At 70.0% G+C, this 111957-nt stretch carries 95 protein-coding genes, 1 tRNA gene, 1 pseudogene and 1 CRISPR repeat array (2 of these 98 cut by a window edge); of the genes and pseudogenes, 48 read left to right on the top strand and 49 right to left on the bottom strand.

Annotated features, from left to right (window positions below):
* Positions 1 to 977, top strand: partial view of an MFS transporter gene (locus D7Y04_RS03190; RefSeq protein WP_120598934.1) — the 3' portion only. 277 nt of this gene lie to the left of the window's left edge; the window shows 977 of its 1254 coding nt (coding positions 278-1254); its start codon lies off the left edge, out of view; it ends in the stop codon at positions 975 to 977.
* Positions 978 to 1124: 147 nt separating this feature from the next.
* Here the strand turns inward: D7Y04_RS03190 and traC are convergent, their stop codons facing one another.
* Complete coding sequence (traC, locus tag D7Y04_RS03185) at positions 1125 to 2942, bottom strand: outer membrane exchange accessory lipoprotein TraC (protein WP_120598927.1); 1818 nt, start codon at positions 2940 to 2942, stop codon at positions 1125 to 1127.
* Positions 2943 to 3216: 274 nt separating this feature from the next.
* On the opposite strand from traC, the gene D7Y04_RS03180 reads away from it, so the two are divergent.
* Both D7Y04_RS03180 and D7Y04_RS03175 read left to right on the top strand, forming a co-directional pair.
* Complete coding sequence (locus D7Y04_RS03180; RefSeq protein ID WP_120598926.1) at positions 3217 to 3453, top strand: hypothetical protein; 237 nt, start codon at positions 3217 to 3219, stop codon at positions 3451 to 3453.
* A 109-nt stretch (positions 3454 to 3562) separates the two neighbouring features.
* A complete protein-coding gene (locus tag D7Y04_RS03175) occupies positions 3563 to 4354 on the top strand; it encodes an FRG domain-containing protein (protein WP_121758258.1) in 792 nt (263 codons plus the stop codon).
* On the opposite strand, the gene D7Y04_RS03170 is transcribed toward D7Y04_RS03175, so the two are convergent.
* From D7Y04_RS03170 to D7Y04_RS43945, 3 genes are all read right to left on the bottom strand, one after another.
* Positions 4311 to 4688, bottom strand: a complete 378-nt coding sequence (locus D7Y04_RS03170) for a hypothetical protein (RefSeq protein WP_233601257.1) — start codon at positions 4686 to 4688, stop codon at positions 4311 to 4313. The two genes, D7Y04_RS03175 and D7Y04_RS03170, sit on opposite strands and share 44 nt — an antisense overlap.
* 136 nt (positions 4689 to 4824) lie before the next feature.
* Positions 4825 to 5559 carry a hypothetical protein gene (locus D7Y04_RS03165; RefSeq protein WP_199749604.1) on the bottom strand — a complete coding sequence of 245 codons (735 nt, stop codon included), beginning with the start codon at positions 5557 to 5559 and terminating at the stop codon, positions 4825 to 4827.
* Between the two features lie 41 nt (positions 5560 to 5600).
* Positions 5601 to 5942: a hypothetical protein gene (locus tag D7Y04_RS43945; protein ID WP_147477028.1), complete on the bottom strand. Its 342-nt coding sequence runs from the start codon at positions 5940 to 5942 to the stop codon at positions 5601 to 5603.
* Positions 5943 to 6171: 229 nt separating this feature from the next.
* On the opposite strand from D7Y04_RS43945, the gene D7Y04_RS03155 reads away from it, so the two are divergent.
* The 3 genes from D7Y04_RS03155 to D7Y04_RS03145 all read left to right on the top strand — a co-directional run bounded on the left by D7Y04_RS03155 (position 6172) and on the right by D7Y04_RS03145 (position 9712).
* Positions 6172 to 7983 carry an acyl-CoA dehydrogenase gene (locus tag D7Y04_RS03155; protein WP_121758256.1) on the top strand — a complete coding sequence of 604 codons (1812 nt, stop codon included), beginning with the start codon at positions 6172 to 6174 and terminating at the stop codon, positions 7981 to 7983.
* A gap of 1 nt (position 7984) precedes the next feature.
* A complete protein-coding gene (locus D7Y04_RS03150; protein ID WP_120594696.1) occupies positions 7985 to 8794 on the top strand; it encodes a hypothetical protein in 810 nt (269 codons plus the stop codon).
* 93 nt (positions 8795 to 8887) lie between these two features.
* A complete protein-coding gene (locus tag D7Y04_RS03145) occupies positions 8888 to 9712 on the top strand; it encodes a hypothetical protein (protein ID WP_233601256.1) in 825 nt (274 codons plus the stop codon).
* A gap of 118 nt (positions 9713 to 9830) precedes the next feature.
* On the opposite strand, the gene D7Y04_RS03140 is transcribed toward D7Y04_RS03145, so the two are convergent.
* Positions 9831 to 12050 (bottom strand): M4 family metallopeptidase, encoded by a 2220-nt coding sequence (locus D7Y04_RS03140; RefSeq protein ID WP_120594694.1) that lies wholly within the window; start codon positions 12048 to 12050, stop codon positions 9831 to 9833.
* Positions 12051 to 12308: 258 nt separating this feature from the next.
* Here D7Y04_RS03140 and D7Y04_RS03135 point away from each other — a divergent pair, with 258 nt between their 5' ends.
* A complete protein-coding gene (locus tag D7Y04_RS03135; protein WP_121758254.1) occupies positions 12309 to 13505 on the top strand; it encodes a DUF1615 domain-containing protein in 1197 nt (398 codons plus the stop codon).
* Positions 13506 to 13523: 18 nt separating this feature from the next.
* Here the strand turns inward: D7Y04_RS03135 and D7Y04_RS03130 are convergent, their stop codons facing one another.
* From D7Y04_RS03130 to D7Y04_RS03115, 4 genes are all read right to left on the bottom strand, one after another.
* Positions 13524 to 15140, bottom strand: coding sequence for a fibronectin type III domain-containing protein (locus D7Y04_RS03130; RefSeq protein ID WP_147477027.1), 1617 nt, complete (start codon positions 15138 to 15140; stop codon positions 13524 to 13526).
* A 162-nt stretch (positions 15141 to 15302) separates the two neighbouring features.
* A complete protein-coding gene (locus tag D7Y04_RS03125; RefSeq protein ID WP_233601255.1) occupies positions 15303 to 16790 on the bottom strand; it encodes a pitrilysin family protein in 1488 nt (495 codons plus the stop codon).
* Positions 16791 to 16825: 35 nt separating this feature from the next.
* Entirely contained in the window at positions 16826 to 18232 is a 1407-nt protein-coding gene (locus D7Y04_RS03120) for a pitrilysin family protein (RefSeq protein WP_121758251.1), read from the bottom strand.
* 92 nt (positions 18233 to 18324) lie between these two features.
* Entirely contained in the window at positions 18325 to 18867 is a 543-nt protein-coding gene (locus tag D7Y04_RS03115; RefSeq protein ID WP_120594688.1) for a hypothetical protein, read from the bottom strand.
* 145 nt (positions 18868 to 19012) lie between these two features.
* On the opposite strand from D7Y04_RS03115, the gene D7Y04_RS43940 reads away from it, so the two are divergent.
* On the top strand, positions 19013 to 19354 hold the full coding sequence (locus D7Y04_RS43940) for a winged helix-turn-helix domain-containing protein (RefSeq protein WP_147477026.1): 342 nt from the start codon (positions 19013 to 19015) through the stop codon (positions 19352 to 19354).
* A gap of 179 nt (positions 19355 to 19533) precedes the next feature.
* Positions 19534 to 19887, top strand: coding sequence for a hypothetical protein (locus tag D7Y04_RS03110; protein WP_121758250.1), 354 nt, complete (start codon positions 19534 to 19536; stop codon positions 19885 to 19887).
* 61 nt (positions 19888 to 19948) lie between these two features.
* Here the strand turns inward: D7Y04_RS03110 and D7Y04_RS03105 are convergent.
* Both D7Y04_RS03105 and D7Y04_RS03100 read right to left on the bottom strand, forming a co-directional pair.
* Positions 19949 to 20021 (bottom strand) — tRNA-Phe (locus D7Y04_RS03105).
* A 90-nt stretch (positions 20022 to 20111) separates the two neighbouring features.
* On the bottom strand, positions 20112 to 20915 hold the full coding sequence (locus D7Y04_RS03100) for a sigma-70 family RNA polymerase sigma factor (protein WP_121758249.1): 804 nt from the start codon (positions 20913 to 20915) through the stop codon (positions 20112 to 20114).
* A 124-nt stretch (positions 20916 to 21039) separates the two neighbouring features.
* Between D7Y04_RS03100 and nhaR the strand changes: the two genes are divergently transcribed.
* Positions 21040 to 21939 carry a transcriptional activator NhaR gene (gene nhaR / locus D7Y04_RS03095; protein ID WP_120551277.1) on the top strand — a complete coding sequence of 300 codons (900 nt, stop codon included), beginning with the start codon at positions 21040 to 21042 and terminating at the stop codon, positions 21937 to 21939.
* 6 nt (positions 21940 to 21945) lie between these two features.
* Here the strand turns inward: nhaR and D7Y04_RS03090 are convergent, their stop codons facing one another.
* Both D7Y04_RS03090 and D7Y04_RS03085 read right to left on the bottom strand, forming a co-directional pair.
* Positions 21946 to 23544, bottom strand: a complete 1599-nt coding sequence (locus D7Y04_RS03090) for an amidohydrolase (RefSeq protein ID WP_121758248.1) — start codon at positions 23542 to 23544, stop codon at positions 21946 to 21948.
* A gap of 11 nt (positions 23545 to 23555) precedes the next feature.
* Positions 23556 to 23777 carry a hypothetical protein gene (locus tag D7Y04_RS03085; RefSeq protein WP_120577435.1) on the bottom strand — a complete coding sequence of 74 codons (222 nt, stop codon included), beginning with the start codon at positions 23775 to 23777 and terminating at the stop codon, positions 23556 to 23558.
* Positions 23778 to 24024: 247 nt separating this feature from the next.
* Here D7Y04_RS03085 and D7Y04_RS03080 point away from each other — a divergent pair, with 247 nt between their 5' ends.
* Positions 24025 to 25359, top strand: a complete 1335-nt coding sequence (locus D7Y04_RS03080; protein WP_233601254.1) for a nodulation protein NfeD — start codon at positions 24025 to 24027, stop codon at positions 25357 to 25359.
* Positions 25356 to 26180, top strand: a complete 825-nt coding sequence (locus D7Y04_RS03075; protein ID WP_121758247.1) for a slipin family protein — start codon at positions 25356 to 25358, stop codon at positions 26178 to 26180. Before D7Y04_RS03080 ends, D7Y04_RS03075 begins: the two co-directional genes overlap by 4 nt.
* Positions 26181 to 26260: 80 nt before the next feature.
* On the opposite strand, the gene D7Y04_RS03070 is transcribed toward D7Y04_RS03075, so the two are convergent.
* Positions 26261 to 26776, bottom strand: a complete 516-nt coding sequence (locus D7Y04_RS03070) for a peptidylprolyl isomerase (RefSeq protein ID WP_120594700.1) — start codon at positions 26774 to 26776, stop codon at positions 26261 to 26263.
* A 139-nt stretch (positions 26777 to 26915) separates the two neighbouring features.
* Positions 26916 to 27407, bottom strand: coding sequence for a DUF2721 domain-containing protein (locus tag D7Y04_RS03065; RefSeq protein ID WP_120577438.1), 492 nt, complete (start codon positions 27405 to 27407; stop codon positions 26916 to 26918).
* 115 nt (positions 27408 to 27522) lie between these two features.
* On the opposite strand from D7Y04_RS03065, the gene D7Y04_RS03060 reads away from it, so the two are divergent.
* From D7Y04_RS03060 to D7Y04_RS03045, 4 genes are all read left to right on the top strand, one after another.
* The gene (locus D7Y04_RS03060; protein WP_120594679.1) at positions 27523 to 28011 is read left to right on the top strand and encodes a MerR family transcriptional regulator; all 489 of its coding nucleotides are present in this window, start codon (positions 27523 to 27525) and stop codon (positions 28009 to 28011) included.
* On the top strand, positions 28008 to 30737 hold the full coding sequence (locus D7Y04_RS03055) for a VIT domain-containing protein (protein ID WP_121758246.1): 2730 nt from the start codon (positions 28008 to 28010) through the stop codon (positions 30735 to 30737). Before D7Y04_RS03060 ends, D7Y04_RS03055 begins: the two co-directional genes overlap by 4 nt.
* A gap of 102 nt (positions 30738 to 30839) precedes the next feature.
* Positions 30840 to 31988: a hypothetical protein gene (locus D7Y04_RS03050; protein ID WP_120594677.1), complete on the top strand. Its 1149-nt coding sequence runs from the start codon at positions 30840 to 30842 to the stop codon at positions 31986 to 31988.
* A gap of 42 nt (positions 31989 to 32030) precedes the next feature.
* On the top strand, positions 32031 to 32669 hold the full coding sequence (locus D7Y04_RS03045; RefSeq protein WP_120594676.1) for a phospholipid scramblase-related protein: 639 nt from the start codon (positions 32031 to 32033) through the stop codon (positions 32667 to 32669).
* Between the two features lie 3 nt (positions 32670 to 32672).
* On the opposite strand, the gene D7Y04_RS03040 is transcribed toward D7Y04_RS03045, so the two are convergent.
* Both D7Y04_RS03040 and D7Y04_RS03035 read right to left on the bottom strand, forming a co-directional pair.
* On the bottom strand, positions 32673 to 32966 hold the full coding sequence (locus tag D7Y04_RS03040) for a YkvA family protein (protein WP_120594675.1): 294 nt from the start codon (positions 32964 to 32966) through the stop codon (positions 32673 to 32675).
* Positions 32967 to 33059: 93 nt separating this feature from the next.
* Positions 33060 to 34115 carry an ABC transporter ATP-binding protein gene (locus D7Y04_RS03035; protein WP_121758245.1) on the bottom strand — a complete coding sequence of 352 codons (1056 nt, stop codon included), beginning with the start codon at positions 34113 to 34115 and terminating at the stop codon, positions 33060 to 33062.
* 178 nt (positions 34116 to 34293) lie between these two features.
* Between D7Y04_RS03035 and D7Y04_RS03030 the strand changes: the two genes are divergently transcribed.
* Positions 34294 to 34926 carry a nuclear transport factor 2 family protein gene (locus D7Y04_RS03030; RefSeq protein ID WP_121758244.1) on the top strand — a complete coding sequence of 211 codons (633 nt, stop codon included), beginning with the start codon at positions 34294 to 34296 and terminating at the stop codon, positions 34924 to 34926.
* An 86-nt stretch (positions 34927 to 35012) separates the two neighbouring features.
* On the opposite strand, the gene gyrA is transcribed toward D7Y04_RS03030, so the two are convergent.
* The 3 genes from gyrA to D7Y04_RS03015 form a co-directional block, all read right to left on the bottom strand.
* Positions 35013 to 37829 (bottom strand): DNA gyrase subunit A, encoded by a 2817-nt coding sequence (gene gyrA / locus D7Y04_RS03025; RefSeq protein WP_120594672.1) that lies wholly within the window; start codon positions 37827 to 37829, stop codon positions 35013 to 35015.
* Between the two features lie 240 nt (positions 37830 to 38069).
* Positions 38070 to 38834, bottom strand: a complete 765-nt coding sequence (locus D7Y04_RS03020; protein ID WP_121758243.1) for a tetratricopeptide repeat protein — start codon at positions 38832 to 38834, stop codon at positions 38070 to 38072.
* Positions 38835 to 38894: 60 nt separating this feature from the next.
* On the bottom strand, positions 38895 to 39740 hold the full coding sequence (locus D7Y04_RS03015; protein ID WP_158620589.1) for a class I SAM-dependent methyltransferase: 846 nt from the start codon (positions 39738 to 39740) through the stop codon (positions 38895 to 38897).
* A 275-nt stretch (positions 39741 to 40015) separates the two neighbouring features.
* Between D7Y04_RS03015 and D7Y04_RS03010 the strand changes: the two genes are divergently transcribed.
* From D7Y04_RS03010 to D7Y04_RS03000, 3 genes are all read left to right on the top strand, one after another.
* Entirely contained in the window at positions 40016 to 41350 is a 1335-nt protein-coding gene (locus D7Y04_RS03010) for a Xaa-Pro peptidase family protein (protein WP_121758242.1), read from the top strand.
* A gap of 149 nt (positions 41351 to 41499) precedes the next feature.
* Positions 41500 to 41859, top strand: coding sequence for a response regulator (locus D7Y04_RS03005; RefSeq protein ID WP_120594668.1), 360 nt, complete (start codon positions 41500 to 41502; stop codon positions 41857 to 41859).
* Between the two features lie 23 nt (positions 41860 to 41882).
* Positions 41883 to 42629, top strand: a complete 747-nt coding sequence (locus D7Y04_RS03000; RefSeq protein ID WP_121758241.1) for an endonuclease/exonuclease/phosphatase family protein — start codon at positions 41883 to 41885, stop codon at positions 42627 to 42629.
* Here D7Y04_RS03000 and D7Y04_RS02995 read toward each other — a convergent pair.
* From D7Y04_RS02995 to D7Y04_RS02965, 7 genes are all read right to left on the bottom strand, one after another.
* Positions 42605 to 43408: an acyl-CoA thioesterase II gene (locus D7Y04_RS02995; protein ID WP_121759259.1), complete on the bottom strand. Its 804-nt coding sequence runs from the start codon at positions 43406 to 43408 to the stop codon at positions 42605 to 42607. The genes D7Y04_RS03000 and D7Y04_RS02995 overlap by 25 nt on opposite strands.
* Positions 43409 to 43470: 62 nt before the next feature.
* Positions 43471 to 44691 carry a hypothetical protein gene (locus D7Y04_RS45435; RefSeq protein ID WP_233601253.1) on the bottom strand — a complete coding sequence of 407 codons (1221 nt, stop codon included), beginning with the start codon at positions 44689 to 44691 and terminating at the stop codon, positions 43471 to 43473.
* 13 nt (positions 44692 to 44704) lie between these two features.
* The gene (locus tag D7Y04_RS02985) at positions 44705 to 46309 is read right to left on the bottom strand and encodes a TIM44-like domain-containing protein (RefSeq protein WP_121758240.1); all 1605 of its coding nucleotides are present in this window, start codon (positions 46307 to 46309) and stop codon (positions 44705 to 44707) included.
* Entirely contained in the window at positions 46306 to 46935 is a 630-nt protein-coding gene (locus D7Y04_RS02980) for a hypothetical protein (protein ID WP_121758239.1), read from the bottom strand. The genes D7Y04_RS02985 and D7Y04_RS02980 overlap by 4 nt, the downstream gene beginning before the upstream one ends.
* 38 nt (positions 46936 to 46973) lie before the next feature.
* Positions 46974 to 47654 carry a uracil-DNA glycosylase gene (locus tag D7Y04_RS02975; protein ID WP_120594663.1) on the bottom strand — a complete coding sequence of 227 codons (681 nt, stop codon included), beginning with the start codon at positions 47652 to 47654 and terminating at the stop codon, positions 46974 to 46976.
* Positions 47655 to 47710: 56 nt separating this feature from the next.
* Positions 47711 to 48277, bottom strand: coding sequence for a hypothetical protein (locus D7Y04_RS02970; RefSeq protein ID WP_121758238.1), 567 nt, complete (start codon positions 48275 to 48277; stop codon positions 47711 to 47713).
* A complete protein-coding gene (locus D7Y04_RS02965; protein ID WP_121758237.1) occupies positions 48274 to 49026 on the bottom strand; it encodes a hypothetical protein in 753 nt (250 codons plus the stop codon). Before D7Y04_RS02965 ends, D7Y04_RS02970 begins: the two co-directional genes overlap by 4 nt.
* 143 nt (positions 49027 to 49169) lie before the next feature.
* Between D7Y04_RS02965 and D7Y04_RS02960 the strand changes: the two genes are divergently transcribed.
* The 5 genes from D7Y04_RS02960 to D7Y04_RS02945 all read left to right on the top strand — a co-directional run bounded on the left by D7Y04_RS02960 (position 49170) and on the right by D7Y04_RS02945 (position 56163).
* Positions 49170 to 50894, top strand: a complete 1725-nt coding sequence (locus D7Y04_RS02960; protein ID WP_121758236.1) for a CpaF family protein — start codon at positions 49170 to 49172, stop codon at positions 50892 to 50894.
* 190 nt (positions 50895 to 51084) lie between these two features.
* The gene (locus D7Y04_RS02955; RefSeq protein WP_147477025.1) at positions 51085 to 52053 is read left to right on the top strand and encodes a hypothetical protein; all 969 of its coding nucleotides are present in this window, start codon (positions 51085 to 51087) and stop codon (positions 52051 to 52053) included.
* Positions 52054 to 52067: 14 nt separating this feature from the next.
* A complete protein-coding gene (locus D7Y04_RS43935; protein WP_147477024.1) occupies positions 52068 to 53819 on the top strand; it encodes a hypothetical protein in 1752 nt (583 codons plus the stop codon).
* 140 nt (positions 53820 to 53959) lie between these two features.
* A complete protein-coding gene (locus D7Y04_RS02950) occupies positions 53960 to 55672 on the top strand; it encodes a serine/threonine-protein kinase (RefSeq protein WP_121759257.1) in 1713 nt (570 codons plus the stop codon).
* Between the two features lie 8 nt (positions 55673 to 55680).
* On the top strand, positions 55681 to 56163 hold the full coding sequence (locus tag D7Y04_RS02945) for a hypothetical protein (protein ID WP_120593920.1): 483 nt from the start codon (positions 55681 to 55683) through the stop codon (positions 56161 to 56163).
* Between the two features lie 7 nt (positions 56164 to 56170).
* Here D7Y04_RS02945 and D7Y04_RS02940 read toward each other — a convergent pair whose 3' ends face one another.
* Positions 56171 to 56932 (bottom strand): transglycosylase domain-containing protein, encoded by a 762-nt coding sequence (locus D7Y04_RS02940; protein WP_216669207.1) that lies wholly within the window; start codon positions 56930 to 56932, stop codon positions 56171 to 56173.
* 79 nt (positions 56933 to 57011) lie between these two features.
* Here D7Y04_RS02940 and D7Y04_RS02935 point away from each other — a divergent pair, with 79 nt between their 5' ends.
* On the top strand, positions 57012 to 57704 hold the full coding sequence (locus D7Y04_RS02935; RefSeq protein ID WP_120593918.1) for an NAD-binding oxidoreductase: 693 nt from the start codon (positions 57012 to 57014) through the stop codon (positions 57702 to 57704).
* Here the strand turns inward: D7Y04_RS02935 and D7Y04_RS02930 are convergent.
* The 4 genes from D7Y04_RS02930 to D7Y04_RS02915 form a co-directional block, all read right to left on the bottom strand.
* Positions 57698 to 59338 carry a WD40 repeat domain-containing protein gene (locus D7Y04_RS02930; protein WP_121758234.1) on the bottom strand — a complete coding sequence of 547 codons (1641 nt, stop codon included), beginning with the start codon at positions 59336 to 59338 and terminating at the stop codon, positions 57698 to 57700. The genes D7Y04_RS02935 and D7Y04_RS02930 overlap by 7 nt on opposite strands.
* Complete coding sequence (locus D7Y04_RS02925; protein WP_233601252.1) at positions 59335 to 61479, bottom strand: penicillin-binding protein activator; 2145 nt, start codon at positions 61477 to 61479, stop codon at positions 59335 to 59337. The genes D7Y04_RS02930 and D7Y04_RS02925 overlap by 4 nt, the downstream gene beginning before the upstream one ends.
* A gap of 188 nt (positions 61480 to 61667) precedes the next feature.
* The gene (gene dnaJ / locus D7Y04_RS02920) at positions 61668 to 62789 is read right to left on the bottom strand and encodes a molecular chaperone DnaJ (RefSeq protein ID WP_120593915.1); all 1122 of its coding nucleotides are present in this window, start codon (positions 62787 to 62789) and stop codon (positions 61668 to 61670) included.
* A 127-nt stretch (positions 62790 to 62916) separates the two neighbouring features.
* Positions 62917 to 63357, bottom strand: coding sequence for a hypothetical protein (locus D7Y04_RS02915; RefSeq protein ID WP_120593914.1), 441 nt, complete (start codon positions 63355 to 63357; stop codon positions 62917 to 62919).
* 159 nt (positions 63358 to 63516) lie between these two features.
* Here D7Y04_RS02915 and D7Y04_RS02910 point away from each other — a divergent pair, with 159 nt between their 5' ends.
* From D7Y04_RS02910 to D7Y04_RS02900, 3 genes are all read left to right on the top strand, one after another.
* Positions 63517 to 65280 carry an ABC transporter ATP-binding protein gene (locus D7Y04_RS02910; RefSeq protein ID WP_121758233.1) on the top strand — a complete coding sequence of 588 codons (1764 nt, stop codon included), beginning with the start codon at positions 63517 to 63519 and terminating at the stop codon, positions 65278 to 65280.
* Between the two features lie 45 nt (positions 65281 to 65325).
* The gene (locus tag D7Y04_RS02905; RefSeq protein ID WP_233601251.1) at positions 65326 to 65799 is read left to right on the top strand and encodes a hypothetical protein; all 474 of its coding nucleotides are present in this window, start codon (positions 65326 to 65328) and stop codon (positions 65797 to 65799) included.
* Positions 65800 to 65881: 82 nt separating this feature from the next.
* Entirely contained in the window at positions 65882 to 66814 is a 933-nt protein-coding gene (locus D7Y04_RS02900) for a hypothetical protein (RefSeq protein WP_147454431.1), read from the top strand.
* Here the strand turns inward: D7Y04_RS02900 and D7Y04_RS02895 are convergent.
* Complete coding sequence (locus D7Y04_RS02895) at positions 66783 to 67514, bottom strand: hypothetical protein (protein WP_121758232.1); 732 nt, start codon at positions 67512 to 67514, stop codon at positions 66783 to 66785. The genes D7Y04_RS02900 and D7Y04_RS02895 overlap by 32 nt on opposite strands.
* Before the next feature lie 106 nt (positions 67515 to 67620).
* Between D7Y04_RS02895 and D7Y04_RS02890 the strand changes: the two genes are divergently transcribed.
* The gene (locus D7Y04_RS02890; protein ID WP_121758231.1) at positions 67621 to 68382 is read left to right on the top strand and encodes a hypothetical protein; all 762 of its coding nucleotides are present in this window, start codon (positions 67621 to 67623) and stop codon (positions 68380 to 68382) included.
* Positions 68383 to 68384: 2 nt separating this feature from the next.
* Entirely contained in the window at positions 68385 to 68939 is a 555-nt protein-coding gene (locus D7Y04_RS02885; RefSeq protein WP_171806685.1) for a hypothetical protein, read from the top strand.
* Here the strand turns inward: D7Y04_RS02885 and D7Y04_RS02880 are convergent, their stop codons facing one another.
* From D7Y04_RS02880 to D7Y04_RS02860, 5 genes are all read right to left on the bottom strand, one after another.
* Positions 68940 to 69650, bottom strand: coding sequence for a hypothetical protein (locus tag D7Y04_RS02880; protein ID WP_121758230.1), 711 nt, complete (start codon positions 69648 to 69650; stop codon positions 68940 to 68942).
* A complete protein-coding gene (locus D7Y04_RS02875) occupies positions 69650 to 70633 on the bottom strand; it encodes a hypothetical protein (protein ID WP_121758229.1) in 984 nt (327 codons plus the stop codon). The genes D7Y04_RS02880 and D7Y04_RS02875 overlap by 1 nt, the downstream gene beginning before the upstream one ends.
* On the bottom strand, positions 70633 to 72171 hold the full coding sequence (locus D7Y04_RS02870) for a pilus assembly protein TadG-related protein (RefSeq protein ID WP_120593907.1): 1539 nt from the start codon (positions 72169 to 72171) through the stop codon (positions 70633 to 70635). Before D7Y04_RS02870 ends, D7Y04_RS02875 begins: the two co-directional genes overlap by 1 nt.
* Complete coding sequence (locus tag D7Y04_RS02865) at positions 72150 to 72947, bottom strand: TadE/TadG family type IV pilus assembly protein (RefSeq protein ID WP_120593906.1); 798 nt, start codon at positions 72945 to 72947, stop codon at positions 72150 to 72152. The genes D7Y04_RS02870 and D7Y04_RS02865 overlap by 22 nt, the downstream gene beginning before the upstream one ends.
* A 101-nt stretch (positions 72948 to 73048) precedes the next feature.
* Positions 73049 to 76108, bottom strand: a complete 3060-nt coding sequence (locus tag D7Y04_RS02860; RefSeq protein WP_121758228.1) for a helicase-related protein — start codon at positions 76106 to 76108, stop codon at positions 73049 to 73051.
* Positions 76109 to 76450: 342 nt separating this feature from the next.
* On the opposite strand from D7Y04_RS02860, the gene D7Y04_RS02855 reads away from it, so the two are divergent.
* The 9 genes from D7Y04_RS02855 (at position 76451) to D7Y04_RS02815 (ending at position 89996) form a co-directional block, all read left to right on the top strand.
* Positions 76451 to 78307 carry an ATP-binding protein gene (locus D7Y04_RS02855; protein WP_120593904.1) on the top strand — a complete coding sequence of 619 codons (1857 nt, stop codon included), beginning with the start codon at positions 76451 to 76453 and terminating at the stop codon, positions 78305 to 78307.
* Positions 78308 to 78575: 268 nt separating this feature from the next.
* On the top strand, positions 78576 to 80447 hold the full coding sequence (locus D7Y04_RS02850) for a cytochrome C (RefSeq protein WP_120593903.1): 1872 nt from the start codon (positions 78576 to 78578) through the stop codon (positions 80445 to 80447).
* A gap of 27 nt (positions 80448 to 80474) precedes the next feature.
* Positions 80475 to 81638 (top strand): FIST signal transduction protein, encoded by a 1164-nt coding sequence (locus D7Y04_RS02845; protein WP_120575151.1) that lies wholly within the window; start codon positions 80475 to 80477, stop codon positions 81636 to 81638.
* A gap of 7 nt (positions 81639 to 81645) precedes the next feature.
* Positions 81646 to 84612, top strand: a complete 2967-nt coding sequence (locus D7Y04_RS02840) for a response regulator (protein ID WP_120593902.1) — start codon at positions 81646 to 81648, stop codon at positions 84610 to 84612.
* On the top strand, positions 84605 to 85024 hold the full coding sequence (locus tag D7Y04_RS02835) for a response regulator (protein WP_120575153.1): 420 nt from the start codon (positions 84605 to 84607) through the stop codon (positions 85022 to 85024). The genes D7Y04_RS02840 and D7Y04_RS02835 overlap by 8 nt, the downstream gene beginning before the upstream one ends.
* A 212-nt stretch (positions 85025 to 85236) precedes the next feature.
* Positions 85237 to 86814: a tryptophan 2,3-dioxygenase family protein gene (locus D7Y04_RS45430; protein ID WP_121758227.1), complete on the top strand. Its 1578-nt coding sequence runs from the start codon at positions 85237 to 85239 to the stop codon at positions 86812 to 86814.
* Between the two features lie 2 nt (positions 86815 to 86816).
* Positions 86817 to 87956 carry an aminotransferase class V-fold PLP-dependent enzyme gene (locus tag D7Y04_RS02825; protein WP_233601250.1) on the top strand — a complete coding sequence of 380 codons (1140 nt, stop codon included), beginning with the start codon at positions 86817 to 86819 and terminating at the stop codon, positions 87954 to 87956.
* Positions 87953 to 88999 (top strand): methyltransferase, encoded by a 1047-nt coding sequence (locus tag D7Y04_RS02820; protein ID WP_233601249.1) that lies wholly within the window; start codon positions 87953 to 87955, stop codon positions 88997 to 88999. Before D7Y04_RS02825 ends, D7Y04_RS02820 begins: the two co-directional genes overlap by 4 nt.
* Positions 89000 to 89189: 190 nt before the next feature.
* Positions 89190 to 89996 (top strand): dienelactone hydrolase family protein, encoded by an 807-nt coding sequence (locus D7Y04_RS02815; protein ID WP_233601248.1) that lies wholly within the window; start codon positions 89190 to 89192, stop codon positions 89994 to 89996.
* 10 nt (positions 89997 to 90006) lie between these two features.
* Here D7Y04_RS02815 and D7Y04_RS02810 read toward each other — a convergent pair whose 3' ends face one another.
* Positions 90007 to 90696 carry a response regulator transcription factor gene (locus D7Y04_RS02810; RefSeq protein WP_121758226.1) on the bottom strand — a complete coding sequence of 230 codons (690 nt, stop codon included), beginning with the start codon at positions 90694 to 90696 and terminating at the stop codon, positions 90007 to 90009.
* Between the two features lie 234 nt (positions 90697 to 90930).
* Between D7Y04_RS02810 and D7Y04_RS02805 the strand changes: the two genes are divergently transcribed.
* Positions 90931 to 92865 (top strand): CheR family methyltransferase, encoded by a 1935-nt coding sequence (locus D7Y04_RS02805; RefSeq protein WP_121758225.1) that lies wholly within the window; start codon positions 90931 to 90933, stop codon positions 92863 to 92865.
* Positions 92862 to 94112 (top strand): sensor histidine kinase, encoded by a 1251-nt coding sequence (locus tag D7Y04_RS02800; protein ID WP_121758224.1) that lies wholly within the window; start codon positions 92862 to 92864, stop codon positions 94110 to 94112. Before D7Y04_RS02805 ends, D7Y04_RS02800 begins: the two co-directional genes overlap by 4 nt.
* 8 nt (positions 94113 to 94120) lie before the next feature.
* On the opposite strand, the gene D7Y04_RS02795 is transcribed toward D7Y04_RS02800, so the two are convergent.
* Both D7Y04_RS02795 and D7Y04_RS02790 read right to left on the bottom strand, forming a co-directional pair.
* Positions 94121 to 95179, bottom strand: coding sequence for a chemotaxis protein CheB (locus tag D7Y04_RS02795; protein WP_120593925.1), 1059 nt, complete (start codon positions 95177 to 95179; stop codon positions 94121 to 94123).
* Between the two features lie 120 nt (positions 95180 to 95299).
* Positions 95300 to 95719, bottom strand: coding sequence for a hypothetical protein (locus D7Y04_RS02790; protein ID WP_120593895.1), 420 nt, complete (start codon positions 95717 to 95719; stop codon positions 95300 to 95302).
* 256 nt (positions 95720 to 95975) lie between these two features.
* On the opposite strand from D7Y04_RS02790, the gene D7Y04_RS02785 reads away from it, so the two are divergent.
* On the top strand, positions 95976 to 96371 hold the full coding sequence (locus D7Y04_RS02785) for a response regulator (RefSeq protein ID WP_120593894.1): 396 nt from the start codon (positions 95976 to 95978) through the stop codon (positions 96369 to 96371).
* 18 nt (positions 96372 to 96389) lie between these two features.
* Here D7Y04_RS02785 and D7Y04_RS02780 read toward each other — a convergent pair whose 3' ends face one another.
* From D7Y04_RS02780 to D7Y04_RS02765, 4 genes are all read right to left on the bottom strand, one after another.
* Positions 96390 to 97700 carry an AarF/ABC1/UbiB kinase family protein gene (locus D7Y04_RS02780; RefSeq protein WP_121758223.1) on the bottom strand — a complete coding sequence of 437 codons (1311 nt, stop codon included), beginning with the start codon at positions 97698 to 97700 and terminating at the stop codon, positions 96390 to 96392.
* 75 nt (positions 97701 to 97775) lie between these two features.
* Entirely contained in the window at positions 97776 to 99638 is a 1863-nt protein-coding gene (locus D7Y04_RS02775; RefSeq protein ID WP_217277540.1) for a serine/threonine-protein kinase, read from the bottom strand.
* 660 nt (positions 99639 to 100298) lie between these two features.
* Positions 100299 to 100778 carry an SMI1/KNR4 family protein gene (locus D7Y04_RS02770; protein ID WP_121758222.1) on the bottom strand — a complete coding sequence of 160 codons (480 nt, stop codon included), beginning with the start codon at positions 100776 to 100778 and terminating at the stop codon, positions 100299 to 100301.
* Positions 100779 to 100782: 4 nt separating this feature from the next.
* Positions 100783 to 101052 (bottom strand): hypothetical protein, encoded by a 270-nt coding sequence (locus D7Y04_RS02765; RefSeq protein ID WP_121758221.1) that lies wholly within the window; start codon positions 101050 to 101052, stop codon positions 100783 to 100785.
* A gap of 118 nt (positions 101053 to 101170) precedes the next feature.
* Between D7Y04_RS02765 and D7Y04_RS02760 the strand changes: the two genes are divergently transcribed.
* The 5 genes and pseudogenes from D7Y04_RS02760 to D7Y04_RS02740 all read left to right on the top strand — a co-directional run bounded on the left by D7Y04_RS02760 (position 101171) and on the right by D7Y04_RS02740 (position 106493).
* Positions 101171 to 101632, top strand: coding sequence for a hypothetical protein (locus tag D7Y04_RS02760; RefSeq protein ID WP_121758220.1), 462 nt, complete (start codon positions 101171 to 101173; stop codon positions 101630 to 101632).
* Positions 101633 to 101802: 170 nt separating this feature from the next.
* Positions 101803 to 102294, top strand: a pseudogene (locus D7Y04_RS46685) (aldo/keto reductase); the annotation flags it as partial.
* Between the two features lie 145 nt (positions 102295 to 102439).
* Positions 102440 to 103609: an L-dopachrome tautomerase-related protein gene (locus D7Y04_RS02750; RefSeq protein WP_120593888.1), complete on the top strand. Its 1170-nt coding sequence runs from the start codon at positions 102440 to 102442 to the stop codon at positions 103607 to 103609.
* Positions 103610 to 103773: 164 nt separating this feature from the next.
* Positions 103774 to 104157, top strand: coding sequence for a hypothetical protein (locus tag D7Y04_RS02745; RefSeq protein WP_199749603.1), 384 nt, complete (start codon positions 103774 to 103776; stop codon positions 104155 to 104157).
* Between the two features lie 64 nt (positions 104158 to 104221).
* A CRISPR array of direct repeats spans positions 104222 to 105476; the repeat unit is 37 nt; unit sequence GTTTCAACCCACGCTCCGCCCCGAAGAGCGGAGCGAC.
* Between the two features lie 783 nt (positions 105477 to 106259).
* A complete protein-coding gene (locus D7Y04_RS02740) occupies positions 106260 to 106493 on the top strand; it encodes a hypothetical protein (protein WP_147477023.1) in 234 nt (77 codons plus the stop codon).
* Positions 106494 to 107871: 1378 nt separating this feature from the next.
* Here the strand turns inward: D7Y04_RS02740 and cas7c are convergent.
* The 4 genes in view from cas7c to D7Y04_RS02720 are tightly spaced (at most 38 nt apart) and all read right to left on the bottom strand, a layout consistent with a single transcriptional unit that may run on beyond the window.
* Positions 107872 to 108816: a type I-C CRISPR-associated protein Cas7/Csd2 gene (gene cas7c / locus D7Y04_RS02735; RefSeq protein ID WP_121758218.1), complete on the bottom strand. Its 945-nt coding sequence runs from the start codon at positions 108814 to 108816 to the stop codon at positions 107872 to 107874.
* Positions 108817 to 108854: 38 nt separating this feature from the next.
* Positions 108855 to 110567 carry a type I-C CRISPR-associated protein Cas8c/Csd1 gene (gene cas8c, locus D7Y04_RS02730; protein WP_121758217.1) on the bottom strand — a complete coding sequence of 571 codons (1713 nt, stop codon included), beginning with the start codon at positions 110565 to 110567 and terminating at the stop codon, positions 108855 to 108857.
* The gene (cas5c, locus tag D7Y04_RS02725) at positions 110564 to 111232 is read right to left on the bottom strand and encodes a type I-C CRISPR-associated protein Cas5c (protein ID WP_121758216.1); all 669 of its coding nucleotides are present in this window, start codon (positions 111230 to 111232) and stop codon (positions 110564 to 110566) included. The genes cas8c and cas5c overlap by 4 nt, the downstream gene beginning before the upstream one ends.
* A gap of 28 nt (positions 111233 to 111260) precedes the next feature.
* Positions 111261 to 111957, bottom strand: the 3' portion of a protein-coding gene (locus D7Y04_RS02720; RefSeq protein ID WP_233601247.1) for a CRISPR-associated endonuclease Cas3''. Its footprint extends 1517 nt past the window's final position; 697 of the gene's 2214 nt are visible here — the last part of the coding sequence; the start codon falls outside the window, past its right edge; the stop codon is at positions 111261 to 111263.

Genomic DNA, 111957 nt, shown 5'->3' with positions numbered 1-111957 from the left:
GGTCGGGGGCCATGCTGCTCATCGGCCACTCGGAGACGCCGGGGCGCATCGCGGTGGCGGCCTTCCTCCTGGGCATCCTGGGGGACCTGTATCGGCCGGCGGTGTCCGCGGCGGTGGCGGACCTGGTACCGCCCCAAGACCGGGCGCGCGCGTACGGGTTGCTCTACTGGGTCATCAACCTGGGCTTCGCCATCGCGCTGCCGCTGGCGGGCCTGCTCGCGGGGATGGGCTACCGGCTGCTCTTCATCGCGGACGCGGTGACCACGTTCCTCTACGGCTGCTGCGTCTGGGCGTTCGTGCCGGAGACGCGGCCCCCGGAGGCTCGAGCGGCACACGCGGAGCACTCCCCGCTGGGGGCGGTGCTGACGCCCTTCCGTGACAGCGTGTACCTGGCCTTCTGCCTGCCGGTGTTCGCGCTGGCCCTGCTCTTCCACCAGAGCTTCATGAGCCTGCCGGTGACGCTGACGCAGCAGGGCCTGACGCCCGCCCAGTACGGGCTGGTGATGTCCGTCAACGGCGTGCTCATCGTCGCGCTCCAGCCGTTCGTCGTGCGAGGCGTGGGCCGGGTGCGCCGCTCCACCGCACTGGCGGTGGCGGGCGTGCTCACCGCCGTGGGCTTCGGGCTGCACGCGCTGCCGGCCACCGTGCCGCTCGCGATGGCGGCCGTGGCGGTGTGGACGTTGGGCGAAATCGTCCACTCGCCGGTGGCGCCGTCGGTGGTGGCGGACCTGGCGCCGGCGGAGCTGCGCGGCAGCTACCAGGGCGCGTACCACATGATGTGGGGCCTGGCGTCCAGCGTCGCCCCCGCGCTGGGTGGAGCGATGCTGGGCCACGTGGGAGCCACCGCGCTGTGGGCGGGCTGCTTCTGCGTGGGCCTGGCCGCGGCCGCGTGGCACCTGACCATCGCGGGCGCGCGCAGGCGCCGGGTGGAGACGCTGCGGCTGGAGCGCCCGGAGATGAGCGCCAGCCTGGACTGAAGGCGCGGCGGGCGCTACTGCCCGACGCCGGGGCGCCACCGCGAGGAATGGCGAAGGCGGCCTGCTTCACGACGGCGCCCTGCCGGCCTCCCTCGCCAGAAGAGGCGCGGGAGGTGGGCGCGAGCCCGGCGGTGCGAGGCCGCCGCGCTACTGGCCGACGCCGAGCAGGGCCTCGGGCTTCGTGAGGCCGCGCGCGCGGGCGACGGGCTGGAGGATGTCCTGCGGGGGCGCATCCGCGGTGAGCAGCAGCGCGCGCACGGCGGTCTCCACCACGTCCTCCGCGCCGGGGCGCACCATGCCGCGCCGGGCGTCCTCCACGCGCTTGCCGCGGTACAGGTCGAAGCGCTCCTTCACGTGCTTCGCCACGTCCGCCACGGCCTTGTCGCCCGCGTCCACGCGCAGCTCCAGTTCGTTGCGCAGCTGCACGGGGTCCGCGAGCACGCCGTAGCGGTCATAGCCCTTGTGCGCCAGGTCCTCGTGCAGCACCGCGTAGTCCTGCGTGTTGGGCGCGGGCACCTGCTGGGGCGTCAAGAGGTCGCGCATCACCGACGTCACGGTGGCCGTCACGGTGAGCCGGTGCAGCTGCACGTCGTAGACGAAGTCCGAGTACATGGGCTCCTCCACGGTGATGGGCTCGCGGAAGACGGAGTCGCGGTTGCGCTGCACCTCGGTGCGCTGGGTCTCCGCCTTGTCCAGGGACACCTGCACCGCCACCTCCAGCACGCGCGCCGCCTTGGACTTCATCGACATCAGGCCTTCATCCTGGGTGCATTGCCCCGAGCACCGCTCCGGGTCGCACTCGCTGGGCACCTTGCCCGGGCTCTTCGCGTCGCGGGCCTCCTCGCCGCACTCCTGGATGGCCGCGCGGCACTCGCGCTTCTCCCGCTCACGGCAGCGTTCGGCGACGTCGCGCAGCGTGCCCAGCTCCAACTGGGCCTTGAGGTACTCGCGCAGCACGGCGGCCTGCTTGCGCTCCACGCCCTCCAGGGTGCGCTCCGCGTCCAACAGCTTCTTCTCGTAGTCGCCGCGCTTGGGGTTGGGCACGGAGCGGTTGCCGGCGAGGTAGCGCTGGCTGCGCTGGGAATCCTCCACCGCCTTGAGCGGCAGCACGCGCTCCAGGGACAGGTCCAGCTTCACGCCCACGCGGCCCGCAGGCGCCTCCGTCACGACCTTCAGGGGAAGCTTCGTGGGGAGCGCCGAGGCCAGCCGTCCCGCGCTCAGCCGCTGCGCGACGTCGGGGGCCTGGGCGTTGTCCTCCACGGGCGTGGCCACCACCAGGAAGGCCACCTCGTCGCGCAGCCGCTGCCGCACGGACTCCGCGCGCTCACGGGCGGCGGTGGCACCCACGCGCTCCTGGTCCGCGCGCACGTAGGCCACGAGCGCATTGCCCAGCTTGCCGGCCTTCTCCAGCGTCTCCGCGCTGGAGAAGAAGCGCTTGGCCCACGCCACCTGCACGGCGTCCACGCCCTTGCGAGCGTTCACGTGGTCCGGCGCCACGGCCAGCACCGCGTCCAGTTCCGTGCGGGCGTCCTGGAGCTTCTCCTCCTTGAGCAGCCCCAGGGCCACCTGGACGCGCGCATCCAGCGTCTGGGCGAGCAGCGCGCGAGCCCCTTCATGGTCGGGGTTCAGCTCCAGCACGCGCACCAGCAGCTTGGTGGCGGACGGCAGGTCCCCGGAGGAATGGGCGGCGCCGGCCTCCTGGTACACCTCCTCGCCCCACTCCCTGCGCACCGCGCGCAGCTTCACGGTGATTTCGGAGGCCTCCGGATCCGCGGCCAGGGCGCGCAGGTAGGCGGCTTCGGCTTCCGCCCAGTGGCGCTCCTTCACGGCGCCGTCGCCCTCGCGCACAGCGCGGGAGAAGGCGGAACAGCCGCTGAGCAGCACGAGCGACAGCAGGGCCAGGGCGCTCAGCCAGCGGGAGGAATCGCGGGGGGTTCGGGCGGCGGGGGAGCTCACGCGCCGCATTCTCGCGGGAAAGCGCTCCGGGCGTGAAGATTCCGACGGCCTGCTCGGCTGGTTGCTCCGCGTGAAGGCAGACATCCTGGCGGGACGGGCCAGGGACGCCCGACGTCATTAGGCTGTTGTGCCTTTTGAATGTGTCACACCCACACGGTCTTCTGCTGGCAGCGATGAGGCGGGGTGCAAGCGTTCAGTGTCCGGGTGACGGACTGCCGGGAATGACGCGACGCACCAGTCAGTAGAGGGAATCAGCACCCACGAGGGGGGCTAGAGGAATCCAATGCCTTGTCCACAGCCGCGTCCCACCAAGTTCCACCTCCCGCTGCGGGCCGATACCTTCTCCATTGAGGAGCACCGCAACGTCCACTGCCGTTTCTACGGCGGCTGCATCGACGTGGCGGTCCGTCAGGACTGGGAGAGCTTCACCTGCGCCAAGTGCCCCATGTTCCAGCAGGACAAGGCGCCGGGCGCCAGCTCGTATGCCTTCACGCAGCCCGCGAACTTCGGGCAGCCGTAGCTGTCTCTGTTTCAATCGCTGTGATTGAGCCGGCCGGGCGTCCTGAGCGCCCGGCCGCTGCGTTCCGGTAGGACCGGGCCCACCTTGTCAGGCGGCGAGGGGGCAGCGGATGCAGGAGCATCGCGTCACATCCTGGTTGGAGTTGCAGGACCTGGTGTTCGCGGGTTCATGGAACGAGCCGCTGGGCCGGTTCCGCACGAGCTTCGTGTTCCGGGGCGTTCCGGACGCGACGTTGGATTTGACGGCGACGCTCAACCGCCAGGGAGCGTTCGTGCGGTTGGAGCGCGACCTGCTGCGGGCCTTCCGCAAGTACGCGCGAGGCGTGCCGGGCACCGAGCGGCTGACGTCCATCTGGGACTGGCTGGCGCTGGCGCAGCATCACGGGATGCCGACGCGGCTGTTGGATTGGACGTTCAGTCCCTATGTGGCGCTGCACTTCATGACGGAGCGCATGGACCTGCTGGAGCAGGACGGCGCCGTGTGGTGCGTGGACTATCACCAGACGAACCAGCAGTTGCCCCGGCCGCTGCGTGAGCAGTTGCGGTTGGAGGGGGCGGACGTGTTCACGGCGGAGATGCTGGCGACAGTGGCGGGGGACCTGGCGACGTTCGACGGGTTGGGGGAGCATCCGTTCGTGTTGTTCTTCGAGCCGCCGTCGCTGGATGCGCGCATCGTGAATCAGTTCGCGCTGTTCTCGGTGATGAACGGGCCAGGGCTGAGCCTGAACGAGTTCCTGGGGCACCAGCACCAGGGCGTGCGCAGGCTGGTGGTGCCAGCGCGGCTCAAGTGGGAGATCAGGGACAAGCTCGACCAGGCGAACATCACCGAGCGGGTCCTCTTCCCCGGCCTGGACGGCCTCAGCCGCTGGCTGCGCCGCTACTACGCTCCGCGTCCCCGTTAGGAGCAGGAACCTGTGGCTCCGGCGCGGGCGGTGGGGCCTGGGGTGGCTCAGCAGTTGTCCCTTCATCCGGAGGCCCCGGCGATTCGGCGACCACGTCCCCCTCGGGGGTAACGGCGTAGAAGAACCAGCCATCCAGGATGCGCCGACGCGGTCCCACGCATCGCTCGAAGTCGGGATCCAACAGCACGTAGTAGAGCCCGGGCGTCGGCCCCGTGAAGAGCGAAACGTTGAGTCCGTCCTCGGGATGCTCGCAGCCGGAGAACAACCGGCGTGGGTTCGTCCTGATGAACTCACGAACGGCGCCCACCGCGGCCTGCGCCGCGCCTGCGGGCATCGGGCTCTCCACAGGCCGGGCCGAGCGCTCATCCGGCCATTCGACGACACCCTTCCACGCAGCCGCGGGATGTCTGCACCCGGACAGCACCAGAAGGAGTCCCAGCCATCCATGCACCTGTCGCATCCGCCGTCCCCTACTCACGCAACAACCGGAGAGCGCCACCTTCGCAACGGGGCGCGACACTGATGCTGCCGGCAGGAGCGGGCGCACAGCGCCCCAAGAAGACCCAATTCCGCCGGGCCTCGCTCCATTGTTCGATCTCACCCGTGGGAAAGTAGCGCAGGAAGATGCGGGTTCCATCCCGTCGCTCCGCGACCACGGCGGAGGCCATTTCGAGGAACGTGTCCTGGAACCGGGCCGGTGCGGGGTTGCCTGGAATCAATCGGACCTCCGCCATGGCGACGGCGGGCCTGAACGCATCCGTAGGCCAGGCGCCCAGGTCCGAAGACGAGGGCACCGCTCCGCAGGGATGGTTGTGGATGTAGCCCACGACCCAGACCTGGGAAGAAGAATGGTCCGCATCCTCCACGGCGAAGAAGGGCGTGCATCGGTTGTGGCGCTCCCGCGTGGGCTCGGTCACTCGCCAGGACAAGGAGTCACGCGTTCCCGCCACGTAGACCGTCGAGCAGTACTCCGTGGAGAGACCTGGAATGGGTCGCTGAGTGCCCGGGTCGCACGTCTTCGCCCCCGGAAGTCGGAGCAGCGCATCCGCCACGTCGCGCAGGAGCGAAATGGGAATGGACCGCTCCCCCGTCGGCATCTCGACCGCAGGGACCTCGGACCAGGGCCCCCGAGCACGCTCAACCTCGGCAATGGTGCCCGGCCCACCCGCGCACCCCACCAGCAATGACAGCAGCGCGAATCGCACGGCGCATCCTCGCACCCACGCGAGGAAAGCACCTCACGCTTTCACGCGTGCAAGGGTTCCCCACCCATGGGCCCGGACATGTCCCGGTCGCGCCGTGACGCGCGCTCCGCGTCTTCCTTCGCCCACCGCGCGTCATCCTCGCGCGCGTTCTTGTGCGCGAGCACACCCCCCACGAGGACCCCACCTATCACCAGCATCATCACCAGGATTCCCACCAGCACCGCGCCGACGATGAGCATCTGAACCACCTCCACCTCCAACGGTACGTCGCGCTTGCCCCTCCCGCAGGCCTGAGCCGACACGCCCTGCGGGACCTTGCCTCCCTGTCCGTCCCCACCCGTGTCTGCGACCCCGGGGTCCCCCGCCTGGCAATGGACAGACATGGGACGCACCTTTGCCAAAGAGCCGCAGGGACACCCCACATGGAGGTGCGCCAATGCCAGACACCACCGGCATCCAACGCCCCAGCCCCCCACCCCCTCCCTGGAAGCCCAAGCCCTCGTTGCCCCCACCCGCCCCACGCCCGGAGGCCGCTCCTCCCGCGTCCGGCGGTGAATGCCCGCCGCACGACGACTTCGACGACCCCATCGCGTCCTGGTAGGGAACCAGGGCATGAGCGTGCCCCGCCCCAACCCCCTGCTGTCGGACCGCGATGTGGACTTCCAGCTCTACGAAGCGCTGGACACCACCGCCCTCTGCGCGCTGCCTGCCTTCCAGGAGCACTCGCGCGACACCTTCGCGCTCCTCCTGGACAGCACCCGCCGCTTCGCCCGCGAGGTGCTCGCCCCCACCTACCGGCCCATGGACGCCGCCCCGCCCGTCTTCGAACACGGCCGCGTGCGCGTCCATCCGGCCATGCGCTCGCTCTACGCCGGCATGGTCGACCTGGGCCTGCTCACCGCCACCCGCCCTCCCGACGTCGGCGGCCAGCAACTGCCGCTCACCGTGCACGCCGTGGCCAGCGCCTACCTCATGGCCGCCAACCTCAGCGCCTATGGCTACCTGGGCCTCACGATCGGCGCCGCGCACCTGCTGGAAGTCTTCGGCACGCCCTTCCTGCGCGACACCTTCATGGCCCGGCTGTACCGGGGCGAGTGGACCGGCACCATGGCCCTCACCGAGCCCCAGGCCGGCAGCAGCCTCGCGGACGTGAAGACGCGCGCCACGCCCGCGCCGGATGGCTCCTACCGCCTCCAGGGCTCGAAAATCTTCATCAGCGGCGGCGACCAGGACTTCACCGACAACGTCGTGCACCTCACCCTCGCCCGCATCGAGGGCGCGGAGGGCGGCACGCGCGGCGTGTCCCTCTTTGCCGTGCCCGCGCGCAGGCCGGAAGGGGACTCCTTCGTCCCCAACGACGTCCAGGTGGCCGGCGTCATCCACAAGATTGGCTGGCGCGGCCTGCCCAGCCTCGTCCTCAACTTCGGCGAAGCCAATGACTGTCACGGCTGGCTCGTGGGCCAGCCCGGACGCGGGCTCGCGTGCATGTTCCAGATGATGAACGAGGCGCGCATCATGGTGGGCCTCAACGGCGTGTCCACCGCCGCCGTCGCCTACCAGGAGTCGCTCGCCTACGCGCGAGAGCGCCCCCAGGGCCGCCCCGCCGGCATCCGCGACACCACGCGCGCCCAATCCCCCATCATTGAACACGCGGACGTGCGGCGCATGCTGCTGCGCCAGAAGGCCATCGTGGAGGGCGGCCTCGCGCTCCTGCTCACCGCCTCCACGCAGGCGGACCTCGCCCACCACGCCCCGGACGAAGCCACGCGCAAGCGCGCGCAGCTGCTCCTGGATCTGCTCACGCCCATCGCCAAGACGTTCCCCGCGGAGAAGGGCTTCGAAGCCAACGCGCTCGCGCTCCAGATTCACGGCGGCTACGGCTACTCCAGCGAGTACCTCCCGGAAGCGTGGCTGCGCGACCAGAAGCTCAACAGCATCCACGAGGGCACCACCGGCATCCAGGGCCTGGACCTGCTCGGGCGCAAGGCGGTGGCGGAGGGCGGCGCCGCGCTCCAGGCGCTCGACGAGGAGGTGCGGGCCACCACCGCACGCGCCCGCGCCGCTGGAGTGGAGCCCGCGTGGAGCGACGCGATGGAGGACGCACTCCAGCAGGCCGCGGCCCTCACGCTGGAGCTGAGCGCGCGCGGCATGGCGGGGGAAGTGGACGTGATGCTCCGCCACAGCACGGACTTCCTGGAGCTCTTCAGCGTGGTGGCCGTGGCGTGGCGCTGGCTCGCGCAGGCCGCCGCCGCGAAGGATGGCCTCGCGCTCGCGCCCACGCCCGAGGACACCGCCTTCTACGAGGGCAAGCTCGCCGCCGCGCAGTACTGGTTCGCGGTGGAGGTGCCGCGCGTGCCGCTGCTCGCCCACCTGTGCCGCACGGGCGAGGACTCCTACGCGCGCATGCACCCGGACTGGTTCTGACATGTCCGTCTCCTTCCACCTGTGCCAGCCCGGTGCGGGCGCCTCGTGCGGCGCCTGCTGCGGCCTCTACAACTTCCGGGACCACTCGCGAGCGGCGCTGACCCGGCGGCTCACCACGCAGACGGAGCGGCTCTCCCGCACACCCCACACGCCCGAGGCCTACGGCGAGGCCGCGCGCGAGCTCACCGCGAACCGGGACGCCCCCGCGCTCTTCCCCATCGTGCGGGTGTGTCCCCTGCTGGGCTTCCTGGACGCGGATCACCAGCGCGTGGGCTGCCTGGGCCACCCGCTGGTGACGGGCGGCACGGACCTGCGCGACTGCGGCGTCTACCGCGCCACCATCTGTGAGACGTTCACCTGTCCGTCCTTCGGCTGGCTCACCGACGCGCAGGCGAGACTGGTCCAGGCCGCGTGCGCGGACTGGTACCTCTACGGGCTGGTCATCACCGACGTGGAGTTCGTGCGCGGCTGCCTGAAGCTCCTCGAATGGGAGTTGGGAGGCCCCGCGTCCCCGGACCTCCTGCGCGAGCGTCCCGAATCGCTCGCCGCCGTGCGCCGCCTCTTCGCCCTCAAGGAGACCGCGCCCGGCCGCGACGGACAGGCCGCCGTGTTCGGCCGCTTCGCCCACGACACGGAAGGCGAACCCGCCCCGCGTTCACTCGACTACGCGGCGCTGGGCACGCGCGCCGCCCCCGAGGACGACGTGGTGCTGTGCCTGGGCTACACGCCCTCGGATGCGACGGAGCTGCTCACCGCCAGGGCGCTGGTGCGCGAGCACGTGCACGCCGTGGCCGCCACGTTCCCCGCGTAGCCTCCGCCATCCAGAACCCAACACCCCGTCGCACGCCGGACGCTTGCAACGACAGGGGGTCGTCCGCAGGTTTGCCTGCGGGAGGGTTGGCGGATGGGTGGACGGTGGATGTGGTTGGGGATGGTGGGGCTGTGCTCGCTCGCTTCCGGCTGTCAGGAGCATGACACCGAGGACGCGGTGCCAGCGGTACCGGCGACGATGCAGGCCCGCGACTCCGCGAGCGGCGGACTGATGGTGCCGGCCACGCCCGCGCTGGCGCAGAACACCGTGGACGGCAACCGCGTCCCCAGTGGCGACGCGCTGCCCACGGCGAACGCGCAGGTGCCTCCGGACACGGCGCCGCCGCCCGGTGCCCGGCCGCTGCCAGGCCCCCGCGTGAACGAACCCACGCAGGGCACCACGGCGCAGGCCCCGGCCCGTCAGAACGCCCAGGCCAACCCGAACGCCGCCCGGCCCCCGCAGGCCGCACCGGCGAATCCGAACACCCAGCAGGCGAACGCCCAGCAGCGGCCCCAGGCCAACCCGGACGGCACGCCCGCGACGCAGGCGCCCGCCGAGGGTCGCGTGATGATTGGCGCCCAGGCCGTGCAGGCCAACGACGACGAGTCCTGGTACGAGGGCGCGGCCAAGGCGGCGCAAGCGGCGGTGACGGACACCTCCGCCAACCGGCCGCTGGAGCAGGTCGTCATCGCGTCCAGCACGGTGAGCGGCCGGGTGACTCGCGTGGGCAGGGACACCCTGCACGTGCGCGACGGCGAGGGCACCGTCTACGAGCTCCAGCTCGACCAGCGCAGCCGAGGCCTGCGCCAGGGCCAGCGCGTTCCCCTCAAGGAGCTTGAGGAAGGCACGCCGGTGCGCGCGCAGTTCGTCCTCATGGGCGGCCGCACCGTCGCGCGCGACGTGCAGGTTCGGCGCTAGCCCCGCACTCCCCAGCCCCTGAAACGACGACACCCGGGAAGCCATGTCGGCTCCCCGGGTGCCTGTCTTCGTCCGGACTCCCTTCACGCGAAGGGAGCCGGGCTGGCTGCGGATGCGACTACCAGACGGCCTTGAGCGTCACGCCCGAGTAGGCGGTGTAGCCACGGATCTTCACGTAGTACTTGCCCTGGGTCGTCTTGGTGATGCTGCACGACTCGTTGTTGCCGGACAGGTACGGACGGCAGTCGTACGAGGTGGTCGTCGGCGAGGAGCCGAAGCGCACGTGCAGGTCCCCGTCACCCGTGCCACCCGTGGTGCTGAAGGTGACCGTCCGGTTCGCCGGCACGTCCACGGTGATCCACTCGTTGGTGAACGAGCCGGAGGCGCCGGAGATGCCCGTCACCGGGACGTTGTTCTGCAGCACGTTGCCGCCACCACCGCCGGGGGCCGTGAAGCTGCCCTTCAGCGTCACGCCGGAGTAGGTGGAGTAGGCGTTCAGCATCACGTAGTAGGTGCCCGCCTGGATGTTGGTGATGGTGCACGTCTCCGCGTTGCCGCTGGCGTACGGACGGCAGTCGTAGGTCGAGGCGTCCGGCACCGCGCCGAACTTCACGTACAGGTCCACGTCACCCGTGCCACCCGTGGTGGTGAACGTCAGGGCCGTGGCGCCCGCCGGAACGACCAGCGAGTAGTACTTGGAGTTGCCCGAGCTGTCGCCCAGGCCCGTCACCGCCGTGCCGTTGGTCAGCGGGATGGAAGTCGGGGGCGTCACAGTGCCACCCACGCCCACCGCTTCCCAGGCGGCCTTCACCGCGTCCTGCGTGGCCTGGTCGTAGCCCAGGTCCGAGGCGGCCTGGATGGTCCAGGTCTTCGCCTGCGCGAACGTGGTGCCCGCCGTGTAGATGTCGGTGTTGGCCTTGTACCAGATGCGAGCGGCCTTCTCGACGCCGATGGCCGGCACGTTGATGGTGCTGCGGCCGCGCGGGTGCACGCCGCCCTTGGAGAGCAGCGCGAACGCCAGGTTCGGCACGCCGGAGCTGTAGTGCACGTCCGTGCCGGACGTCACGTTGGCCGCCCAGTCCTTGGACGCGCCGTCCTTCGCCGGGTCGTCCATGTAGCGCAGGGCGTCGTTCGCCGTGCCCGGCGTCCAGACGTCCTCGCCCACCATCCAGATGGCCGCGGCCGTGCTCCAGCCGTTGACGCGGCTCTCGCAGACGGCGCCGAACGTGTCGGACATCGCCTCGTTGAGACCGCCGGACTGGCCGGAGTACGTGAGGTTGGACTCGTACTCCGTCACGGCGTGGGTCAGTTCGTGGACGGTGACGTCCGCGTCCTTGCCCAGCTCGATGGAGTTCACGCCGTCGCCATCGCCGTACACCATCTGGGTGCCGTCCCAGTAGGCGTTCACGTAGTTGGTGCTGTAGTGCACCGTGCTGATGAGCGTCGCGCCCGCGTTGTTCAGCGAGTCGCGGTTGAACAGCACCTTGTAGCAGTCGTAGGTGTAGCCCAGCATGTCGTAGTTGGTGTCGACATGCGAGTCACCGGTGGCCGCGCCGCCCTCGCTGCGCTTGAGCGTGCCCGGGGTGCTGGTGCCGTTGTTCGCGCTGTAGACCTTGCGGTTGAGCGCGGTGTGGATCTCCGGCGCGCGCAGCACGATGGAGCCGTCCTGGGCGCTCACGTACACGCGGTCGCGCAGGGGCATCAGGTCGTTCTCGCCCGTGACCTTCACCTCGTACGCCAGGCGCAGCGCGCCTTCCTCGGTGCGCACGTACACCAGGCGGGGAGCACCCTGGACCTCCAGGCCCGTGCCCACCGTGGAGCTCAGCGCCGCATCCCGCGCGGACGCGGCCGCGATGCGCGGCAGCGCGGACACGTTCAGGCCGTCGCGCGCGGAGCCGTTGGCGCGGAACACCGTGCCGTCCGGACGCACGTGCACCACCAGCTCACCGCCGACCACTTCCAGGCCGTTCTTCGTCTGCGTGAAGCGCAGGTGCTGGTTGCCCTGCTCGTCGGTGTTCGACTTGCGCAGCACCATGTCGTCCGCGTTCAGCCGGAACGCCGGGGCCACGCCCGCGACCGCCTGGCGGCTCGCGTCCAGCGTGTTCAGCGTCCGCTCCACCCGGCCCAGCTCGCCCCGGATGCTGTCGGGGATGCCGTCCGCGTGCACGCCCAGCACCTGGGCACCACCGAGCGCGTTCAGCGTGCTCTGGATGTCCTCGCCCGACTTCTCCTGCTCAGGCGCCTGCGTCTCCTCTCCCGAGGAACCCTGCGTACCGCACGCCGTCAGAGCCACGCCCAACCAGGCCGCGCCAATCGTCTTCAACAGTCGATGAGCCAACGCGATACCTCCATGAAGAAACAGCGGGATGATACGTGACACACTTGAAATCATCAGAGCAACTACTTTTTGGCAAAAGTACGTTTAGCCACTTTTACCCGCCCTGCTGACCAAACCTAGAGAACCTGAATTGCCGTTCTGGAAAATTTCAACAGCTTTGCAGCTCTTCACCGGCTCTCCTGAGAGAACGGACCTGTCCCCAGGATGTCTCAAAAAATGTTTCATGAGACGGGCGGAAGGGTGCATCAGGGGTCTGACATGACGCGGAACGCCGGGCGCCGGTGGACGGGAGGGCTGTGCGTGGGGGTGCTGCTGGCGCTCACGGCCTGCGCGTCGCGGGCGCCGGTGGTGACGCAGGTGCCAGCGCCGCCCACGTTGTCGGTGGCGCAGGTGGCGCGGCTCCTGCCCGCGAAGGTGAAGGGGGCGGAGCGCGAGGGTTGGGCGGGCGACGTGCTGGCGGCCCTGGACGCGGAGGCGATTCCCGCTGCGGCGCCGGAGGTGTGTCAGGTGCTGGCCATCATCGAACAGGAGTCCGGCTTCCAGGCGGACCCCGCGGTGCCGGGGCTGCCCAAGCTGGTGCGTCAGAAGCTGGACGGCACGGCGGGACGGCTGGGTCCCGTGGGACGCAGGCTGCTCGCGGACGTCCTCGCGGCGAAGCCGAAGGGGGCGAAGCGCACCTTCGGGGCGCGGCTGGACACCCTGCGCACGGAGCGGGACCTGGACCGGCTCTTCCGGGACATGCTGGCGTACTACGAAGCGGAGTACCCGGCGGCGTACGCGGCCGCGGACCTGGCCAGCTCGCTGTTCGGTCCGTCCTCGTTCGCGGGGCAGAACCCCGTCACCACCGCGGGCTCCATGCAGGTCAGCGTGCGCTACGCGGTGGCGAAGGCGGGCCCGGACGCGGATCCGGTGGCGGTGCGCGAGTCGCTCTACACGCGCGCGGGAGGCGTGCGCTACGGCACCTCCCGGCTGCTGGGCTTCGAGGCCGCGTACGACGCACCGCTCTACCGCTTCGCGGACTTCAACAGCGGCGTCTACAGCTCGCGCAACGCGGCGCTCCAGGCCCAGGTCAGCCGGCTCACCGGCGTCGCCCTGGCGACCGACGGCGACCTCCAGCTGTATGACAAGGACGGTGAGCCGCGCGGCGAGGACAGCCAGAGCCTCAAGGCGCTGCTCCTCTTCCGTCAGCGCTACGCGCCGGACCTGAGCGAGCGCCGGGTGCGCCGGGACGTGGAGGAGGAGAAGACGGCGGACTTCGAGAAGACGGACACGTACCTGGCGGTGAAGCGCGTGTACGCGAACCGGACGGGACAGGCGCCCGCCTACGCCCAGCTGCCCCAGGTGACGCTCAAGAGCGTGAAGCTGAGCGGGGAGCGCACCACCGCGTGGTTCGCGAAGTCGGTGGACGCCCGCTACCAGCAGTGCATGGCCCGCTACCGCCAGCCTGCGCGGTAGCGGGCCGCCACGTCGGGACTACGGCGTGGTGAAGACGGCGCTGAACGTGTCCGCGGTGATGATGGGCAGCAGCTCCCCGGTGACGTACGGCGCGCGCGAGGGCTCGTAGTTCGGCGAACCCTCCGCCATCACGCGCACGTAGTAGGTCGACCCGGGCAGCAGCAGACCCGGCGGCAGGCGGATCTGCGTCCGGTCACCGGGCACGTAGAAGCGCACCGTCGGGTTGGCGGCGTAGGTGTCAATCAACTGGATGACGGACACCACGTAGTTCCTGGGCGTGCCCATGACGGGGGACCGCCAGGAGATGACGGGCTGGTTGGTGCCCACCACGCGCGACACATAGGCATCCACGCCGTCGATGCGCAGCTCCCGCGGCGGCGAGAGGTTCGGCTGGATGGGGCCGGCGGTGAGGTGGTCCAGCCGGTCGGTGACGTAGATGTTGCCGCTGGGGTAGTGGATCCGGCTCCCGATGACGACGGGCGTCGCGGACCGGAACGAATAGCCGGCGGAGCCCACCACGCCCCAGTTGGACGGATAGGGATTGCCGTAGGCGAGCCGGCTCGCGATGACGCCATTCTCGCCGCGCGGCAGCCACATGCTGAGCAGCTCCCCCTGGTAGCCCACCCAGCCGTGCTGGTAGCCGAACGGCGCGGGCACCAGCGACAGCGAGGGATAGTTGAGCGTGCCGCTGGGGTTCGCGTCCGAGCGCCAACGGGCGAACTCGTTCAGGCGCCACTCCAGGGAGAAGGGCGTCTGACTCACGGGCGCCAACGTGGCCTCGAGCGGCAGCGAAGTGGTTCCGTCCGGCGTGAACGAGAACGACGGCAGGTGCGCGCTGCTCACCACGGACTGGTACGCCAGGGTCCCGCCGCTCGGCAGCGTTCCGGCCTGCACGGAGTTGAGCTGGTTCACGTAGATGCGGTCGCCCTTCGACGCATCCAGGACGGGCGCCCCGTAGCCGGTGCTGAAGTACGCGTAGGCGTTCGGGTCGACGATGGACGTGTCACCGGCCTGGGTCCACAGGGACGACGTGCTGAAGAGGTCCACGTCCGCGCTGATGAACTGCACGGAGCTGCCCGGCTCGGAGATGGACGTGTAGTCCTGCCACGGATCCAGGTTGAAGAGCTCCGCCGACATGGGGGACTCGGTGACGGGCACGTAGACGGCGTCCGGCCGGCCAATGCGGTTGACGCCCAGGTCGAAGCGGCGCTCGCGCGTCAGGAAGTAGTGCCGGCTCGAGCGCAGGAAGTACTCACCGTCCGGAACGTTGTCGAAGCGCATGCCCCCCGCCACCGGCGTGCCGGTGTACCGGTCGAAGTCGACGCCGTTGGGGACCAGGATCTCCAGGTCGCGGCCGGCCAGGTTCTGGGGAACGACCGTCACCCCGGCGCTGGAGTGGAAGCGCGTGTCCGCAGTCACCAGCACGGACGTGCCCGCGTCCACCGGCCCCGTGCCCGCGTCGGGCTCACCACAGCCCGGCAGCATGTCCTCGTTGGCGATGACCGCGGTCCCCTCGCGGGGGTCCAGCGCGATTTCGGGAGGGTTCACCTCCTCGGAGGAAGGCGCGGCTTCCCCGCAGCCCAGCCAGGCCGCGCAGGTGGGGACGAGCAACAAAGACAGACGTCGCAAGGACATGGATGCCCCTTCGTGACAAGAATTTGGCAATGATTGTCCGGTCCCGGCCCCGACCAGACACTGCCACCTATACGCGAAGGGTCTGACTTCCTGGATATTTAATTTTTGATGGGTAATTCCGGTGGGCGCGCTTCAAGGCTTGCGCCCACCTCCGTCTGACATTTACCGGCCCGGCGCCGTCGGCGGGGCGAAGCGCTTGTCGGAGATCTTCATCTCCGTGACGGGACCGTACTTGCGGGCCACGTCGCGCAGGGCCTCCGCCTTGCCAATGAGGACGAACGTCAGGTCCTCCTGGGCGGGCAGGACGCGCTGGAGCACGGTGTGCACGCTGCCGCGGGTGGCCGCGGACACGGCGTCCGCGAAGCCGTTCACGTCCTGTGCGTCCAGTCCGTAGAAGGCCAGCTCGGACAGCTTCATGGCCAGCTGCTCCCCGGTCTCCAGCGTCGGGGGGAACTGCCCCAGGACATAGGCCTTGGCGGAGGCCAGCATGGCGTCATCCATGCCGTCCTGGCGGTAGCGCGAGAGCACGTCCAGTGCCAGATCAATGGCACGGCCCGTGGTGGCCGTCTGTGTATAGGACGTCAGGACCACGGTGCCGGGCTGGAGGGCTGGAGCCAGCGCGGAGCGCGCACCGTAGGTGAGGCCGGTCTTCACGCGCAGCTCGGTGTTGAGCAGCGAGGTGAAGCGGCCGCCCAGCACGGTGTTGCCCAGCTCCGCCACGACACGGTCCGGGTCGGTGCGGCGGATGCCGGTGTTGCCGATGGCGAAGTAGGTCTGGGTGGCGTCGGGCTTGTCCACCAGCAGCACGTGGCGGCCCTTCGTGGGCGCGGTGGCGGGCACGGCGGCGAGCGACTGTGCCGCCGGGGCCCATCCGCCCAGCGCGGCCTCCAGCTTCGCGGCCAGCTGCTTCGCGTCGAAGTCGCCCACGACGGAGAGGATGAGCCGGTCTCCGCCCAGGTTCGCCTTCGCCCAGCCGAGCACGTCGCTCCGGCTGATGCCCGGCAGCGACGCCTCACTGCCCACCGCGGATCCGCCGTACGGGTGCGAGGGGAAGTGGAAGGCGTTGAAGTACACGCCGATGAGCATGCGCGGGTCGCCGTCCTTGGCGGAGGCGATTTCGGACACGCGCAGCGCGCGGGCCTTCTCCAGCTCCTGCGCGTCGAAGCGCGGGCGCACGAGCATGTCCGACAGCAGCTCCACCATCAGCGCGGTGTCGCGGGACTGGAAGCTGCCGTTGAGGACGAGCGCCTCGCGAGCGGGCACGACGTCCAGCTCGCCGCCCACGCCGTCCACGGCGTCAGCGAACTGCTGGGCGTTGCGGGAGCCCGCGCCCTTCTGGAGCAGCTCGGCGGTGAGCGCGGCCAGGCCTTCCTTGCCCGCGGGGTCGGTGACGGCGCCGCCCTTGAGCCACGCGCTGAAGGACACCAGCGGCAGCTCGTGCTTCTCCACGAGGAGCAGCCGCACGCCGTTCTTCAGCGTGACGGAGGTCGTCTCCGGCAGCGTCACGCCCTTCGTGGACAGCGGGACCGCGGGCGCGGGCGTGGCCGGTGCCGGGGCTTCCGGCGGCGTGGGCGCGGCGGAGGGAGCAGGCGTCGGCGCGGTCGCGCACGCGGAGGTGAACAGCAGCGCGGCGAGGGTGGAGCGCATCATGTGAGGACCCGAGAAACGAAGGCGAAAGGAAGCACTCATCGCGCGGACTCCTTGCTGGCCGGGGCAGCGGGAGCCGTGGTGGGGACGAGCCAGCCCACGGTGCGGTGGTCGGGGTTGAAGATGCGGGCGGCCAGCGCCTTCACGCCGTCGCGGGTGACCTGCTCGTAGCGCGAGGGCGCGTCGAACAGGGCCTTCCAGTCTCCCCGGAAGGTGGCGGCGTTCCCCAGCTCGCGGGAGCGGCCGCTGTTGGTCTCCAGCTTGCGCCAGAAGGTGGCCAGGGCCACGTTGCGCGCCTTGCGCAACTCCGCGTCGGTGACGCCGTCCTTCACCACACGGGCCAGCTCCGCGGTGAGCAGCGCCTCCGTCTTCGCCAGGTCACCGCCCGGCGTCAGGTCCACGGAGAACCAGACGAGCGACGGGTCGAATCCCCCGGCGGTGGAGCTCCGGACGCGGATGGCCACGCGCGCCTCGTCCACCAGCTTGCGGTGCAGTCGCGACGAGTCCCCGTGCGAGAGGATGAGGCCCAAGAGCTCCAGCGTCTCCATGTCCGGGTCGTTGGCGGCGAGGCCGTGGTAGGCGACCTGGAGCAGCGGGGACTGCGCCAGCTTCTTCACGACGATGCGGCGCTCGCCCTGCTGTTCGGGCTCCTTGGTGCGCACGGGCTCTGGCGCGGGCTGCGAGGGGATGGTGCCCAGCGTGGCCTCCACCTGCTCGAAGACGCGGGCCGGATCCAGGTCACCCGCGAGGACGAGCGTGGCGTTGTTGGGGGCGTAGTACGTCTTGAAGTACTGCTGGAGGTCCTCCATGCGCCAGGACTCGATGTCGGACGGCCAGCCGATGACGGGAATCTGGTACGGGTGCGCGACGAAGGCGGTGGCCTGCAGCTGCTCCTGGAGCGCGCCGCTGTTGTCATTGTCCACGCCCGAGCGGCGCTCGGAGTAGACGACGCCGCGCTCGGACTCGATGACCTTGGGGTCGAAGGCGAGCGACTGGAGCCGGTCCTGTTCCAGGTCCAGGATGAGGGGCAGCGCGGAGGCGGGGAACCAGTCCAGGTAGACGGTGACGTCCTCGGAGGTGAAGGCGTTGTTGGAGCCGCCGTTGGCCTCCATGACGCGGTCGAACTCACCGGGGCCGTACTTCTTCGCGCCGTTGAACATCATGTGTTCGAAGAAGTGGGACAGGCCGGTGATGCCGGGGCGCTCGTTGCGGCTGCCCACGCGGAACCAGTTGGCGAGCGCCACGTTGGGGATGTCGTGGTCCGGCCAGACGATGACGGTGAGCCCGTTCTTCAGCGTGCGGGCCTGGATGTCCGAGCCCAGCTTCGCGGCGGGGGTGGAGGCGGCGGCGGGCTTCGCGGAAGGCTCGGCGACGGCCTGGGCCCCGGCCTGGGGCGCACCCAGGAGGGCCAGACAGGCGAACCACGACAACGGTGGACGGAACATCCTTGCTCCTGGGGAGGGACCACGGCGGCGCCCGGGAACGGGCGGCCACGCACCCTATTCCAGAAACGCCGCGTGGGTGTCCCCGAGGAGCGTCAGGCGCCCAGCACCTGCCGCAGCACGGCCTGGAAGTAGTTCGTGCTGCCGACGTGGCCCGCGTGCAGCTTGGCGGACTGGTGGAGGCGCTGGGCCACGGCCTCGAACTCCGCCTGGCTGACGTCGCGCAGGGACAGGTACAGGCGGGCGGCGGCGCGCAGGTAGGAGAAGAGCGCGTTCTTGTGGTGGCCATCGGGCCGGCGCACGAGGTGCCGGTAGAGCTGGGAGAACTCCTGGTCGACTTCCGCGTGGCGGGTGTCGCGGCAGAAGCCGGCGGCGGTGGCCTCGATGAGGAAGAAGAACGGCTCGTACTCAGGGAAGGGAGGCCGGCTGAAGTCCGGGGGCTGCTTGTTGCCGGTCCACAGCGCGGAGATGGGCTGCAGGCGCACGTGGGCCGTGACGTCACCGAAGCGCACGGGCACCTCGTCGCCCACGACCTTCACCTGGCCATGCTCGTCCCGTTCCACGGGGATGAACAGGCGCATGGGGTCCTCCACCTTCACGCCCGCCTTCTCCAGCTCCGCCACCACGTTCGCGTCCATTGCGTTGATGAACCTCCGGGACACCCATCTACCGCGTCGCGCCCGGATGTGCACCCGGTGCGTCGGCTGATCAGCCCGCCTGGTCGAGGCCGCAAAGCGCCAAGCCTCTTGGCAAAATCACCAATAATCTTGGTAGATTCATCCGGTGCTCGAAGAAGGTTCGCGGCTCTTTGGTACTTCGACCCGGACGGCGGTGCTCGTGGCCATCCGTCTGCTTGAAGGGACCTATCCCAGTGAGTTGGCGGACCTGCTGGGTGTCCGCCCATTCACTGTCCAATCCATTCTGACGTCGCTCGAAAACGAGGCAATCATTGTCAGTCGCATGATGGGGCGCACGCGCATGGTTTCCCTGAACCCTCGCTACTTCGCGCACGCAGAACTCAATGCGTTGCTTTGGAAGCTTGGAGAGCATGATACGGATCTCCAAACCAGGCTCGCCGCACGACGCCGCCGTCCCCGCCGCGCTGGCAAGCCGGGTCTCTTGTGATCAGCCCGACTTCGTCGCTCACGGATATCGCATTCGCCGTGTGCACGGCGCTGGATCGCAACGGATTCCAGGCAGTGCTCACAGGTGGAAGCGCGGCGACCTATTACGCGCCAGACGCATATCAATCTGGAGACCTCGACTTCGTTATCACCGTCAAGGGAACAGGAGGAGAAGCGGCGTTGGCTGCGCTCGGATTCATCCGGAAGGGCGACTTCTACCGTCACCCACGCTCGCACTTCCTTTTGGAGTTTCCGAGCGGCCCCCTGGCAGTGGGTGACGACCTGCTCAAGAGTTGGAGCACGGTCCAGCGTGACGACGAAGTGCTGCACGTCCTGTCGCCCACGGACTCCTGCCGTGACCGACTCGCGTCCTTCCTCTTCTGGAACGACTTCAGCGGCCTGGAGCAGGCCCTTGCTGTCTTCCATGCCCGGAGCAAGGAAGTGGACCTGAACGTCATCGAGGACTGGTGCCGGCGCGAGCGTCACAGCCAGAAGTTCGGCCTGTTCGCGTCACGCATTGGCGCCGCGAAATAGGCGCCAAAGCAAAAGGGCGCCGGACCGGAGTCCGACGCCCTTCAGATTCTTCTGACTGGTGTGCCCAAGGGCGGAATCGAACCACCGACACGGGGATTTTCAGTCCCCTGCTCTACCGACTGAGCTACTTGGGCGTACCGCGCACCGCGAGCGGCAGCGCCGATTTACGGTTACTGGCCCGCGACGTCAACCTCTTTCCGCCAGCCCTCCTCCTCGCTCGACACTCAGGCCGCCAACCGGGGCGCTTCGCTGTCCCAGGCCGTGCAGCCCGCCGTCAGCCGCTGGCGCAGCTTCTGGCGCAGCCCCTGCTCGATCTGCCGGATGCGCACCGCCGTCACCCCGAAGCGCTTCGCCAGGAACTCCGCGCTCACCCCGTCCTCCACCAGCATCCGCTCCTTCACCAGCGCTCGCTCCCTCGCGTCCAGCTCCGGCCAGGCCGCCGCCACGCTCTGGTGCAGCTTCTCCGCCCAGACGCCCCGGTCCGCCTGCTCCTCCGCCGAGTCCTCGTCCGACTCCAGCATGTCCAGCCGCGTCACGTCCCCCTCCAGGCCCAGGGGCGCGTTCAGGGACACGTCCTTCGCCAGCGCGTCCGTCCCCCGCACCACGTCCTCCTCCTTCTTGCCCAGCGACTCGGCCAGCCGCTTCGTCACCTCCGGGTGACCCTCGCCCCACCGGGCCTCCAGCCGCGCCCGCTCGCGCCGGAGCTGGAAGACGATCCACGGCGCGCGGCCCCCCGCCATACTCCAGGTGCGGGACACGTACGCCCGGATGCGCGCGCGGATCCACTGCTGCGCGTAGGCTCCGAACGGCACTCCCCGCTCCTCGAACCGGCGCGCTGCCTCCACCAGGCCGACGTTGCCCTCCGACATCAGCTCCTCCAACGACAGGCCCGTCCAGCGGTACTTCCAGGCCAGCCGGCGGACCAGCTCCAGGTGCCCCCGCACCCGCATCTCCACTTCCGCCGAATCCACCTCGGTCGTCTCCACACCTTCCACCGTGGACTCGAGCTCCTCGTAGATGGCTTCCATGACGCGTACCTCCCCAATCAGTCCCCCGCGCACCCATCGCGCGGTGACGGACGTAGAGATAAGCGGGGGCGACACTTTAAAAAATGAGCTAGTTTGGATGAAACCCTTCGGTTATTTCTAAGTCATGGCGTGGCTCAACTACCACCATCTCCTGTATTTCTGGACGGTTGCGCGGGCGGGCAGCATCGCCAAGGCGAGTGAAGAGCTGCACCTCGCCCAGCCCACCATCAGCGCCCAAATCAAGCTCCTCGAGGAATCCCTGGGCCACCAGCTCTTCGAGCGCAAGGGCCGCAAGCTCGTCCTGTCCGACGTGGGCCGCACCGTCATGCGCTACGCGGACGAAATCTTCCGCCTGGGCAACGAGCTGAAGAACGTCGTCTCCGGCCTGCCCACCGGCCAGCAGCTGCGCCTCAACGTGGGCGTGCTCGACGTCATCCCCAAGCTCGTCGCCGAGCAGCTCCTCAAGCCCGCGCTTGAGGCAGGGCCCTCGCTGCGCATCATCTGCCGTGAGAGCCCTTTGCCCCAATTGCTCGCACAGCTGGCGCTGCATGAGCTGGACGTGGTGCTCGCGGACGCGCCTGGCTCCGAGCCCGTCAGCGTCCGGTCCTTCAACCACTTGCTGGGCAAGTGCGGCGTGACGTTCTTCGCCGCCCAACCCCTCGCGCACCTGCGCAAGGACTTCCCGCGCTCGCTCGACGGCGCTCCCATGCTGCTGCCGTCGGAGGAGTCGTCGGTGCGCCGCTCGCTGGACCTGTGGTTCGAGCGGCTCGGCATCCGGCCCCTCATCGCTGGCGACTTCGACGACAGCGCGCTGCTCCAGGCCTTCGGACAGAAGGGGCACGGCATCTTCGCCATGCCCTCCATCATCGACGCGGAGGTGCAACGGCAGTTCAACGTCACCGCCATCGGGCACACCGACGAAATCGAGCAGTGCTTCTACGCCATCACCGTGGAGCGCCGACTGCGCCACCCCGCCGTCGTCGCCATCGCCGAAGCCGCGCGCTCGCACATCTTCGGCGGGTGAGCCGCGTCACCCGTCCGCCCGGAACACCTCCGCGCCCGCCACCACCGTGGCCAGCACGCGCGCGTCCACCAGCGCCGCCGCGGGCCCCTCCAGCGGATCCTCCGACAGCGCGACGAAGTCCGCATCCAGCCCGGGCTTCAGCCTTCCGCGCCGCGCCTCCTCGAAGGAAGCCCACGCGGGCCCCACCGTGAAGCCCTCCAGCGCCTCCGCCGCGCTCAGGCGCTCCTCCGGATACCAGCCGCCCTCCGGCCAGCCCTTCGCGTCCTGCCGCGTGCGCGCCGCGTAGAGCCCCGCGAGCACGTCCGGGTTCTCGATGGGGAAGTCACTGCCCAGCGCCAGGTGCGCGCCCGCGTCCTTCAACCTGCGCCAGGCGTAGGCCCCCCGGAGCCGCTCGCGCCCCAGCCGCGTCTGTGCCCAGGGCATGTCACTGGTGGCGTGCGTGGGCTGCACGCTGGCCACCAGGCCCGCCGCGCCCAATCTCCGGATGTCCTCCAGCCGCAGAATCTGCGCGTGCTCCACCCGGTGACGGAGGGCCTGCGTGCCCGTCCGCTCCGCGCCTCGCAGAAGGACGTCCACGACCAATGTATTGGCACGGTCTCCAATGGCGTGGATGCACACCTGGAAGCCCCGCGACATGAAGGCCTGTGCCCTCGCTTCGAGTTCCTCGGGTGAGAGGAGCAACAGGCCGCGCTGGCCGGGCTCGTCGCTGTAGTCTTCGTGCAGCGCCGCGCCCCGGCTCCCAAGCGCTCCATCCGCCAGGAACTTCACCGAGCGCATCGACAGGTGGCGCCCCTGCCACGGCCCCTGCTCCAGATAGGCGTGCCGCTCACCGCCCTGCCCCGCCGCCATCGCATACACGCGCAGGGGCAAGGTCCCCGCGGCGTCCCAGGCCTGCAACGTGCGGAAGGACTGCAGGTCCATGCCCGCGTCGTGCACGCCCGTGAGCCCGACCTGCGCGCACCGCTCCAGGGAGGCTCGCAACCGGGTCTCCAATTGCTCGCGCGTGGGCGCGGGAATGGCGGCCTCCACCACGTCCATCGCGTTGTCCACGAGGACGCCGGTGGGCTCGCCGTTCGCGTCCTTGAGGATGCGGCCTCCTGGCGGATCCGGCGTGTCCCGCGTGATGCCCGCGCGGCGCAGCGCCTCGCCGTTCACCCAGGCCGCGTGATGATCCACCCGCATGAGGAACACCGGCGTCGTGGGGAAGCGCGCATCCAGGTCCTTACGGCCAGGGAACGCGGCGCCGGGCCACTCGTTCTGGTCCCAGCCCTTGCCGAGCAACCAGTCCCCCTGGAAGCTCGACGCGGGCGCCTTCGACAGACGCTGGAGGACGTCCTCCACCGAGGGCGCCTTCTCCAGGCGCACCGTGGTCAGGCTCTTGCCCAGACCGTGCAGGTGCGCGTGCGCGTCCACCAGGCCGGGCACCACCGTGGCGCGGCCCAGGTCCACTTCGCGCGCGTCAGGCCCCGCGGCGGCGCGAACCTCCGCGAGCGTGCCCACCGCGAGCAACCGCCCGTCTCGCACCGCCAATGCTTCCGCGCGCGGACGCTCCGCATCGAGCGTCCACACGCGCTCCGCCCTGTAGACCGTGGTCTCCGCCGTCATGGCGCGGAAGACTACCCGCCGCCCTCGGGGAAGCCACCGTCCACGTCCGGCGCATTGACGGGACCCGCGGGGCCCGCCGGTTCGTTGGGCACGTTCTGGATGACTTCGCGGTTCGTGTCCGGGCCCTGGATGGGCATCTGGTCCTCAGTCCCCGGGGGCTGGGTGGTCCTGCAAGCTCCCGCCCCAACAGCGGACAGGCCCAGAGCAGCGATGATCAGCACGGCACGGCGCATGAAACCTCCTGGGAGAAGATCGAGAGGCTGACCCTAAGGAGGTGCGTCCTTCTCCAGCAACGCGCATCCCCTCCAACGTCCAGGACTGGATGCACAAGCGGGGCGCCGGGCCCTTGCTGCCCGCCTGCCCTCCAGGCCCCCGGCTTCAAGACCCGGTCATCCGAAGGTCCGATGCACATCGTTGTCCGAGTGCGTGTGCGCGAGGGGCGTGCACCCGGGGGCGGACATGCGGGACCACGTCGACAGGATGAGCTGGCGCCGTCACGTCCTCTGGGGCTGGCTCCTGGCGTTCCTCTTCGTGGGCATCGCCGCTCCGGCGGCTCCCGCTTCACCGTCCTTCGTCGCGCGGTGTGAGCTGGAGGGCGTGGTGGATGCTGGCTCGGGCGCGTACCTCACGGACTGCGTGAAGCGCGCGGAGGACGGGGGAGCCTCGGCGCTGCTCGTGCGGCTGGACACTCCGGGCGGTTCGTTGGACGCCACCCGCACCGTGGTGCGTGCGTTCCTGGGCTCGCGCGTTCCCGTACTCGTTTGGGTGGGACCTTCTGGCTCACGTGCAGGCAGCGCGGGCGTGTTCATCGCGCTCGCGTCGAATGTGAGCGCCATGGCGCCGGGGACGAACATCGGCGCGGCGCACCCCGTGGGGCTTGGCGGTGAAGACGTGGAGCAGGTGGGTGGCGAGGAGCTCGCCCGCAAGGTGGAGAACGACACGGTCGCCTTCGCGGAGGGCATCGCCCGGCAGCGGGGTCGCAATCCGGAGTGGGCCGCGGCCGCCGTGCGTGACAGCGCCAGCGTCCCCGCGGACCGCGCCGTGGAGCTTCGCGTGGTGGAGCTCGTCGCCCCCACCGAGGCCGATTTTCTCTCCGCCGTCGATGGCCGCCGCGTGGAGGTGGCGGGCGGTGACACCGTGACGCTCGACACCCGCGAGGCCCGCGTGGTGTCGCTGGAGCCGGGGCTGTCACAGCGGGTGGTGCATGCGCTCGCGCAGCCGTCGCTCATCTACCTGCTGTTCCTCGTCGCGGCGCTGGGCCTGGTGGTGGAGCTGTCCCATCCGGGCGCGGTGGCGCCGGGGCTCATTGGCTGCGTGGCGCTGGTGCTGGCGTTGATGGCGTCGGCGACGCTGCCGGTGCGCTCGGGCGCGCTGGTGCTGATGCTGGTGGGCGTGGGGCTCATCCTCGCGGAGCTGTTCGTCACCAGCGGCCTCTTGGGCGCGGCGGGCGTGGGGCTGTTGATATTGGGCGGCGTGTTCCTGGTGGATCGCTTCGAACCGGGCTGGTTCGTGGAGCCATCCTTCCGCCTGTCGTGGGGCGTGATGCTGCCCACGGCGCTCGTGTTCGCGGGGACCGCGGCCTTCATCGCGTACCGCAGCGCCCAGACGCGCAAGCTGCCACAGCGGGGCGGCGACGCGGGGCTCGTGGGCGAGGCCGGCACGGCGCTGGGCCTCGTCACGCCCTCGGGCGGCGAGGTGTTCGTCCACGGCGAGCGCTGGCGCGCCGTCTCCTTCACTCCCATCCGCGAGGGCGCCCGGGTCGTGGTGCGCGCCGTGGAAGGGCTCACCCTCACCGTCGCGGAGTCGATGCCATGAACGAGCTGGTTGGAGCGCTGGGGTGGCTCATCCCCGTGGCGCTGCTGTTTCTTCTCTTCATCTCCGGCGTGCGCATCGTCACCGAGTACCAGAACGGCGTCGTGTTCCGGCTGGGCCGCTACGTGGGACTCAAGCGCGCGGGCTTCCGCTGGCTCATCCCCTTCGTCGAGCGGATGGTCATCATCGACCTGCGCACCGTGGCGCGCGACGTGCCCCCGCAGGACGTCATCACCAAGGACAACGTCAGCGTGAAGGTCAACGCCGTCGTCTACTTCCGCGTCATCCAGGCGGACAAGGCCGTGCTCCAGGTGGAGGACTACCTCTACGCCACCAGCCAGATTGCGCAGACCACGCTGCGCGCCATCCTGGGCCAGGTGGAGCTGGACGACCTCTTGTCCCAGCGCGAGCGCATCAACCACGAATTGCAGCAGGTGCTCGACGCGCGCACCGACCCGTGGGGCGTGAAGGTCTCCAACGTGGAGGTGAAGCACATCGACCTGCCGTTTGAGATGCAGCGGGCCATCGCGCGGCAGGCCGAGGCCGAACGCGAGCGCCGCGCGAAGATCATCGCCGCGGAAGGTGAACACCAGGCCGCGGAGAAGCTCGCCCTGGCCGCGGACGTGCTCAGCCGCAACCCCGCCACGCTCCAGCTGCGCTACCTGCAGACGCTGGTGGAGATCACCAGCGGCGGCAACCACACCATCCTGCCCATCCCCCTGGAGCTGCTGCACGCGTTCGGCGCCGTGCCCGCGCGGCCCTTCCGCCCGGAGGAGGCCCGCGAGGAGGAGGAGGACGAGGACGCGTCCCACGGCCCGTCTTGAAACGCCTCCGGCGGAAACGACGAAGGTCCACCCGCGCGCGAGGCACGGATGGACCTTTCGGGTGAGACGCAGCGGCGGGATTACAGCTGGCCGCTGTCCTCGATCTTCACGGGCTGGCGCGTCGCGCCGGACTGGCTGCCCACGCCTTCAATCTTCTTCACCACGTCCATGCCCTCGACGACCTTGCCGAAGACGACGTGCTTGCCGTCGAGCCAATCCGTCTTGGCCGTGGTGAGGAAGAACTGCGAGCCGTTGCTGTTGGGGCCGGCGTTGGCCATGGAGAGGATGCCCGGGGCCGTGTGCTTGTGCTTGAAGTTCTCGTCCGCGAACTTCTCACCGTAGATGGACTCGCCGCCGTAGCCATTGCCGAGCGTGATGTCGCCGCCCTGGCACATGAAGTTCGGGATGACGCGGTGGAAGGGCGTGCCCTTGAAGTGCAGCGCCTTGCCACCGCGGCCGATGCCCTTCTCGCCCGTGCACAGGGCGCGGAAGTTCTCGGCGGTCTTGGGGACGTCGTCGGAGAACAGCTCCATCACGATGCGGCCGGCGGGCTGGCCACCAATCGACATGTCGAAGAAGACCTGGGCGTTTGCCATGTTCACGTGCTCCACGGTGAGGGTTGAGCCTGAGAGGCTGCGGAATCCTGCGCGATACCAGGCGCGCGAGCCGGGACCTACCAGACCCGCGCGTCTCGGAGGCACCCGCTAGCACCTTCGCGTGCGCTGCGGAACAAATTCAGGGCGCTGGCGGGTCGCCCGGCCGCCCGTCGCGGAAGAGCTCCGCGCCCTCCAGCGTGATGGCGCGGCGGCTCAAACGCAGCGACGCCAGGGCCAGCACCGCCGTGGAACCCAACAGTCCCACGCCCAGGGAGAAGGACATCACCGGCAGCCCCTCCGGCACCGCGACGCTGCGGCGCAGCAGGTACAAAAGCGACGTCACCACGAAGGACAAGAGCGCCGCGTAGGTGAAGCCAATGGCCCGGGCGAGGATGGCGTGGCGGCGGTCCATGATGGCCACCTCCTCACGCAGGAGCGAACGGCGCGCATGGCCCTCCGGCAGCGTGCGCCATTCCCGGACCATGTCCCGCATCCGCGCGGTGATGCGCGAAATCTGATTGTCCAGGCCGGTGGCCAGGATGCCGCACCCGGACACCATCACCGCGGGCGTCACCGCCGTACCAATGAGCTGGATGGAGGAGGGGTCCAGGCCGTCCACGCCGACGTTCATGCCCCCTTCTGTCCCACCGCCCGCCCGGCCGCCACCCCCTGCATCCCGACACCACCACTGACAAATCGCCACCGACGTCTTGACACTGCAACTGTCACAACCTACTGTCAGGTTCGTGAGCACGCCCAAGACACAGACGGAGTGGAAGCTGACCGCGCTGGCGGAGGAGGTGGGCATCTCGCCTCGCACGGTCCGCTATTACGTCCAGAGGGGCCTCCTGCCCGCGCCGCCCTTCAAGGGGCCGGACACGGTCTACGGAGAGGAGCACCGGGTGCGGCTCAAGGCCATCCGGGTGCTCCAGGCGAGGTTCCTGCCACTGGATGCCATCCAGGCGGAGCTCTTGCGGTTGTCGCCGGAGGAGCTGCGCCGGCTGGCGGAGTCGCCGGTGGGCTCGGGGACGTTGCCGGTACCGGAAGACGTCCTCCGGATGCCCCCGAAGCGGCCGGGAAAAGACCCGACGGTGGAGGTGGCGCGTTACCAGCGCTGGCTCCTGGCGCCGGGGTTGGAATTGCACGTGTCGGAGCAGGCGGAAGCGAAGGTCCGGGCGCTGGCGGAGCGGGTGCGCGCCCTCATTCTGGAGTCCGAGGAAGGAAAGCAGTCATGAACGAGCAGGCGAAGTGTGGGCTGTTCACGCGGGACGGGGCCCAGGTGCCCCTGCAGGGAGTGGAAGTCTCCGGTGAGCTGCTCGGGGGGCACGCGCGGGTGCGCGTGACGCAGCGCTACCGCAACGACGAGAAGAAGCCGGTGGAGGCCATCTACACCTTCCCCCTGCCCTCCGACGCGACGCTCAGCGCCTTCTCCATGACCTGCGCGGGCCGCCGCGTGGCCGGTGTGGTGAAGGAGCGCGAGGCGGCCTTCCGCGCCTACGACGACGCCATCACCGAAGGTCACGGCGCGGCGCTGCTGGACCAGGAGCGCGCCAACGTCTTCACCGCGCAGGTGGGCAACCTGCTGCCGGGTGAGGAGACGCTGGTGGAGGTGGAGTTCCTGCAGACGCTCACCGCGGAAGAAGGCAGCGTGCGCTGGATGCTGCCCACGCTGGTGGCGCCCCGGTACATGCCCGGCGCGGTGCACGGCGACCGCACCGGCCACGGCAGCGCGGCCCCCACGACGCGGGTGCCGGACGCGGACCGCATCTCCCCGCCCACGAGCATGAACGTGGACTACGGGCTGCGCATGGACCTGCTCATCGACGTGGGCCGTGACGTGGTGGTGGAGAGCCCGTCCCACCGCATCACCGCCACCAAGGACGGCACCCGCACGCGGGTGACCCTGCAGCGCGACTCGCACCTCAAGAACTTCGCGGGCAACGAGGTGGCGCTGGACCGCGACGTGGTGCTCACGATGCGCAACGCCAACCCGGACGTGATGCTCACGCCCGTGGTTACCCACCGGAAGGCGGAAGGCCCCGGCACGTTCGCGCTCACGGTGGTGCCGGACCTGCTGAACCTGGCGACGACGCCGCCCCGACAGGAAGTGGTGTTCGTGGTGGACACGTCCGGCTCCATGGACGGCGACAGCCTGCCCCAGGCCCAGGCCGCGCTCCGGCTGTGCCTGCGCCACCTGCGTGAAGGCGACCGCTTCAACGTCGTCGCGTTCGAGAACTCGTTCCGCTCCTTCTCTCCGCAGACGGTGCAGTTCACCCAGCGCACGCTGGAGCAGGCGGACGCGTGGGTCGCGGGGCTGAGGGCCTACGGCGGCACGGAGCTGCTGGAGCCGATGGTCACCGCGATGAAGGCCGCGCCGGACGGCGTGGTGGTGCTGCTGACGGACGGCCAGGTGGGCAACGAGAACGAGATCCTCAACGCGGTGCTCGCGGCACGCGGGACGGGGCGGGTGTTCTCGTTCGGCATCGGCACCAACGTGAGCGACGCGCTCTTGCGCGACCTGGCGCGGCGCACGGACGGCGCGGTGGAGTTCATCCACCCAGGAGAGCGCATCGACGAGAAGGTGGTGGCGCAGTTCTCGCGGGCACTCGCGCCGCGCGTCACCGATTTGGAGGTGCGCTTCGACGGTGTGGAGGCCAGCGAGCTGGCGCCGGCCACGCTGCCGCCGCTGGTGGATGGCACGCCGTGGACGCTCTTCGGGCGCTATGCGCAGGCGGGCACGGGCAGCGTGACGCTGAAGGGGAAGTCGGGCCGGGAGCCCTTCTCCCTCACGGTGCGGTTGGATCTGCCCGCGCAGTCGGACCGGCCGGTGGTGGAGAAGTTGTGGGCCGCCGAGCGCATCCGGGGCTGGATGGACGCGGGGCTGGTGGGCCGGCGCGCGGAGGCGATGAAGGAGCGCATCGTTCGGCTCGCCGTCGAGCACCAGCTGGCCACGCAGTACACGTCCTTCGTGGTGGTGGAGGAGCGCCAGGGCGAGCGCCGCGCGTCCGGCACGCCGGACACGCGCGTGGTGCCGGTGAACGCACCCGTGGGCTGGAGCATGTTCAACCAGGCCGCTCGGGACGAGGACGACGAGCACGTGCCGGAGGGCGGGCTCGTGGACGCGCTCCCGCCGGCGCGGGCGCCCGTGATGAAGCGGATGGCTTCGAAGTCGATGCCCGCGCCTGGAGGGATGCCCGGGGCGGTCGGCCGTTCCCGGGGTGGCGCGGTGCCCCCGCCGCCTCCGCGCCTGTCCGCGCCCTCGCCCGCTCCCGCGCGCGACCTGGGGCCGGAGCCCACCACCGGGTCGTCCTTCCAGGCGGAGTTCGCGGATGGCTCCGGGCCCGGGGGCGCCAGCGCGCCCATGGAGCGCAGGGAGCAGGAGTCCGCGAAGAGCGCGAAGAAGGACAAGGGCGGCCTCTTCGACCGGCTGATGTCCGCCGCGAAGCCGCGCAAGGCCGCCGACGCTCGCGTCATGGAGTCCGCCCCGGAGCTGGAGCGCGTCGTCAAGGAGAAGGCGGAGGTGGTCTACGAGCAGGAGGAGGTCCTGCCCCTGTCCGTGGCGGAAGCGTCCATCCCCACCGAGGACGTGGGCGGCATCCTGGGCCAGCAGTTGGCGAACGGGCTGTGGGCCGGCACGGGTGAAGGACCGGAGCCGGTGCGGCAGGCTCGCGCCACCGCGCGGGTGCTGTTGGTGCTCCTGCGCGAGGGCATCACCAGCAGCCACCCGCTGCACGGCGCGCAGGTGAAGAAGGCCGTGGACGCGCTGCTCGCGCTGGCCTCGCAGCTGGGCCAGGCGCCGGACGTGGCGGAGCTGGCGCTGGGTGTGGCGTGGCTGGTGGCGGCGGGTCCGCGTACGCGGGGCCGCATCGAGCAGGCCGCGAAGCCCCTTCCGGGTCTGGACGGACGGCTGGGGGACATGGCCGCGCTCCGCCAGCACATGGAGACGCTGGCGACGCGGTAGGCCGTCACGTGGCGTCACCCGGGCCCCCGTGCCTCCTTTCCAGGAGGACCGGGGTCCCGGGTCTCCCGTCTTTCCGCGGGGGTGACTAGGGTGGGCGCCTGCATGTTCCTCGCGCCCTTCTTCCTGGCCGTCCTCGTCGCAGCGCAGCCCGATCCTTCGCCCCGGGAAGGCGCGGCACCTCCCGCCGTTACGTCTTCCGGGCCCGTCTCCGCGCCACCGCTCGTGGCGAGTGACGAAGCCTGCGCCGCCGAGTCCGACTACGCGGCGGGCTTCGACGCGCTGGTGCGCGGACAGGAGGCGCAGGCCCTGGAGTTGTTGGAGCACGTGATGCAGGTGTGCCCCGGGCATCCGTACGCACCGGAGCTGGCGCGGCTGGCGCGGACGCGGATGGAGCCGGGCGCGCGGCTGGCGCAGGACACGCTGGCGCGGCCGGTGGTGGCGGAGCCAGGGGTGACTTCGAAGGAGGGACCGTCGCAGCAGGCCCGGGCGTCGTTGACCGTCGTGCAGACGCTGCACGGCATCACCCAGGGCGTCATGCTGTGCTCCATCTCCAACTGCCAGGACGGGCGCGCGTACGTGGCGGTGGCGCTCCTGGGCGGCGGCGCGGGGGCGGCGATTTCGATGCTCGCCACCCGGAGCGGGCTGACGCGGGGCCAGGCGGCGGCCATCAACTCCGGCACGGTGTGGGGCTTCGGCTACGGCCTTGCGTCCGGAAGCTCGTTCGACCTGGAGGGAGAGAGCTCCACGGGGGCGGTGATGGCGGGGGCGCTGGGCTTCACGGGCCTGGGCATCCTGGTGGCGGAGTTCGCGCGCCCCACCGCGGGCCAGGTGTCGCTGGCGAACTCCGGCGGCCTGTGGGCGGGCGTGGTGGCGGGGCTGGTGATGGCCACCCAGAGCGGTGAGACGCGCGACTTCATCGCCATCGAGCAGGGCGTGGTGGGCGCGGGCCTGCTCACCTTCGCGCTGGTGGGGCGCAACCTGGACATCTCCCAGGGCCGGGTGCTGCTCATCGACGCGGGCGGCATCCTGGGCGGACTGGTGGGCTTGAGCGCGATGTTCCTGGCGCTGGACAGCGACCACGGGGACGCGCTGCTGGTGGGCACCGCCGTGGGCGTGCTGGCCGGCCTGGGGACCGCGACGTTCCTCACGCGCGACTTCGATGCGCCGGATGACGTCCCCACCGTGTCCGTCGTCCCGGCGACGCTGGGACGCCACGGCGGCTTGGGGCTGGCGGTGCTGGGCCAGTTCTAGCCCTAAGCTGCCCGCTTTGTTCCGTTGCCTCCGGAGCCGCCCATGCCCGACGAGTCCCAGGCGCTGACCCTCTTGCGTGACGAGCACACGTTGCGCGTGCGGCAGGTGAAGGAGTGGGGCGAAATCCTCACGGGCTTCGAGGGCCGCAACCGCTACGAGGTGGTGGGCGACGACGGACGTCCGCTCTTCTTCGCGGGCGAGGTGGGCAGCGGGCTGGGCCTGTTCCTCCTGCGCGGCTTCCTCAAGGCGAAGCGGCCCTTCACGATGGAGCTCAAGTCCGCGCGCGGGGAGACGCTCTTGCGGCTGCGCCGCCCGTGGCGCTTCTGGCTGTCCCGGCTGGAGGTGGAGGACGGAGAGGGACGCCACCTGGGCGCCATCCAGCAGCGCTTCCGCTTCTTCACCCGCGCCTACGACGTGCTCGGGCCCAACGACGAAGAGCTGGCCCACTTGAGCGGGCCGTTCTTCAGGCCCTGGACGTTCAACGTGGAGCAGCAGGGCCGCGAGGTGGGGACCATCGCGAAGAAATGGAGCGGGTTCGGCAAGGAGATGTTCACGGACGCCGACAACTTCGGCGTCCGGTTCAACGGCCTGCACGACCCGCACGTGCGGACGCTGGTGGTGGCCGCGACGTTCCTCATCGACTTCGTGCACTTCGAGGACCGCCGCGGCGGCAACGACTGACGGCTAGGAGTGCCGGCGCAGCGTGGGCACGCGCGTCTGGCCCTGCTCGTCACGCGGGAGTCCGTCGAACGCCGGCTCACCGGCGGGCGGGGCGGGACGCCAGCGCTGGACCTCGCGCACCATGAAGAAGGCGGCGGCCGATAGAACGCCCAGGTCGTCCAGCCAGCCGAACACGGGGATGAAGTCCGGAATCGCGTCCACGGGCGACACGAAGTACAGGACGGCCAGCAGCCCGGACAGCTTGCGCCACGTCGCCACCCGAGGGTCGCGCACGTAGTGGAAGAAGCGGGTTCCCATTCCTCGAAGGCCTGCGATGTTCATACCCCTCCCTACGCATGGGGGACGCGGGTGATTGCACCATCCGTGCCGGGCGCTTGCACGCCTGGTGTGCTAGCGGGCGGCGCCAGATGTCTCCTCCAGCACGTCCGCGCGGCCCGCGACCTCCAGGCGAGCGCGGCTGCCCTCGCGAAAAGGGGCCGAGGAGGCGGCGCGCACCACCAGCGCCATGCCCGCGCAGGACACGGTGAAGTCCACGTGCGCGCCCCGGAAGGCGCGCTCCAGGATTTCCGCTCGCAGGGCTCCGCCCACCGCGACGCCGTCCGTGTCGGGGACGAGCCGCAGCGCTTCCGGGCGCAGGGAGAGCATCACCTCGCCGCGCGCCTCCGTGCTCAGCGGCAGGTTGCCCAGCGCCGTGCGCGCGACGCGGCCGAAGGCCGAACCGGGCAGCAGGTTGGTGCCGCCCAGGAAGTACGCGGCGAAGGCGCTGCGCGGCGCTTCGTAGACGGACTCGGGTGCGCCCTGCTGTTCCACCGTGCCCCCGCGCAGCAGCACCAGCCGGTCCGCGAAGGCCAGCGCGTCCCCAACGTCGTGCGTGGCGAAGAGCACCGCGGTGCCTCGCGCCTTGAGCACGCGGCGCCACTCTCCGAGGACGTTGGCGCGCAGACCGGCGTCCATGCCGGCGAAGGGTTCATCCAGCACCAGCAGCTTCGTGCCGGAGGCCAGCGCGCGCGCCAGCAGCACGCGCTGCCGCTGTCCCCGGGAGAGTGTTCCGCAGGTGCGCGCTTCCAGGTCTTCCAGCTGGAACAGCGCCAGCATGCCGCGCGCGTGCGCCAGGCCTTCGCCCTTGGGCTGCACGCCCAGCACCACGTCGCGCACGGTGAGGCCGGATTCGAGCTCCGCGTCGTGGAGGACGCGGCGCAGCGGGCGCTGCTCCGGGGGCACGAACACGTCCGGCCCGGCGACCACGCGGCCCGCGAGCGTGATGTTGCCGGACGTCGGCTGCTCCAGGCCCGCCACCAGCCGCAGCAGCGCCGTCTTCCCGGAGCCGGAGGTGCCCATCAGCGCCACCGCGTCCCCGGGCTCCAGCGCCAGCGACACGTCGCGCACCGCGGGGGCGGCGGCACCGAGGAACTTCAGGGTGAGGGCATCGAGCGAAAGGAAGGCCATGACGGCGGGCACACTACGGTGCGGCACCGGCCGGGCCAAGCACCGGCCGCCCGGCCCGGTCCTAACGTGTCCGACTGTCGGACAGGTTCGTGCGGCGCGCTCCGCGGAGGGGAATCCCAGCGAGGCTTCCGCGCCGTGGGATTAGGCTCTTCGCCTTCCCCTTTTTCCGGGAGTCCCCATGTCGCGCCTGCTCGTCGCTTGTGCCGTCCTGTTGGGAACCGCGTCCTTCGCCCAGGCCCCCGCTGCGCCTCCGTCACAGCCCAAGGCCGCGGCCGCCCCCGCCGCTCCGGAGAAGCCAAATCCGATCAAGGCCTCCGCGGAGCGCACCCAGGCCGCGCTCGCCCAACTGCCCAAGGCAAAGCCCGAGGACGTGAAGTCCCAGGACGCCATCCTCAAGGCGCTCTACGACGTCATCAGCGGACCGGCGGGCGCGGCACGCGACTGGCAGCGCTTCCGCTCCCTCTTCTATCCAGGCGCCCAGCTCATCCCGCTGGGGAAGCCGGCGGGGGCGACCACGCTGGCGGCCCGCCCCATCACCCCGGAGGACTACGTGACGTGGGGCCAGGAGAGCACCGCGACGCACGGCTTCTTCGAGAAGGAGATTGCTCGCCAGACGCACGGCTTCGGAGCGCTGGTGCAGGTCATGAGCACCTATGAGGCGCGCGGCACGCAAGACGGGCCGCTCATCGCCAAGGGCGTCAACAGCATCCAGCTCTTCAACGACGGCCAGCGCTGGTGGGTGATGAACATCTTCTGGATCGACGAGAAGACCGCCGGCCTCACCGTGCCCAAGGACCTCACCCAGAAATAGTCCCCTGCACCAACGAAGAGGGCCGGGTCCCGGAGCGCGCATCCCGCGTCCCGTGCCCGGCCCTCCCGTGTTTCTACGGCCTGGACTCAGCCTTCCGAGCCAGGCTCACCTTCCGGGCCAGGCGAGCCGGACTCGTCCGCCGGAGCCTCCGGCGAAGCGGCCTCCACCGGCGCGGCCTCCGACGAAGCCTCGGCGCCGGCACCTTCCACCGGCGAGGTGGTCTCCGTCTCCTCCTCCTCGGACTCCTCGCCTTCGGGCAGCTTGGAGATGGCCATCACCTTCTCCTCGCCGTTCTCCAGCGCGATGAGGCGCACGCCCTGCGTGTTGCGGCCGATGACGGAGATCTCCTTCACCTTCATGCGGATGAGCATGCCGCCGTTGGTGACGATCATCACCTCGTCGCTGTCCTTCACCTGCACCACGCCCACCACGCGGCCGTTCCGCTCGGTGGCCTTGATGTCGATGATGCCCTTGCCGCCGCGGCCCTGCTGACGGTACTCGGCGCCTTCGGTGCGCTTGCCGTAGCCGTTCTCCGTCACCGTGAGGATGGCGCTGCTCTGCTCCGCGGGCGCCTGGCCCTCCTCCGGCTCCTTGTCCAGGAGGTCCGCGCCCACCACCTCGTCGCCGTCCTCCAGCGTGATTCCCTTCACGCCGTAGGCCTGACGGCCCATGGAGCGGACATCCTCTTCCTTGAAGCGGATGCTCATGCCGGTAGCCGTGGACAGGAGGATGTCCTTGGTGCCGTCGGTGATCATGACGCCCACCAGCTCGTCGCCCTCGTCGATGCCCAGCGCGATGATGCCGCTGGCGCGGACGCTTTCGAACGCGCTCAGGTCCGTGCGCTTCACCACGCCCTTCTTCGTGACGAAGAAGACGTAGCGGTTCTCCGGGAAGTCGCGCGTCACCAGCACCTGCGCCAGCCGCTCCCCTTCCCCGAACTGCACCAGGTTCACGATGGCCTTGCCGCGCGACGTGCGGCTGCCCTGCGGAATCTGGTGCACCTTCAGCGAGTACAGCTTGCCCTTGGTGGTGATGGGCATGAGGTACGCGTGCGTGCTGGCCACGAACACCTTGGTGACGAAGTCGTCCTCCTTCGTCCCCGCGCCCGTCTTGCCGCGCCCGCCGCGCTTCTGCGCGCGGTACTCCGACAGGGGCGAGCGCTTCACGTAGCCCGTGTGCGACAGCGTGACCACCATCGTCTCTTCCGCGATGAGGTCCTCGCGGGTGAGGTCATCCACCGCGCCGGTGATCTCCGTGCGGCGCTTGTCGCCGTAGCGCTCGCGGATCTCCATCAACTCCGCCTTGATGACGGAGAGCAGGCTCTTCTCGTTGGCGAGGATGTCCCGCAGGCGCGCGATGTCCCGCACCAGGCCAATCAGCTCCTTGAAGAGCTCCTCGCGCTGAAGGCCGGTGAGGCGCTGCAGGCGCATCTCCAGGATGTTCTGCGCCTGGTCCTCGCTGAAGCCCGCGCCCTCGTACTTGTGCTCCAGGCCGCCGTACGCCGGCTCCTCGTTGCGCGCGCGGCTGACCAGCAGCTCCATCTGCGCCTTGGCCTTCGCGTAGTCGATGCGGTCCAGGTTCTGGAAGCGCTCGCGCGTGTACAGCTCCGGCGACAGGATGTTCATCAGGCCCCAGCGCGCTTCATCCGGGTCACGCGACGCGCGGATGAGGCTGACCACCAGGTCGATGAGGTCCTGCGCGACGAGCAGGCCTTCCACGATGTGCATGCGCGACAGCGCCTTGCGCAGCTCGTAGCGCGTGCGGCGCGTCACCACGTCGCGGCGGTGCGCGATGAAGCGGTCCAGCAGCTCCTTCAGGTTGAGCGTGCGCGGCTGCCCGCCGTCGATGGCCAGCATCACCGCGCCGAACGTCGTCTCCATCTGCGTCATGGAGAAGAGGTTGTTGAGCACCACCTGGTTGATGGCGTCGCGCTTGAGCTCGATGACGATGCGCATGCCCTGACGGTCGCTCTCGTCACGGATGTCGCTGATGCCCTCCAGCTTCTTCTCACGCACCAGCTCGGCGATCTTCTCGATGAGCCGGGCCTTGTTCACCTGGTAGGGGATCTCCGTGACGATGATGGCCTCACGGTCGCCCTTCTTGTTCGTTTCAATCTCCGTGCGCGCGCGGATGGTCATGGCCCCGCGGCCCGTCTCGTAGGCGCGGCGGATGCCATCGCGGCCGGTGATGATGGCGGCGGTAGGGAAGTCCGGGCCCTCGATGAACTCCATCAGGTCCAGGACGGTGCAGTCCGGGTTGTCGATGAGGTGCAGCGTCCCGGTCACGACCTCGTTCATGTTGTGCGGCGGGATGTTGGTGGTCATGCCCACCGCGATGCCGCTGCTGCCGTTGACGAGGAGGTTGGGGAACTTGGCCGGCAGGACGAGCGGCTCTTCCAGCGAGTCGTCGTAGTTGGGGCCGAACTCGACGGTCTCCTTGTCGATGTCCCCCAGGAGGTCCTCCGCCAGCCGCTCCATGCGCACTTCCGTGTAACGCATGGCCGCCGGCGAGTCGCCGTCCACCGAGCCGAAGTTGCCCTGGCCGTCCACCAGCAGGTAGCGAAGGCTCCACTCCTGCGCCAGGCGCACCATGGCGTCGTAGACGGAAGAGTCGCCGTGCGGGTGGTACTTACCGATGACGTCACCCACCACGCGCGCGCTCTTCTTGTAGGCGCGGTTGTGGAGGTTGCCCAGGTCGTTCATCGCGAAGAGGACGCGACGGTGGACGGGCTTCAGGCCGTCGCGCACGTCCGGCAGCGCGCGGCCGATGATGACGGACATCGAGTAGTCGAGATACGAGCGGCGCATCTCGTCTTCGATGTTGATGGGAATGAGCTCTCCAGCGCCGCTCGACGGAGGAGGCGCGGGGGGCGTTGCCGGCGTGTCGGTGGTGTCGTCAGCCATGGGCTCTGGAAGGTGCGGACGGGCCCCTCACGTGGGGGGCTCCGCCCGATGGGAGAGTGTTCGTAACCCCCGGATTTCCCTCAGTCAATAAGGGAAACAGGGGGGATTCGCCCCGGCTGCCCGCCCGCCCGGTTCCAGGGGTCGGAAAGGGCCTTTCCGGGGCACCCGGAGGGAACATCCGGGCGGTGCGTTTTCAGCCCCACCGGAGGCTGATTCCGGGGTGCTCTTCGGGCCTGTTTTTCAGGCCTTCGGACGGAGGTTCGCGGCCAGCCGTTCGGCCTCCGCACCCACACCGCCCTCGGGGTCCTTGGCCTTCGCGGTTTCGAACGCGGCGAGCGCCCCTTCGCGGTCGCCGCGGAGCCTCAGGGCCACGCCCACGTTGAGGTGCGCGGAGGCGTTGTCGCGGTCCATGGCGAGCGCCTCGCGGAACAGCGTGAGCGCCTGGTCCACGTCGCCGGACAGGAGCGCCTCGCGGCCCGCCTGGACGCGCTTGTCCGCGTCGTTGACCAGCTCCACCTCGAACACGCTCTTGCCCACCACGTTGGCCACGAGCACGCGCAGGATGCCGCCCCAGTAGAACGACAGGCCCTCCGCGGCGACGACGGCGGCCAGGGGCAGGTCGGGCAGCAGCTGCTTGCCCCGGAACTTGAAGCGGACCTTGGTGTAGCGGCCCTTGTTGGTCCAGTGGACCAGCTCGCCGCGGAGCTTCTGGAAGCCAGCCTCCAGCTGGGCCGGGTCGATTTCGAAGGGCAGCACCCGGCCCTTCGGCTCGCCCGCGGGCAGGCTCTTGGGCGTGGACTCGCGGGGGTCGGCCACGGGGCCGGAGTCGAAGACGGGCTCGGCCTCCAGCACGGGGGGCTTCGGAGAGGAGGCGGAGGCGCGACGGGGCTCCACCTTCTCCACCTTCGCCTTCACTGGCCGGGCCGGTGTCTTCGCGGGCGCGGCGGGGCGCGCGGGCTGCTTCTTGGCCTTCGCGGGGGACTTGCGGGATGCCGTCTTTGCCATGAGGCCACTCTAAGCGACCCACTCCCCCGCCGCTCGTGAAGTCGTGCGAAGACGGCGGCGCTAGACAGGGCCTGGACGGTGGCCCCAGACGCCCACCATGAGGCTGGGCACCAGCACGCCGCCGTTGGAGCGCAGCTCGGCGGTGAGGCGGGCGGCCAGCGTGTCGATGTCCACCTCCATGGCCAGCGCCACGCCCAGCCGCTCCATGTGGGGCAAGAGCGTGCGCACGGTCTCCACCAGGGCGTGCGTGGTCTCCGCGTCCGGCGTCACGCCCAGCCGCCCGCCCACCACGCCGTCATCCACCACCAGCCCGGCCCGCCGCAGCGTGGACACCAGCTCCAGGCCCATGTGGACCTTGATGCCCACGCGTTCGCAGGTGGGCAGCATCCAGTTCCAGACGCGGTTGAACAGCGGCAGCTTCGGGTGCGCCATGCCCATGGCCGCCAGCTCCAGCTCGTGCAGCGCCAGCACGCCGCCGGGGCGCAGGTGCTCCACCATGCGGCGGACGAACGTCACCGGGTCCGGCTGGAACATCACCACCAGCCGGCCGACGATGGCGTCGAAGGGGGCGCCGACGGGCAGGGACTCCAGACTGCTCTGCTGGAAGTGCACGTGGCCCAAGCCCTGCGACCCGGCGCGACGCTGGGCGCAGGCGAGGACGCGGGCCTCGCGGTCCACGCCCACCACCTCGCCCGTGGGGCCCACCAGCTCCGCCGCGAGGATGGACACGTCCCCCACGCCGCAGCCCACGTCCAGCACGCGCATGCCGGGCTTCAAGCCGGCTCCGCGCAGCACTCCCTCCGTCAGCGGCGCGTACACCTGGGCCTGGAGCATCAACCGTCGCAGCTCCCGGTCCTCGTTGCCCTGGACGTACTCCGCGGCGGAACTCATTTCTTCGACACGCATGTGCGACTCCGGGGTTGGAGACGACGCGCACGGTCGCAAGCCTTGGCGCCGTTCGCGCCCTCCCGGCGGTCCCGGCGCAATGACAGACAGCCATCCGCGCCCGAGACCCGGGGGCAGGGCCATGTCCATCCACGAACAGGCCCACGTCCCGGACATGTCTCTTGTGATTCCGGGACTTCCGGGTGAAGCACCTGCGCGGTGCACGGCATGTGGGTTGTCGCGCGGCGTGGCCGTGAAACAATCCGCGCCCTCCCCCCACCAGGAAGAGCGCATCCATGACGCGTGTCCGGCCCGTCCTCCTCTCCGCCCTGCTCGCTGCCTCCCTCGCGCACGCCGCGCCCGCCGTTCCCGCCGCGGAAGGCGCGTGGCCTCGCGTGCGCAAGGAGCGCCTCCAGAAGCTGCTGCCCCAGGCCATGGCCCGCGCGGGCGTGGACGCGTGGGTGGTGCTCTGCCGTGAGAATGACAACGATCCGCTCGCGGCCCACGTGGGCGGAGAGAACGCGGGAGGCACCGCCGCGTTCCTGTTCCTGCGCGACGGCGACTCGCTGCGCTCCACCGCGCTCTCCCCCGAGGGCGAGGCCACCGCGCTTCGCGACATGGGCGTGGTGGACGAGGTGGTGGCCTTCGAGCGCGGCGCGGACGTGAACGCGCTCATCGCCGCGCGCCTCACCCAGGCGAAGCCGACGAAGGTGGCCATCAATTCATCGGAGCGGATGTCCATCGCGGACGGCCTGTCCGCCACGCAGCGCGCGAAGCTGGAGGCGGCGCTGTCCCCCGCGCTGCGCAAGAAGCTGGTGTCCTCCGAGGACCTGGTCTCCGAGTGGCTGTCCGTGAAGACGCCCGAGGAGGTGGACATCATGCGCAAGGCCGCGGACATCACCGCGAAGCTGGAGGAGGAGGCGTACCGCACCGTGGTGCCCGGCAAGACGCGGGACTCGGACGTGGCGCGCTTCCTCAAGAAGCGCATCGCGGAGCTGGGCGTGGGTGACGGGTGGCAGCCGGACCAGAACCCCAACGTGAACAGCGGGCCCACGCGCGGGCACTCGAACGCCACCGACCGCGTCATCCAGCCGGGGGACTTCATCCAGACGGACTTCGGCATCCGCGTGGGAGGCACGTGGGTGACGGACATCCAGCGCTTCGCGTACGTGCTGGCGCCGGGGGAGAAGCAGCCGCCCGCGGAGGCGCTGGCGAAGTGGGAGAAGTCGAAGAAGGGCAGCCGCATCGCGCTCGCGGCGATGAAGCCCGGCGTGCGCGGCTACGACGTGGACAAGGCCCAGCGCGACTGGATGCGTGAAGCGGGCTCCGAGCCCGTGATGTGGGGCACCGGCCATCCCGTGGGCTACTGGGCGCATGACGCGGGCCCCGCCCTGTCCGGCGCGGCGTCCGGCAAGCCGCCCTCGGGATCCGCGCTGCGCAAGCTCCAGCCCGGACAGGTGTTCGCGTTCGACGGGTTCTACGCGTGGAAGGACGGCAGCAGCCCGGACGCGCTGCGCATCCTCTCCGTGGAGGAGATGGCCGTCGTCACAGAGACCGGCGCCGAATACCTCAACCCACCCCAGGAACAGCTCATCCTCATCCCGTCCCCTGTCACGCCCGTGAAACAGTGAGGGCCTGAGGCCCGCAGAGCGCCCACACCCTCCGACGTGGGTGGACCCGACCCCGGCAACTTGCACCGTGGGGGTGTGGCGCGCGGACGCGCGGGCTCGGATACACTCGTGCGCATCGCGCGCGCCGCTCAGGCGCTGGAGGAGCGCCCATGCCAACCGTGCTGGTCATCGACGATGACCTCTTCGTGCTCGCGACCGTGGGAGACACCCTGCGAGACGCGGGCTACACGGTGCTCACGGTGCAGTCCCCCGCCGAGGCCTTCCACCTGGACCTCACCGGCATCGCCGCCATCCTGTGCGACTACAACATGCCGGACATGAACGGCTCCGACGTGCTCGTCGCCATGCGCGAGCTGCAGGAGTGCCGCGCGCCGTTCATCTTCCTCACCGGCCACTCAGACCTGGATGACCTGCTGCCCGTGGCCATCCGCTACGGCGCGGAGCTGCTGCCCAAGCCGGTGGACCCCGCGGAGCTGACGCGGCTGTTGCGCAAGCAGATCGCCGCCTGAGCCGTTCCGAGTTCGTCGGGCCCGTGCGACTCAAGGTCCTCACCCTGAACGTGGCGCACGGTGCACCGTTCGCCGTGCCCATGCCCTTCCTGCGCGGGCGGTCCGCGCTGCTGGGCACGCTGGACCGGGTGGCGGCGCTGCTCGCGCGTGAAGGCGCGGACGTGGTGGCGTTGCAGGAGGCGGACCGGTCCAGCCTCTTCAGCGGACGGGTGGATCAGGTGGCCCGCATCGCGGAGCAGGCCGGGTATCCGCACGTGCATCACGGCGTGCACTCCGGCGTTCCGGGACTGTTCGCGCAGGGCACCGCGCTGCTGAGCCGGCATCCGCTGGAGTCCCGAGACACGGCGCACTTCGGGCGCGACCGGCGCGTGGACAAGGGCTACGTCGTGGCCACGCTCGCCGGGGAGCAGGGGCCGGAGGTCGTGTCCCTGCACCTGGATCCGTTCTCCGCGGCGGTGCGGCGGAGGCAGGTGGAGCAGCTCATCCACGCCCTGCGCCAGCGGCCAGAGCGGCCTCGCGTGGTGATGGGCGACTTCAACGCGGAGGACGTGGACGGTCCCGTGGCCCGCCTGTGCGCGGAGCTGGGACTGCACACGCTCTCCGAAGGCGAGCCCACGTATCCCGTTCCGCACGCGCGTCAGCGCCTGGACCAGGTGCTCATCTCCCACGCCCTGCGCTTCACCCGCTACGAGCGCCTGCCCGACGCCGTCTCCGACCACCACGCCGTGGTGGCCGAGCTGACGCTTCAGCCGAGCACGGCGACGAGCTGACGGCACTGCGCGAGCAGCGTGCCGTCCTCCGCCCAGAGGAGCTGGGTCTCCTCCGTGTAGCCCTCCGCGGCCTGGCGCGAGCGGCCGGTGCGCAGGTAGTGCGCGTCCGGCGCGATGCCCTTCACCGGGAACGGCTGGAAGAACTGCACGCTGAAGTCCACCGACGCCGCAGCGCGGAAGCCGTCCAGACGTGACAGCACGGACGGCGGATACGCATCCATCAACCCCACGCAAAGCGCCGAGTCCAGCGCCGTGGGAACGCGAGGCCGCAGCCACCCGCCGACCTCCGCCTCGGGCCCACCCGAGTACGGCGCCGAGCCCACGCAGTAGCGGTACTCGAAGAAGCGGCAGAAGTCCGGCATGGGCACGTCGTCGGGGACGGGCGTGAGCGTCCCGGGCGCGGGTACGTTCGGCATGACGAAGTCCATGTATTCGGGAGCCCCACCGCGAGCGGCGCCGAAGGTCGCCGTGGCGACGGCCACCACGACTCCGCCGCTCTCCACTCGCGCGGTGGAGTGGGTGACGAACTTGCCGGCGCGCTCGATGCGCGTGTGCAGGTCCGCCACGCCCTCCACCGCGGGCGAGCAGAAGTGCACGGTGAACGAGCGCACCTGCCGTTGGGGGTCGTTCAGCTGGTGCTCCATCGCGCGAAGCACCTGCCCCGCCACCACGCCGCCGTACGCACCCCGGCCCTGATACCAGGGCGCCTCGTAGCGCGAGCGGTAGTGCCCGGGTTCCAGCGGTTCAACGAGGGTGGCGACGAGGAAGGGCGCGGTCATGATGCACCGCATCCTAGTGTTCCCGGCGTGGATGTCCCGGGGAGATGCGGGCCCCTCTGGCGCTACTCGCCGACGAGTTCACGCAGCGTGGTGCCCTGCTGGATTGGCACCCAGCTGAAGACGCCCTTGCTCAAGCGGGGGTACAGGCTTCCGGGCTCCGCCAGGTAGAGGGAGCTGAAGACCTCAGCGCCGGGACGCTTCTCCGTGGTGGAGACGAGCGTCTCCTGCCCCTTCCCGTCGCTGTCGGAGAAGACGACCGTGACGACCGCCAGCCCCGACGGTGGTTCCATGTCGCCGTCATGGACGGTGACGCCGTCGCGCGGCTTGGGGACAAGCCAGCTCACGGGGAGATCCACTTCGAACCGGTCGGGAGCGGTCCACCGGATGGAGGGAAGCGCCTTGTCCTTGCGGCCGGGAGGCTGGAACCACGTGGCGACGGGCTTGCCGTCGGCGGTGCGCGCCACGCCCAGTTGCACCGCGCGCTTGGAGTCCACGTCCGGTTCGCGCCACCACAGCTCCAGGTGATCCGCGCCGAGGATGGCCTTCGCGCTGGCATCCGCCGCGGGCACCGGCTGGTCGTCGAGGAGCGTCGCGATGAGCGTCACCGTGGTGCCCTTGCGCAGCCACTGCACCTTCAGGCCCGCATCCGCGTCACCGCTCCAGTTCTTCTTCCCCCAGCTCACCCAGACCGGCGCGGGCGGCGCGGGTTCCTGCGTGCCGGAGGCGAGCATCGAGGCGGACCGGTTCGGGACAGGGTCCTCGGTCTGCGACTCGGAGTATTCGTAGGACGAGAGCTCCGTCCGCTGGGAGACCAGGTCCATGCTCCACGCGTGGTACCGGTCACCGGTTTCGCCACCCACCAGCAGGGGCCCCTTGTTGTCGAACAGCAGGGACACCGCCCCCACGTAGCCCGTCAGGCCATTGCCGCGGAGGCGGAGGGAGCTCGGCCGGCCCTTCGTCTTCGGTGACGGCGCGCTGGGACAATCGACGTGATCAATCGGGCCCAGCCCTCCACCGCGCATGGCGAAGCGCTCGCCGGTGGCCAGCCCCACCAGGATGACGGGCGTCGTGGTCCCGGGCCCATCTGCATCCTTGAAGTCGTAACAGACGACATCGTCCTCCTTGCCGTCCCCATCCAGGTCGAGCTGGAAGCGTTCGCGGACGACGGCCTTCTCCGCCTTCACGCGCGCATCGAACCAATCTCCAAAGGACTGCGGAGCCGAGGCGGCCGGAGTGGCCGTGACGAGGAGACCGAGCAACGAAAACCAGTGGGGCGTGTGCATGAAGGACCGTGGCTCAGCCCTGGTACGACTCGTCCTGTTCGATGCGGCTGAGCACCCAGTCGAACTCGCCGGACGTCACGCGCGCCTGGCAGTGCGTGCAGTGGCCCGCCATGTTGATGGACAGCGGGGCGCCGCACGATGGGCAATTCTTCTGCGTGGAGGGCTTGCCCCGCACGCCCCGGCCGCGGATGAGCGTCCAGTACTCACTGTAGGCGCGCTCGCGGGAACGGCTGCCACCCACGACCTGCTTGTCCCGGTCCCGCACCGTGTAGTCCAGGCTGGACGCGTACACGCGCAGGGTGACGGCGTCGAAGTACTCATCCCGCGTCACGCGCGCGAGCACGATGTTCGTGATGTGCGCGTTCTCCGTGATGTTGCGCAGGCCCGCTTCACGGTAGGCGTTGATCCAGTACAGCTGCGTCTGGAACAGGTTGTCGCTGAGGAAGGGCCGCATGCCCTTCCATTCGCGCGCGGCCCACGCGGTCTGCATCTCGTGGAAGATGAACTCCAGGCGCTTGCGCAGCGCCAGCGGCGTCGCCTCCGGGTCGTCATGCAGCAGCGCGTTCAGCCGCTCCTGCGAGCGCGAGTCCTTGATGGTGGGCAGCTCCGTGCCCTGCTCCTCCGTGGTGCCGGTGAGCTGGGGCCCGCGCTGCTCGCGCTCCTGCGACGACACGCGCGTCACCACCCAGTCGAACTCGCCGGTGTTCACCACCGTGTCGCAGTACGAGCATTTGTGACCGTGCACGGACTCCAGCGCCGCGCCGCAGTTCGGGCACTTGAAGGCGCGCACGTCCTCGGGCGGGCGGGACTTCGCGGACGCGTCACGCTCCAGCAGCCACTCCTCCGCGACGTACCAGCTCTGCTCGGAGCCGGAGGAGACCTCCGTGTAATTGGCCTCGAAGCGCAGGACGACGCGGACGCGCTGGCTGTTCGCGCTGATGCCCTCCACGGACTCGTACGTGACGGCGCCCACCACCACGGCCTTCACCGCGTCCGGAGTGCCCAGTTCGTGGAGCGAGTCGATGGCGCCGTCGGACAGCCAGCCCCCCAGTGTGTCCAGGCGGCCGCCGCCGCGCGCCTCGTGCACGCGGGCGAAGAGCGAATAGACGAAGTCCTCGAAGAGGACGATGGAGAACTCCGGGTCCATCGGATGCACCGACCCGTCCGAACCCTTGGGCCCCACGCGGGCCAGGCGCGCGAGCTTCGTGCGCAGCGAGCCCTGGCGCTGGGGCGGCGGAGGCGCATGGGGCGCGGTGGTGCTCCAGTCCCTCTGCCCCGCGCCCAGCTTCATGTTCATGACGACGATGGCCACCACGCCCATGACGACGATGAGCAGGCAGAAGCCCCCGAACGCTCCGCCTCCACCCGAGGACGACGAGCTACTGGAGCTGTAGTGGGGGCCGGAGCTGTAAGAGGACCGGCTGCTGGAGCTGGACGAACTGCGGCTGCTCGACGAGCTCCGGCTGCTCGATGAGCTGCGGCTGCTCGACGAACTGCGGCTGGAGCCTCGATAGGAGCTGCCACCACCGGGGCGCGCGTCGGCGTCCGGGATGGAGGCGAGGCCCAGCCCGAGGAACAGCGCGACCGCGAGAAGGAGGACGGAGTGGGAGCGCCTCACGCGACGGCTCCGGGCATGTCCGGCAGTTCGTTCACGTCATCCTCCAGGCGGGGCAGCACGCGCGAAAGCGGTGCCTGGATGCGGCGCAGGGCCTGGAGGAAGGGCTCGGGCGCGGTGGACGCGGCCAGAGCGGCGGACAGCTGCGTGAGCGCGTCCTGCCACTCGGCGCCCATGAGCGAGGTGTCCACGCCGTAGTCGGTGACGACCTCCACGCGCCGCTCGAAGAGGGAGATGAACACCAGGATGCCGGTGCGGCGCGACGTGTGCGAAACGCCCAGCTCCGTGAAGGCGGCCTTCGCGGCGGTGCGCACGGAGTCCTCCTGGAGCTTGCGCGGGGTGAGCGCGCGGCGCAGCGACGGCAGCAGGCGACCGCCCATCACGCCCGCGGCGTAGGCCAGGAGCACGACGGGCGGGAAGGCGAAGAGGTGGACCTCCTGCGGGATGAACAGGAGGACCAACAGCATGACGAAGGCGACGGCCGCGCCCAGCCGTGCATCGGTGTGGGCGTAGTCGCCGGAGGAGCGGCGCACGGACACCACGACCTCCGCGGCGGTCTGGGACTCAATGGCCGCGACGGCTTCAGCGGCCAGGGTGCGTGCGGCGTCTTCAAGGAAGGTCGTGGCCATCGTGGGCGGGCACTATAGCCAACCCACGCGACACGCTCCTATGAGGGCAGCTGCCAGTCGATGGTGTGCTGGCCGTGCTTCTTCAGCGCGGCGTTGGTGGTGCTGTAGGGCTTGCTGCCGAAGAAACCCTTGCTGGCGGACAGCGGCGAGGGGTGCACGCCCTCCAGGACGACGTGGCGCTTCTCGTCGATGAGGGCCTTCTTCTTCTGCGCGGGCTTGCCCCAGAGGAGGAAGACGACCGGGTCCGCCTTGGCGCTGACGGCGCGGATGACGGCGTCGGTGAAGGGTTCCCAGCCGTGCTTCGCGTGGCTGTTGGGGGAGGCCTGGCGCACGGTGAGCACGGTGTTGAGCAGGAACACGCCCTGCTTCGCCCAAGGGATGAGCGACCCGTCGCGAGGCTTCGGCGCGCCCACGTCGCTCTGGAGCTCCTTGAACATGTTCACGAGCGACGGCGGGGACGGCACACCCGGCTGGACGGAGAAGGCGAGTCCATGAGCCTGACCCGGGCCGTGGTAGGGGTCCTGGCCCAGCAGCAGCACGCGCACGTCCGCGTAGGGCGTGAAGCGGAACGCGGAGAACACGTCCTCCTCCGATGGGAACACGGTCTGTTCCTGGCGTTCCTTGCGCACGAACTTCTCCAGCTCCGTGAACGACGGAGCATGGATGGCGTCATGCAGTACTTTCTTCCAGTCCTCGGGCAACCCATCGGCCAGGCTCATTGCGTCCCTCCGTGGGCCGTACCCTAGACCAGCGCGCGCGTTCTGAGGGGGCCCGCTTAGGGATTGGGGCTCCCGGCGTCCAGCCATTGGGCTGGAAACGAGGGCTGCTGTTGGCCCCAGGAGGTGTCTCCCACGGGGATGGACGGGTCCGAAGGGCCGGTGGGCACGCCCGCATCGGAGCCGCCAGGGACACGTGGTCCCTCTGGCTCGCCATCGTGGAGCCGCCGCAGGATGCGTCCGTCCGACAGTCGAACCGCGTACGTGACACCGCCATCCAGCAGCAGCCCGCCGGGTTCACAGGCACGCGGGTCCAGGTCCATGCGGATGAAGACAATGTCCCCTTCACGGAGGAGCCTGAAGCGATGGGCCTCCCTCCTGCTCCAACAGGACCGTCCCTCCTGCTGACGAGGAAGGAAGTCATCGGCCGCCACGACCATGGCCCGAAGCAGATTCCCATCCAGCGAGTACGGCTGCCCCCGAGCCCCGATGCTCAGCGATTCGCGCGCGAACATCTCCGGGAAGACGATGGAGCGGTCCTCCGACGCCAGCGAATCGGACGGACTCGCCTCGCGTCGCATGCACCCGAAGCACAAGACCGCACCCACGAGCAGCAGCCGCTTCATGGTCCCGCCCCTTTCAGGCAGGGGCCCTGGAGTTTCTGGAGGGTGAAGTCCAATGCGTCCGCATCGTGCCATGTGACGCGCCCCGTCTGCTCGCATTGCCATCCCGCCGATGCGGTGCGTGTCCACTTCAGCAACTGACCCGTGAGGGGAATGTACTGGTGGAAGCCATCACACGACGCGGGCTCCATCGCATTGGAGAAGAACGCGACGATGGAGAGCCTCACTCGTCCGCCCTTCGTTTCGGTCTCGAAGCCATGCACCCGGCCCTCGGAGACGATGAAGCGCAGGTCATTCGAGGACAGCGCACTGCCATAGGGATGGTTGTGGAGGGCGTAGATGTAGCGAATCGAGTCGGCGGGATACCGCGCATCCGCGACCTTGGAGGGCAGCAGGCAACTCTTGCTCCGCTGAGCGGGATCGACCTTCGACTGGTCGGTGAGCCGGCTGACGGCGTACTGATGCTCCGGCGTGTAGTACAGCCATGCGCAGTACTCGCTGGAGACGCGCCAGTGGGTGCTGAAGCTGGGATGATCCGGGCGACCCGCGCTGGCGTGGGGCTTCGAGAGAATCTTTCCACACGCGGCCAGGAGCGCATCCGAGGCCGACTCGAACGGCCCCAGCAGGGGACCCGGGATTTCCTCCAGGAAGGCAGCCCCGGGCTCTGGCCGCACGAGGTCCGGGTCGAGCACGGCGGAGGACGCGCAGCCCCCAAGCCAGCACACCAGGCAGCACCACCAGGGACCGCGCATGGGCTGACACCCCTTCCTCGGGAACGGAGGGCGGATGACCACCTCCGGCCGGCATCGTGCCGGAACGCCACACCGGAAAGCGAGCAGGCACTCAAGGCGGGAGCTTGGGGCCCGGGCCGGAGCGCGCTAGCCTTGCTCCCGCCATGACGATGTACACCGAGTCGCTCCGCGCCTTCCTCAAGCCCGTCCTCCTCTACCTGGACGACGAGTCGGTGTCGGAAATCATGATCAACGGCCCCACCGACGTGTGGATCGAACGCAAGGGCCGGTTGATCAAGACGGATGCCTCCTTCTCCGAAGAAGGTCTGATCGGCGCCGCGCGCAACATGGCCCAGTTCGTGGGCCGTCCCCTGACCGAGGAGCGCCCCCGCCTGGACGCGCGCCTGCCCGACGGCAGCCGCATCCACGTGGTGATTCCGCCCATCGCGCGCAACGGCACCACGATTTCCATCCGCAAGTTCTTCAAGGACAAGCTGACCATCGACTCGCTGTTGAAGTTCAAGTCGCTGACCAAGCCCATGGCGCGCCTCATCGAGGCCGGCATCGCCACCAAGCTCAACATGCTGGTGGCCGGCGGCACGGGCTCCGGAAAGACGACGCTGCTCAACATCGTCTCGTCCCTCATCCCGGACGAGGAGCGCATCCTCACCATCGAGGACTCCGCCGAGCTCCAGCTCAACCAGTCCCACATCGTGGCCTTTGAATCCCGCCCCGCCGACAAGTTCGGCAAGGGCGCCGTGGACATGGGAGACCTGCTGCACTCCGCGCTGCGTCTGCGCCCCGACCGCATCGTGGTCGGCGAGGTGCGCGGCGGCGAGGCCTTCCACCTCATGCAGGCCATGAACACCGGCCACGGCGGCTCGCTGGCCACCACGCACGCGAACACGCCCACGGACACGCTGCGCCGCATCGAGTCCCTGTGCCTCATGTCGTCCGTGGAGCTGCCCATGGTCGCCGTGCGCGCCCAGGTGGCCAGCGCCATCAACTTCGTCATCTGCTGCGAGCGCCTCCACGACGGCAGCCGCAAGACGATTGCCCTGTCGGAGGTGCTGCCCCTCAACGAGAAGGGCGAGTACCGCACCCAGGACATCTTCGTCTTCACGCCCGTCGCCAAGGACGAGCACGAGAACATCCTGGGCTACCATGCGCCCACCGGCATCATCCCCAACTTCATCCAGAAGGCGCGCGCGTACGGCTTCGACGACCTGGACGACGCCTTCTTCGACCCCGCCACCTACGGCGTGCCGCCCCCGCCCAGCTTCCAGGTGGGCGAGGCGTACACCCTGCGCTGGGCCCCCTCGCTGAAGCACCGCGAGCAGGGACTGCCGGACCCCGCGCACTTCAAGGAGGACTGGGCGAAGTTCGAGCAGGTGCTCCGCAACGCGGCCCCGGACGGCCCCGTCGCTGGCCCCAAGCCGGCGGCGACCCCGCCCAAGCCCGCCGCCGCGCCTCCGGCCCCGCCGCCCGCGAAGGCCGCGCCGGCGCTGCGTCCCTCGACGCCGCCGCGCCCGCCGCCTCCGCAGGACGACGACAAGACGCCGCCGCCCACACGCAACCCGTTCGCGGAGCAGGAGGACACCCGCTCCACGCCGCCCTCCGAGCCGCTGGTGCAGGTGTCCGAGGACCTGCTCGCGGAGGCCCCGCCCGCGCGCAACACGCCGCCGCCGCGCCGCCCGCCGCCCGCCCCCGCGCGTCCCGGCACCCCGCCGGCCAACACGCTGCGCGCGGGTGCCACGCCCATGCGCCGTCCGCCGGGCCCCCCCCCGCCGCCCTCGGATGAGGACGAGGACGACGACCGGCCGAAGACGGAGCTGAACACGTCGGAGAAGACGCAGATCCGCCCGGCGCCGGATCGTACGCGCCGGTAGCCGCCAAAAGGCGCGGGGGGACCCTGGACCCAGTCCGGGCGTCCCCGGCCACGGCGACGTGAAACGTCCACGCGGGGAGCCCGGCGCCGGACACCGGCGTCGCCCCCGGGTGGGTGGGGCCCTGTCCCACCACGCGGGTCTGCGAATCCTGACCTTGCGAGGAGGACGGGTCAGGGGAGAAAGTGCTCCCGTGTTGATCCCCTTCCTCGCCGCGCTCACCCTGGTGGTCGCCCAGGCGCCCGCACCCGCATCCTCCGCGAAACCCGTCACCGTCTTGCTGGCGCCCACGGACGTGACGCGGGGAACGCCGCGCTACCTCGTTGGAACCGCCCAGGAGCACGTGGCCGAGCAGCTCAAGGCCCGCGGCCTGGAGGTGATCCGCGTGGAGGACGTGACGCGCACGCTTCCGAAGAAGAAGCGCACGGCGATGATGCGCTGCAACCGCACGCAACCGTCCTGCATCGCGTCGCTGGGCCTGGCGGCGAAGACGGACGTGGTGATGGTGACGGAGATTGGCCCGTACCTGAACGCGTACAAGGCGGGCGTGCGCGTGTACACGGCGCAGGATGGCGCGCCGCTGGTCGAGCAGTCGGTCCCTGGCGTGAGCGAGGACCAGGTGCTGGACGCGCTCAACAAGTCGCTGGACGTGGTGGTGCCGCGCACGCTGCGGGTGCTGCGTCCGGAGCCGGTGGCGCCGCCGGTGACGCCTCCCGTGGCGCAGCAGACGCCCAACGTGACGCCGGGCGTGAAGCAGCCGCTGCCGGGGCCGGACCTGACGCCGGGAGTGCAGCCGCCCACCGAGCTGGGACTGACGGACACGCCGACGGTGGAGACGCCGGGACGCCGCAAGTGGGCCTGGGTGCCCGCGGCGGGTGGCGTGGTGCTCGCGGGTGTGGGGACGGTGTTCTTCGTGCAGTCGCGGAGCAAGCTCAGCGACCTGAACAACAACGAGTATCCGAACCTGCAGGACGCGGAGAAGCTGCGCGACTCCGGCAAGCGTTCGCAGACGATTGGCGCGGTGGGTATCGGCGTGGGCGCGGCGGCCATCGCGGCGGGCGCGCTGATGTACTTCCTGCCGGTGCAGCAGACGAACGTTCAGCCGTCCGTGACGCTCACGCCCCAGGGCGGTGGTCTGAGCTTCGCTGGGACGTGGCAGTGAGCACGGGGAAAGCCATGCGAAACCTCTGGAAGGTCGGCGCGCTGGGCGCGGTGTTCGGTGCGGTGCTCAGCGTGGGCGGTTGCAGCAACTTCGACGCGGCCTTTGAAAACTGTCAGGGCGAGGGCCGCTGCGGACCGCAGGCGAGCGGGGACGGTGGCGCGGACGCGGGTGACTCCGGTGACGCCGGTGACGCGGGCGACGGCGGCTATGACTGCATCCCCACTGCCGACCCCGACTACCCCGACCTGACCGGCTTCGACAACGACTGCGACGGCATCGACGGTGTCGCGGACGCGGGCTACTTCGTGGATCCGGAGGGCGGCAAGGACATCGACAACAACGGTACCCGGACACAACCGTTCAAGACCCTGGCCCGAGCCCTCCAGGAGATCCGCGACGGCGGCACGGGGCGCAACATCGTGTACCTGGGTACCGGTACGTACACCGAGGCAGCGCCCGTGGTGGACATGCCCGTTTCGCTCTACGGCGGATACACGTGGCGCGGAAACGAATTCTGGGATCGGTTCAAGGATGGCGGTGGCACGACGTTCTTCGACGGCGGTGCACTGGCGTTTGCCGTCACGAATGTCACGGATGGAGTCGTCCTTCTCGATGCACTGCACATCGCATCCGCGAAGGGGGCCGCCGATAACGGCGCATCCATCGCGCTCAAGGTCCTCAACAGCACGGACGTCCAACTCCGTGGAACCACTCTTGAAGCGGGAATGGGTGGGCCAGGAACGGACGGGGTGCCAGGGACATCGGGTGCGGATGGCGGACCCGGCACCCAAGGTGAAGACGGCCTTGCCCAGAAGGGCGGAAACCCCATGGTCGGCGGGACCAATACCTGCTCGCCAGGGGGAGAGCGGACAGGGGGGACCAGTGGCCCGGGGTTGACCCGAGGTGACGGACTCCCGGGAGAAAGTGGGGCCCCCTCGCCCGAGGGCGGAGATGGTGGTGCGGGCGGGCCGAGGGGCGTTGTCGTCTGCCCCGAGGACGGGGGCCCTTGCGCCTGCAACGTGTCGAATGGCTCGGGGGGTGCCGCTGGCGCGGTGCCGGCGGGGGCAGGAGCTGCGGGGCTTCCCGGGCAGTCGTCGCTGGGCCAGTTGGATGCGCTCACCGGGCTCTGGTCCCTCAGCGGAGGTGAAGGCGGGCAGCCGGGCAAGGTGGGCTTCGCAGGAGGTGGTGGAGGTGGCGGAGGCGGCGGAGGCGCCTGCGGGACCAGCAGTGTGCCGGTGGCATCCACCGCGGGCGCGGCCTCTGGTGGCGGCGGTGGCGCGGGAGGGTGTGGCGGCGGGCCAGGAAGTGGCGGCAACGGGGGTGGAGCGTCTATCGCGCTCACACTGATCAACTCACGCATGACTCTGGAAGGCGGTGCTCGTCTTCAGGCGGGGACCGGCGGTACGGGAGGGCGCGGACGTGCAGGAGGCCCTGGAGGCGTGGGCGGAGACGGTGCGGCAGGCGGTTTTGGCACCGCCACGAACTACCGGGTAGGTACGGGCCCACTCATCACTGTCTACAGTGGTAACGGCGGCGGTGGAGGTAGAGGTGGAAACGGAAGCCCTGGAGGCGCGGGTGCAGGAGGAGCGGGAGGTCCGTCCGTCGGCGTTTGGTGCGTGGGGAGTGCCGAGCTCGGTTTGAGCGCATCCTCGGTGGAAGCTGCGGCAGGTGGTGTGGGTGGACCCAGTGAAGGTGGCCAGGCAGGCCCCACCGGGCTTTCTCAAACCTTCGTCGACTGCACCGTCGTCGACGCCGGAACGCCCTGACCCACCACATCGCCCGCTGTGTGACACCAGCGGGTGAGAAAACGCGACCCGGGGGCAGGTGCTTGTTTGCTTGCCCGGCGTGTCCCGGGCCCTGACTTCGCTTCCCGGGATTTCACCTGTTACGCTCCCCCGTGGTGGAGATGTCATCCGAGTTGATCTGCGAAACCTGCGGCCTCACCGTTCCGTCCGAGACGGCGGTGTGCCCTCGCGATGGCACCGTCGTGCTGTCGTCGTTCCATCCGACTCCACCGGAACCGAAGGTCATCGTGGAGCACCCCGGTACTGAAGCCACCGCCATCACCGACCCCCTCATCGGCCTGAAGCTGGGCGAGTACGAGCTGCGCTCGCGCATTGGCGTGGGCGGCATGGGGCTCGTCTACGACGGCATCCAGCCCCTCATCGGCAAGCGCGTCGCCGTGAAGGTGCTGCGCCCTGAACTGGCGCACTCGTCCGAACAGGTGGCCCGCCTCCTCGCGGAGGCCCGCGCCGTCAACGCCATCCGCCACCGCGGCATCATCGACATCTTCGGCTTCGGCCAGCTCCCGGACGGTCGCCAGTACATCGTCATGGAGTACCTGGATGGCCAGCCGCTGGACGCCATCCTCGCGGAGAAGGGCCGCCTCCCCGTCCCGGAGGCCCTGTCCCTCCTGGATGAAGTGCTCGCCGCCCTGGGCGCCGCGCACGGTGCGGGCGTGGTGCACCGCGACCTGAAGCCCAGCAACATCTTCCTCGTGCGCCAGCCGGACGGCACGCGCTACGTGAAGCTGCTGGACTTCGGTCTCGCCAAGCGCGGCGAAGGGCCCACCGTCCGCACCGCGCAGACGCGCACCGACATGGTCGTCGGCACTCCGGAGTACATGGCGCCCGAGCAGGCCCGCGGCCAGTCCGTGGGACCCATGACGGACCTGTACGCCATGGGCGTCGTCACCTTCGAAATCATCACCGGCCGGCTGCCTTTCATCGGCAGCTCCCCGGTGGACCTGCTGATGAAGCACGTGGAGGCGCGCCCTCCCCGGCCGTCGGAGTTCGTCCCCGACCTGCCGCCCGCGGTGGACGCCTTCATCCTGCAGATGCTCACCAAGGACCCGGAGACGCGCCCCGGCTCCGCGGATGCCCTGCGTCAGCACCTGTCCAAGCTGCGCCGCACCCTGCGGGCCACGCGCACCAACCCCACCGCGCCCGCTCCCGTCGAGCCCGCGCAGCCCAAGCCCGCCGCCGCGGTCGTCGTCAGCGACGCGGACGCGCGCCGCCCCACCACCCAGGTGCCTCCGCCGGTCCCGCCGGACGACCTGATGGTGCCGCAGGAAGAGACGACCTCCCTGCGCCGCTTCGTCCCCATCGCCGTGGGCGCGGCCGTGCTGTTCGCCGCCGTGGGCGTGGTCATCGCCACGCGCGGGGGGAGCGAGGCGCCTCCGCCGGTCGTCGCCGTCGCCACTCCGCCGCCTCCCGCCCCGAAGGTGGAACCCACGCCGCCCCCTCCCGCGCCCGAGGTCGTCGCCGCGCCCGTGCAGGAGCCCGCTCCCGTGCCTGTCGTCGAGGAGCCCCCTGCGGCGAAACCGGTGCCGCCCACCGTCAAGGCCGTGGCCGTGAAGACCGTCCGCGACGTCTCGGCGCCCAAGCGCACGGAGTCCTCGAGCGAGTCCGCCGTGAAGAACCTGATCCTCGACACCGTGAAGCAGGTCGAGAACAGCCCCCTGTACGCCGACAACAAGGTCCACAAGGGGCTCACCCAGCAGGCCGCCCTCAACTACCTGGACAAGCAGATCAAGCGGCTGGAGAACGCGGACGACTCGGCGGGCCGCGCGGATATCCTCAGCGAGCTCCGCGGCTGGAAGCAGCAGTACCTCAAGTAGCCCACGCCATGACCGCGTCCCCAGGTCCTGCGCTGCTCGCGGTGGACCTGGGCCTGCGCTGCGGGCTCGCGCGCTTCGGCGCGGACGGGCGGCTTCAGTGGTACCGCTCGCAGAACCTCGGCACGCACGCACGGCTCAAGCGCGCGGTGCCCGCCGTGCTCCAGGACGCGTCTCCGCTCACGTGGCTCGTGCTGGAAGGCGGTGGCCCCATCGCGGATGTCTGGGAGCGCGAGGCCCTGCGCCGCGCCCTGCCCGTGCTTCGCGTGGCCGCGGAGGACTGGCGCCACCGGCTGCTCTACGCACGGGAGCAGCGCAGCGGCTCGCTGGCCAAGGACGCCGCGGACACGCTCGCGCGGCGGGTCATCGACTGGTCCCACGCGCCCCGCCCCACCTCGCTGCGCCACGACGCCGCGGAGGCCATCCTGCTGGGCCTGTGGGGCGCGCTGGAGGTGGGCTGGCTTCCGCAGGTGCCCGCGGAAGTCCGGCGCTGAATGCCCGCTACTTCACCGACACGCACGCCACCGGCTGCGCGATGGCGTTGCGCGCGCGCTCCTCGCTCACCAGCGCGTAGCCCGCCAGGTCCTGCAACAGCATGTCGCGGTTCTGCCGGATGAGGCCCGCGTTCTTGCACGCCTTGATGTCGCCGTAATACCCGTACGGCGGCAGCGCGAGCTGCAGCTCCGCCAGCTCCGACAACTGGAGCTCTCCCAGCTCGCGTTGGAAGAGCTTGCGGGACGCGTCCTCCACGCCGACGACGCCGCGCTCGAAGCGGATGATGGACAGGTCGTACGCGACGAGCTGATCCTTCTGGAAGAAGGCGTGCAGCCGGTGCGCGGCCACGGACAGCTGCAGGTCCCCCTCGATGCCCATCGACCGCGCGATGCGCATGGCCAGCCGCCGCTCGCAGGCCCCGTCCCCCGGAGGCGCCGTGCCCAACGTCACGCCAGCGAACAGGCGCCACGCCCACGCGCGCCCATCCTCGCGCGGCGTCTGGAAGTAGGTGGGGCACTCCATCTGGCGGATGTAGAGCGCCACCAGATCCTTGGGCATCCGCGAGAAGTCCGGCCGCGCGAACGTCACCGCCGAGCGGTCCCGGATGCCCTGGTCCATCCGGCCGGCCAGGATGCTCATCCGGTCGCCCTCGATGCGATGGCGCAGCTGGCTCTCGACGTCGAACTCGCTCTCCAGCCGCGGCAGCTTGCTGGCCGTGTAGAGGTACGTGATCGGAATCACCACGCCGGCCAGGCCGACGAAGAACATGAACAGCCAGAACACAGTCTTCACGGGTACGACTCTAGCAGGGCAGGCACGCGCCAGGAGGACGGGTTAGAAAGTCCCCATGAGCGACTGGCACACAGCCACCGTCACCGCCCGCACCCCCGCGGCGGATGGCCTCACCGATTGGGTGCTCGACATCGGCGGGACGCCGCTCGTGGGCTCGCACGCCCATCCGGGCCAGTACGTGCAGCTGCGCATTCCCGGTGAGCAGCCGGGCATGTTCGCCATCGCCTCGCCGCCCGCCCCCAACGGCACGCGGTGGGAGTTCCTCCTCAAGGACGAAGGCACGCTGCCGTCCGCGCTCCTGCACCTGCCCCTGGGCGCGCACGTGGAGGTGACGCGTCCCGCGGGCCACGGCTTCCCCATGGAGAAGGCGCGCGGCCGCGACCTGCTGCTGTTCGCCAGCGGCTCCGGCATCTCCGCCATCCGCCCCGTCATCGCCGCCGTGCGACAGGAGCGCGGCGCGTATGGCCGGGTGACGCTGTACTTCGGCGCGCGCACGGCGGGCGGCTTCGCGTACCAGCACGAACTGCAGCAGTGGCTGGAGGACGGCGTGCGTGTGCTGTGCACCGTGAGCCGCCCCGGCGCCAGCGGCTGGCAGGGCCTCACCGGCTACGTGCAGGCCCACCTGGGCGAGGAGCCGCTGGAACACGCCATCGCGTTCGTGTGCGGCCCCTCGGACATGGTGCAGGACGTGATGGCCCAGTTGGCCCAGCGCGGCGTTCCGCGCAGCGCCGTGTTCCTCAACTACTGAGCCGCGCGCGTCTCGACCGAGGGGGACGCGTAGCGCACGCCCACCACCACCGCCGCCGGGTCGCTCTCCTGGCTGCCGGTGGCCTTCTGCGGCGTCCACGCGGCCACGCCCAGTTGATGCCCCTCTGGCGAAAAGCGCACGCGCCGCACGGACCAGCCGAACTCCAGCTCACCCGCTGCTTCCGGCGCGCCCTCGGCGAAGAGATACACGCGCCGGTCCCACCCGCCCGACGCCAGCGAGCGCCCATCCGGCGCGATGGCCGCGGTGGACACCACGCCGTGGTGCAGCTCCCACTTGCGCAGCACCTGACCGGAGGCCGCGTCCACCAGCGCGCCCGCGTTCCACGGGCCCTGGGGCTCCTGGATGCCCTTGCGCTCGCGCTCGTACACCGTGCGGTTGCGCTCCGCCTTCTCCTGGCTGAAGGCCACGCCCAGCCGCTTTCCCCGCGCGTCCACGGTGACGTCGTTGACGTGCGCCGGGAAGGTGAAGTCCAGCCGAGGCGTGAGCGTCCGCGCCATCGCCGTGCTCGCCCCTTCCGGAGCGCCGCCCTTGAGCGTGAGCACCGCCTCCGCCGTCGTCTCGTCGAAGACCGTGTCCACGCGCTCGGCGAAGGGCGCGCCCAGCACGCCCTGGCTGCCCTGCGGCACGCACGCGTCACACACCGCCACGTCCACGCCCGGCAACGTCAGCTGCTTGAAGCGCAGCGTGCGTCCACGCGACAGCCGCGCCACGGTGTTGCCCAGCGCGCCCGGCACGGTGACGGTGTCCTTCAGGAACGCCACGTCGATGCCAGACGCCGTGGCCGCCGCCGTGGTGAGCACCACCACCGGCGTGCGCGAGTCCAGCGCCAGCACCACCGGCGGCCCGCTGTCCACGCGGCCCTGCACCGCCGCGAAGCCGCCGCGCCGCTCGAAGTGCGTGCGCGCCACGTCCGGCTTCAGCACCTGCTCCGGCGTGTCCGACGCGCGCACGTGCCCGTCCCAGCCGCCCGAGTACAGCGTCCCGTCCGCCGCGAACGCCAGCGCGCTCACCGGCCCCACGTGCAGCCGCGACTCCGCGCCGAACGACAGCTCCGGCACGGACAGCAGGGACACCAGGCCCTGCGCGCTGCCCACCGCCAGCCACTTGCCGTCTGGATGGAAGGCCACCGACACCAGCGGCTCCTCCGTGGCGAGCGCCACCACCTGCGAGCCCGTCGCCGCGTCGAAGAGCTGCACCGCGCCGCTGCGGCTCACCGTGGCCACGCGCGAGCCGTCCGGCGAGAACGTCACGCCCTCCAGGTCGTACTGCTGGACGTTGACCGAGGGATCCGCGCGCATCACCGGCGCGCGGGCGTCACCGGGCTTCGCCGCGGCGGGCGACAGGTCCCAGATGGAGACGTGGTACGCCTTGTCCCCCAGGCGCGTGTACGCCACGCGCTGGCCGCGCGGCGCGAAGTCCAGCGCCCAGATGAAGTCCTTGCGGTTGAGGACGGTGGGCTCCGCGTCGAAGCCCTCCACCGCGCCGGAGAGGAAGCCTCCGGGCGTGGACTCCAACCGGCCCTGCGTGTCCGGCGCCAGGCCCACGGCCGTGTGCGCGCAGCCCGTGAGCGTCAGCACGCCCGCGAGGACGAAGCCCCCGGTGCGCTGTCTCATGAACCCGACCCGCGGACGGCGGCCTTCTCCTTGTCCACGTTGATCTCGTTCACGCCCTTGTTGTCCACGGACAGCAGGAACAGCTGCTTGTCCGCTTCACGCTTGTCGTTGAACGAGGTGCGGCCGGTGGCGCCATCGAAGTCCTTCAGCCCCGCCAGGGCCTCGCGCATCGCCGCGCGCGTGTTGGGCCGCTGCTTGTCCAGCACCTGCCGCACCATGCGCGCCGAGTCGTAACCGATGGCCTCCAGCAGGCCCGGGTCGCGGCCCGTCTCGCGGTATGCCTCGCGGTAGCCCTTCACGAACTTCTGCGTGGCCGGCCGCTGCGAGTCCACGAAGAAGCCGTCCACGTACACCGAGCAGGTGACGAACTTGCCGCCGCGCTCCAGGAGCTCCGGCAGACCCGAGCGGCCCTTGGGGCTGGACCACTGGTTGGTGCCGAAGAGCGTGACGGTCTTCAGGTCCTTCTTGCCCGTCGTCTTGCGGATGCGCTCCAGGTCGCGCGGGTCGCACGCGTTGGTGACGATGTCCTCCACCGCGAGCGCGGGCGTCACCAGGCTCACCCGGCGCCAGTCGTCCGGGATGAAGAGGCCCTCGAAGTCGATGATGGGCTCCACGCCGCTCTTCGCCTTCTCCATGGCCTTGCGGCGGCGGTACGCGTCCGTGATCTTCTCCCCCTGCACGTCGCGCACGGCCTCCGCCCAGTCGCCGCGGTCCTCCAGGTAGTAGCGGCCCACCAGGCGCTTCGCTTCACCGGTGAACGTGGTCTGGTCGTAGGAGTACGACTCCGCGCCGCGCACCACGCCGCCGCGCGACACCACGTCGTCCCAGAACTCGTTCGCCAGCTCCACACCGTAGGGGATGTTCGGGTAGAGCACCGCGAAGCGCTTGTAGCCCTTCACGTTCATCGCGTAGTCAGCGATGGCGCGCGCCTGCGCGGAGTTCGTCAGCATGTTGCGGAAGACGTACGGACCAATGTCCGTGATGCCCTCCTGACGGCTGAGCGTCAGCAGCGGCACCTGGAGTTCCTCCGCCAGCAGCGCCGCGCGCTTGGTGTCGTCCACCAGCAGCGGGCCCAGGGCCGCGATGGCTCCGTCGTCGAACGCGAGCTGCTCCATCGCAGTGCCCGTCTTGTTGACGTCGCCCTGCGTGTCCTTCACCACCAGCTCGATGTCGCTGCCCTGCAGGCCCAGCTTCACGCCGCGCAGCACCGCCTCGCCGATGGGCTGGTAGCGGCCCGACATGGGCAGCAGCACCGCCACGGTGCGCGGACGCACCTCCACGCGGCGGGTGGCGCGCGCGAGCAGCTCCTTGGCCTGCGGCGCGAAGGTGCTGTTGGGCGCATCTCGCAGGAACGTCTGGAGCGTCTCCTCCAGGCGGGACCAGTCACGCAGGTGGTAGTAGATGCGCGCCAGCTTGAACTGGAGCACCGGCCACGCGGGGTTGGACGGGGACAGCCCCTCCTGCACGCGGGCGATGTCGAGGAAGCTGGCGCGGCCCTCCACCAGCTGCTCCACCTTCTTCACCGCGGCGGCCTTCTCCTCCGCCGTCTGCGCGTCGCCCGCCTCCTTCACCGCGGAGGACAGCGCCTGCGTGTAAAGGCCCGCGCCTTCCGCCGCGCGCGCGGCCTCCCTCAGCAGCTGCTCCTTCTCCGCGCCCTCCGCGCGCTCCGCCAGGCTGGTGAGCGTCTGGTACGCGTCGCGGTAGGCGCCCACCTCCATGGCGGAGACGGCCAGCTTGTGCTTGGCGTCGTCGGCCTGGGCGTAGAGGGGGTTCTCGAAGAGCAGCTCGTTGAAGCTCTTGCGCGCGTTCGCGTAGTCCCTCGCCTCGAAGTAGAGGACGCCCGCGTTGTAGAGCGCGTCCTGGCCGGCGGTGGTGGCGGGGTACGCCTTGCGCACGGACAGGTAGGCCTCCGCAGCCTGCTTCTTGTCCGGGTTCGACTGCGCCTGGGTGCGGGCCTGCGCGAGCGCGGCGTTCGCGGTGGCGTCCTGCTTCACCTCCACGCGCGGGCGATCGGGCTGGGTGGAGTCGCCCCCGGAGGTGTCGTCCCGGCTGTCAGTGCGGGAAGGCGTCTTGGGGCAGGCGGTCAACGTCAGGGCCAGCGCGGCGACAAGCGCGCGGCGCGATGCGGAGAGGACTTCCATGGCGAGGTGCATAGCAGCGCGGGTGCGGCTCCGTCGACACTTGAGCGGGGGGAAGATTCCCCTGAAACGTCCGCTTCAATGCACCGCGCATGCCCGCGTGCGTTACCGAGGAGAAACCCCTGCCCTCCCCCGCTTCGTGCGGCCCCGGAGCCACGCCACCGCGTGGCTCCGGCCGCACGCTTGGCCACCTAGCCGAAGAGTTCCTTCACCTTGTCGAAGAAGGTCTTCGACTGGGGATGGGTCTCCTCGCCGGACACCTCCGCGAAGCGCTCCAGCAGCTCGCGCTGCTTGGAGGACAGCTCCGTGGGCGTTTCGATGATGACGCGCACGTGCTGATCCCCGCGCTGCTGGCTGTGCAGATGCGGGATGCCCTTGCCGCGCAGTCGGAAGACCTTGCCGGACTGGGTCCCCTGCGGAATGGTCATCTTCACCTTGCCGTCCAGCGTGGGCACGTCGATCTTCGCGCCCAGCGCCGCCTGCGTGAAGGACACCGGCACCTCGCAGAAGACCTCGTACTCCTCGCGCTGGAAAAGCGGGTGCTCGCGCACGATGACCGTCACGTACAGGTCGCCCGGGGGCGCGCCCCGGTCTCCCGGCTCACCCATGCCGGACAACCGCACGCGCGTGCCGTTGTCCACGCCGCCCGGGATGGCGACCTCGATGACCTCTTCCGACGGCGTCTTTCCGGAGCCCCGGCACTTCGCGCACGGATCCGGAATGGTGGCGCCGGAACCGCCGCAGTCACCGCACGGACGGGACACCGCGAAGAAGCCCTGCGAGTAGCGCAGCTCTCCGCTGCCGCCGCACGCCGCGCACTGCCGGGGCGCCGCGCCGCTCTTGCTGCCGGAGCCGGAGCAGGTCTCGCACTTCTTCGGACGCGGGATGGTCACCTTCGGGCGGCAGCCGAACGCCGCCTCCTCGAAGCTGATCTCCAGGTTGTAGCGCAGGTCCGCGCCCCGGCTCTGACGCTGCCGGCCACGCCCGCCGCCACCCCCGAAGATGTCGCCGAAAATCTCTCCGAAGATGTCGTTGATGTTGACGCCCTGGAAGCCGCCGCCCGCGTCCCCGAAGGGATTGCCCGCGTGTCCGAAACGGTCGTACTTCGTGCGCCTGTCTGGATCGCTCAGGACCTCGTAGGCCTCCGAGGCTTCCTTGAACTTCTCCTCGGCCTCGTGGTTCCCGGGGTTGCGGTCCGGGTGGTACTGCAACGCGACCTTCCGGAACGCGCTTTTCAGGTCCTGCGCCGTAACGCTCTTCTGGACGCCGAGGACCTCGTAGTAGTCGCGCTTCTGCCCTGCGGCCCCTGCCATTGAATCGAACCCCTGGAATTTGCTGGCGTTTTCAAGCTGCGTAGAGAATCGGAGTCACTATAACGCAGCGAAACACGCCAGCAATCCAGGCCGGAGTCCAACCCTGTGGGAAGCAGGGGTTTGCGCGCTACACGGTCCAGACGCGGTTGACCGTCAGCTCCATGCGGGCGAGCCGGCGCTTGAGGGCCGGATCCACGGGGCCGTTCACGGACCACTTGGGGACCACGAAGTGCAGCTCCGCGTTGTAGAGCTTCGCGGCGCTCGCCAGCAGGCTCCAGCGGTTCTCCGCCGTCGGATCATCCACCATGCCCGGGGTGACGATCTCCAGGATGATGGGTGTGCGGGCGGAGTCGGACTGGCGACAGGTGAAGTCCGGCCGGTGGTCCTCGATGGTTCCGGAGAGCACGGGCGGCGGCATGAAGCCAGGGAGCCGGGCTTTGATGTCCGAGTAACCAATGGTCCGGAAGTACTCGGCCATCAGCCAGAGCAGACGGCGGCGCTCTTCGTCATCCACGACCGACTCGCAGCCGGGATTGAACAGGACTTCTTTCTCAGTGTTGGTTTCCATGGCGCATCTCAAGCTGTCCGCGTGTGTGGGATGCGGCAACGCAGGCGGGCGCGAGCGCTCCCTGACCGGCCGTGGGGCGGGCGGCCATGCACGCGCGCTTCCCACTTCCCTTTCACTTGGACGGCACCGTCGCCTCGGTGACAGAGTGCGCCCCCTCCCGTGGCTCCCCGTCCCTCCGCGCACGTCTATCGCCGGCTCCTGGGCTACCTGAGCCCGTACCGCCGGTTGCTTCTCGCGGGCACGCTCGCCTCGCTCACCGCCGCGGCCGCCACCGCCGCGTACGCGTGGATCGTCGGGCCCCTGCTGCGCGCCGTCCTCACCGGCGCCCCCGTCACCGTCGCGGGGATGACCCTGGCGCCGGAGGCCCTGCTGTCCCGGCTGCCCCTGCTGGTCGTCGCGGTGGCGCTGGTGAAGGCCACCGCCCAGTTCCTTCAGGGGGGCCTGATGCAGCGGTTGGGCCAGCGGGTGATGGCCGACCTGAGGGGCTTCCTCTATGGCCGCCTGCTCGCCCAGCCGCCGGCGTTCTTCGAGCAGCGCCACTCTGGCGAACTTGTCTCCCGGTTCACCTCGGACGTACCCCTGGTGGAGTTCTCCGTCACCCAGGCGTTGTCATCGTACGTAAGGGATGGGCTGCAGATTTGCGCACTGCTGGCGACCTGCTTCCTCATCGACGCGAAACTCTTTCTCTTCACGTTCGTCGTCGTGCCCGTGACGGTGGTGCCGGTGAGCCGCTTCGCGCGGTCGCTCAAGAAGGTGGCCACCCGCTCGCAGGCCAACCTGGGCGCGCTCAGCGCCATCACCGCCGAGCAGCTGCAGAACCTCCCCGTGGTGCAGGCGTACGGCACGGTGCCCCGCGCGCTGGAGTCCTTCGACGCGGAGGCCGAGGCCTACCTCACGGAGATGCGCCGCTCGCTCTTCATCCGCGGCGCCTTCAGCCCCACGGTGGAGCTGTTGGGCATCGTCGGCGTGGCGGTGGCGGTGGCGTGGGGCGCTCGCGCGGTGTCCATGGATCCGACGCTGGCCGGGCGCCTCCTGTCCTTCATGGCGGCGGCGCTGCTGCTCTACCAGCCGGTGAAGTCTCTGAGCGGCACGCTGTCCCAGGTGCTCACGGGGCTGGCCGCGGCGGAGCGCCTGTTCTCGCTCGCGGACTCGCCGGTGCCGCCGGACATGGGCGCGGAGGCTCCTCCCCTGTCGCGCGCCCTGGAGCTGTCCGGCGTGCGCGCCACCTACTCGGATGGTCGCGAGGCCCTGAAGGGCGTGGACCTGACGATTCCCGCGGGCGCGCGCGTGGCGCTGGTGGGCCCGTCCGGCGCGGGCAAGACGACGTTGTTCTCCGTGCTGCTGGGCTTCCTGTCGCCGAGCGGCGGTGAAGTGAAGTGGGACGGCGTGCCGCTGTCCTCGCTCAAGGCGTCCAGCGTGCGCGCGCAGCTGGCGTGGGTGCCGCAGGAGCCGGTGCTCTTCTCCGGCACCGTGCGCCACAACCTGCGCCTGGGCCAGCCGGACGCGCCGGACGACGCGCTGTGGGAAGCGCTGCGGCTGGCGCACGCGGAGGACTTCGTGCGGGCGCTGCCCGGCGGCCTGGATGAGCCCGTGGGCGAGCGGGGCAGCCGCCTGTCCGGCGGACAACGGCAGCGGCTGGCCCTGGCGCGCGCGTTCCTTCGCCGCCCGTCACTGCTGCTGCTGGATGAGCCCACGAGCGCCCTGGACGCCACCAGCGAGGCGGCGGTGGGCGCGGGGCTCCAGGCGCTGATGAAGGGCCGCACGGTGCTGGTCATCGCGCACCGGCTCAGCACCGTGCGCGACGCGGACCTCATCGCCGTGGTGGAGGGCGGCCAGGTGGTGGAGGCCGGTACGCACGAGCAGTTGCTCGCGCTGCGAGGCCGCTATGCGCGCCTGTTGGGCGAAGGCGCCGTCGCCGCCTGAACGCCGCCCCGCGGGGCCATGGCCTTCGCTTCCAAAGGGGTGTTCATGGGTCCCGTGCCCATTCGCTCCACGCCATCGCTGACCTTGCGCGACCGGGCACGCCCTGCGAGCCTTCCGCCCTGGCCCATGCCCCAGACGCCGCCCCGCGAACGAGAGCCGCTGTCGCTCAACGCGCTCCTGCTGGTGCCCGCCCTGCTGCTGGCCGCGGGCGCGTGCGTCGCGGTGGCCGCCCGGCACTTCGCGCTGGCTGCCGCGTTCACCGGCACGCTGGTGCTCGTCCCGCTCGTCTTCCGGCTGTGGACGCGTCCCTGGTACCGGGGGCTCGTGCTGCGCGGATTGGGCCTGTTCATCGCGGGCATGCACCTGCCCATGCTCACCGGTGGCGTGCTCGCCTACGGGCGCATCGGCTGCGAAGGCGCGGACTGCGGCCAGACACTTCTCTGGAGCATCGTGCTGGCCCCCGTGGCCGGCGCCGCCTGCTCTGTCGTGTACTGGCTCGTGGGCCGTCCCCCCGTCTGAATTACAAGGAATCACAGGCCCCCTATTCTCACTGGAAATGCTTGTTCCAGTCAGACCTCACGTCGCGCCCGGGCCGTTCGTCGTGGCGTTGGCCGTCCCCACCACGGTGTGCGTGCTGGGGAGCACGCTGCCGGTGCTCCTGGGCAGTCCCGCCGGCCTGGTGAGCGTGGTGAGCTCCGCGGGGCCCTTCGCGGCGCTGCTGGTGCTGACGCTGGTGGTGGAGGTGCCCCTGCTCATGCTGGCGACGGGCTCCACGCTGATGGGCCGCACGGTGCCGCTGGCGGTGATGGTGGGCATGGCGACGGTGCCGTGGACGCTGGGGCTGCTGGGCACGGAGGTGGCGCTGGAGCGGATGCAGGTGGCGCTGCCGATGGTGTCCGCCACGGACGCGGGCATCGCGTTGACGGCGGGCCTGGGCAAGGCGATGGCGCCCCGGCTGCTGGGCGCTTGGACGAGCGCGGTGCTGCTGGGCGCGCTGTCGGTGGCGCTGGGCATGGCGCGCTACAACACGGCGCGCGTGGTCCACGACAACACGCGCCGCAGCCTGCTGCTGGGCAGCCTGGTGTCCGCGGCGCTGGCGGGCATGGCGGTGGTGGGCACGCTGGAGGCGCACCATCTCTTCACGCTGCTGTCCCGGCTGTCTCGGGCCCCCGGCGCGCTCCGCCCGGACCTGATGGCGGAGGGCATGGCGCAGGCGGCCCAACTGCGCACGGTGCGCTGGAGCTGCTTCTCCTGCCTGCTGGTGCTGGGCTGCGCCTGGCTGATGACGTACCGCGCGGCGGAGGCCCGGCGGACCCGCGCGCTGGAGTGGGTGGGCGGCCTGGTGCTCACCGCCGCGGTGGCCGTCCTGCTGGTGCTGGACGCGCACCCGCTGCACACCACGCTGGGCCCGGAGCGCGTCACCACCGGCCGCAGGACCTCCGGCCCCGTTCCCACTGACGCGGACGTGACACACCTGATGGGCGAGCGCTCGCCCGTGCGGCTCAGCTTCCCCGCATCAGCACGTACAGCATGACGAGCCCCACCACGACGGCGAAGCCGAAGACGGCCACCGTCACCAGCCCCTCCGACTTGCGCACCACCGGGGGCAGGACCTCGTTGGGCAGCGGCTGACCGTGCCGCAGCACCACGGGCTCCGGCTCCGGGGCCACCCGCGGCGCGGGCGCTGCTGAAGTGGCGGCGGGAGCGGCCTCGCGCGGAGGCGGTGCCACCGGCGTGAAGGTCACGGTCCGGGTGGCGACGGTTTCTCGCGTGCCGGGATTGCGGCCCGACGGGTCCGCCAGGTGCTCTGGCGACGTGACGCTGGACATCTCCAACCCCTCGCGAGCGAGCGCCAGCACGCGCTGCATGTGCAGGATGTAACGGTCCTGGCCCTCGTAGGTGGCGAGCGCCTGCGCGGCGCGCACCAGCCGCTGCGGCACCAGCTCCGGGTCCGCGCGCACCTCCGTGGACACGGGCCTCGCCTCGCCGGCTTCCACCCGGCCGGTGCGCACGCCCTGTCCGCTGGCCCAGATGCAGTGTTCATCCAAGAGCGTCAGCTCCTGGCGGCGCACCCGGCCGTCCTCGTCCACCAGGGACATCAGCTCCGCGCCCTGGGGAGACAGGTGCCAGACGGTGCGCAGGCCGTTCTCCCCCAGCGGTCCTTCCACCGCGCGGGCGCGGTAGAGCTCCTGCATCGCGGACTTCAAGGGGTCGGACGAAGTTTCCACGGCCATGACTGCCGCAGAGTAGGGGCGCCGCGCCCGAAACGGAAGCGACGCCCGTTCCGGTGTGATTGCCCCGTGCGCGGATGCCCGCCTTGTGCCTACCGTCCATTCCACGATGAGCCGTTCCAAGAACCGAGCCCCCGACTTCATCCGCCAGTTCGAGGGTGCACAGACGCTCGACGGACTGCTGGAGCTGGCTGGCAGTCCCTGCGACACCGCCGACGTGCTCGAGCGCATGCAGGAGGCGCGCGCGGAAGGCGCCGATGCCGGCCAGGTGATTCCCACCCTCTTCGACGGGGAGCCCCGCTTCCCGGACCCGGAGCTGGCGCGCCGCCTGTACCAGAACCTGCTGGGACTCTGGGACGTGGTGCTGGAGGGAAAGACGGTGCGGCCGGAGGACGGCCCCCGCCCGCCGCGCCCGAAGAAGGAGCGGCTGCAGCCGCCCGCGCCCTTCCATCCGGACGAGCCCTCCGGCGAATTCGTGGAGGCCGCCTGGCGTTACCTGGAGGACGACGACAAGGCTCGCACGCGGCTGATGCATGCCTACGAGAACCGGCAGGACAGCCTGCTGGGTGCGCTTGACGCCGCTGGCCTCACGGACGAAGGTTATGGGGTCGCCCGCCACCTGCTCTTCGAGCTGCACTCCATGCTGGAGCTGGGCTGGCCGCCGGGGCTCTCGGCTGCGGAGGCCAGGGCCCTGGACAGGGAACCGGATGCGCCGCCCGCGCCGGATGCCCTCCAGGAATACGTGACGGAAGCGCTGTTCGAGGCGGAGCAGGACGAGGAGCACCCCCTCGCTCCCGAGGAGCTGGCGCAGGTGCGCACCCTCGTCCGGCGGGGACTGGTCGCGCTGTGGCGCGCCCGCAAGGGGAGATGAAGATGGCCCGAGACGACAACGACGGTGGTGGCTTCACCGGCAAGCGCAACAAGTCCTACCGCGAGCTGGACGCGCAGCGCGGCAAGAGCAAGTACCACTCGCGCCAGGACGACCCGGCGCAGCAGAAGCTGGAGCGCAGCGCCAGCTACCAGAAATACAAGACGGCCGCGGACGCCCTCTTCACCGGCGGCGAGCTGCCGGAAGGGCTCGCGAAGACGTTCGACCCCGAAGGCAAGCGCAAGGCCCAGAAGGACGCCCTGCGCAAGGTGCAGGAGTCGGAGACGCGCGCGGACTGGGTGAAGGGCGTGGTGGACTACCTGGAGAAGTATCCGGACCTGCCCGAGGACGCGTACTTCCTCGACAGCCTGCTGGACCACCCGCGCGAGCGCATCGTGGACAAGGCGCTGGCGAAGCTGGAGTCGCTCCAGGAGGCGGGCACGCTCCAGAAGAAGCTGCCCAAGAGCCTGGACCAGCGGCTGAAGTCCATTGAGATCACCAGCCTGGACCCCGACATGCAGGGCCGCGCGAAGGTGCTGCGCGAGAAGCTGCGCGCCTGATCAGCGCGCGCGCTGCTGGTGGATGAGCACCACGTCGCGCTGACCCTCCTTGGAGGGCTGATGCGTGAGGCGCAGCTCCGCGCTGGGCCGCGAGTACAGGCCGGGCTCGTCGCCGCGCTTCCAACCGGCCTTCGCCAGGGCGTCATCGTAGAAGGCCTCGACCTGCTGCCCCGTGAGCGGCACCTGGAAGGTCAGCGTGCGCGACCCTTCCGCGTTGACGCGCAGCACGCCGTTCGCTTGCGGCGGCAGCGGCGCGAAGTCCCCCGCCGCTTCCTGTGGACGCGCCAGCGCGTGGTTGGCCTCCCCCAGGTACAGCGTGGTGGTGCCATCCGGCTGCGGCATCATCACCACGGTGTAGGTGATGCGCCGCTTTGGATCCAACGCGGTGAGCATGGCCGCGTTGTTCGCGTACTGCGCCTGCTCCTTGCCGGGCGGCACGTAGAGACCGCCGTCGCGGAACGCGTCCGCGAAGCGCTGCACCAGGTCCCGGATGTTCTCCTTCACGTGCACCGCGCGCAGCGCCACCGGGATGCCACCCGCCTCCACGATGTCGCTGGACTCCACGTGGGCGATGACCTGGAGCCGGGGCCACGCGAAGCGCGGCGCGGCCTGCTGCACGCCCGCGTCCGGAACGCCCGCGTCGGGAGCCGCCTGGGCGGACAGCCCCAGCAGCAGCGAGAGCACCGCTCCCGCCACGCGCCCGGCGCGCATCAATGCGGCACGCCTCCCAGCCATTTGTTGCGCCGGCCGTCGTTCCGGTAGGTGGGGGAGAGGTTGTCCGCCACGAAGGGGGTGGTCTCCCAGACGGTCTGGTTGCCCGCGTGCGAGCCACCGATGCTCTGCTCGTAGTTGCTCTCCGAGCCGCGGAAGCTCATGAAGAACTGGTCCTCGTTCACGCCGCCCACCGCGCCCACGCCCGCCATCAGCGCGGCGCCGGCGCTCCCACCGCCGCCGTTCTCGCGGTACACGCTCTGGGCCCACCCGTAGTAGTCCACGTTCCCGCAGGTGCCCCCGCTGTCAATCATGAGCGGGCACTCACGGCCCTCCGCCACGGAGGACAGGCCCCAGTCATCCAGCAGCATGAAGAAGCGCCGGGTGCAGCGCCCGCCCGACGCGCGCCCCGCCGCGCACACGCGGAACTGGTCGCTGGCGAGCCGGTGCGACACCTTGAAGAACTCCGGCTCCATGAAGTTGCCCAGCCGCTCCGCGCGCAACGTCGTGGAGGCGTTGCAGGAGATGCCGTCGGACTGGGTGGCCATGGCCAGCCCCAGCGCCGTGGAGCCTGGATCCGCGTCCACCGGGCGGGTGCCCAGGATGCCCACAGGGCTGCCCGCGGGCCGCGTCGGCTCGCAGTCCACGTTCACCCGCGTGGCGCGCGCGATGGCCAGTTGGAAGGTCATCGCGCCGCTGGTCTGGCTGGCCCGGCCGTCGAAGTCCTGGTAGCGCCCCGCGGCCTCCGACGACGCCAGGGCCTCCGCGTTGGCGCGCTGGAAGACGCCGGCCTGCGGGTTGTGCATCACGTGCCCGGTGGCCTCCCACAGCGCGAAGTTGGCGGCCTCCTGCACCTTGAGCGTCAGCGCGCCCACCTCCGCGAAGTAGATGCCGAACAGGAGGATGGTGACGAACACCATGGAGCCCAGGGCCGTCTCGACGAGCGCCTGTCCCCGGCGCGACGTGGAAGCGCGCGCGCGCATCAGTACTTCCCTCCCGTGCTGCTGCCGCCCCGGTAGCCGGCGTTGTCCAGGCGGCGCAGCGCTTCCGCGTGCTCGGAGAAGCCCGCCTGCTGCAGGCTGTTCGCGGGCTTGTCGTCGCGAGCGCCCTCGGTGCTCACCAGCGTGGCGCGCCAGAAGGGGTTGAGGAAGTTGGGCGGCTCCTCCCAACCGCCGCCCACCGCCGCCGGCCGGGGCCGGTGGTAGTAGGCGAGCCCCGCGGCCAGGGCCACCTGGTTGCGCTGCACGTCCTCGCGGCCGGTGGGCAGGATGCGCCCGAGCGGCGCGGCGTTGTCGAACTCCGTCTCCTGGTTCGCGAACTTGAAGGTGAACAGCAGGTTCCAGGGGTCCGGCTTCGCGCGGCGCGCGTCGCTGGCGTAGTCGCGGTGGAGCATGGCGTACAGCTTGGGCTGGCCGTAGTCGTTCTCGTCGGCGTTGCCGTGCAGGAGCCCCGCGTTGAAGCCCACGGAATAAGGCCAGATGCCGGGGCACACCACGCAGGCGCCCAGGGTGTGGCGTTCATCCACGGTGGTGTTGTTCTCCGCGCCCTGGCCGGGCGGCGCCTTCGCGCCGTAGACGTGCTGGTCCTCGAGGGACTGGCGCTCGTCGGACATCACCCACGCGTCCGTCGCCGCGGCGGTGTAGGGGGTGCCGTCCGGGCAGACGCCGGTGACGGCGCGGCCGTGGTCGTGCGCCCACGAGTTGCGGCCGGAGATGGTCTGATAGGTGGAGGAGTCCATCGCGGACGCGCTGCCGTAGTGATGGAAGCCCGGGTTGTGCGCGGCGGCGCCAGAGCCGAAGCCCGCGCTGCCGCTCCCCCGGTTGTGCACCCACGTCCAGCCCAGGCTGCCCATGGTGGCGTTGAGCGTGGCGGTGCCCTGGCCTCCGCCCGTGGGCATCACCGCGCCGGAGGTCGCCGGCACCGAGCCCGTCTTCTCCTGCTGCATCAGGTCGTCGTAGCTGGAGCCGGAGGACGCGCCGCCGGACACCTCCGACAGGGACTTGTTGGCGCCCTCGGGCTGGGCGGCCAGCTCCGGGTTGATCTCCTTGGCGATGAGCCGGGTGAGGTTCTGGTTCGCCAGGTGCGTGCCCACCAGATGGTTGTAGATGGCCAGCTCCGCGCGGAACATGGAGCCCGCGCGCCCCTGCAGCACCTGCACCTGCGTGGCCGCCGCCTGGTCCAGGGCGGACCAGTCGTTGCCGGGCATGGCGCACGGGGACGTCTGCCGCGCGGCGTACTGCTGGCTGCCGTAGCTGATCATCGACTGCGTGCCCGCCATGGCCACCATGTGGGCAATCTGGGCGCGGTTCATCACCGCGATGGCGTTGAACGTGCGCGCCGTGGACACCGCCTGGCTGTAGGCCGCCGCGTCCGCCGCCATCTGGATTTCGACGCGCTCCTTGGCGCGCATGCCGAAGCCCAGCGTGAGCAGCACCATCAACGTCAACAGGAGGAACGTCAGCGAGAACAGCACCAGCGCCTGGCCGCGCGCGCCGGACTTCAGAAGCCGTGCAGGCTGCATCCGGCACCTCCATTGAAGTTCGACGCCTTCACCGGGGTCATCATCCGCATGGCCGCGTGGACCTGGATGGGGAACAGGTAGTGGCCCTGCGCGTTCCAGCGCAGCATCCGCTCGCCCAGGTCGCCGCCGGGCCAGTCATCCGGCCCCAGCTCCACGTCGGTGTCCGCCCACCAGTCGGACTTCTTCTGCGCCGGGTTGAGCGGGTTCGCGTCCGTGTAGTTCTTGAGGTGGAACTGGGCCAGGAACATGCGGCTCATCACCCAGTCCGCGAACGGGATGCGCATGTAGTACCAGGCCACCATGCGGATCTCGAGCGTGCGCCGCTGCATCTCCGCATTGGAGTCCGTGGGCACGTCGAACAGCAGGTCCTCGTCGCCCGCGAGGCTGCGCACCCAGGCGGGATCCGGCGACTCGCGGACGATCTCCACCATGGGCCCCTCGGTGAAGAGCGTCCCCTGTGAGCCGCGCACGCGCAGGTAGTTGCGCTTGCGTTCATCAAAGGCGTTGGCCAGCTGCGCGGGCGTGCGCGTGTGCTCCACCGTGGGCAGCATCGTCACCAGCGCCGCGTGCGTCATCGCCTCGCAGCTGCCGTGGTTGAGGCTGCCCGCGCGCACCGCGCGGTACACCGCCACCTGCGCCAGGATGCGGCCCTGCAGCAGCATGAAGAGCTGCAGCGAGCCCAGCACCATGAACACCACGAGCGGCATGCACAGCGCCGCTTCCACCGCGGCCTGACCGGATTCGCGCTGCCGACGTGGGGGGTGGGGGAAGGCCATAGTGGGTGAGGCTGCCTTCCTCCTAGATTCTCGATGATTGGGGAATCGGTCAAATGGCCGGAACGCCTTCAGACCGATTCCATTGTGTCACAACTGTTTACTCAGCGGTTGAGGGTGAACCCGCAGGCCGCGTCCAGCGCCACCTTCGCCCCCGCGAGTGCCTGGAGCAGGCGCTCGTAGTGATTGCGCTCCGCGTCAACCTGGGCCTCCACCTCCTCTGGGGGCAGGCCCTGGTGGGAGAGGGAGAGGCGCAGGCGGGCGGCGGCCGAGTCGCGCTCGGCCTCAATGGCCGCCCGGGCCTTCTTCGCGGACCGGCCGAGCTCCGCCTCGGCGGCGGCCTGGGCCACGGGCAGTGCGGCGTCCACGAAGGCTCCGAAGCCAGGGAAGGCCTGGTGGACTTCATCCCCCTTCAGGGCCTTGCCGTCGGATTCCAAAGCGGTGAGTACGGAAACGTCCGCCACGGGGCCCTGGGGGCCCTCCACCACGGCCACGGGCAGGAGGGTGCGGGCCAGGAAGCGGGCCAGCTGTCGGCTGGGCACGCGGGCGCCGGGCGAGGTGTCCTGGGGCTCCGGCAGCTGGACGTGGAAGAGCAGCTCCAGGCCGCGCGCGGGCTTCTTCACGCTGCGCTTCTCGATGTGGCGGAAACCACTGCGGCCGTAGGGTCCGTCCTTGAGGAAGCCGAACAGCGCCTCCACCAGCGGGTGGCCGGTGGCGAAGTACTCCAGCTCCTCCGCCTCCACCGCGGTGTCGCGCCAGAAGGTGCCCAGCAAGGTGCGGTCCTGCATCACGTCGATGCCGGGCAGGCCTTCCACGTTGAGCGCGTGGCCGAACTGGAAGGCCACCTGGAAGGCCTCCACCTGCTCGTCGGTGTCCACGCCAATGCCCACGCGGCGCGCCAGCTCCGTGACGGTCTCCTCCAGACGCTCGTCCAGGTCGCGCGCCACGCTCCACAGCCCGTCCTCCAGCGGCGGAGCCTCCTCGTCGGAGTCCTCGTCGCCAGGCTCATCCCCCATGCGCTCCTGCGCGCGCGCCACCAGCCGGGCCACGGCGGGCTTGTCGAAGCTGCGCACGTCCAGCAGCGGGTCGTACGCGCGCTTCACCTGCTCACGCGCCGCCTCCACGCGGGTCTTCAGCTCCGCGGCGTACTCCACGCGCGCCTCGCGGGGCAGCAGGGCCAGGTCCGTGATGCGGTCCTCCACCTCCTCCAACACCGCGTCCAGGCCGCCCACCGTCTCACCGAAGACGCCCACGGCGTCCGCCAGCAGCATCAGCACGTCCGACGCGAGCGTGCCCGCGGGGTCGAAGACGTGGATCTCCACCGGGTGCGCCTGCCCGATGCGGTCCAGGCGGCCGATGCGCTGCTCCACCGTGGAGGGGCTCCATGGCAGGTCGTAGTGGACCAGGTGATGCGCGAACTGGAAGTTGCGGCCCTCGCCGCCCACCTCCGTGCAAAGGAGCACGCGGGGGCCTTCCGGGTCACGGAAGCGCGCCACCTGACGGTCGCGCTCCACGAGCGGCAAATCGCCGTGGTAGCCCAGCGCCTCCACGCCCTCGCGCGACAGCTCCGACTGGAGCGACTCCAGCGTGTCGCGGCTCTCCGTGAACACGAGCACCTTCGCGCGCGGCTCCGCCTTCCAGATGCCGCGCAGCACGCCCACGAACGCGATGAGCTTCGCGTCCCGGCCGGTCAGCTTGAGGTCCGCGCCCTTCAGCGCCGGGTTGGACTTCACCGCGCCCATGAACGCCGCGGGGCTGGACTCCAGGCGCCGGAGCACGTTGGCCAGCGGCGCACCGCGAAGCGTGCCCTTCGCCAGCGTGGCGAGCGCCGTGTCACGCGCCGTCAGCTCCTCCGGCGTGAGCTGCACCGGGTGCCGGTGGAGCCTGCGCGTGGAGAAGCCGCCCACCACCGCGCGCCGGTTGCGCACCAGCCGGTCGGACAGGCTGTACGTCTCCGCCAGGTGCGCGAGCAGCGCCTCCTTCTCCTTCAGCGTCTGGAGACTCGCGTCCTCCGGGAAGCGCTTCGCCAGCGCGGCCACGGCGGCCTTCGCGGCCTTGCCGTCGCCCTTGCCTTCCATGAGCGCGCGCACCGCGGTGGACAGCTCCTCCTGGCGCTGGAGCCGCGCCTCGAAGCCGTTCACGGACGGCGCGGTGGCCGCGTCGATGAGGGTGAGCAGGCCGTGGTACTCCGCTGGATCCAACTGCATGGGCGTGGCGGTGAGCAGCAGCAGGCCCCACGAGTTCGCGGCCAGCCCCTTCGCGGCGGCGAAGGCCTTCTCGCCCTTCAGGTGGTGCGCCTCGTCGATGATGACCAGGTCCCAGAAGGCGTCCTCGGCGGCCACCTCGTCGCGGTGCTCGCGGGTGCGGCTGAGCAGCTCCAGGCTCGTCACCACCAGCGGGAAGCGCGCCCACGGAGAGACGTCCGGCGCTTCCTTCAGCGACTGCTCGTAGCGGTCCGAGTCCATCAGCGTGAAGAGCTGGTTGAACTTGTGGAACAGCTCCACCAGCCACTGCACGGTGAGGTGGCTGGGCGCCACCACCAGGCAGCGGCGCGCCAGGCCCACCAGCCGCAGCGCGCTGAACACCATGCCCGCTTCAATCGTCTTGCCCAGGCCCACTTCATCCGCCAGCACGAAGCGCGGCCGGCGCGCGGACAACACGCGCTGCACCACGCCCACCTGGTGCGGCTTCACCATCACCCGGCTGGCCAGCAGCGCGCCCAGCGCGTCACCCCGGCGCTCGTCGTCCAGCACCAGCGCCTGCTTGCGCAGCATGAACGCCTTCGCGTCCCCCACCCGCCCGTCGCGCAGCGTGGACAACAGGTCGGAGCGCGGCGCCAGCGCACGCACCTCCGACTCCGGCAGCTCGTCCTCCTCGCCCGTGTCCTCGAAGCGCACCACATAGCGGCGCAGCCCGCGCGCGCCCGGCTCCTCGCCCAGGATGGTGGCCTTGCGTCCCTTCGGCGTCTGGATGGGCTCGCCCTTGGGCAGCTGGTAGGGCACCAGCGCACCGCCGCGCGTGGACACCAGCACCGGCTCGTCCTCGCGGGACGGGAAGGCGATGAGGGCCTTGGCCCCCTGCTCCTGCAGCGACAGCAGATGCCCCACGCCCCACTCGGGCTGCGGGAGGTAGCGGACCTTCAGACCTTCGACGAGAGACGCCATATGCCGTGCAACACCTGGGTGACGAGGAAGGGGCGCTGCATAACGTCCCGGCGCCCGGAAGGCCATTTCACGGGCACCTCCACCCCTTCCAACCCCTTGATTCCAGGCCCGAGTTCCCGGAAAGCGCCGGGGCATCGTCCACCATCCGACAGCCCCGCCGCGTCCTGCCCGCCAGACCTTTCCCATCCCCGCGGGTAGGGTCCATGATTTCATGACAAACAGGTAAAAACAGGGTTATAGGATACCCTGCCCGACAGGGCGATGTCGCTCACCCCACCTTTTCGGTGATGTTGAGCGTCCTTCTGCACAGAAGCGCTCGGTGCCGTCGGGGGGGAGTGCCACATGCTGCGACGTTGGACCTTCGCTCAGCGGGTCGGGGCGGGTCTGTCCGTGTGCCTTCTGGCCGGACTCATCCTGCTTGCCACCCTGGTGTCCGCGGCCCACACGCTGACGGTGGACGACGGGGCCCTCGTCCATCACATCGCCGACATCCTCGCGGGCCTCCTGGGCCTGGGCGCCCTGGTCGCGTTGGTGATGGTGCTGCGCAACGCGCTGGGCCCCATGCACGCGGAAGCCGTGCAAAGCGAACAGCGGTTGCACCTGTTCATGGATGGCGTGAGCGACTACGCGCTGTGCTTCCTGGAGCCGGATGGCACGGTGTCCTGCTGGAGCACGGGCGCGGAGCGGCTCACCGGGTGGACGTCCTCCGACATCGTGGGCCAGCGCGTGGAGGTGCTGCACGTGCCGGACTCGGTGACGCACGGCCTGCCCACCTCCCACCGCGAGCGGGCCGCGCGCGAGCGGCGCCTGCAGGCGGAGGGCTGGCGGATCCGCAAGGACGGCTCGCGCTTCTGGGCGGAGACGCTGCTCACCGCGCTCTACACGGAAGGCGGCACGCTGCAGGGCTTCGCGGAGGTGACGCGCGACATCACCGAGCGCAAGCGCACCGAGCGCATGCAGGCGCTGCTCGCGGAGGCCGGACGCGTGCTGCAGCCGCAGGCCGGCGCCAAGGAGCTGGGAAACGCGCTCACCCGCCTGTGCGTGCCGGAGGTTGCTGACGCGTGCGTGCTCTACCTGCCGGACGGCCAGGGCGGCGTGCGCCCCGGCGCGGTGACGTGCGCGGACGCGGCCACCCAGGCGCGGCTGTGGGAGCCGCTGATGCGCAGGCCCTCGCAGGACGAGCCCGGCCCCGCGCGCGTCATGCACACCGGCCGCGCCGAGCGCTTCGCGGAGGTGGATCCAGACCGGCTGCCCTCCTCCGTCAGCGACAGCACCTGCGCGGAGCTGTGGCGCGCGCTGGGCGTGCGCTCCGCGCTGAGCGTGCCGCTCGTCGTGGACAACCGCGTGCTGGGCGCGCTGTGCCTGCTGTCCACCCGGCCCCACCGCCACTACGGCGCGGTGGACCAGGCCTTCCTGGAGGAGCTGTCCGCGCGCGCCGCGCTGGCGCTGGACAACGCCCGCCTGCTCGCGGCGACGCAGAACGCGCTGGAGCTCATTGGCGTGGCGGCGCACGACCTGGGCACTCCGCTCAGCTCGCTGCAGCTGCGCCTGCGCCGCATGCGCCTGCAGTGCGCGCCCGCGCACACGGAAGACCCGCGCCTGCGCGAGGGACTGCTCCTGGCCGAGGACGAGACGAAGCGCCTGGGGCAGCTGGTGCACAACCTGCTGGACCTGTCGCGCCTGTCCGGCGGCCGGCTGGTGCTGGAGGCCCGGCCCATGGACCTGGCGGAGCTGGCGCACGAGGTGGCCGCCCGCCACGAGGACCAGGCCACCGCCGCCGGCTGCGCCCTCACCGTCCACGCCCAGAACGCGGCCCGCGGCCGCTGGGACCGCCAGCGCCTGGACCGCGTCCTCACCAACCTGGTCAGCAACGCCCTCAAGTTCGGCCGGGGCCAGCCGGTGGAGGTGCATGTGAACGTGGACGAGGACTCACACCGGGTCCAGATGTCGGTGCGGGACCACGGCGCCGGCATCCCCGCCGAAGCCCAGCAGCGCCTGTTCACCCGCTTCGAGCGGGTCACGACGGACAGCCGCGCGCCGGGCTTCGGCCTGGGCCTCTACATCGTCCGCCAGCTCGTCGAAGCCCATGGCGGCACCATCCGCGTCCACTCCCGGCTGGGAGAAGGCTCGGAGTTCACGGTCGAACTCCCGTTCACCCCGGAAGCACAGGAGGAAGTGGGAAAAGCGATTCGAGTATGACCCTCCAGGGTGGGTTGCGCCCCAGAGGCCCTTCCCATCCAGTCACGAACAGTTCGAGTTCGCCTCTGGGTGGAATAATTCTCAGAAGTTGAATCGCTCTGTTGATTGTGGATATTCTCCGTGTGGCTAGAACTGCTCGTTTCCGGCAAAAGCCGGATTTGAGAGTGACCCTCCGCCAGCGTCCCCCCGACGCAAGGGCACCCGGGTCCACTGGCCGCGACGCTGCTTCGGCAGCCGTCCGCACATACGCGTTCGGAGGAGTCCCCTCATGGCTGGAACTGACACGATTCGGGAGCGGTGTTCTCGCACTTCCCCCCACCTGTTCACGGCGGGCCGCGCGAGCCTGCTGGCCACCCTGGCCAGCCTGACGGTGGCGTGCGGCGGTCCGGAGTCCACGGGGCTGGAGTCCTCCGCCGTCGTGGAGCCCAGTGTCGAGCCGCAGCTCGCGGTCCAGGGCCAGGACCTGTCGCTGGGCGACATCCTGGGTGGCGGCAACCGCGAGCCGGCCGTGGGCCTGGCGCTGGAGGTGGACAACGGAAAGGGCGTGCCCATCAAGGTGAAGGCCGGCCAGTCCTTCTGGGTGAACCAGATTGACCTGCGCGCCTCCATCACCGCGTCCAAGGACGAGGGCGTGGACGGCCTGCGCCAGAACAGCGACTTCCTGGCCATCGGGTGGTCGGGTGTGCGCCTGGCGGACCAGGAGTTCGTGGGCCTGTCGAACCCGGACGGCACCTTCACCCGCCGCCGCTTCTACCGTGACGCCGCGTGGATGAAGGCGACCAGCCTCTTCACGGTGGAGCCGGTGGACTCCCGCGGCGTGCTGACGGGCGCTCCGGTGCTGCTGAACATCGGCAGCGACGACACCCGCCGCACGGAGCGCGACGACTTCTTCGTCCGCCGCATGCGCGCCATCCAGTGGACGCGCGACTGCCGCTCGCTCACGGACTGCAACGGCGCCCGGGCCTATGAGGAAGAGGCCCTGGTGGAGCTGCGCAACGCGTACGACCACGCGAAGAAGCAGACCCTCACCTTCAACTCCCGCACGGCCGGTCTGCGCCTGCGCTGGAGCCTGCGCCCGTTCGCCCCCTACTACATCCCCGTCACCCAGGTGTCCCAGCCGGAGTTCAGCTACGGGTTCGGCATCGACATCAAGCCCGTGACGGCGCCCCGCAAGGACGGCACGTATGCCCCCGGGTCGGACGTCACCTTCCAGATGACCCTGAAGGACGGCAAGGGCAAGCGCCTGCACAAGGCCGGAAGCCTCCCAACCTACAATGAGGTCGCACCTCCGGGCGCTCCCGGTAGCCCGGGCGGCATCCAGTACTATCAGGCGTTCTTCAACCCCACGACGACCTACTATCGCCGCAAGCACCAGGAACGGATGATGATGACGCAGCTCATCGGGCCGGCGCAGGACATCCAGCCCATCCGGACCATCGTCGACCTGGAGGCCTTCCTGGATGACTCGCAGGACGTGCAGACCATCGCCACCCCGGCGCGCGACGGCGTCTATGCGCAGTTCATGACCTTCCCCCCCGCCAACAAGCTGTTCGGCGGCGCCTTCTTCCCCAACGACGGCCGCTGGGATGCGCCCGTGAGCGACACCTGGACCTACACCCTGCCCGCGGACGTGAAGCCCGGCACCTACCTGGTGACCGCCAAGGCGCGCCGCAATTACCTGGGCGAGGACATCCCGGCGTCGCGCACCATCGAAATCCAGGTGGGGACGAAGACGCACACCAGCGCGGCCCTGACCACGGGTCCGTGCAACACCTGCCACAGCAAGGGCGGCGATCTGGGTGAAGTCCTCCATGCGAACGACAACCGCGCCGCGTGCGCGTCGTGTCATGCTCCGCTGGGCTTCGAACTGGAAGGGCCCATCTTCGTGCGCACGCACTTCATCCACTCGCGCTCCAACCGCTTCGACGCGCCCCTGGAGAAGTGCTCGTCCTGCCACCTGAAGCAGGAGACCACGCAGCGCACCAGCAAGGCCGCCTGCCTGTCGTGCCACAAGAGCTACCCTGAGAGCCACGTGGCGAAGTTCGGCCCCATCGAGAGCATGTACGTCGGCGGGGGCCGCGAGTCGTTCCAGCAGTGCACCGGCAGTTGTCACAAGACACACCCCGGCGCCGGCTTCTAGCCGCCGCCGGTTCGCACGGAGGTCCTCATGGCGCACGTGAAGATGCAGACGGCTCGTTCCACCCTCACGGATCCGGTCGCCGTCGCCGAGGACCTCCTTCGCCAACTCCATGGTCCCCCGCCGAAGCTGGTGACGCTGTTCGCGGCCCGCCAGCGGGACCAGCGCGCGCTCAACCGCGCGGTGCGTGAGCGGCTGCCGAAGGACACCCGGCTGGTGGGCGCCACCACCGCCGGGGAGCTGGACAACAACGGCATCCACGAGAACAGCGTGGTGATGGGCGCGCTCTCCGGCGACTTCGAGGTCGGCCTGGGCCTGGGTTCGGGCCTCACCGGGGATGCCATCGCCGCGGGCGCGCAGGCCATCAAGCGCGCGTGCGAGGAGCTGGGCGTGCGTCAGCAGGACCTGGACGCGCGCCGGTACGTGGGCCTCGTGATTGACGACGGCTTCCGTTACAAGAAGGAAGAGCTGCTGCTGGGCATCCTGGAGAAGAACCAGACCCTGGTGCTCGTGGGCGGCGGCGCCAGCGATTCAGAGACGGACCCCGCGCGCCAGTCCGCCCTCATCCACGTGGATGGCGAAGTGGCCGGCGATGGCGTGCTGGTGGCCCTGTTCAAGACGAACGCCCCCTGGGCCGCGCTGCGCTCGCACTGGTACGTGCCCACCGGCGAGCGCATGACCATCACCAAGGTGGACGAGACGCACACGCGCGCCCTGGAGATCGACGGCCAGCCCGCCGCCCGGCGCTACGCGGACATCCTGGGTGTGGAGAACATCGCGGACCTGGAGTTCGGCCGGCCCGGTGGCTTCGCGCTGCGCCCCACCGCGCTCAAGGTGGGCCGCGAGTACTTCATCCGCGCCGCGTGGCGCCCCCTGGAAGATGGCTCCATCCTGTTCGCCAACCTCCTGGAGGAGGGCAGTGAGCTGGACCTGATGAAGGCCGGCGACCTGGCGGGGATGACGCGGGACTTCTTCCAGGAGGAACTGCCCAGGCGGGTGCAGAACCCCCAGGCCGCCCTCCTGTTCCACTGCAGCGGACGCCTGTGGTACGCGCAGGCCCAGGGCATGTTGCCAAAGCTCTCCGAGGCCATGAAGCTTGCACCGTCCGCCGCAGGGATGAACGTGCAATTCGAGATCTACTCGGGCTTCCACATCAACACCACGCTGACCGTGCTCGCGTTCGGCTCCAACTAAACAGACCATGGCCCACCACCCGTTCGACGTGGCCCAAGCCGAAGCGCCCCTCGGTTACACCCTGTCCCTGCTCCTGGTGGGCAGCGAGCGTGAGACGCGCGCCATGCGCGACGCGTTGGAGAAGGAGGACATCCTCTCCATGCTCACGCTGGAACCCGTCAGTACGCGGGAAGCCCTGGAGCAGGCGCTGGAGCGCCCCTGGGCCCTGGTACTGGTGGGGTCCGAGCTGCCGGGCATGACCTGGGAGGACGTCCAGGCCGCCTGGGTGAAGCGCGGCCGTGAGACGGCCTTCGTGGTGAGCGCGCCCGCATGGAGCGCGGACACGCTGGCCGCCGTCATGCGCGCCGGCGCGCGCGACTACGTCAGCGAGGACCGCTACGGCCACCTGCCCTTCGTGGTGGCGCGCGAGCTGCGCCTGCACGCCGAGCGCGCCCAGCACCAGATGACGGGCGTGGAGCTCAAGCGCACCAACTACCTGCTCAGCAACATCATCGACGCGCTGCCCTTCGTGCTGTTCGTGAAGGACGCGGAGACGCGCCGGCTGGTGGTGGTGAACAAGACGTTCGCGGACGCGTTCCGGGTCACCAAGGAATGGTTGCTGGGGAAGCTGGACCACGACTACTTCCCCAAGGAGCAGGCGGAGTCGTTCATCGCCATCGACTCGGAAATCCTCGAGACGCGCAAGATGAAGACGTTCGAGGAGGTGGCCCGCGCGGACGGCGTGGACCGCATCTTCGCCACGCGCAAGATTCCGCTCCTGGACGACCAGAACGTCGCGCGCTTCGTGATGGGCGTCACGGAGGACATCTCCGACCGCAAGCAGAACGAGGAGGCCCTGCGCGCCTCCAGGGATGAGCTGGAGGCCGCCAACAAGCAGCTGGCCGCCAGCCTGGAGGAGATCAAGAAGACGCGCGCGGTGTCTGCCCGCTCCCTGGCGAGCTACCAGCAGCGCGCGCTCCAGATGGAGATCATCCGCCAGCAGAACGAGGACCTGGACCGGCTGGCCCAGGAGCTCTCCGTCGCCAAGCGCAATGAAGAAGAGCGCGCCCGCGAGGCGGAAGGCGCCGTGCGCCTCAAGAGCGAGTTCCTGGCGAACTTCAGCCACGAAATCCGCACGCCGCTCAACGGCATCATCGGCTACTGCGACCTGCTCATGCGCGAGGAGGGCAGCCGCCTGACGCCGCACGGCCGGCGCGACCTCAACGTGGTGAAGACGAACGCCAAGACGCTGCTGGCGCTCATCAACGACATCCTGGACCTGTCCAAGATTGAAGCGGGCCGCGTGGAGGTCGTCACCGAGCCGGTGGACGTGCAGGAGCTGGCCGACGAGTGCATGGCCACCGTGAAGGAGTACCTCAAGGGCAAGGACGTGGCCCTCACGGTGAACGTGGACCACGAGGCGAAGGAGATCCGCACCGACGCGCTGAAGCTGCGGCAGATCATGCTCAACCTGTTGAGCAACGCGGCCAAGTTCACGGACACGGGAGAAGTGGCGCTCACGGTGGTGCCCGCGGGCGGCGGAGAGCTGCTGATGACGGTGGAGGACACCGGCGTGGGCATCCCGTCGGATCAGCTCGCCTTCATCTTCGAGAAGTTCCGCCAGGTGGACGGCACCACCACGCGCAAGGTGGGTGGCACGGGGCTGGGGCTCGCCATCGTGCGCGAGCTCACCCGCGTGCTGGGCGGCACGGTGGACGTGAAGAGCACCCTGGGCCGCGGCTCCACCTTCACGGTGCGGCTGCCGGACGTGCTGGCGACGACCGTGGGCGCGGACAGCCCGCACGCCACGGAGCGCCTGGTCCCCTTCCACGACGTGGCCCAGAAGCTCGCGCCCATGGCGCGGCCGGGCAGCACGGTGATGGTGGTGGACGACGACGTGCTCATCCAGCAGCTCGTCACGGGCCAGCTGGAGCCCGCGGGCTTCAGGGTGGTGACGGCCAATGACGGCCTCGCCGCGCTGAAGCTGGCTCGCGAGGTGAAGCCGCAGGCCATCCTGCTGGACATCCACCTGCCGCGCATGGACGGCTGGTCCGTCCTGAGCCAGCTGAAGAGCGACCCGGCGCTGGCCGCCATCCCGGTCATCCTGGTGTCGGTGGAGGAGCAGCGCGCCCGCGGATTCAGCCTGGGGGCGTGCGAGTACCTGGTGAAGCCGGTGGAGCCGGAGCGCCTGGTGGACGTGGTGCAGAAGAGCCTGGCCTCCGCGGGCGCATCCGCCGCCACGGGCGACGTGCTGGTGGTGGACGACGACGCGGCCACGCGCGAGCTGGTCAGCCGCAACCTGCGCCGCGCGGGCTTCTCCACCAACGAGGCTCGCAACGGCGAGGACGCGCTGCTCAAGGCACGGGTGTCTCCGCCGTCGCTGGTGGTGCTGGACCTGATGATGCCGAACCTGGACGGCTTCGAGGTGCTGCGCCGGCTGCGCGCGGAGAAGCTGTCCGTGCCGGTGGTGGTGCTCACCGGCAAGACGCTGTCCACCGAAGAAGAGACGCTGTTGCGCGACGGCTTCGCGGGCTTCGTGCGCAAGGGCGGCCACGCGCTGGAGGACGTCATCGCGCAGGCCAAGGGCCTCTTGATGACCCAGCGGGCGGCGTCCGCGGGGAAGCTGCCTCGCGTGCTGTACGTGGAGGACAGCGAGCAGAACCGCGACATCGTCCGCAGGTACCTTGGCGGACTGTATGACCTCATCGAGGCGGAGGACGGCGAGCAGGGGCTGGAGCGGGCCCGCAACGACGCGCCGGACCTCATCCTCATGGACCTGTCCCTGCCGCGGCTCGACGGTTGGGAAGTCACCCGCAGGCTCCGCGCGTTGCCGGATGGGCAGAACGTGCCCGTCATCGCCGTCACGGCACACGCGGGTCGCGAGTACCAGGACAAGGCTCAGGCGGCCGGTTGCACGGCCTACATGACCAAGCCCCTGGACCGCGATCAGCTCATCGAGACGATTCGTCAGTACCTAGGGAGAAGCCATGGCTGAAGCCAAACCGCGCGTCCTTGTCGTGGACGACGATCCGGACCTGCTCGACCTCGTGCAGCGCTCGCTGAGCGCGTACGGGTTCGATGTGCAGACCCACACGTCCGCGTTGGGCGTGTCCAACATCGTGCGCGCCTCCGAGCCGGACTTCGTGCTCATCGACGTCAACTTCCCCGCCCTCAAGGGGGACAAGGTGGTGGGCCTGGCGCGCCAGTACGCGCCCCCCGGCACCCGCTTCATCCTCTACTCCGCCTCGGATGAGGCCAAGCTGCGCTCGCTGGCCATTGCCTCCGGCGCGGACGGCTACATCTCCAAGAGCGTTCAGGGCGCGGAATTGGCGCAGAAGCTCCACGCCATGCGCCTCAAGCCTCGCCCGGCGTCGCCCAACCGGAATCCCTCACCGGTTGAGAGCTGACCCACCCCCTGGGTGAGCCCGACCCCTCGGGCCACCCCGTACTCCGGACGGATGGGAATCTCAAAAATCGATAACCAGCAAGCCCTGTATGACTTGAAGTTCACCAAAAGGGCTGTAAGGTAGTCGCTTCTAGAGATTTACGCGCTCACTGTTCCTCCCGACTGGGGCGCGCTCTACCCACCACGAACTGCCTGCGTCCCCCCGGAGGCACCTTGCATACGTCGACTGATTACAGCCACGCCGAAAAGCTGAAGCAGGAGCTGACTCAACCGCTGTTCAACGTGATGTTGAAGAAGTGGGTGGGCAAGGGCGAGCTGGACTACGAGCGCTACCTGCACACGGACACCCTGCTGGCGCTGCAGTCCCCGGAAGGCGAGCTGGTCTCCCATGACGAGCTGATGTTCCAGATCGTCCACCAGTCCCAGGAGCTGTACCTGAAGCTGGCGTCGCGGGAGATGGTGGAGGTGGTGGCGGAGATGGACCGCGACGCGCTGTGGGCGGTGTCCGCGCGGCTGGTCCGGGTGCAGAAGATCCTCTCCGGCATCAGCGCGGAGATGGCCATCCTGGAGACGATGACCCCGTCCGAGTACCAGGTCATCCGCCGCAGCCTGGGCAACGGCAGCGGCCAGGAGTCGCCGGGCTACAACACGTTGCGCCTCGCGGCGGACGGGCTGGAGTCCGCCATGGAGCGCATGCTGGCGCGTCGCGGGCTGACGCTGTTCCAGGTCTATTCGGCTGGGGGGCCGAAGGACCTGCAGCACGTCTGCGAGCAGCTGGTCACGGTGGATGAGGGCTTCCAGGGATGGCTGTACGCGCACTACCAGCTGGTGCGCCGGACGATTGGCATCGACCGCACGGTGAAGGCGCTGGACGGGCTGCCTTCGCAGGTGCTGCAGGCGCGCATGACGCTGCCGCTGTTCCGCGCGCTGTGGGACGTGCGCGTGGAGCTGACCGCGGGCTGGAAGCGCGAGGGTGGCTACACGCCGGGTGAGTCGCGCGGTGGCGGCTGCCCGATGGCCGCCATCAACGCGATGAAGGACACGGCGGTGAACATGCCGGTGGCCCAGGCGCAGGCGGCGCACGCCCATGTGGCGGCGCACGCGCAGCACGCCTCGGCGGCGCACGCGGCCCCGGCCCATGCGCATGAGGCGCGCACCGGCGGCGGCTGCCCGATGAACATGCAGCACGCTCCGGCGGCCCACGCGGCTCCGGTCCACGCTCCGGTGGCCCACGCCTCCGCGGTCCACGCTCCGGCGGCCCACGCCTCCGCGGTCCATGCTCCGGCGGCGCACGCCTCCGCGGTCCACGCGCACTCCGCCGCGGTCCCTGCGCACTCCGCTACGGCCCACGTTCAGCACGCCTCGGTGGCTCACGCCGTCATGGCGCATGCTTCGGAGGTCCACGCGGCCCATGCGCAGCACGCCTCGGTGGCTCACGCGGCCCCGGTCCCTGCGCACGAGGCGCGCACGGGCGGCGGCTGCCCGATGCATGCTCAGCACGCGCCGGTGGCCCATGCTCCGGCCGTCCACGCACAGCCGGCGCTGGCTTCACACGCTCCGCACGCGGCGGCCCATCCTCCGCACGTGGCGCACGCGCCGGTGGTCCACGCTCCGCACGCTTCGGTGCCGCACGTGCCCGCTCCTCATGCGGCGGCGGCTCCCGCGCCGGTGGCGCACGGGCCGCATGCGGCGGTGCCCCACGCTCCGACTCCTCACGGACCTCACGCGCATCCGCACGCCGCGCATGTCTCGGCGTACACCCACGCCCAGGAGCTGCGGAGCCAGTCGTGACCGTGGCGGCACTCCCGGGAGCCCTGCGCGCGGAGTACCCGCTGCTCCAGACCTGCACGTACCTCAACAGCAACTCGACCGGGGCGCTGCCCCGGGCCGTGGAGGGCGTGCTGGCGCAGTACTGGAACACGATGCGCGCGTGGCGCGATGACACCTGGGACATGTGGCTGTCCCAGATGCAGGCGTACGCGGACGGGGTGGCGGAGCTCATCGGCGCACCCGCCGGCTCCGTCGCGCTGGACACCAACCTGAGCGCGCACCTGTCGCGCCTGGCCTCGTGCCTGGAGTTCACCGGAGAGCGCCGCCGCGTCGTCATCACCGACCTGGAGTTCCCCACGGTGCCCTTCATCTGGAAGGGCTTCGCGCGCTACGGGGCGGAGCTGGTCGTCGTCCCGTCGAAGGATGGCCGCGTGGACGAAGCCGCGCTGGAGGCGGCCATCGATGAGCGCACGCTCATCGTCTGCGTCGCGCACGGGGCCTTCGCCACCGGCGCCGTGCTGGACGTCGCGCGCATCGCCAGGGCGGCGCACGCGGCCGGAGCGCTCATCGCCACGGACGCGTACCAGACCGTGGGCACCGTCCCCGTGGACGTGCGCCAGCTGGACGTGGACTTCCTCATGGGCGGCGCGCACAAGTGGCTGGGCGGCTCCGAGGCCGCCTTCCTGTACGTGCGCCCGGGGCTCCTGCCCACGCTCCGGCCCGCGGTCACCGGCTGGCTGGCCGGCGCGTCACCGCTCGGCTTCCAGCAGACGACGGACTACGCGCCGGACGCGCGCCGGATGATGGGTGGCACGCCCGCGCCGCTGATGGTGCTGCTGTCCCGTCCCGGCCTGGAGCTGCTCAAGGGCGTGGGCATCCACGCCGTGCGCGAGCACTCGCTGAAGCTCACTGGCCGGCTGATGGCGCGCGCGGACGAGGCAGGCCTGCGCGTGGTGACGCCTCGGGAGCCGCACCAGCGCGGCGGCGTGGTGGCGATGAGCTTCCCCGGCGACGTCCAGGTGACGGCGCGGCTGGTGGCGCGAGGCTTCATCTGCAGCCACCGGGGCTTCCTGCGCGCCGCGCCACACTTCTACAACACGCCCGAGGAAGTGGACGCCTTCATGGACGCGCTCATCGAAGCGCAGCAAAATGAAGCCGCATGAGCAGCCAGATGCCTCCCTTCACGCGTGAGGCGCCTTCGCCTCGCGCCCTGTTGCACCTGCTGTTCAACGGCGCCCGCGCGATGGACGTCGTGGAGACAGCGCTGAAGTTGGGCCTGCTGGACGCGCTGGAGCCCGGCCCGGTGACGCTGGGCGAGCTGGCCACGAAGTACGACCTGCTCCCCAAGCGGCTCTACAAGTTCCTCGACTGCCTTGAGAGCCTGGGGCTGGTGCAGCGCGAGCAGACCAGCGACGCGCTGGAGGCGGCGCGCTACCGGGGCGTGCCTGGACTGCGCGAGGCGGCGGAGCTCGTGCTCGGCGCGGGGTCGCTGGAGCGCGACCGCGAGAAGTACGACTGGAAGGCCCTGTACGGCCGGCTGCCGGAGACGCTGCACGGCCAGCACTCCATGTCCGCCACGTCGTTCGACTGGCCTCCGCGCACGCCCGAACAGGTGGAGGGCTTCGAGGCCAGCATGTCCGCGGGCCTGGGCCCCATCCTGGAGACGTTCCGCGCGCACGCGAGCACCCTGTGGCCCTCCGAGGCCCGGCTGCTCGACGTGGGCGGCGGGGACGGCACGCTCGCGGAGCACCTGCTGCGCCAGCACCCGATGCTCTCCGTGGACGTCTACAACCTGCCCGCCACGGAACCGCTCGTCGAGCGCACGCGCGAGCGCGCGGGCCTGTCCGCCAAGCGGCTGGGCTTCGTGGGCGGCGACTTCCTGAAGGAGCCGCTGCCCCGGGGCTACGACGCGCTGTCGCTCGTGCGCGTGCTGCATGACTGGCCCGCGGAGGTGGCGCGGTCGCTGATGCAGGCCGCCTTCGCCGCCCTGCCCTCCGGCGGACGCGTGCTCATCTGCGAGGAGTTCCGCACCCCGGAGCGGCTGGCGGCCCAGTTCTTCTGGTCCTACTTCCTCATCGGCGTGGACACGTGCGTGAGCCGGCTGCGCGAGGTGGAGTTCTACCTGGAGGGGCTCACCGCCGCGGGCTTCACGGACGCGCACGTGCTGCCCGGCCCCTTCGAGCTGGTGGTGGCCACGAAGCCCTGAACCGCCCCACCCCGTCAGGGGTGGCGTGCGAGGAAGGGCGCCCTTCCCGGGGCGTCCTGGCCTGCCCCGCGGACCCTGTCCTACGCTGGACACCCGGCCCCCTCCGGCAGGTCACAACGGGTGGGGCCATGTTCAGACTGTGTCTCAGCCAGACGCGGTAACCAGCCACACGCAGACGGGAGGAGCCTGTATGACAGGTCCCCGGTCACGAACGGGGTTGAATGCGGTAGGGCAGGACCACGGGTGGGAAGAAGCGCGGGAGTCCCAGGCGCGACAACGTGGTGTCGGACCAGCGGCGCGCACGCATCTGGAGCGCGAGGTGATGGTGCCGGTGGATGACGCCGTCCTCGTCCGGGGACGGCTGGCGGTGCCCTCGGGGGCCCGGGGCGTGGTGGTGCTGGCGCGCGGCAGCGACAGCAGCCTCCAGAGTCCACGGCTCGCGCAGACCGCGCGCCTGTTCCAGGCGATGGGGCTGGGCACCCTGTTGATGGACCTGCTCACCCGCGAGGAGATGGAGGAGCGCAGGACGCGGCAGTTGCGCTTCAACGTGGGCCTGCTGGGCATGCGCATGGCGGGCGCGGCCCGGTGGCTCCGGCGAGAGGGCCCCACCGCGGGCCTGAACGTGGGCTACTTCGGCGCGCACACCGGCGCGGGCGCGGCGCTGGCGGCCGCGGCCTTCCGGCCTGATCAGGTGGAGGCCGTCGTGTCGCGTGGCGGCCGTCCGGACCTGGCCGGCGCGGTGCTGCCCAAGGTGCAGGCACCCACCCTGCTGCTGGTGGGCGGCGCGGACACGCTGGGCCTGGACATCAACCGCAGGGCCTACGAGGCGCTCCGCACCGACAAGCGCATGGACATCATCCCGGGCGCCACCCACCACTTCCAGGAGGACTCGGAGCTGGAGCAGGTGGCCGAGCTCGCCGGGGAGTGGTTCCTCCAGCACCTGGGCGACCCCCGGGAAGCGCTGGAAGACGGCGCGGAGGAAGCCGCGCCGCCCTGAGGAAGAGGCCTCAGGCCAGCACGGGGCGGGGCACGCCCAGCTCGCACGCCATCACCGCGAGCTGGGCGCGGTTCTCCGGTCCCAGCTTGCGGTAGATGCTCGTCAGGTGCGCCTTCACCGTGCGCTCGGTGATGCCCAGGTGCGCGGCGATCTTCAGGTTGTCCGCGCCGGCCGCCACGTAGCCCAGCACCTCGCGCTCGCGCAGGGTCAGCCGGGACAGCGCGGAGCCCGGCATCTCGAGGTCGTCCAGGTGCAGGGCACTGGCGTGGAGCATGTCCACGGGCAGCAGCCGCTCGCCCCGGGCCACACACCCCACGGCCCGCACCACGTCGTCAACGCCCGCGTTCAGCTTGCACAGGTAGCCCGCCGCGCCCGCCTGGAAGCAGCGCTCCACCACGTCCGGCTCCTGGTGTCCGGACAGCACCAGCGCGCGCACCTGCGGATGGAAGTCATGCAGGTACTTCAGCGCGTTCAATCCGTCCTCCGCGCCCTCGCGGCCCATGTGCTCCAGCCGCAGGTCCACCACCGCCACGTCCGGCGCGGCCGCGCGCACGTTGGAGAGGAACGTGCCTGTCTCCGCGCACCGGGCCACCACCTTCATCCCCGCGCCCTCGAGCAGGGCCACCAGGCTCTCGCGGAACACCTGCTGATCCTCCAGCAGCGCGACACGGATCTCCCGTCCCGTTGAGTTCAATTCCATGGATGACACCCTCGCCTTCCCATCGTTTGGTCATCACCCCCTGGGAAGGGACATCCACGCTATGCCATCGCGCCGCCCCCTGTGAAACCACCCCCGGTATGCGCGCGGCGGAGGAGAAGAACAGCGAACGTTTCGTCGTCCGAGACCCAGACGAAGAGTATGGCCGACAGTGCTCCCGCAAGAGCGGAAGTACAGGTCTTGCCCGGTCGGTCTCACTGGACTACGTCCTTCTGAATGGCGACCAAGCCTCCACGCGACAGCGAGCTCGAAGCCATCCTGGAGAAGGTCCGTCAGGTGCGGAACTTTGATTTCCGCAATTACAAGCGGGCCACGCTGCACCGGCGCATCGAGCGGCGGATGCAGGCCACGCGCTGCCGGAGCCGGGCGGCCTACCTGGCGCTGCTGGAGCGGGACCCCGCCGAGGTGAGCACGCTGGTCTCCTCCATGCTCATCAAGCTGACGACCTTCTTCCGGGACCGGGAGGTCTGGCAGGCCCTGGAGCAGAGCATGGCGGAGTTCGTGCGCCAGCGGCCGGACAAGGACCTGCGCATCTGGAGCGCGGGCTGCGCCACGGGCGAGGAGGCCTACTCGCTGGCCATCATCGCGGCGGAGGCGCTGGGGCCGGGCTACCCCGGCGCGGAGCTGAAGGTGTTCGGCACCGACGTGGACGAGGACGCCATCGCCACGGCCCGCCGGGGCGTCTATACGCCGGAGCAGTTGGAGAATGTCTCCCCGGAGCGGCTGGCGCGCTTCTTCGTGCGCACGGGCAACAGCTTCACGGTGCGCAAGGAGATCCGCCGCGCCGTGGTGTTCGGCGTGAACAACCTGGTGTCGGACGCGCCCGTGTCGCGCATCGACCTCCTCCTGTGCCGCAACGTCTTCATCTACCTGGACTCCGACCTGCAGAAGCGGGTGCTGGCGCGCTTCCAGTTCGCGCTGCGCCGCAACGGCCAGATGGTGTTGGGCCGCTCGGAGCTCATCCCCTTCGCGGCCCGGCTCTTCCGGCCCATCGACCTGGCCCGGCGCATCTACCGCAAGGATGGGCACGTGGAGCTCACCAGCACGACGCAGGACCGCCTACCACCGGAGCCCGTGAGCCTGGCGCGCATCCTCGAACCCAGCCTGGACTTCGAGCGCTCCTTCCTGCGCAACCTCCTGGACTCGCATCCCTGTCCGCACATCGCGACGGACAATGACGGCACGGTGACGCTGTGGAGCCGCGCGGCGGCCCGGATGTGGAACCGCAACGAGGGGGAGATGCTGGGCAAGAAGCTGGCCGCGCTGGGCCTGGCGGGCCTCAGCGGCGACCTGCTCGTCGAACAGAGCCAGCGCGTGCGCTCCGGCAGCTCCGAGCGGGAGGTGGCCGACGGGATGATGGAGGTCTCCAACGGGGAGCCCCTCGCCCTGCGCGTCCAGGTGGTGCCCCTGCGCGAGTCGGCGGGAGGGCGGCAGGGCCTGCTGTACACCGTCCACGACATCACCCACCTGCGCGGCGTGGAGCAGAACCTGCGCACGGCGCAGGAGGAGCTGCAGGCCATCCAGGTGCGGATGCAGTCCTCCACGGAGGAGCTGCGCGCGTCCAACGAAGAGCTGGAGACGACCAACGAGGAGCTCCAGTCCGCCAACGAGGAGCTGCAGACGACCAACGAGGAGCTCCAGTCCACCAACGAGGAGCTGGAGACGACCAACGAGGAGCTCCAGTCCGCCAACTCGGAGCTGGACGCCACCAACCGCGAGCTGGCGCACCGCACGCTGGAGATGGACGCGCTCACCTTCTGCCAGCGCACCATCATCCGCACCCTGTCCGCCGCGGTGCTGGTGCTGGACGGCGACGGCCGCATCACCACCTGGAACCTGGCCGCGGAGCGGCTCCTGGGCCTCACCGAGCGCGAAACGGTGGGCCAGCTCTTGTGGTCCCTGCACGTGCCCGCGCTGAAGCGCGCGCTGGTGCTCAAGCTGCGCCGCCACCTGCAGGAGAATCGCTCGCTGCGTCTGGATGGCATCCCCTATCAGCTGCCGCACGGGGGCAAGGGGAGCGCCACGCTGGTGGCCACGCCGCTCGTCACCGACACGCACGTGCTGGGCTCCATCATCCTCTTCGAGGACACCACCCGGGCCTCCGCCCTGCTGGAGGAGAACCAGCGCCTGCGGGAGAAGCTCAAGGCATGAGCCCGCGCCGCGAGCCCCCGCCCTCCACCGTCCCGGGCCCCAGCGTCCGGGAGTCCCAGGGACTCCTGCGCAAGTACCGCGAGCTCATGAAGAAGCACACCGCCCTGGTGCGCAAGTTGGGGGAGAACACCCGGCGGCAGGTCATCACCCTCAAGCTGTCGCGCTGGGCGCTGGAGACCAGCGACAGCGCGCTCGCGATGATGAACGCCACCAGCGTGGTGCTGGCCAACAGCCGCTGGCACGCGCTGGGGCGGCTGCGTGGTCCCTGGAGGCGCGAGGACGACGGCGCGGAGCGGATGGCCCTGCGCGACGTGGGCCAGGCGGAGGCCGCGGTGGTGCTCGCGCTCACCGAAGGCGGCGCGCGCATCACCCGCTACCGTCAGGCGCGCGAGGCCCAACCCCGTGTGCTGGAGGTGCGCATCGAGCGCGTCACCGGCCAGATGCAGGGACAGGTGTTGGTGCTCGCGCGCGACATCACCGAACAGGCGCGCGCCGAGGAGGAGCTGGCGAGCGCGCGCGCCACCCTGCTGGAGCGCGAGAAGGTGCGCGCCCTGGGGGAGCTGGCGGCGGGCATCGCGCACGACCTGCGCGCCACGCTCAACGCCATGCGGCTGCGGCTGGAGCTGCTCCAGCGCGAAGTGAGCCCCACGGGCCAGGGCCAGCAGCACATGGACGCGCTCGTGAGCATCGTGTCCGACGCGGAGGCGCGCGTGGGCCGGCTCCAGGACTTCTCCCGCGGCAAGCACGGCACCGCCCTGGAGCCCGTCCAACTGGCCCACGTGGTCCACGACGCGGTGGACATCGTCCGGGGCGGCATCGAGCACCAGGCGCGCCAGGGCGGCCATCCCCTGAGCCTGGACGTGGCGCTGCCCGAAGGGCTTCCCCGCGTGGCCGGTTCGGCCATGGAGCTGCGCTACGTCGTCATCAACCTGCTCATCAACGCGCGCGACGCCATGCCCCGGGGCGGCGCCATCCGCGTGCGGGCCTTCAAGGCCGGGAAGGCCGTGCGGCTCGTGGTGGAGGACGAGGGCACGGGCATCCCGGAGGAGCACCTGCCGAACATCTTCAAGCCCTTCTTCACCACCAAGGGCGAGAGGGGCACGGGCCTGGGGCTGTCCATGGCCCACGGCGTGGTGACGCAGGCGGGAGGCACGCTCACCGCGGCCAACCGCCCGGAAGGGGGCGCGGTGTTCACGCTCACCTTCCCCGCGCTGAAGGCCGCACCGGCGCGCGGCGGAGCGCGCTGACCCGGGCCTCAGCCCGTCTGCTCCGACTCGTCGGAGCCCCCGAGCACCGGAGGCTCCACGGATGCCGCGCCGGACGGGGGCGCCGCGAGCACCGCCCGGCGCAGCAGCTCCACCTGGGACTCCGCCGTGTGGGCGCGCTCCTCGAAGCGCCGCGCGGAATGGTCATGGCCACGCTCCCGGGCCCGGGCGGCCAGCCGGCGCGACAGGGACGCGCTCTCCTCCAGCGCGCGCAGCGCGGCCCACAGCGCGCCGTCCAGTTGGTTCTGCTGCGAGCCGGACAGCGCCTCCCCCGTGTACGCGTGGCCCGTGCGGCAGCGGAAGCGCAGCAGGCTGCCCTCCTCCAGCTCGAAGAGCACGCCGCCGCAGTCCGGGCAGCCGTAATAGGACGGCTTCGCGTACTCCACCGGAGAGGGAGGGTCGCCCATGGCGGGAAGGTCCACCGACATCACCTTCACCTCCGTCTCCACCTGCCGCGACCGCTTGCGCGAGCGCGGAGCCACGGGCGTGTCCACCAGCCGCGTCAGCAGCGCCCCCATCTCCGCCAGGGGCACGCAGTAATCCACCGCCACGAGCTCCAGCGCGCTCCGGGGCATGTCCGGGCAGAGCGCGTCGCGCGGCTCCTGCACCACCGCCAGCCCGCCCTCCCGCTTCACCGCCATCAGGCCGCTGGTACCGCAGTCCAGCGCGCCGGTCAGCACCACGCCCACCACGCGCGGGCCGTACGTGAGCGCGGCCGAGCGGAACAGCGGATCCACCGCCGGCCGGTGCCCGTTCTCCCTGGGCCCCTTCACCACCTTCACGCGGTCCGGCTCCACCAGCAGATGTCTGTCATTGGGCGCCACGTAGATGCGGCCCGGCGCCAAGGCCTCTCCGTCCCGGGGATGGTGGGCCGGCAACGGACCGGCGCGGGAGAGGATCTCCGGCAGGTAGCTGCGGTGCTGGGCCGGCACGTGGAGCACCAGCAGCACGCTGGCGGCCAGGTCCCCAGGCAGTCGCCGCACCAGTTGGGTCAGGGCCTCCACCCCGCCCATGGAGGCGCCGATGACGATGATGTCGTGGCGTTGCAAGTTCCCATCCCCCAATCCGGAAGCGCGAACAGACCTCGCCGCGTCCGTTTCAAGCTAGGCAGGCCTGGAACCCCGTGCGGACGGGCCCGGGGAGGCACAGCACCGCCGCCTGGCAGGGGGTCAGCCTGGGTCCTCCGGAGGGGCGCGCCCCGTGGACATCACGAGCGGCGCCAGGTGGGCCTTCTGCGCGGACACCGCCGCCTCGGCGTCCGCTCTCGCGGCCTCGGCTTCCGCCCGGCGGGCCTGGGCCGCGTGGACGGAGGCCTCGCGCTCCATCAGGCCCACGTGGACCCGGGCTCGCTGACCGTCCCCCACGGCCCACGTCCGCTCGGAGTCGTTGCCCCCCAGCCTCGCCACGGCCTGATCCGCCAGTGAGACGACCTTCAGCGCCTGGGCCCGCTGCACGCAGGCCAGGGAGAGGACGCCATAGGCCTCCGCCTGCGCCCGGGCCGCCGTGGCCTCCTGCCGCCGGGCCGCCGCCCGGGCCTCCAGGGCGTGCCCCCGCGGGTCCGTCCGGCCTGCCTTCCGTTGGGATGTCATCAGGTCCTTCCTGGTGGGAGGCCACCTACATGCCCCGTGGCGCGCACACCCTTCAAAGCTAGGAACGCCCTCCAGGGCTGCCCACCCGCCAGGACGAGGCGTGTGGTTCCAATCGGAAGTTTCCAGAAAATTCCAGGGAGGCTGGCCAGGAAGGAGAGGGGTGGGTCATACTCGGGAAGTGCCCGGGTCACTGTCATCCTTGGGGCGGCATCCTGCCGACCAGGGCACCCAACTGTCGGTTCCAGGGGGAGCCACCATGTCGGAGATCAAGATTCGCGTCCTCATCGTGGACGATGACCCGGACCAGCTCGCGCTGACCGAACGCTCGTTGTCCTCGTACAACTTCGAGGTCCGCACCCACCGCTCGTCCCTGGGGGTCTCCAACCTGGTGCGCACCACGGCGCCGGACCTGGTGCTCCTGGACGTGAACATCCCCGCGCTGAGCGGCGACAAGGTGCTGGCGCTGGCCCGGCAGCAGGCGCCGGAGAACACCCGCTTCGTCCTCTACTCCGCCTCCGACGAGTCGAAGCTGCGCGCGCTGGCGCTGGCGGCGGGCGCGGACGGCTACCTGTCCAAGAGCACGCAGGGCGCGGACCTGGCGCGCAAGCTGGAGCGGCTGCACAAGCGCCCGCGCGTCGCCGCCGGCACCTGAGGCCCGCTACAACGGGGCTCATTCGCCCACGAGCGCGCCGACCTCCAGGAACACCTGCCGGAAGTCGCCCTGCGCGCCCACGAGGCGCAGGTTCTGCGCCAGCCCCCCGGTGGCCCGGAAGAACATCATCGCCTCCGGGGGCGGCCGGATGCGCATGATGCGCGCGGCGTTGCGCGTGAAGTGGTTGCGCATGTCGCGGTTGATGTCGCAGGTGCCGTAGTCATACGGCGAGCTGCGCATGGGCCGCCCGGCGATGTGGAGCACCTCGCGCAGGAGCAACTCCGCCTCCGCCTCCGGCAGCTCCACGGAGAAGCCCACCTCGCGGCACAGGCCCAGCACGTCCAGCGTCTCCAGCCGCAGCGCCTGCTGGAACATGCGGCGGTTGGCCGTGACGAAGCCCGGGCTGAAGCGCTTGATGGAGCCGAAGTCCAACAGGCCCATGCGTCCGTCCGGCATCACCATGAAGTTGCCGGGGTGCGGGTCGGCGTGGATTTCGCCCGCGTCCAGGAAGGGCCCGTAGGTGGCGCGGATGAGCTGGCGCGCGACGCGGAAGCGCTCGGCGTCATCCGGCGACGTCGTCACCCAGTCCTTGAGCGTCTGGCCCTCCAGCAGCTCCAGCGTGAGCACGCGGTGGGCGCTGCGCTCCTCGATGACCTGGGGCACGTACAGGTCCGGCAGCCGCGCCACGCTCTTCGCGAAGCTCTGGGCGAGCTTCGCCTCGCGGCGGTAGTCCAGCTCCAGCATGAGTTCGTCGCGGAGCTCCTGGAAGTAGGCGGTGCCATCCATCATCCGCGACGTCTTGGACACCGTCTTCACGATGAGGCCCAGGTTGTCCATGTCGTGGCCCATGGACACGTCGATGCCCGGGTACTGCACCTTCACGGCGACGGGGCGGCCGTCGTGCAGCACCGCGCGGTGCACCTGGCCCAGCGACGCGGCGGCGAGCGCGTCCGGGGAGAACTCCTTGAACAGCGCCTCCGGCGGCGCGCCCAGCTCCTCCTGCACCACGCGCGACACCTGTGCGTAGGACATGGCGGGGGCCTGGTTCTGCAGCCGGGCCATCATCTGCCGCACTTCTGGCGTGAGCAGGTCCGGGTCCATGGAGAGGGCCTGGCCCAGCTTCATGGCCGCGCCCTTCATCTCCCCCAGCGTGGCCACCAGCTTCTCCGCGGTGCCCAGGCTGAGCAGCTCCGAGGGGTTTGTCCCGGTGAGCTTCTTCGCGCCCGTCTTGAGCACCTCCGTGCCCACGTGCATGGAGAGGCCCGCCAGCTTGCGCAGGCGGTTGAAGCGCCCCTGGGGCGGCAGCTTGTCGTCGGGTTCGGAAGCCATGGGAGAGCAGAGGATTAACGAAGACTCCTCTCCCATACGCAAGACGCCCCCGGGGTGGATGCGAGCCCGGCTCCCCTACCGGGGAGCGGCCGAGCCCCGCACCCGGGCCCGGAGGAAGCGCCAGCGCTTGAGCCCCTCCAGGTCCAGCGGGTCCGCGCGGACCGCCAGCTCATAGGCGGCGAGCGCCTCCTCCAACCGGCCCACGGACGCGAGCGCGTCTCCGGACAGGCGGTGGACGGCGGCGCGGCCCTCGCGGCCGGTGTTGCCCGCGAGGAAGCGGCGGCGGCACTGCTCCAGCATGGTGGCGGTGAGGCCCGCGGCGAGGCACCGCTCGATGCCCTCCACGTTGCCGAGCGTGGCGTCGTACTCCACGCGCCGCTCCACGTGGCCCAGCGTGTGGAGCGCTCCGGACACGCGATCCATCGCGCGGTCCACCTGGGCGCGCTGGCCGTCCGACAGCGGGCGGGCCTTGAGCAGCTCCAGCGCCCCGCGAGCGCGCTGGGCCGCGGTGCGCACGGACTCCAGCGTGGCGTCGCGCGGCAGCTCCAGCACGGCGTACGGGTCCCCGGCGAGCCGCCGGCGGAACCCCTGGAGGACGGTCTCTGCTTGCGCGTCCTCGGGCGTGGGGATGGCGGCGGTGGCGGCGGCCTGCGCGGACGTGGCGCGGGTGGCGTTGCGAAGCTGGGCCAGCTGGGCCTGGAAGGCGGGGCTGGCGTCGCGCAGCTGCACGCCGAAGCCCGGGGACATGTTCCACGACTGGGCCTGCTCGGCGGTGACGTGGCGCACCACCTGCGCGGTGCACGGCAGCTCGCCGCCGGGCAGCCGCAGCACCAGCGAGACCTCCGACAGGAGCGCGGGCGGCGGGGTGGCCAGCTGGAAGAAGAGGCCGGAGCGGCCCACCCACTCGCCCTTGAGCTCCACGGGGGCCTGCGTGCCCTGGCCGCGCAGCAACGCGGTGAGCGGCGGTGCGGAGGGCGCGGGCGGCGGCGCGAGCGATGCCTCCAGGGCCGCTCTCAGCTCCGCGGCGGAGGCGAAGCGGTGTTCGGGCCGCTTGGCCAGCGCGCGCAGGAGCACCCGCGACAGGGCCTCCGGCACGGCGGGGTTCAGTTCGTGCGGCGGGACGGGCTCCTTCTGCAGGTGGCCCACCAGGATTTCGGCGGCGGTGCGGCCGTAGAAGGGCACCTGGCCGGTGAGCAGCAGGTACGCGAGCACGCCAGCAGCGTAGAGGTCGCTGCGCGCGTCCACGATGCCGTCGCCGCACTGCTCGGGGGCCATGAACTCCGGCGTGCCCAGGAGGACGCCCACTTCAGTGGTCATCTCCCCGGCGGGGCGGGACAGGAGCTTGGCGATGCCGAAGTCGAGCAGCTTCACCCGCTGCTTGCCGCTGGGGCTGGGGACGAGGAAGACGTTGGCGGGCTTCAGGTCGCGGTGGACGATGCCGTGCGCGTGCGCGGCGCCCAGGGCGTCACACACCTGCATCATCAGGTCCACCACCAGCGCCGCGGCCATGGGGCCGCGGGCGAAGTTGGCCAGGCTGTCGCCCTCCAGGTACTCCATGACCAGGTACGGGCGCCCTTCGCGCGAGTCCAGGTCGTAGAGGGTGACGACGTTCTCGTGCTGCACGAGCGTGAGCGTGCGGGCTTCGGAGAGGAAGCGCGCGACGAGCTCCGGGGCCTGGGCCAGGTGCGCGTGGAGCACCTTGATGGCCACGCGCTTCTGGATGAGCGTGTGCTCCGCGAGGAACACGGTGCCCATGCCGCCGCGGCCCAGCTCGCGCACGACGCGGAAGCGGCCGAACTCCTGGCCCACGAGGGAAGGCACCACGGGCGTGGGAGACGACATGGGCGTGGGCGGAGAGGCGGGCAGCGCCGCCGCGGGTCCTGGCGGCGGCGTGCCGGCGTAGAGAATCGTGCCGCCGTTGAGGTCCAGCCCGCGCATCAGCGTGGGACACGCCTCCGCGTCCGAGTGGGGCTGACCGCAAGAGCAGATGAGAGGCGACGGGGCGAGCACGAGGGACCGGTAACCAGCGGAAGGCGATGCGGGGGTAAGGACAGCGTCAGCGGCCGATGCGAGCGGTGTGCCAGGAACCGGGATTTTCCGGCTCGCGCGGACGGGCGCGCCAACCGGTTGATCCGCTTCGCTTTTGCGACACTCGGATGCGGCCTGGGTCCCAGCTCATCGACAGACACCCCTCGGTTGCGGGGAGTTTTTACAGCCCCGGGACGGAACAGTTTTCCGTCCAGCACATCCCAATACGTTCGGTCCGCAAGACCTTGGGCAACTTCCGCCCTGCATTCCCTTCAACCGTCCTGCCGCGCCGCGAAAGTCCCTTCAAGATGACAGCACGTCGTGCGGGTTTCCAGTGCGCAGCGACACGAACATCCACGCTGGAAAACATCTCGTTCAGTCTCGAAGTAAGCCGCGATTGCGCGGATGGCAGTGGGAGCCTGGAAGGCCCTGTAGCGCGTGAGGAACGTACGGATCCGACGGTGTTGGGAGGCCGACAAATCGGCCTGGGATGAAGTGTCCTGCGAGGATGGCGGGGGTTTCCGGGCTTCTGGCGGGACGCGGTTGCGTGCGGTGGGGACGCGGGGTCCGTCACCCGTCCTGCATCCGCTTCTTCAGCCAGAACCAGCGTCCGTTGGAGCGGAGCGCGCCCGCCAGGAACTCGGAAAAGGAGCTGGCGATCCGGGGGCACCGGGATGGATCCGGGAAGCCTTCGCGGAAGCCGTCGCGCAGGGGATAGCGGCCGTCGTGCTGCTGGCTCACGTCGAGCAGGACGTAGTTCCCGTCGCGGACCTCGCAGAGGGCGTACCAGGACGCGGGCCCTGACCGGTCCGTGTCGTCCTGACTCATGACGATCCGAGCGCGGCGGAGTTCGGATAGCGGGGGGAAGGAGAACGCGGGGTCGACGCGGTCGAACAGGTCCGCGCCGTCGCAGTGCAGGTAGAAGGCGCGGAGGTCCGGGTCCAAGCGCCATCCGACGCGTTGCTCGAAGGCATCGATCCGCGCGGGCGTCGCGGGAGGGCGTGCGTGGTGGAGGCGCGAGACCTCTTCGAGCAGGGCACTCATCGACATGGGGTTACTCGCCATAGGGGTAGCTCGAGCCCACGCCGGTCCACGGGGGCTGGTTCGCGTAGCACTGGGCATAGAGCCCGTTCAGCGTCTGATGGATGTCCTTGGGGAACGGGATGATGTTGTCCCAGTCCGTGGGATTGCCACCATGACTCAGGTCCCGGATGTGGTGCCCCTGGTAGGGCTTCCCGTTGGCATCGGTGGGCCATGCACCGAAGCGCTCGGCCCAGCGGCCTCTGAATCCGTCGCGGATGTTGTCCCAACGGTCGCGGGCCACGGCATTCTGCGCCGCGGTAAGCGTCCCGTAGTTGCAACAGTGGGCCCATTGCGATTGATGGTCATGGATGCACCCTACAGTGCGAGCGCACGCGCCTCCTCCCTGGTAGGAAAGAGGGATGCCGCTTCAGTTCGCAGGGGACTTCCGTGAGCTCGGCTCGGGATCCGACGAGGGGCCTTCCATCGTGGAAGCACGCGGGAAGATTCCGGAGGCGGAGCGCAGTCGGATCGGTCGCTATCTCGCGACGGGCGTCGTCTTCGCCGTCAGCAGTTGGCCGTTCGCGGACTGGTTCACAGGGGAGAAGAACATCGCGCCCGCACGTACGCACACGGATGGCGTCTGGCACTGGCGGGCCGACCTTTCGTACTACGTCCTGCGCTACGGCGTAGCGCTTCCGGATGCGTTCCTGCAGCGCATGCGGGACCTGGACTGGAAGTGCCCGGTCCTGTCACGGCAGGAACTGCACGCGCTGTCGGAGCAGCTCGCGTTCGAAGGCAAGGTCCGGCAGAAGCTGAGGAAGAAGCAGGAGAAGGAAGCGCGAGTGCGGCGGGCAATGGAGCGGCTGCAGCTCAAGAAGTGACTGAATGATCCGCCGTGGGTTCCCCCGGCGCCGTCCCAAGCTGTCCGACAGTCGGACAGGTTTCCGCCAGGCGGATGGCGCGGCAGCCCTGAGGCCGGGCAGCCGGTCGCGGGTGATGGGCCGGGTGTTGTTAGGATGAAGGGTGCCCACCCTCCTCGCAAGGAGACACCATGAGCACGCAAGCCCCGCGCAGGTTGAATGACGGGACCTCGCTTCCTCCCATGGGCTTCGGCACCTGGCCGCTCACGGGCGACGAGGCGGCGGTGGCGGTGGAGACAGCACTGCGGACGGGCTACCGGCTCATCGACACGGCGGCGCGATACGACAACGAGGAGGCGGTGGGCCGAGGGCTGCGGTCGTCCGGCGTTCCCCGCTCCGAGGTCTTCGTCACGACAAAGCTGGCCGGAGCGGACCATGGCTACGACGCGACACTCCGGGCCTTCGATGCGAGCGCTCGCCGGTTGGGATTGGAGAGAGTGGACCTGTACCTCATCCACTGGCCACTGCCAGCGAGGAACCTCTACGTGGATTCATGGCGCGCGCTCCTGCGACTGAAGGACGAGGGCCGGGTGCGTTCGGTCGGCGTGTCCAACTTCGAGCCGGAGCACATTCGCCGGCTGGTCGAAGAGACCGGTGTGTCGCCAGTGGGGAACCAAGTCGCAGAATCCCCAGCGCATGAAGGAGAACCTGGAGGCCTTCGACTTCCGGCTGGATGCGGACGACCTGGCCGCGCTCGCGGCGTTGGACCGGGGCCACCGGCTGGGCGGCGATCCGAACGTGTACGTCGAGCTGTAGGGGGAGCAGGCCATGAGGTTCCATCACAAGGTGGGAGTGCTCGCATTGGCGCTCGCGTCGCTCACCGCGTGGGCGGAGGACGCGGTGGACTTCTCCACGCGCCCCACCGGCACGCTGGAGGTGGTGGCGCGCTTCGATGGGCCGGGCCCATCCGGCATCGCCGTCACTCCGGACGGGCGGGTGTTCGTGGGCTTCCCGAGGCACGCGGAGGACCACAAGGGCGCGACGCTGGCGGAGCTGGTGCAAGGCACGCTGGTGCCCTTCCCCACCGCGGCCATGAGCCTGCCGTCGAACGCGCCCGCCGCGCAGCGCCTGCTGTCCGTGCACGGGATGACCACCGATACAAAAGGCAACGTGTGGGTGATCGACGACGGCAAGCGCGCGGGCATCCAGGGCATCCCGGATGGCGGGGCCAAGGTCGTGGGCTTCAACCCGGCGACTCGCGAGGTCATCGCCAGCGTGGTGATCCGCGCGCCCGCGCTGCTGCCCGACAGTCACCTCAACGACCTGCGGGTGGACCTGACCCACGGCGCGAAGGGCACGGCGTACATCAGCGATTCCTCGTTCGGCACGTCGCCCGCGCTCGTGGTGGTGGACCTGGCCACGGGGCGGCAGCGCCGGGTGCTGGCCACGCATCCATCCACCCAGCCGGAGCAGGACTTCCTGGCGCTGCTGGAGGGAAAGCCGCTGCGCTACGACCCGAAGCACCCGACCTTCCCAGTGGGCGGAGCGGACGGCATCGCGCTGAGCACGGACTCACGCCGTCTGTATTACGCGCCGCTGACGAGCCGACGGCTCTACAGCATTCCGACGGACGTGGTGTCGGACCTCGACGTGCCGGAGCGCACGTTGGCGGCGGCGGTGAAGGACGAGGGAGAGAAGGGCTTCGCGGATGGCCTGGCCATGGACACGCAAGACCGGCTGTACATCACCGATGGCGAGCACCACTCCATCCTGCGCCGCTGGCCAGATGGCCACTTCGACGTGGTGGCGCGGGATGCGCGCATTGTCTGGCCTGACGGCATCTTCGCCACGGCGGGACATGTCTACGTGACGCTCGGGCAGTGGAACCGGCTGCCGTCGTTCAATGGCGGCAAGGACCTGCGCGAACCGCCCTATCTGTTGATGCGCGCACCCCTGGAGACAACGGCTCCGGTGGATGCCACACGGATGAAGAAGTGAGGAGCAAGGCCATGCGTTTACGGTTTGTGTGGAGGGCGGCCCTGGTGGCCGTGCTGGGACTGGGCGGAGGCGCCTGGGACCGAGACTCCTCAGCCACGGCTCCAGGACAAGCGCCTGTCTTCAGCTACTGGCACAACTGGACGGATGAACATGGGGTCAGCCACATGACCCTGTGTCCCGTGCGGAGCTTCGACCTGAAGAGCATGTCTCCGCCCGCCGATCCGCAGTGGCAGTCACACCAGCCCCCTGGCGAGTCCCAGGTCATCTTCACGGTCCAACCCAACGACTGGAAGGGGTCCTGGCATGAGGACCCGAAGGTCCAGTGGATCATCCCCCTCTCCGGAACATGGTTCGTCGAGGCAATGGACGGCACGCGCGTGGAGCTGGGGCCAGGTCAGGTGTCCCTGGGCGAAGACCTGAACACACGGCCGGACGCACAGGGTCGCAAGGGCCATCTCTCCGGGAACGTCACCCCCGGCCCCGTGACGCTGATGGTCGTGCAGCTCGCGGAGAAGCCCACCGTCAATCAACCTTGCCGGTTCAAGTGACGACGGTGTTGATGGCGCGGTGCGGGCAGGGTCCGGACTGGGCCAACTTGTCCGACAGTCGGACAGGTTTCAAAGACGTCCCGTCCGAAGGGCGGAGCAACCGCCACCAACTCTGTCGTGTACGGCTCCTTAAAAGGGTTTCAACCCACGCTCCGCCCCGAAGCGCGGAGCGACCAACAGGCGCAACCCATGCCACCGCATCACCGACAGGTTTCAACCCACGCTCCGCCCCCAGGAGCGGAGCGACGACTCTGGCCCAACGACATGATGTGGACCATCCTGGAGTTTCAACCCACGCTCCGCCCCGAAGAGCGGAGCGACGGAGATGATGGCGGGCCTGAGCGACCTCGACATGCTTCAACCCACGCTCCGCCCCGAAGAGCGGAGTGACGGTAGATATCCAGGATGGGAAGCGTGTAGACAGCGTTTCAACCCACGCTCTGCCCCGAAGAGCGGAGCGACCGCCGCCTGCTGCTGCTTTTACTCGTCACTCAAGTTTCAACCCACGCTCCGCTCCGAAGAGCGGAGCGACTCGCAAACCGAAGTTCCCCCCGGGTGTTTGGCGGTTTCAACCCACGCTCCGCCCCGAAGAGCGGAGCGGCCAGGATGCGCTTCGTGTGCGAGACCCGCTCGATGGCGTTTCAACCCACGCTCCGCCCCGAAGAGCGGAGCGACAAGAAGAGGAGACGTGAGCAACGACAAGGTGGAGAAGTTTTAACCCACGCTCCGCCCCGAAGAGCGGAGCGACTGTCCACCGTCCGCCCGAATCACGCTGCCCTCAAAGTTTCAACCCACGCTCCGCCCAGAAGAGCGGAGCGACACGCGGACGCCTGGGCCGCCATTCAGTACCTATACCGGTTTCAACCCACGCTCCGCCCCGAAGAGTGGAGCGACGGCCTGGGCTATGCCGCGTGGGGCCTGTTCAAGTTTCAACCTACGCTCCGCCCCGAAGAGCGGAGCGACCGCTGCTGTCTCACCGAAGCGCGTCGCCGCGAGGTTTCAACCCACGCTCCGCCCCGAAGAGCGAAGCGACCGAAGTACCCCGAGTGCAAGGGGAGCTTGAACAAGTTTCAACCCACGCTCCGCCCCGAAGAGCGGAGCGACCGCCATCCACGTGAGCACCTCCGAGGTCGTCAACGAGTTTCAACCCACGCTCCGCTCCGAAGAGCGGAGCGACATTCGCGCTGCTGGCAGACTGCGAAGGACGCCGAGGTTTCAACCCACGCTCCGCCCCGAAGAGCGGAGCGAGATCGCCGTGGAGCTGCCCACCACGTGGCCCCGTAAGGTTCCCCCCCCCCCGCCCCGAAGAGCGGAGCGACTGGCCCCGCGCCACACACGAATCCGAGGGAGAAGTTTCAATCCATGCTCCACCCCAAAGAGCGGAGCGGCCACCGTGATGCTTCACCGCAGCCCTACAGCGATTGACGTTTCAATCCACGCTCCGCCCCAAAGAGCGGAGCGACCGACATGCTGGGCGTGGACGCCTACCTGATCAAATTTCAACCCACGCTCCGCACCGAAGAACGGAGCGACTGCCGGGGTGCCGCGCCAGCTGGAGCCCACCCAGTTTCAACCCACGCTCCGCACCGAAGAGCGGAGCGACGTCGGACTGGGACGGGGTGTCAGCCCCTCTGGGGTTTCAACCCACGCTCCGCCCCGAAGAGCGGAGCGACGCGCGGGGAGTACGTCCAGTGCACGGTGTGCCAGTTTCAATCCACGCTTCGCCCCGAAGAGCGGAGCGACGCGAGAGCGGGTGCCGCCCTGCGCCCAGCCACTGTTTCAACCCACGCTCAGCCCCGAAGAGCGGAGCGACCGTCCTCGACGTCGAGCGCTTTCCCGCGGACTGGTTTCAACCCACGCTCCGCCCCGAAGAGCGGAGCGACCGGCTCCGGGACGGCCCCAACAGCGACTGGTCCGAGTTTCAACCCACGCTCCGCCCCGAAGAGCGGAGCGACGTTGAGGCGAGGGCTCTTCACCTCGCGGTTGACCATGTTTCAACCCACGCTCCGCCCCGAAGAGCGGAGCGACCGACCAACGCGCTGTTCGGCGTGGGGCCCACCCAGGCGTTTCAACCCACGCTCCGCACCGAAGAGCGGAGCGACGTGCGTGTCGCCAATCCGGACAAGATGCTCTTCGGATTTCACCCCACGCTCCGCCCCGAAGAGCTGAGCGACGTCATCGCGAAGCACGACCGGCACCTGGGCCTGCGCCTGTTTCAACCTGCGCTCCGCCCCGAAGAGCGGAGCGACGAGGAGCGCGTGGACGTCGTCGGCACACGCGTCGCGGTGTTTCAATCCACGCTCCGTCCCGAAGAGCGGAGCGACTTGGTCCCGTAGGCATGAGAGCCATGCCGGGTCAGGTTTCAACCCACGCTCCGCCCAGAAGAGCGGAGCGACTTCGGCGGCTTCGCTGACCTGGCCGTCAAGGTGTTTCAACCCACGCTCCGCCCCGAAGAGAGGAGCGACTTCGTGGTCGGCATGTGCACAAACTTCACGATCTCGTTTCAACCCACGCTCCGATCAGAAGATCGGAACGATCTTCAGGCGGCAGATCGCCTGGGACGTCATGTCAACGTTTCAACCCTACGCTCCGATCCGAGGAGCGGAGCGACCTACGTGACCACCAACTACGCCTGCGCCTTCCTGTTTCAACCCACACTCCGCTCCAAAGCGCGGAGCGACATGGGCTGCGACGTGAGCTCGCCGCTCTGTGGCTACGAGTTTCAACCCACGCTCCGCCCCGACGGGGTGACCAGAAACTGGCGGGCCATCGGCATGTTGTTTCAACCCACGCGCCGCCCCGAAGAACGGAGCGACGGTTTGTCGATGTCAACAGGGTGAGAGTCGTCGAAGTTTCAACCCACGCTCCGCCCCGAAGAGCGGAGCGACTGGCGAAGTACTGCGACGAGTAGGTGCCGGAGGGGTTTCAACCCACGCTCCGCACCGAAGAGCGGAGCGACCGGCGGGGAAGCTGTACTACGGCACCGTCGACGGGTTTCAACCCACGCTCCGCCCCGAAGAGCGGAGCGTCCAGTCGTGCGGAAGTGCCTCATCGGCTTCAACCCACGCTCCGCCCCGAAAAGCGGAGCGACTGCCAGTTTCGTGCCCACAGCGCCCAGGCCCTGGCTTCAACACACTTTCCACCCAGCCGAGACAAGCGACCGTACCGCAGCGGCATTGGGAGGTCCGCCCGCGAAGTTTCAACCCACGCTCCGTCCCGAAGAGCGGAGCGACGCCCAGTGCCGGAATGTCCTGCACTTGAGACCGCCATCTTCAACCCACGCTCCCGCCGAAGAACAGGGCTGGGCAGCCAGCGCCACTATGCAGTTTCCAAAGACCTAGTCCTTCTCAAACCCTGGACAACCATGCAGCCCACCTTCCGCCCGACACCGTCAAAACCGGCCCGACTGTCGGACTGGTTTCCACCACTCGGTTGGAGGGAGTCCTCTCCACGGCGCGTGACGAGATAGGCCCATTCGGCAATCTCGAATGGATTCATCAGCGCAGAGCGCCAGCCTCTGTCCTCCAAACCTGTCCGATTGTCGGACAGGTGCGTACGGTGCGCAGCTAACGGGGAGGTCCAGCAGAATTCTCACCTTCTCAGCCACGGGAGCTGAATTCATTTCCGAAGGCTTGGAGCTGATGACCGAGGTCGATGAATTGTTCGGGGCCAAGTGCGGTCGACCAACACGTCATCAACTGGCTGTCACCTCACCTATCCGCCCAGTTCCATCACTTCGACGCCCGACGGCACGCTTCCCACGCTCAACTCGTAGTCAGAGAAGTCGCGCGGCGGCTTCGACTCGTCCTTGCGCCGCAGACCCACCGTGTCGAACAGCTTGTGCGCGGGTGCATTGCCCAGCTCGCTCGCATGGCGGAACACCAGCAGGCTCCGCGTCGCCATCAACCCGCGCGCCGAGCTCCGGTCGTGGTCAAACATCTCCACCAGCGCCTTCCACAGCAGGTCCAAGTCCCCTTCACTGAACTTCGTCTGCCGCGCGAGCGCCGGTGAGATGAAGCCGTGCGCACGGTACAGCCCGTAGGGCACCGTGTTCTTGCGCCCCATCGTCCGGTTGTCTCCGCCCTGCTTGTCCGCTTCCTTCCGCGTCGCCACCGCCATGCGCGTGATGGTGTGCTCCACCGCGACCACCGGATCCAACGAGCGCCCGAACGTCATCTGCACCGGCCCCCGCACCTGCCCCGCGTTCGCTTCCCTCAGGGTCATAAGCGCTCCGAAGGTCCTCACGTCGAAGTAGCGCCGGCACATCTCATCGCGCACCCGGTGCACCACCTCCCCTTCAGAAGCCTTGCGCGGCTTCTTCTCCGCCTTCCCCTTGCCCTTCCCCTCCGGCTTCTCGGTCTCCGCGGCAGCCTCCTCACCGTCCTCCTGCACCTTCAGCCCCAGCCGCTCGTACGCCTCAGCGTGGAGCATGGAGAGCACGGCCCGCTCCTTCACGTAGATGTCGTAGCCATCCTTGAAGCCGTGCACGAGCTGCACGTAGTTGCGCACCTTGCGCTTGAGGCACACGTCCGTGACCAGGCCGTGGCCCGTCTCCGCGTCGAAGCGCGGCAGGTTGCCTGCGTCCGGGTCTCCGTTGGGGTTTCCGTCCTTCACGTCGAACAGCAGGACGAAGTCGTAGCGGTTCTTGATTTCAGCCATGGCTTGGCACTCCTGATGACAGGTTTGGGACTTCAAACTCAGGACTGGGCGGGCGGCGTGGACTTGCGGAAGAAGTCCTCGCGCTGGTGGTAGTAGCCCACGGCGAACAGCCCCTGGGCCTCCAGCGTCAGGGCTTTCGGCCACACCGTCGCGGGGAAGCGATTCATGATCTGCCCCATCAACTTCTCCAGCCAGCCAGCACTGTCCGCCTTCGCGGCGTGGTGCGTGGACAAGCGGATCAAGCGCGGGAACACGACGCCAGGGTTCGCCATCGCCGATCCGAAGTAGCGGTCCTTGATGCTGGCGTTGATGTCTCCCAGCGCCGCGTACTGGAGCCTTTCCAGCACCGCGAACAACCGGCCCAACTGGTACGGCACATCGGGACTGTCGGGATTCAATGACACGGACACCTCCAGGGGAGCGACGCCACGCGCAGGTCTCAGCAACGTGGCCTTGATGAGCGCGCAGCGCGCGTGCAGTTGGAACGGGGATGCATCGTCCTTCTCGGGGACTCGCAGCCGACGCAGGGCCGCGGACAACAACTCCCTGGGAAAGGGCCGCCCGCCCAGCGCGGCCGCGATCAACTTCGCGCCCAGGTCCGGTGGGCTGCCCCGGCTTCCTGGCGGCTCCACCGCCTTCAATGCCTCCCAGACGGACATGGGCCGGTCGCGTCTGCCAGTGAGCTTCAAGGCGTTGAAGTAGCTCAGCACGTTGCACTTGAGTTCGTGGATGGAGGACTCGAACCAGTCCCGCACCACCACTCGCGCCGCATTGCCTCCCAACGTCATCGCGTAGAAGCGCGTCGAATCGAACTCTCCCGGCTCCAGCCCCCGAAGCGGTGACTCCGCGAAATGCACCGCCTGCGCCGGCTGCGAGAAATCGAGCACGTTCAAAAGCGTGTTCACCACCGGGTCCGGCTCTCGCGTCCAGAACACCGCGACCGCGCCATCGCCCAGAGACACGCCCTGCCGATAGCGCCGCGTCCCATCCCGGGCCAGCAGGTGGTTCAGCGCCGTGGCGTACCCTTCCGCCGCGGCCCTCGAGATGGGTGCGTTCTCTCCCTGCGTCAGCCCATGGGAGCTGAACGCCTCCTCGTTGAACGACACCAGCGCCGCTCCCGAGGACTGCGCCCCCGGCACGTTCTTGATGGAGGGATGCAGACGCGCCACGGGCCCCACTTCTCCCGTGACCAGACACCGCATCCTCCGCGCGTCCTCCTCCCCCTGACCTTCCGCGCCCCTCCGCCGCGCCCACGCCTCGCGCAGCGCGGGACGCTCGTGCACGAGGACTCCCTCGTCGTCCCCTGACCAGCGGAACGCCAGGCGCTCCTCGCCTGTCCACTCCTCTCGCTGCGCCACCACTTTGGGGAGTTGCTTGGCCAGCTTCGCCAGGAACGCGGCGACCGCTTTGGCTCCCGGGTCCTTCGTCTCCTTCGCCACCGCGTCCACCACCGCCTGGAACGCCCCCACTCGCTCCGGGTTCTTCCTCGCCTTCGCCGCGTCGCCTCCCCACCCCAGGACGTACCTCGCGTTGTCCACGAAGAAGCCGGGCAGGATGGCCACGGTCCTCTTCGGAATGCGCGGCACCGCGCGCTTCGTTCCCCGTCCCCGCTCGTCCGTGGTTGGCGTCAACGACAGGAAGCGTCCGTCGTCCGCGACTTCGATGAGCGCATCCACCGAAAGCAGCTCGAAGTCCGGATCCTCCAGCAGTCCCTCACGCTGCGCATAGGCATACAGCGCATGGAGCATCATCGCGCGCCCTCCCCTGCTCCGCCTTGCGACCGGAGCACCTCTTCCAGGGGCGGCACCTTCAGCCGGCCTCCCGCAAGGCGCGCGTTGAAGAACAGCGGCACCGTGCCGCCTTCGCGATAGTCGAAGTCGTAGAACATCCATCCCAGCGGCCGGTCGACCTCTGGCTGGATGGGACGCACCTGCTCAGGCGCGGGCTCCACGGCGGCGACGAACTCGCGGCAGCCCAGGTAGGGCGCCTGGAAGGTCTGTCCCTTCTCCAGCCGCCGCTCGAACATCTCCTCGAACTTGCGCACCGAGTCCTCGGGCCCCGCCCGCTCCGTCATCCGGAACGAGGCGGAGACCACGTAGTCCACGTCCCTCAGCGCCACCGTGTTGCGCTGCGCCCTGCGGTCCGGGTCGTCCGCGAACAGCGTCACCCCTTCCGACATGCGGTGCTTCACTTCGTTGCGGCGGAAGCTGGTCCACGCGATGGGCGCGAGCACCGTGATTTCATTCACCCTCCAGCGGATGGCCGGCTTCCACAGCACGGACTCCAGGAGCCCTCGCGCCGCGGAGGGCGTCATCACCTCGTAGCTCACGCGCTCCACCTTCATCTCCGGCCGGCTGAAGCACGCCATCGGCCCCCGAGCCCGGAGGCGGAAGACACGGCTCTCCTGCGCTTTCATGTCGCCCTCCTGTGCTTCGCGTGTTCGTTCATCCGTCCACCCCAGGTGCCAACGCATCCACACGCTCGGGCACCAGGCCCAGCCGCGCGTCGTAGGCCGTGGCCTCCGCCTCACCCAGCACCACCACCGTCTCCGCCACCCAGCGCGCACGCCTGCTCGCGAGCCAGGACTCCCGCTGCCTTCGGGTGACGTTCACCGTGAAGCGCTGCAACCGGCGCAGCCGGTCCCTCGAAGGACCTCGCTGTTCCAGCTCCGCTACCAGCGCGGGCGCATCCCCCCAGCGCACGACAACGGGCGCGGACCAGTCGTCCTCGATGAACCGGAAGCGCTCCGCCGTCTCCCGGAAGCGCAGCTGCTCGCGCTGCTCCTGGATGCCCTTCGCATCCAGGGACTTCGCCCCGTAGAGGCGCTTGAAGTAGGCGTCGAACGTCGACGGTTCGAAGAGGTCTAGCTCCGGGTTCGCTCCCAGCAGCGCCCGGGTCGTCCCCAGCGCCGTGCGGGGCACGCCGAGCGGTGGCTCCGTGGATGCCAGGAACACCCGCAGCTCGCCTGGCTCCGCGAGCCTTCCCTCTCGGTTACAGCGGCCCGCCGCCTGGGCCAGCGCATCCAGTCCTCCCAGGGCGCGGTAGACCACAGGGAAGTCCAGGTCCACGCCCGCTTCCACCAGTTGCGTGGACACCACCCGCACATGCTCGCCTCTCGTCCGGCGTTCGCGGATCTCGTCC

Source organism: Corallococcus sp. AB038B (genome assembly GCF_003668955.1).
Taxonomy (GTDB): domain Bacteria; phylum Myxococcota; class Myxococcia; order Myxococcales; family Myxococcaceae; genus Corallococcus; species Corallococcus exiguus.
The sequence above is the reverse complement of the archived record's forward strand: the minus strand, read 5'-3'. Positions and strand labels throughout refer to the sequence as shown.

What these genes read in the sequence shown, in the direction of transcription:
- traC (WP_120598927.1), bottom strand. Translation starts at nt 2,942, where the DNA reads ATGCGGCGCGTGAGCTCCCCCGCCGCCCGAACCCCCCGCGATTCCTCC.
- D7Y04_RS03180 (WP_120598926.1), top strand. Translation starts at nt 3,217, where the DNA reads ATGCCTTGTCCACAGCCGCGTCCCACCAAGTTCCACCTCCCGCTGCGG.
- D7Y04_RS03175 (WP_121758258.1), top strand. Translation starts at nt 3,563, where the DNA reads ATGCAGGAGCATCGCGTCACATCCTGGTTGGAGTTGCAGGACCTGGTG.
- D7Y04_RS03170 (WP_233601257.1), bottom strand. Translation starts at nt 4,688, where the DNA reads ATGCCCGCAGGCGCGGCGCAGGCCGCGGTGGGCGCCGTTCGTGAGTTC.
- D7Y04_RS43945 (WP_147477028.1), bottom strand. Translation starts at nt 5,942, where the DNA reads ATGTCTGTCCATTGCCAGGCGGGGGACCCCGGGGTCGCAGACACGGGT.
- D7Y04_RS03155 (WP_121758256.1), top strand. Translation starts at nt 6,172, where the DNA reads ATGAGCGTGCCCCGCCCCAACCCCCTGCTGTCGGACCGCGATGTGGAC.
- D7Y04_RS03150 (WP_120594696.1), top strand. Translation starts at nt 7,985, where the DNA reads ATGTCCGTCTCCTTCCACCTGTGCCAGCCCGGTGCGGGCGCCTCGTGC.
- D7Y04_RS03145 (WP_233601256.1), top strand. Translation starts at nt 8,888, where the DNA reads ATGGGTGGACGGTGGATGTGGTTGGGGATGGTGGGGCTGTGCTCGCTC.
- D7Y04_RS03135 (WP_121758254.1), top strand. Translation starts at nt 12,309, where the DNA reads ATGACGCGGAACGCCGGGCGCCGGTGGACGGGAGGGCTGTGCGTGGGG.
- D7Y04_RS03130 (WP_147477027.1), bottom strand. Translation starts at nt 15,140, where the DNA reads ATGTCCTTGCGACGTCTGTCTTTGTTGCTCGTCCCCACCTGCGCGGCC.
- D7Y04_RS03125 (WP_233601255.1), bottom strand. Translation starts at nt 16,790, where the DNA reads ATGATGCGCTCCACCCTCGCCGCGCTGCTGTTCACCTCCGCGTGCGCG.
- D7Y04_RS03120 (WP_121758251.1), bottom strand. Translation starts at nt 18,232, where the DNA reads ATGTTCCGTCCACCGTTGTCGTGGTTCGCCTGTCTGGCCCTCCTGGGT.
- D7Y04_RS03115 (WP_120594688.1), bottom strand. Translation starts at nt 18,867, where the DNA reads ATGGACGCGAACGTGGTGGCGGAGCTGGAGAAGGCGGGCGTGAAGGTG.
- D7Y04_RS03100 (WP_121758249.1), bottom strand. Translation starts at nt 20,915, where the DNA reads ATGGAAGCCATCTACGAGGAGCTCGAGTCCACGGTGGAAGGTGTGGAG.
- nhaR (WP_120551277.1), top strand. Translation starts at nt 21,040, where the DNA reads ATGGCGTGGCTCAACTACCACCATCTCCTGTATTTCTGGACGGTTGCG.
- D7Y04_RS03090 (WP_121758248.1), bottom strand. Translation starts at nt 23,544, where the DNA reads ATGACGGCGGAGACCACGGTCTACAGGGCGGAGCGCGTGTGGACGCTC.
- D7Y04_RS03085 (WP_120577435.1), bottom strand. Translation starts at nt 23,777, where the DNA reads ATGCGCCGTGCCGTGCTGATCATCGCTGCTCTGGGCCTGTCCGCTGTT.
- D7Y04_RS03080 (WP_233601254.1), top strand. Translation starts at nt 24,025, where the DNA reads ATGAGCTGGCGCCGTCACGTCCTCTGGGGCTGGCTCCTGGCGTTCCTC.
- D7Y04_RS03075 (WP_121758247.1), top strand. Translation starts at nt 25,356, where the DNA reads ATGAACGAGCTGGTTGGAGCGCTGGGGTGGCTCATCCCCGTGGCGCTG.
- D7Y04_RS03070 (WP_120594700.1), bottom strand. Translation starts at nt 26,776, where the DNA reads ATGGCAAACGCCCAGGTCTTCTTCGACATGTCGATTGGTGGCCAGCCC.
- D7Y04_RS03065 (WP_120577438.1), bottom strand. Translation starts at nt 27,407, where the DNA reads ATGAACGTCGGCGTGGACGGCCTGGACCCCTCCTCCATCCAGCTCATT.
- D7Y04_RS03055 (WP_121758246.1), top strand. Translation starts at nt 28,008, where the DNA reads ATGAACGAGCAGGCGAAGTGTGGGCTGTTCACGCGGGACGGGGCCCAG.
- D7Y04_RS03050 (WP_120594677.1), top strand. Translation starts at nt 30,840, where the DNA reads ATGTTCCTCGCGCCCTTCTTCCTGGCCGTCCTCGTCGCAGCGCAGCCC.
- D7Y04_RS03045 (WP_120594676.1), top strand. Translation starts at nt 32,031, where the DNA reads ATGCCCGACGAGTCCCAGGCGCTGACCCTCTTGCGTGACGAGCACACG.
- D7Y04_RS03040 (WP_120594675.1), bottom strand. Translation starts at nt 32,966, where the DNA reads ATGGGAACCCGCTTCTTCCACTACGTGCGCGACCCTCGGGTGGCGACG.
- D7Y04_RS03035 (WP_121758245.1), bottom strand. Translation starts at nt 34,115, where the DNA reads ATGGCCTTCCTTTCGCTCGATGCCCTCACCCTGAAGTTCCTCGGTGCC.
- D7Y04_RS03030 (WP_121758244.1), top strand. Translation starts at nt 34,294, where the DNA reads ATGTCGCGCCTGCTCGTCGCTTGTGCCGTCCTGTTGGGAACCGCGTCC.
- gyrA (WP_120594672.1), bottom strand. Translation starts at nt 37,829, where the DNA reads ATGGCTGACGACACCACCGACACGCCGGCAACGCCCCCCGCGCCTCCT.
- D7Y04_RS03020 (WP_121758243.1), bottom strand. Translation starts at nt 38,834, where the DNA reads ATGGCAAAGACGGCATCCCGCAAGTCCCCCGCGAAGGCCAAGAAGCAG.
- D7Y04_RS03015 (WP_158620589.1), bottom strand. Translation starts at nt 39,740, where the DNA reads ATGCGTGTCGAAGAAATGAGTTCCGCCGCGGAGTACGTCCAGGGCAAC.
- D7Y04_RS03010 (WP_121758242.1), top strand. Translation starts at nt 40,016, where the DNA reads ATGACGCGTGTCCGGCCCGTCCTCCTCTCCGCCCTGCTCGCTGCCTCC.
- D7Y04_RS03005 (WP_120594668.1), top strand. Translation starts at nt 41,500, where the DNA reads ATGCCAACCGTGCTGGTCATCGACGATGACCTCTTCGTGCTCGCGACC.
- D7Y04_RS02995 (WP_121759259.1), bottom strand. Translation starts at nt 43,408, where the DNA reads ATGACCGCGCCCTTCCTCGTCGCCACCCTCGTTGAACCGCTGGAACCC.
- D7Y04_RS45435 (WP_233601253.1), bottom strand. Translation starts at nt 44,691, where the DNA reads ATGCACACGCCCCACTGGTTTTCGTTGCTCGGTCTCCTCGTCACGGCC.
- D7Y04_RS02980 (WP_121758239.1), bottom strand. Translation starts at nt 46,935, where the DNA reads ATGGCCACGACCTTCCTTGAAGACGCCGCACGCACCCTGGCCGCTGAA.
- D7Y04_RS02975 (WP_120594663.1), bottom strand. Translation starts at nt 47,654, where the DNA reads ATGAGCCTGGCCGATGGGTTGCCCGAGGACTGGAAGAAAGTACTGCAT.
- D7Y04_RS02970 (WP_121758238.1), bottom strand. Translation starts at nt 48,277, where the DNA reads ATGAAGCGGCTGCTGCTCGTGGGTGCGGTCTTGTGCTTCGGGTGCATG.
- D7Y04_RS02965 (WP_121758237.1), bottom strand. Translation starts at nt 49,026, where the DNA reads ATGCGCGGTCCCTGGTGGTGCTGCCTGGTGTGCTGGCTTGGGGGCTGC.
- D7Y04_RS02960 (WP_121758236.1), top strand. Translation starts at nt 49,170, where the DNA reads ATGACGATGTACACCGAGTCGCTCCGCGCCTTCCTCAAGCCCGTCCTC.
- D7Y04_RS43935 (WP_147477024.1), top strand. Translation starts at nt 52,068, where the DNA reads ATGCGAAACCTCTGGAAGGTCGGCGCGCTGGGCGCGGTGTTCGGTGCG.
- D7Y04_RS02950 (WP_121759257.1), top strand. Translation starts at nt 53,960, where the DNA reads ATGTCATCCGAGTTGATCTGCGAAACCTGCGGCCTCACCGTTCCGTCC.
- D7Y04_RS02945 (WP_120593920.1), top strand. Translation starts at nt 55,681, where the DNA reads ATGACCGCGTCCCCAGGTCCTGCGCTGCTCGCGGTGGACCTGGGCCTG.
- D7Y04_RS02940 (WP_216669207.1), bottom strand. Translation starts at nt 56,932, where the DNA reads ATGTTCTTCGTCGGCCTGGCCGGCGTGGTGATTCCGATCACGTACCTC.
- D7Y04_RS02935 (WP_120593918.1), top strand. Translation starts at nt 57,012, where the DNA reads ATGAGCGACTGGCACACAGCCACCGTCACCGCCCGCACCCCCGCGGCG.
- D7Y04_RS02930 (WP_121758234.1), bottom strand. Translation starts at nt 59,338, where the DNA reads ATGAGACAGCGCACCGGGGGCTTCGTCCTCGCGGGCGTGCTGACGCTC.
- D7Y04_RS02925 (WP_233601252.1), bottom strand. Translation starts at nt 61,479, where the DNA reads ATGGAAGTCCTCTCCGCATCGCGCCGCGCGCTTGTCGCCGCGCTGGCC.
- dnaJ (WP_120593915.1), bottom strand. Translation starts at nt 62,789, where the DNA reads ATGGCAGGGGCCGCAGGGCAGAAGCGCGACTACTACGAGGTCCTCGGC.
- D7Y04_RS02915 (WP_120593914.1), bottom strand. Translation starts at nt 63,357, where the DNA reads ATGGAAACCAACACTGAGAAAGAAGTCCTGTTCAATCCCGGCTGCGAG.
- D7Y04_RS02905 (WP_233601251.1), top strand. Translation starts at nt 65,326, where the DNA reads ATGGGTCCCGTGCCCATTCGCTCCACGCCATCGCTGACCTTGCGCGAC.
- D7Y04_RS02895 (WP_121758232.1), bottom strand. Translation starts at nt 67,514, where the DNA reads ATGGCCGTGGAAACTTCGTCCGACCCCTTGAAGTCCGCGATGCAGGAG.
- D7Y04_RS02890 (WP_121758231.1), top strand. Translation starts at nt 67,621, where the DNA reads ATGAGCCGTTCCAAGAACCGAGCCCCCGACTTCATCCGCCAGTTCGAG.
- D7Y04_RS02885 (WP_171806685.1), top strand. Translation starts at nt 68,385, where the DNA reads ATGGCCCGAGACGACAACGACGGTGGTGGCTTCACCGGCAAGCGCAAC.
- D7Y04_RS02880 (WP_121758230.1), bottom strand. Translation starts at nt 69,650, where the DNA reads ATGCGCGCCGGGCGCGTGGCGGGAGCGGTGCTCTCGCTGCTGCTGGGG.
- D7Y04_RS02875 (WP_121758229.1), bottom strand. Translation starts at nt 70,633, where the DNA reads ATGCGCGCGCGCGCTTCCACGTCGCGCCGGGGACAGGCGCTCGTCGAG.
- D7Y04_RS02870 (WP_120593907.1), bottom strand. Translation starts at nt 72,171, where the DNA reads ATGCAGCCTGCACGGCTTCTGAAGTCCGGCGCGCGCGGCCAGGCGCTG.
- D7Y04_RS02865 (WP_120593906.1), bottom strand. Translation starts at nt 72,947, where the DNA reads ATGGCCTTCCCCCACCCCCCACGTCGGCAGCGCGAATCCGGTCAGGCC.
- D7Y04_RS02860 (WP_121758228.1), bottom strand. Translation starts at nt 76,108, where the DNA reads ATGGCGTCTCTCGTCGAAGGTCTGAAGGTCCGCTACCTCCCGCAGCCC.
- D7Y04_RS02855 (WP_120593904.1), top strand. Translation starts at nt 76,451, where the DNA reads ATGCTGCGACGTTGGACCTTCGCTCAGCGGGTCGGGGCGGGTCTGTCC.
- D7Y04_RS02850 (WP_120593903.1), top strand. Translation starts at nt 78,576, where the DNA reads ATGGCTGGAACTGACACGATTCGGGAGCGGTGTTCTCGCACTTCCCCC.
- D7Y04_RS02845 (WP_120575151.1), top strand. Translation starts at nt 80,475, where the DNA reads ATGGCGCACGTGAAGATGCAGACGGCTCGTTCCACCCTCACGGATCCG.
- D7Y04_RS02840 (WP_120593902.1), top strand. Translation starts at nt 81,646, where the DNA reads ATGGCCCACCACCCGTTCGACGTGGCCCAAGCCGAAGCGCCCCTCGGT.
- D7Y04_RS02835 (WP_120575153.1), top strand. Translation starts at nt 84,605, where the DNA reads ATGGCTGAAGCCAAACCGCGCGTCCTTGTCGTGGACGACGATCCGGAC.
- D7Y04_RS02820 (WP_233601249.1), top strand. Translation starts at nt 87,953, where the DNA reads ATGAGCAGCCAGATGCCTCCCTTCACGCGTGAGGCGCCTTCGCCTCGC.
- D7Y04_RS02815 (WP_233601248.1), top strand. Translation starts at nt 89,190, where the DNA reads ATGACAGGTCCCCGGTCACGAACGGGGTTGAATGCGGTAGGGCAGGAC.
- D7Y04_RS02810 (WP_121758226.1), bottom strand. Translation starts at nt 90,696, where the DNA reads ATGGAATTGAACTCAACGGGACGGGAGATCCGTGTCGCGCTGCTGGAG.
- D7Y04_RS02805 (WP_121758225.1), top strand. Translation starts at nt 90,931, where the DNA reads ATGGCGACCAAGCCTCCACGCGACAGCGAGCTCGAAGCCATCCTGGAG.
- D7Y04_RS02800 (WP_121758224.1), top strand. Translation starts at nt 92,862, where the DNA reads ATGAGCCCGCGCCGCGAGCCCCCGCCCTCCACCGTCCCGGGCCCCAGC.
- D7Y04_RS02790 (WP_120593895.1), bottom strand. Translation starts at nt 95,719, where the DNA reads ATGACATCCCAACGGAAGGCAGGCCGGACGGACCCGCGGGGGCACGCC.
- D7Y04_RS02785 (WP_120593894.1), top strand. Translation starts at nt 95,976, where the DNA reads ATGTCGGAGATCAAGATTCGCGTCCTCATCGTGGACGATGACCCGGAC.
- D7Y04_RS02780 (WP_121758223.1), bottom strand. Translation starts at nt 97,700, where the DNA reads ATGGCTTCCGAACCCGACGACAAGCTGCCGCCCCAGGGGCGCTTCAAC.
- D7Y04_RS02775 (WP_217277540.1), bottom strand. Translation starts at nt 99,638, where the DNA reads ATGCGCGGGCTGGACCTCAACGGCGGCACGATTCTCTACGCCGGCACG.
- D7Y04_RS02770 (WP_121758222.1), bottom strand. Translation starts at nt 100,778, where the DNA reads ATGTCGATGAGTGCCCTGCTCGAAGAGGTCTCGCGCCTCCACCACGCA.
- D7Y04_RS02760 (WP_121758220.1), top strand. Translation starts at nt 101,171, where the DNA reads ATGCCGCTTCAGTTCGCAGGGGACTTCCGTGAGCTCGGCTCGGGATCC.
- D7Y04_RS02750 (WP_120593888.1), top strand. Translation starts at nt 102,440, where the DNA reads ATGAGGTTCCATCACAAGGTGGGAGTGCTCGCATTGGCGCTCGCGTCG.
- D7Y04_RS02745 (WP_199749603.1), top strand. Translation starts at nt 103,774, where the DNA reads ATGACCCTGTGTCCCGTGCGGAGCTTCGACCTGAAGAGCATGTCTCCG.
- cas7c (WP_121758218.1), bottom strand. Translation starts at nt 108,816, where the DNA reads ATGGCTGAAATCAAGAACCGCTACGACTTCGTCCTGCTGTTCGACGTG.
- cas8c (WP_121758217.1), bottom strand. Translation starts at nt 110,567, where the DNA reads ATGATGCTCCATGCGCTGTATGCCTATGCGCAGCGTGAGGGACTGCTG.
- cas5c (WP_121758216.1), bottom strand. Translation starts at nt 111,232, where the DNA reads ATGAAAGCGCAGGAGAGCCGTGTCTTCCGCCTCCGGGCTCGGGGGCCG.